The organism is Morganella sp. BCCO 40_0007, from assembly GCF_032989665.1.
Lineage (GTDB): Bacteria > Pseudomonadota > Gammaproteobacteria > Enterobacterales > Enterobacteriaceae > Morganella > Morganella sibonii.
Genome location: NZ_JAVBIN010000010.1, coordinates 57,672 through 173,014, shown reverse-complemented (window position 1 = coordinate 173,014; position 115,343 = coordinate 57,672). Strand labels below are relative to the sequence as shown.

Here is a 115,343-nt window from a genome sequence, read left to right as displayed (position 1 = left end):
TGGCCCGGTGAGTGGAATCTATTATGAAAAATAATCAGATATTACTGCATGATGTAGGCGCACTGATCCGAAAGTTACGTAAAGAAAAAAGAATGAGCGGCGTTGATCTCGGCGCGGAACTGGGAATCAGCCAGCAACAGATCTCCCGCTATGAAAATGCCACGAGTGAAATATCGGTATCAACACTCATTAATATACTTGCTGTATTTAATATAACACCCGCTGAATTTTTTACCCGTATATCTGATACGGAACATGATTTTTTCAGCAAATACACCACCGGGGACTGGTAAATACCAGCCAATTAGTCCGTTAATTATTGTTGTGATGCATCAGGAAGATACATCCTGCTTCCTGCCTCACATCAATAATAATGATAATAAAAATATCTTATTTACATAATTTTTATGTGCTTTTGGAAAATAAAAATTATGAAAAGGAATGTTATGAATATTAATCTGTTTATCAGGGGATATCAGCGATCCCCTCACTCCGGATATACCGCACTCTCACTGCGGGGCTGGTTAGCCGCCGCCGGGCTTCTCAGCCTGAGTACGGCGGTCTGTTTACAGACAGCGCAGGCTGCGGATATCGGCAGTCAGAGCGGCACCAATATTACGGTTAACGATGGTGACCGGATCACCGGTGATACCGGGGATGCATCCGGAAATCCCTACGGTGTCCTGAACTCCTATAACAATGCATCGGGAACCATCAATCTCGGCAATAACGTGACTGTGGATGTGACAGATACGGACAAATACGCCAAAGGCGTGGTTATTCAGGGAAACAGCAGCGTATTAAATGCCAATGGCTTATCCGTGAATGTAACCGGTAAAAGTGCTATCGGTGTTGATCTGTCCGGTAAAAAAGCAGAGGCCAATCTGGGAACCGGCAGCAGCGTAAAAGTAGAAGGAACAGGTAATGGTATGGCAAGCGGCGTGGTTGTCAGTAATGCCTCTGTTCTGACTGCCGATCGCCTCTCTATTGAAACCAAAGGTAACAGCGGCACAGGCCTGTCCATCGCAGACTACGGCAGTAAAGTTAATCTGGGCAGCGGCAGTACGATTAAAACCAACGGCAGCGGAAGCTATGGTATCCGTATCGACGGCCTGAACGGCACAGCATCCAATGGCCCCGCCTATTTTACTGCCACCAACCTGACTATCGATGCACAGGGTTCAAGTGCATACGGCATGAATATCCAGAGAAACTCGATTGTTGAACTGGGTACTGACAGCAAAATTATGACCAACGGCGATAACGCCCACGGTATCTGGAGCTTTGGTGACATCAAAGCAGATGCCCTGACAATTATCGCCCGCGGAAGTAATGCCAACGCACTGGAAGTTCGCGGCGGAACCGCCAATATCGGTGCCGGCAGCCATATGTATTCTGAACTGGGCGGTGGTCTGGTCACCAACGGCTCAGGTACGACCATCAACTTTACCGGTACGGCGGATAACCGTAATACCATTTTCTCCGGAGGCTCTTACGGTGCATCAGCACAGTTTTCCGGTGCTAAAATCAACCTGAAAAACACCGATATTACCGTTGATCGTAACGGAAGCCTGGCGCTGGGATTATGGGCACTGGGCGGTGGCGTCATGACCGGTGAAAACATCACGGTAACAGGTGCCGCCGGAACGCGTGGTGTCTATGCCATGACCAACAGTCAGATTGATCTGACCGGCGACCTGACGGTCAATATGGCAACTGCCGATCAGATAGCCATTGCCACCCAGCACAATGACGGCTATGCCGCCAGCCGGATTAATGCAACGGGCAAAATGCTGATCAACGGCGGTATTCAGTCCCGGGGCGGACTGATCAATATGGATATGGCCTCCGGCTCACAGTGGACCGGGAGTGCCTACAGCGATAACGTCAACGGCGGACTGCTGAATGTCACTATGGACAACAGCCGCTGGAATGTCACGGATGATTCCAACCTTGATAATCTGATACTGAATAATACCGCTGTCGACTTATCACACAGATTGTCCGATACCGGTTACTCAACACTGAGTATCGCCAATCTCAGCGGCAACGGCGCATTCACACTGCGTACCGATATTGTCGGTGACGGTGATGGTGTCAACAACGCCGGTGACAAACTGGTGGTAACCGGCACCAGTGCCGGTGATTATTCATTAACAGTGTTAAACCGCGGCAGCCTGGCAACAACCGGTAATGAGATTCTGACCGTTGTGGAAACCGCAGACGGCGCAGCGAATTTTACGTCAACGTCTGAAGTCGAGTTAGGCGGTTATCTGTATGACGTGCGCAAGAACGGTAATAACTGGGAACTGTACTCATCAGGTGCTTATGTCCCGCCACCGGTAGTCCCGGACCCCGATCCTGAACCAGAGCCGGAACCGGAAAAACCAAAACCACCTATCACCACCACAGCGGATGCAGGCGGTAATTTCCTGAACGTGGGCTATCTGATTAACTACGCAGAGACCCAGACACTGATGCAGCGTATGGGCGACCTGCGTCAGAACGGCGGAGAACATAATGCATGGCTGAGAGGCTTCGGCGGTAAATTCAATTCCTTTGCCGGCGGTAAAATGAGCGGATTTGACATGACTTACGGCGGTACACAACTGGGCTTTGATAAACGTATCTCTCCGGACACACCGCTGTATATCGGTACCTTTGCGGGTTTAACGCAGGGCTCACCGGATTACAGCGGCGGGGACGGTACTGTCCGCTCATACCATCTGGGGCTTTACACCACTTATATGGCGGATAACGGTTTCTATGTTGATGGTATTGCCAAGGTTTCCCGGCTGAAAAATAAATTCAGCGTATCGGACAGCCAGAACAATAATGTCAGCGGCGACGGCAGCTCAACGGGGGTCAGTGTGTCGGCGGAAGCAGGCCGGAAATTCAGCCTGAGCCAAACCGGTAATGGTTTCTATATCGAACCACAGGCACAGCTGACTTACAGCCATCAGGGTTCAGCAGGCATTCACGCCAGCAACGGCCTGAAAATCGACCTAGGCAGCTATGATTCCACCATCGGACGCGCCGGTACACTGATTGGGTATGAAACCACTACCGGTGACAGCCAGATCAACGTTTACCTGAAAACCGGTTTTGTCAGAGAGTTTCAGGGCAACACGGACTATAAACTGAACGGCTCCCGCGAAGCACACAGCTTCAAAGGAAACTGGTGGAACAACGGACTGGGCATCAGCGCCAATATCAGCAAAAAACATACCCTGTATGCAGAGGCTGACAGCGCAACCGGCAACCGGTTTGATCAGTACCAGATTAACGGCGGATACCGTTTCAGTTTTTAATCTGTGAGGTGCTGTAAGTAAAAAGACGAAGAGAGATCTTCGTCTTTTTTGTTTTCAGAGGAAGTCTGGTTTACAGCAGATATCAATGTGGTAAATATAATCAATATTCTATTGAAATTAGTATAATTTTCGCAACAGTAAACTCGCTGAATATATTGAAAAATTTCAATTTTTGAGTATGTTAAGGATGATAACGGGATAATAATCATCAGGGAGAAACTCTATTGGTCGATGCTATTTTTTCTGTATACAAACACATTGATATCACAGTGATTTTTATCGCCGCCCTGTTCATCCTCTGGCTTTCATCCATCTCATCTGACCGGCTTTTACGTATTATATTGTTTCTGTTATCACTCCTGTTAATCACACCCTATATTTTTATGGCTGCTTACATATCGCTTATAATGTCGGTGAGTTTGATGTTTGTGCATGTGTAACCAGACAAAAACATCAGTCTTTTCCTCTTATTAACGTGACACCCTCCATTGAAATTCACCGGTTTTACGAGCATGATCGCAGTTATATAAATTAGTTACCCGGTTCATTCCCTTATGATATCTCTTGAAACGTTGCAATCCGCCATCGCCAACGTGTCGGTATGGCGCCAGGGTGACGTATGCGCCCCCCATAAACCCTTATTACTGCTGTATGTACTTTCTCAGTATAAGGCGGGCCATCCTCGTTTGTTTAATTATGGCAGAGAAATCCACGAACCACTGACCCGCCTGCTGAGAGAGTTTGGACCCAAGCGACGCACTGATTATCCTAATATGCCCTTCTGGCGGCTCAGGGGAGATGGCTTCTGGGAAATTACTGATGCAGAAGGTTGCAAACCCCGCAGAGGTAACACGCAGCCGACAAAAAAAGAGTTGATCGATAATCACGTATCCGGTGGTTTTGATGAAGCCGCTTACCGGCAATTACGTGAACATCCGGAATTAATTGATAAGCTGGCCCAGCAGATTCTGACAAACCGTTTTCCGGAAAGTGTTCAGAGGATACTTGCCAACCAACTTGGTCTGGATTTTGTTGACCGGACAAAAAACCGCGACCCGCATTTCAGAGACATCATACTGCGGGCTTATCACTCCCGATGCGCTTTCTGCGGTTATGACCTCCGCCTGGATGGTGCGCTGGTGGGTATTGAAGCCGCGCATATTCACTGGAAAGCCTACGGCGGTCCGTGTGTGGTACACAATGGCCTGGCGTTATGCTCTCTTCACCACGATGCGTTTGATATGGGCGCATTCGGATTAGATGAGAATCTGACTATCCGTATCTCCGCCGGTGTCAGCCGCAGCCCTGTCGTCGACAACCTGTTCTGGCAGCGGAACGGACAGTTATTACATCTTCCGCATGATGAATCCTTATGGCCGGCAGAACAATACATCGGCTGGCATCGTAAGCAGGTGTTTAAGGTGTGAAGAAATAATATTACCGCTGCAGTGACTGACACGACTATAGGGGGTACTTACTATTCATTAATCTATTTATTTCATGTATAACATAATTATCTCGTCGATGTTTAAAAAACAAAAACAACTCTATATCTAATCAATTGATTACATTGAAAATATTGGGTTAGAAATAGTCTTTCAGTCATTTTTTCAGATTACCGACGTATTCAGAATTGCATATCAATGAAAACTTTATTACCCTAACCTAAATTAATCTCAGAGGGTGTTGAAATGGGGTACATTTACGAAACGAATGTAATTGATTGGGATAAAGCTAATGCATATATCAATTACAGCCAAATCAAAAGAATACTCGATGAGACAGAAGATGATGATAACGTTGCGGCAGTAATTACTATTGAAGAAGCTGAGTATGTTTTAAAAAATCAAATAACACCAACCCCTTTCACATCTCCTGAAGATACCTTATTTGGTATTGGTGATTTTATTTCAAATTATTCCGGAAACCTGTATGAGGCACACAGGGTTACAAGGATAATAAATGAGTTCAGGAATTTCAATATAACAGCAATTGAGTATACCGGACCGAATGGTAATACTTATATTCGGTTATCAGGACACCCTGGTGTAAGAGCCTATCTGAATGCAACCCGGTATTTGGCTGATAATCCCCGCATTTTATATATGGGCGTAGGCACTCAGGGAATGGGGGCAGTCTCAGCGGGAGCAACCCGGTTTGCGATCGTGTTTTCATTAGCTTACCGCGTGGTTGAATTGATATTCAAAGAAGAATATACCCTGGTTGATTTTTTTGTTAATGTCACAATGGATATGGCAAAATTAGCTGTTGCTACTCAGGTAACCACCTTAGTAACCGGAAGTATTGTAACAGGGGCATTAGCAGCCGGGGTCAGTGTTATCGCTGTCGCGGTTGGCGTATTTGTTGTTGGTGCACTGATTGCCTACGCTCTCTATAAACTCGATGATGAATACGGAATCAGTGAAGCACTCATTAAAGCATTAAAATCTCACAGACCGCCAAAACCTGAAACACCTTACCATCCGGATCAATTTTTTACGTTGTTAGGGAGATATAGTCGTGGTTAAAACAGCTCCTGTTAAATTACTTTTTTCATCTGTATTTTTACTTCTTTTGGCTGGCTATGGCGTATACGTATCAATAACTCATTATCTGGATTATTTTTTGATGAAAGATAAGATAGAGTTCTCATTCCTGACCGGAATGTTTGGCTTTGGTTCTCCCCTGATTATTTACTTCGCATATTTCGGATTTATTTTATCCCGCAATATAAAACCAACAAAAAAAACAATAACTACCGCAAAATACCTGGCGGGAATAGCGATAGCCGGTATGGTTTTTAGTTTATTTTTCTCAGGTTATATAAACGTAAGTTTAACCTCAAAAGGTTATCTTACCTGTGATAAAAAATCTATATTTTCTCCAAATGAATATGTTATCTCAAAAAATATGTGTCGATAAATTATATATTTTACTATTAACTATCTGATGATAATTGCTGTTCTCACCAGATAGTTAATATGTTTCATCAAGTACACTAGCGAAAGATGAACATTGTAAAAACAGGCAGGCGTGTATTTACCTGATCATATCACTGTTAATACTATACCCGGATGTACTACCCTTTAAATGACTCCTCGAGATAGATACAAATTTCATTTGGATACGCTGATATGGCATTGATTCGTTATTATTAATTGAATCCGGATATATTTCAGATACTTCAGTCAGTGACACTTCGGTGAGCTTAATCTCATAATAACTTTCAAGCTGACCATGCTGGCTCGTTCTGTAGAATATAAATTTAGCTTCTAAAATCTCATTAGTATCCAGAGCAGCAGAAAGTAAAGGTGATGATTTATCTATCGGTTTAGTAAATGTAATTGGCTGATAAGAGGCATTTTGTGTACGGAACGAACCATTCGTTAAGCTAAGTACCTGAATTTCGTCCTCATGACCAATTTGGTGACGATTTCCTATAGAATCAACAGATGAACATCCCGCAGAAATCAGCCCCTGATTCTTACCTCTTAAAACCAAATAAACAGGATATGCCATAAAAAAGTCCTTTAATATGAAAATACCACCACGTTATCCAAAATTATTATTACGACTGCATAATAACATCACTTCTTGCTCTGAAAAACAGATCATCTTATCTTCATAAGTTGTTTTGAAATTTTTCATACCTCCCCCTCAAATTTAAATTACCCGATCTACTCCTGAACCGTTTGAAGCCAAAATACAATTACTGATACGAATTGTTAGCAACCTAATTCAAGATATTTTAAGGATGCGTAATTCCGCTGTCAGTGACAGCAGCCAAAGCCAATGTTTCCCGTGACCAGCAAGAAACGCCTTCGGGTGGTCACATGGCAATATCATTGTGGTTTGCAACTGATGCCTCCGGATGACCCACTATGTAGTAAAGCAATACTGTTAAATGTCTGACTGGCGCAATGAGTCTCAGGCGTCACTTTTACACAGCGAAAGTGACGCCGCTGCACAGACAGCCCTCAGCCCTTGTGAGATAGCACTTATCACACCTCTGACACCACCGTCAGCGTCTGATAAATCACCAAAAATGAGACTGGCTCTATACCATTAATACATAACCATCTGATCTGAATATATAAAATTACAGGCCAGCAATATGTAAAGCTATAACCCATAATTTCACTGTCGGAAATTTGAACAATCACGACTAATACGGTAAAACATTGATTGAGAGAGAAACAAAAAGGAAAGGTCAATGAAAAGGAAGCAACAAATCAAGGTCTGCGTACATCTTCTTAAAAAAGATAAGCCTTATTACTTTAGACCAGAACAGCAAAAAACCACTGCTGACTCCTTTTTTCAGCATACGTTGAAACTGGCCCGGGATAATCACAATTACATTGCAACCTGCTGCTGTGACCCGTCCCGGGAACTTAAGCTGTATATAAGAAGCAACAAAGGTTCCGGTCCATTTACTCTCTGTCGTAACCCAAACACCGGCCCCGGGCATAAACCTTTCTGCTCTTACCACTCACATCTGAATACAGATGGTGGTGCAAAATCATATTCCTCATCGGCAGTCAGGGAAGAGGAAGATGGTACTCTGCGTATCGGATTAGATTTTTCGTTACGCGTATCAGCGGCTGATCCTGAACGCTCAGCTCCGGCTGCAATGTATCCTCCAAGGGAAAAAAAACAAGTTAACCGCCTTGGGAAGATGAAAATGCTGGGTCTGCTTCATTTGCTTTGGGAGAACTCGGGATTAAATGAATGGGCTCCATGGTTCGAAGGCAAAAGAAGGCTCATAACAGTCATGAGCCGTTTGCAAAAAGAAGCCAGTAACATTAAACAAGGCCGCACAGTTCTGTCAGATGTTCTATTACTGCAAGGGAATGAGCATGCCAATAAGAAGGCTGTAAGTTACGCCTGCACGAACAGTCGTCGCCTGATTGTCATCTCAGAACTCAATGAATGGTCTCCGGCTATGATTGCCGGTAATAATCTCCCTTTGGCCGGAACCACGAAGAATAGTCCCCCTGCCGGGATGCCATATCTGACCATCGATAACTCCCGCTGGGAAAGATCCTTAGCCAGATTTCCACGTGATGCAGCATGGTGGCAGCATGGCGGTAAAATTATCGCCATTGCTGTTACCGACGTGCCAGAGGAGAGAAAATCTGCGAAGTCAAACCGGGGATATTTTTCCGCATGTGTTCGCCAGGTTGTTTTAATGATGGTGAGTGATCGATGGATCCCTCTCGATTCATCTTACGAAGGGATTATTGAAGAAAAGCTGGCTAAAGAACGACGTCAGTTTACCAAGCCATTGATCTATGATTCAGCCGAAGATCAGTACCATCCTGATTTCATACTCACGGATGTCAATGGTTCAGATTTTGTTCCCCTGGAAGTATGGGGGCGTGATTCTGAGGACTATTTACAGCACCGGGCTGTAAAAGAGGAATGGTATCAGCAGGAGTTGGTGACACTTGGTGGTCATGGGACGCTGTAAGGTATCCGGGAGGCAATGAAATACCGATCTTTCCACCGAGAAAGGAATACTACGAATTCAAATACCCTATTGAGAAAGAGTCTTAGGGATATATTCAAGTCGTTAATGTTAAGTATGTCGAAAGATCTCTAAGTGTGAATGACACGATTATGCGGGGTACTTACAATCAATCATAACTAACGAATTTTAATTATTTATGAGAAAGTAAAATAAAATTCTGTAAAAAATAAACCCCACATAGCAGGGTAAAGTTTAAAATTAAATGATGGGCTCTGGTCATCGCATTAATATTATTATATGATTAATTAATACATAAAAAAATAAACACTAGGTATAAATAATTATTTATCTATTTTTTCAACAAAAAAGCCATCACGCCGAACAAAATCGAGTAATTTATTAATATTCCCTATTCCCCACTGATTAGAGATTGCAACACGTTCACCGGAAGAAAGCTGGATAAGACAATTATCCTGAAAGTGAAAACGATGTTTCCTTTCTTCCGTAATCTTTTCAGCTAATATAATAGTTCTGCTCCTCAAAATAGTACTTAATTTTTCTTTAAGTTCATAAAAATTAGCGGGTTTATGCTTGTTTATCCAATCAGTAAAAAGAACAAGTGCAAGTTTTCGTTTATTGTATATAACCCCACGATACCGATAAACAGAATAATCTCTTTCTAATTGCTGACTACTAATTATCTGCTCTGTACGTTTCTCTCTAAACCTAACTTGATATTCCTCCAGCTCTGGTACAGGTATAATTTGCTCAGCATTGATAAGTATTTCACCATTAAAATTATACGGTGTGAGCCTAATACATTTGATATCAACACCTTTGTCGTTAAGCCATATTGCAGTTGTAGTCAATTCCTTGTCAAAATCAGCGGAAGCTAAAATAATACGGATATCCTTGCCGAAATTAACCAGATCAGTTTCTTCAAGTTCGACAAAGTCAAGAATTTTTTCTTTTGCATCTATATCATTATCTTCTAGATATTTCTCATAATATTCGCATGCTTTACTAAAACTCATCGTTGAAATCATCGCTGCATATCTTAATGCCTGCAATTCCATATGAGCACCGCTTTCATCACGCTTCAATTCAATAACAACAAGGTTTGCCTGCTTATCTATAGCTAACAAATCAATTCTTCGCCGACTATCTTCCCAATCGGAGAACTCCTCAGAAATAACCAGGCAATCTGGAGCAATAATTTCTATATTTTTTTTGATAGCCTCTTGTAAATCATATCGCTCCTGTAATCCCTCCTTAGCATACGTTGTTCTATCTAATGCTGTAAGATTTTTGTCAAAGATACGATAAAGTCCCATTTTTCTCACCTTGTTGTCCAATTACTAACCAATAATATAATTGTGTTATTAAGTTACCTGATGATAGTACTACTTCGACATCCGCATTTCAGACTGAATACTCACCATTTATATAAACATGCTGTGATCAAATACTCCCAGTACAGGATCAAAATGTAAATCGAAGCGAATTGACCACAAAATTGACTTTTTTTGCCCCGGTAGCGCCCGGACGGCGACGAAGTAACAGAAATACGTTACACGAACCGGTAATAAAAAATTAAAATGTTATTTTACAGTAATTTACAAACGAAAAATGCGGAGAAAAACAGCCGAATAATGAATTTCAGGCACAAAAAAAGCCACCTCGCGGTAGCTTGATTTCACTTAAGAATGCCGAAGGCCGGAATCGAACCGGCACGCCCGTGGGCGGTTGATTTTGAATCAACTGCGTCTACCAATTCCGCCACTCCGGCACAGAAGTGTGTTCTGGAAAACGTCGTTATTATACTTGCAGCACTCTGTGGTGCAACAACTATCACAGAGGCGCTTTGCTGAGTGGTTAAAAAGACGGCGTTTCAGCAGGATACGGGATTTGTGCGGTGGCGGGAGAATCCCGCTTTATTTCCGCACTGAATAATAATATTTTTTTATTTGCCGCGATTGTGTCCCCGATGAATAGACATCAATGCAATTGCTTATATAATCCTCTCCGGTTCCCGATAAATGTGAGGTGGGTATGGGCTTTGCCGGCTGGATTGCGACAGGTATTTTTATTGGTATTGTTATTGGTATCCTGTTACGCATCTTCAAAAAATAACTGACTTACAGTGTTGTATCCCTGTGTCTGCATGGAAGGCTGTTGAATTATCATGAGTAAATTACACCGTCATATTGTGCGACTGATGCCGTTATCACTGCTGGCTATCGCACTGTCCGCCTGTTCTTCGCAGCCGGAGAAACAAAATACAGCACCTGCCGAACGCCCGCCGCTTGACTGGTCTATTGTTGAAAATAACCCGGAAGCGCTGAAACTGGCGCCGCAGCTGGTCGATGAAACCGGAGAGAAGATTTTCTCCGAAACCGATGCCCGCGGTATGTTTATGGTGGTGATTGATAATAATGAAGTTTTTCACCGCAGTTACGGGGAGACCCGCCCCGGTAATGGTGTTAAGCCACGGACAGATTCACTGATCCGTATTGCATCGATCAGTAAACTGATGACCAGCGAAGTGATGGTCAAAATGGCGGATGATGGTCTGGTCAATCTTAACGATCCGCTGCAAAAGTACAGTTACAAACAGTCTTCCGTGCCGTCTTATAACGGCAAGCCTATCCGCCTGTTCCACCTGGCGAGTCATACCAGTATTCTGCCGCGTGAGCAGCCCGGCGGAAAGTGGGGACGTCCGGTGTTTACCTGGCCGAGCCGCGATCAGCGCTGGACCTGGCTGAAAACCACCAAACTGACTGCTCAGCCGGGAACCGAAGCCGCGTATTCCAATCTGGCCTATGATTTACTGGCAGATGCCCTGGAAAAAGCCGGAAACCGTCCGTACAGTGAGCTGTTCCGCCACTATGTGACACAACCGGCGGGTATGAAAGATACTACCTATAATCCATCCGCAGCGCAGTGTAAGCGGCTGATGGTCGGATTTAAGCCAAGTGATTGTTACAGCACACTGGCGGCTATCGGCAGCGGTGGCGTGTATTCCACCCCGGCGGATATGCAGAAGTGGATGCAGCGCTTCCTCTCTTCCGGCAATACGCAGCGAAAAGCAACAGCCAGCAAAGAGCAGACTGTCTATTTTAAACGCGATAATCTTAATGTGATCAAAGGGATGGATGTTGCCGGTGAGGCAGACGGCCTCGGTTTAGGCTGGGTGTATCTGGCTCCGGACGGGGAAATACCGGCGATTTATCAGAAAACCGGCGGCGGCGGCGGGTTTAATACCTATATGGCGATGATACCGGAGAAAAATATCGGTGTGTTCGTGGTCATGACCCGCAAAGACGGCAGTAAATTCAGCCCGTTACCGAATGGTGTGAATGACCTGGTACGCGCTCTGGCCGATCTGCATACCCGTAATTATCTGTGATACTTAAGAGCATGCCCGCATCAGGCGCGGGCATGTTCTTTATATGAAGTGTCTGCATATGCAGTGACTGTTTTCATCAGAAATCGATCCAGTAACCGGCTGTCGTGATAATACGGTGCCTCCGGTAACGACCTCTCTGCCTCATTCAGCACATCCTGTATCAGCCGGTCAACCGCCGGACGGCGGGTGCCGTAGTAGCTTTCACCGGACGATTTTTTCAGTATCAGTAATTCCTCAATTTCAGCCAGCACATCCGCATCCGTTATCGTGCCTGCCACCAGCGCATCAAATGCCATCGGCGGCAGACCTTTCCCGGCCGCTATCCAGCGCAGCGCCATCACCGGCCTCAGCACATAAAAGTATTTTTTCAGCCTGACCTGCTCTGCCAGTAAATGCTCCTGCGTGTTGCGTTTTGCCATCGATAAGTAGTGATAGCGTGCCTTGCGGACAGAATAAAACTGCTCTGCAAACGCTTTTATTTCTCCGGTGAATGCGTCATCCTGATAATACACCACCGGCGAACTCAGCCACTCAATCAGCGCCGGGTTGGAGTTTCTCAGCAATCTCAGTGCTTTCGATAACTCCCAGCCCGCCACATCCAGCTCATCGTCAATCGGTTTTTCAATCACATCCCGTTTTCTGTCGAGAGCGAGATACCAATCCGGCTGATGCACATAGATAAAACGCACATCATAATCACTGTCAGGGGAGGAAAAACCCCATCCGCGGCTGCCGGATTCACAGGCATAGAGCACTTTTACGCGGTGTGTTTTTTCGATCTGCGTCAGTGTCTCTTTTATCCGTTCCCGCATGGCAGCGGAGACGGCTCCGTCATATTTCTCTGTCATTTTCTACCCCTTCACACACACCACCTGACGCAGTGTATGCACAATTTCCACCAGTGATGACTGTGCGGTCATCACCGCATCGATATCTTTGTACGCCATCGGAATCTCGTCGATCACATCGCTGTCCTTACGGCATTCCACATGAGCGGTGGCGCGCTGCTGGTCTGCCACCGAGAAGCGTTTTTTCGCCTCGGTACGGCTCATCACACGGCCTGCACCGTGGCTGCATGAGCAGAAGCTTTCTTCGTTTCCGCGTCCGCGCACAATGTAGCTTTTTGCGCCCATAGAGCCGGGGATAATCCCCATCTGCCCTTTTTGTGCCGATACCGCCCCTTTTCGTGTTACCAGCACTTCCTCACCGAAATGCTGTTCTTTCTGCACATAGTTATGGTGGCAGTTTACGGCTTCCTGCTGTGTGGTGAACGGTTTGGTGATCTCACGGGACAGCGCTTCCAGCACGCGGTGCATCATTACCTCGCGGTTATGACGGGCAAAATCCTGCGCCCAGCCGACCGCTTCCATATAGTCATTAAAATGCACACTTCCCTCTTCGAAATACGCCAGGTCGCGATCCGGCAGATTGGCAATGTGGGTCTGCATATCTTTTTGTGCCAGCGAGATAAACAGGTTACCGATGGCGTTACCGACACCACGCGATCCGCTGTGCAGCATCACCCAGACGAAATCCGCTTCATCCAGACACAGTTCGATAAAGTGGTTCCCGGTTCCCAGCGTTCCCAGATGTTTATAGTTGTTGGTGTTACGCAGTTTCGGGTATTTATCGCAGATACGGCGGAACTGCTCATCAAGCTGCATCCAGTGGTTATCAACGATATCCGGGACATTTTTCCAGGTTCCCTTATCCCGTCCGTGGCGTTCGGTGGTGCGTCCGTGCGGCACGGCTGCCTCGATAGCAAAGCGGATATTTTGCAGGCTGTCCGGCAGGTCGGATGCAGTCAGCGAGGTTTTCACCGCGATCATTCCGCAGCCGATATCCACCCCGACGGCGGCCGGGATGATCGCACCTTTGGTCGGAATCACACTGCCGATAGTCGATCCTTTTCCGACATGTACATCCGGCATTACCGCCAGGTGTTTAAAAATAAACGGCATTTTTGCCGTATTCTGCAATTGCAGTACCGCTTTCGGATCGACCGGCACACCGTTTGTCCACAATTTTACCGGCGCACTGTTTTCCTGAATCAGTTCATTGAAATCACGATTTATCATTTTTATATTCCTTTCGTTTGGTACCGGTAGTATTGCGATAAGTGTGCCAGTTTTGTTTCCCCTGAAAAAATTAATATATCCTGTTGATATTAAATTAATAATTATTTTTAATTTTTTTGAGATAACATCCTGACCTGAAATCCCGTATGCTTTATTTATCTTTTAATATCGCCTTTTATCCGGAAAGATAACCCATGTCATCCGCAAAGAAAAACGTTGTGATTGGTGTTCTCGGTACAGTACTCGACCGGCGCGGCAAAAAAGCCAACCGCTGGCAGAAATGGCGGCCGAGTATCGGGCTGTGTCAGCAGCCTGACCTGCATATTGACCGTTTTGAGCTGGTTTATCAGCCGAGTGATATGCAGACCGCAGGCCGGGTAAAAGAGGATATAGAGCAGGCTTCCCCGCAGACTGAAGTGATGCTGCGTGAGGTCGATATTGCTGATCCGTGGGATTTTGAGCAGGTGTATACCGCGTTGCTGGATTTTGCCACACACTACCCGTTTGATACTGAAAATGAAGAGTACCTGGTACATATCACCACCGGCACCCATGTGGTTCAGATTTGCTGGTTCCTGCTGACCGAAGCCAGCTATCTGCCTGCGCGTCTTATCCAGACTGCGCCGCGCCATGATGCGCGGGATAACGACCCCGCCGGTGTTTATACCATTATTGACCTCGATCTCAGCCGCTATACACAGATCACCGGACGTTTTCAGAAAGAACAACAGGCACAGGTCGCGTTTCTGAAATCCGGCATTGCCACACGCAATGCCGCGTTTAATACCATGATCGATAAAATCGAGCGTGTTGCTCTGCGCTCCTCCGCCCCTGTTCTGCTGACCGGACCGACCGGTGCCGGAAAATCATTCCTGGCACAGCGAATCTATGAACTGCGCCGCAGCCGCCATCAGGTAAAGGGCCGCTTTGTGGCGGTGAACTGCGCCACACTGCGTGGTGATAATGCCATGTCCGCCCTGTTCGGCCATGTAAAAGGCGCATTTACCGGCGCGGTTCAGGCACGCGGCGGGCTGCTGAAAGAAGCGGACGGCGGTATTTTATTTCTGGATGAGATTGCCGAACTGGGTGCAGACGAACAGGCGATGCTGCTGAAAGCGATTGAGGAAAAACGCTTTTTTCCTTACGGATCGGATCATGAAACAGAAAGTGATTTTGCGCTGATCGCCGGCACGCACCGCAATCTGGCGCAACGGGTCAGTGAAGGACTGTTCCGTGAGGATTTATACGCCCGCATCAATATGTGGACCTTTACCCTGCCGGGGCTGGCACAACGGCGCGAGGATATTGAGCCGAACGTGGATTATGAGCTGGCAAAATACAGCCGCGATCAACAGACCTGGGTCCGGTTTGATACTGATGCCAGACAGCGCTATCTCGCCTTTGCCTGCTCACCACCGGCCTTATGGCGCGGTAACTTCCGTGAACTGAGTGCCTCAGTCACGCGGATGGCAACATTTGCGGAAAACGGACGGATCACCACCGCACTGGTGCAGGAGGAAACAGAACGGCTGAAGAGTCAGTGGCACGATGCGGAAACAGAGGTCACTTTGCCCGCCGGGGTCGGTGAGATTGATTTATTTGATCGTCAGCAACTGGAAACGGTGATTGCCGTCTGCCGCCGCTCGCAAACGCTTTCTGATGCCGGGCGCACGCTGTTTGCTGTTTCCCGTCAGCAGAAAAAACAACCCAATGATGCCGACCGGCTGCGGAAATATCTGGCGCGCTTTAATCTCAGCTGGGAACAGATTACCGGCCGCTGAAATGACAAAGCCGGTCAGCATTCACTGACCGGCTCTGTATACCGGGATCTGTCTCTGCCGCTTATTTACGTTTAACCAGCATATACACACTGATCGCCAGGAACAGCAGGCTCGGCAGCAGTGCGCCCAGAAACGGCGGGAATTTGTAGGTCAGACTGAGAGAACCGAAAATCTCGTTGGAAACGTAGAACACAAACCCGCAGGCAATCCCCGTCACAACCCGTACGCCCATCGGAACAGAGCGCAACGGCCCGAAGATAAACGACAGCGCCATCAGCATCATGACTGCCACAGAAAGCGGTGCGAATACTTTTTTCCACAGGTTCAGCTGATAACGTCCGGCGTCCTGTCCGCTCTGCTGCAAATAATCCACATACTGATACAGTCCGCTGATCGACAATGCTTCCGGATCAAGCGCTGCCACACTCAGTTTTTCCGGTGTCATCTGTGTCTGCCAGGTCATCGACAGCTTCTGCTCACCGGTTATCACATAGGTATCTTTCAGAACGGATTCCTGCACCTGACTCAGCGTCCAGGTATCAGAATCAGCATTATAATCCGCCGCCGCCGCACTGAGGATCGATTTCAGTTTGTGGTCATCGTTCATCCGGTACAGTGTGATGCCCTTGAGCTGAGTTTCACTGTCAACTCGCTGAATATAGATAAAGTCACTGCCGTCTTTTGCCCACATCCCGCGGTCAGTCGCCAGCAGCGAAGCGCCGCTCGTTTTCTGTGCGCGGTAGTTACGTGCCCACTGCTCACCTGACGGCGCGAGCCATTCACCGACGACCATAGTCAGGATCACCAGCGGGATAGCGGTTTTCATCACCGAACCCGCCACCTGAAGGCGGCTGTAACCGGAAGCCTGCATGACCACCAGTTCACTGCGGGTCGCCAGTGCGCCCAGTCCCATCAGTGCCCCGAGCAGTGCTGCCATCGGGAAGAAAATCTGAATATCCTTGGGGATACTCATGATGGTGTACAGACCGGCGTCCCAGGTGGAGTATTCCCCCTGGCCCACTCTGCGCAGCTGATCGACAAATTTAATAATCCCGGATAATGACACCAGCATAAACAGGGTTATCATGATGGATTGCAGAATCGTCCGCCCGATGTAGCGGTCAAGAACAAGTACTTTAAACATCAGGCAACCCCCTGAACACGGGCAGAGCCAAAGCGCAGACGGCGGACGGCTGTGGTATTCCACAGATTCAGCACCACCGCGAGAGCCAGATAACTGAGATTAACCACCCACGGCCAGAAAGCCGGGTCCAGTTTGCCTTTCTCGCCATTTGAGCGCAGCAAACTTTGTAACAGGAAGAAAATCAGATACAGCAGCATTGCCGGCAGCATACTCAGCACACGCCCCTGACGCGGGTTTACCTCAGAAAGCGGTACCACCATCAGCGCCATCACCACCACGGAGAAGATCAGAGTCAGGCGCCAGTGGAATTCGGCACGGGCAGATGCGTCCGTTTCTTTCCACAGCTCAGACAGTGTCATCTGCTGGTAGTTACTTTCACCGGTTTTCGCGTCACGGTGGTCAACGATAGCCTGATAATCGGTAAAATCCGTGATCCGGAAATCGCGCAGGTATGCGGTTCCTTCATAACGGGTCCCTTTATCCAGCACCACCACCTGATTACCGTTCTCTTTTTCGGTCATATGGCCGCTGTCAGCCACCACAATGGACGGACGCTGTTCGTTTCTCGCCCAGATCTGGGCAATAAAAACATTTTTGAAGCGGTTGCCGTCAACATCCCCGAGATAGAGCACCGTACCGCCGTCATCGGAGACTTTAAACTGCCCGCCGACCATCGCGGTCACGCCCGGGTTGGCTTTCACCTCTTCCAGCACTTTGTCCTGATACTGGGATGACCACGGGATCAGCCAGGCGACATTAACCGCCGCCACCAGCGCGGTGAAGAAAGCCAGGATCATGGCGGATTTCACCAGCACATTATTGCCCAGACCACAGGCATGCATAACGGTGATTTCGCTTTCAGTATACAGTTTGCTGTAGGTCATCAGCAGCCCGAGGAAGAGACTCAGCGGCAGAATGAGCTGCGCCATCTCCGGGATACCCAGTCCGAGCAGCGATACGACGAGTCCGGCCGGGATGCTGCCTTCAACGGCGGCACCCAGGACTTCAACCAGTTTTTGACAAAAGAAGATAAGCAACAGGATAAACAGAATCGCAATCTGTGCTTTTAATGTTTCTCTTACCAGATATCTAATAATGATCACGCTTAATACGCCTGTGAAAACTTGTGTTTTTGCATGAAAATAGCTAACTTCGTTCTGTGTTGACTATTTGTGTGCATTATTTTGCCGGCCTGAGGATGATTCCGGTATCAGACTACGCTTTTTTCCTTCCTTTCCGGAAAGAAACGGAATTTTCGTGATATTCAGGACTCATAAAGTGCGCACACAGCTTATCATAAACTGTTTATAATCGATGGTGCAGATTAGTGCGAACGCTACATTTTAGCGGCAGCAGATGTCTTTGTCTTTAAGATTCAGGAGAGCGCATGGAGTTTAGTGTAAAAAGCGGCAGCCCGGAAAAGCAGCGCAGTGCTTGTATTGTGGTCGGGGTTTTTGAACCGCGTCGTCTGTCTCCGGTGGTGGAGCAGCTCGATAAAATCAGCGACGGCTACATCAGTGCTCTGCTGCGCCGCGGCGAGCTGGAGGGCAAGGTCGGGCAGTCTCTGCTGCTGCACCATGTCCCGAATGTCCTGTCTGAGCGTATCCTGTTAATCGGCTGCGGGAAAGAACGCGAACTGGATGAACGCCAGTACAAACAGATTATCCGGACGACCATCAATACCCTGAATGAAACAGGGTCAATGGAAGCCGTCTGTTTTCTGACCGAGTTACATGTCAAAGGCCGCAACAACTACTGGAAAGTCCGGCAGGCGGTTGAAACAGCCAAAGAGTCCCTCTATGTCTTTGATCAGCTGAAAAGTAACAAAACCGAATTACGCCGTCCGCTGCGCAAACTGGTCTTCAATGTACCGACCCGCCGCGAACTGCCGACCGGTGAGAAAGCGATCAGCCACGGCCTGGCAATTGCCGCCGGTATCAAAGCCGCGAAAGATCTGGCCAATATGCCGCCGAATATCTGTAATGCCGCTTATCTGGCCTCTCAGGCACGTCAGCTGGCAGACAGTAATTCTCCGGTGCTCAGTACCCGTGTTATCGGCGAAGAGCAGATGAAAGAGCTGGGCATGCTGGCCTATCTGGCCGTCGGCCAGGGGTCACGTAATGAATCACTGATGTCGGTGATTGAATATAAAGGTAATCCTGACCCGGAAGCGCGCCCGATCGTGTTAGTCGGCAAAGGCCTGACCTTTGACTCCGGCGGTATTTCCATCAAACCGGCTGACGGCATGGATGAGATGAAATACGACATGTGCGGCGCGGCAACGGTCTACGGTGTGATGCGCGTCGTGGCTGAGCTGGGTCTGCCGCTCAATGTGATTGGTATTCTCGCGGGCTGTGAAAACATGCCGGGCGGCAATGCCTATCGTCCGGGGGATATCCTCACCACCATGTCCGGACAGACGGTCGAAGTGCTCAATACCGATGCGGAAGGCCGCCTGGTGCTGTGTGACACCCTGACCTACGCCGAGCGTTTTGATCCGGAAACGGTCATCGATATCGCCACACTGACCGGCGCCTGCATGGTTGCTCTCGGTAACCACTTCAGCGGCCTGATGGCAAACCATAATCCGCTGGCGCACGAGTTACTGAATGCCTCTGAACAGGCGGGTGACCGCGCATGGCGTCTGCCGCTGGCAGAAGAGTTCTACGAGCAGATTGAGTCCAATTTTGCGGATCTGGCCAATACCGGCGGGCGTCTCGGCGGTGCTATCACCGCAGGCTGCTTCCTGTCCCGTTTTGCCACCCGTTATAACTGGGCACATCTGGATATCGCCGGAACCGCATGGCGCTCCGGAAAAAATAAAGGTGCGACAGGCCGTCCGGTTGCACTGCTGTCACAATTCCTGTTAAATCGTGCGGGTATCAGCACCGACGACTGACCGGAATTGCCGGGCTTTTGCGGCCCGGAAAAAGCATAAAGGTAACGGGGGATTGTGCTATCCTGAGCAATCCCCTTTTCTGCTATCAGAGATATTATGAAAAACGCTACCTTCTATCTGATGGAACAGCCATCCCCTTTTGATGACCTTGAGGCCCATGAGTGGCTGACCTGTCATCTGGCGGGTGAAGCCTGGCGCAGCGGGAAACGGGTGCTTATCGCCTGTGAGTCTCAACAGCAGGCCGAGAAACTGGATGAAGCCCTCTGGGCGCGGGAACCTGATGCGTTTGTTCCGCATAATTTAGCCGGAGAAGGCCCGCGTTACGGCGCACCAGTCGAGCTGTGCTGGCCGCAGAAACGCGGAAATTCCCCGCGTGATTTGCTGATTGCCCTGCTGCCGCAGTTCACAGATTTTGCGACAACCTTCCGTGAAGTGATAGACTTTGTGCCTATCGATGAACACTTAAAACAGTTGGCGCGCGAGCGATATAAAATCTATCGCAGCGTCGGCTTTACGATGACCATGGCCACGCCGCCAGCTTACTGATAAACAAAGATTAAAAATGGAAAAGACAACCGACAACCAACAGGCCTGCGAGCCGTCCCTGGATAAAACCTATAATCCGGCGGAAATCGAAGGTCCTCTTTATACCCACTGGGAAAAAAGCGGCTATTTCAAACCGAACGGTAAAACAGACAAAGAAAGCTTCTGTATCGTGATCCCGCCGCCGAACGTCACCGGTAACCTGCATATGGGCCATGCTTTCCAGCAGACCATTATGGATACCATGATCCGCTACCAGCGCATGCAGGGCAAAAACACCCTGTGGCAGTCAGGCACTGACCACGCCGGTATCGCGACACAGATGGTTGTTGAACGCAAGATCGCCGCAGAAGAAGGCAAAACCCGCCACGATTACGGCCGCGAAGGTTTTATCGATAAAATCTGGGAATGGAAAGCGGAATCCGGCGGTAATATCTCCAATCAGATGCGCCGTCTGGGTAACTCCGTGGACTGGGAGCGCGAGCGCTTCACCATGGACGATGGCCTGTCAGCTGCCGTCAAAGAGGCGTTTGTCCGCCTGTATAAAGATAACCTGATTTACCGTGGTAAACGTCTGGTGAACTGGGACCCGAAACTGCACACTGCAATTTCTGACCTGGAAGTGGAAAACCGTGATGTCAAAGGCTTCATGTGGCATATCCGTTATCCGCTGGCGGACGGCGCAAAAACCGCTGAGGGCAAAGATTACCTGGTTGTCGCCACCACGCGTCCGGAAACCATGCTCGGTGATACCGGCGTGGCCGTTAACCCGGAAGATCCGCGTTACAAAGATCTGATCGGTAAAGAAATCATTCTGCCGATCGTCAACCGCCGCATTCCGATCCTCGGTGATGAACACGCGGATATGGAAAAAGGCACCGGTTGTGTGAAAATCACCCCGGCACATGATTTCAACGACTATGAAGTCGGTAAACGCCACCAGCTGACCATGATTAACATCATGGACTTCGACGGCAACATCCGCACTGAAGCTGAAGTATTCGATACCAACGGCGAAGTGACTGACGCCTGCAGCAGTGAAATCCCGGCCGCTTACCGTGGCATGGAGCGTTTCGCCGCCCGTAAAGCGATCGTTAAAGAGTTCGAAGAACTCGGCCTGCTGGAAGAGATCAAACCGCACGACCTGACCGTTCCTTACGGCGATCGCGGCGGCGTGGTTATCGAACCGATGCTGACCGACCAGTGGTATGTCCGCACGGCACCGCTGGCAAAAGAAGCCATCAAAGCCGTGGAAGACGGCGACATCCAGTTCGTACCGAAGCAGTACGAAAACATGTACTTCTCCTGGATGCGTGATATTCAGGACTGGTGTATCTCCCGTCAGCTGTGGTGGGGTCACCGTATCCCGGCCTGGTATGACAATCAGGGTAATGTGTATGTCGGCCGCGACGAAGACGAAGTCCGCCGTGAGAACAATATCCCGGCGATGGTTGAACTGCGCCAGGACGAAGACGTGCTGGATACCTGGTTCTCCTCCGGTCTGTGGACGTTCTCCACTCTGGGCTGGCCGGAAAATACCCCGGAACTGAAAGCATTCCACCCGACCAGCGTACTGGTCAGCGGCTTCGACATCATTTTCTTCTGGATCGCCCGCATGATCATGATGACCATGCACTTCATCAAAGATGAAAACGGCAAATCGCAGATCCCGTTCAAAACCATCTACATGACGGGTCTGATCCGTGATGAGGAAGGTCAGAAGATGTCGAAATCCAAAGGGAACGTTATTGACCCGCTGGATATGATCGACGGTATTTCTCTGCCGGCACTGCTGGAAAAACGCACCGGTAACATGATGCAGCCGCAGATGGCGGAAAAAATCGCCAAACGGACTGAAAAACAGTTCCCGGAAGGGATCGAAGCACACGGTACAGATGCCCTGCGCTTTACCCTGGCGGCGCTGGCCTCTACCGGCCGCGATATCAACTGGGATATGAAACGTCTTTCCGGTTACCGTAACTTCTGTAACAAGCTGTGGAACGCCAGCCGTTTCGTGCTGATGAATACCGAAGAGAAAGACTGCGGTCTGAACGGCGGTGAGATGGAATTCTCCCTGGCCGACCGCTGGATTCTGGCGGAATACAACAATACTGTGAAAGCATACCGCGAAGCGCTGGATACCTACCGCTTTGATATTGCATCCAATATTCTGTATGAATTCACCTGGAACCAGTTCTGTGACTGGTATCTTGAGCTGTCCAAACCGGCGGTTCATAAAGGTACCGATGCACAGAAACGTGCAGCGCGTCATACCCTGATCACCGTTCTGGAATCCCTGCTGCGTCTCGCACACCCGATTATTCCGTTTATCACGGAAACCATCTGGCAGCGCGTGAAAGTGGTTACCGGTGCGGAAGGCGATACCATCATGCTGCAACCGTTCCCGGAATATGATGCTTCTCTGAACGATGAGCAGGCACTGCGTGACCTGGAGTGGATCAAAGAGACAATCGTTGCGGTACGTAATATCCGTGCTGAAATGAATATCGCACCAAGCAAGCCGCTGGAAGTGATGCTGCGCGGGGCAAGTGCTGATGCACAGCGCCGTGTTGCGGAAAACAGCAACTTCCTGAAAGCGATGGCGCGTCTGGAATCCGTCCGTGTGATGGCCGAAGGCGAAACGGCACCGGTGTGTGTCACCAAGCTGGTGGAAGGTGCGGAAATCCTGATCCCGATGGCTGATCTTATCAATAAAGACGACGAACTGGCGCGTCTGGATAAAGAGCTGGAAAAAACGGAGAAAGAGATCGCGGCTATCGAAGGTAAACTGGCAAACGACGGCTTTGTCAGCCGTGCGCCGGAAGCCGTGGTGGCCAAAGAGCGCGAGCGCCTCACCGCCAACCGTGAAGCAAAAGAAAAACTGATCGCTCAGAAAGCCACGATCGCAGCTCTGTGATCCTGACGGAATGAGTAGCAAAACCAGCCTCCGGGCTGGTTTTTTTATCCCTTATTTCGCCTGTTTACTTTGCGTGATAATTATTTATTATCATATTTATCGTTTCATACGATATCCACAGTAATCGCCCCTCAGGTTTATTCCCCCGGCTTTACTTTTCACAATAAAAATAATGAGATAATGATATCCATGACAAGCAGCACAACAGAAAACTACACCCTCCGCCTGATCCGCCCGGAAGATAACCCCGGCATCGCACAGGTTATTCGTGAGGTCTCTGCCGAACACGGTCTGACCGCAGACAAAGGCTTTGCGGTTGCAGACCCGATTCTGGACTCGTTATATGAGGTTTACAGCCAGCCACGTGCCGCCTACTGGGTTATTGAAATGGATGGAGAGATCCTCGGCGGCGGCGGTGTTTCGGGCCTTGCCGGTGGTGACGGGAAAACCGCAGAATTACAGAAAATGTACATCTCTTCCCGCCTGCGCGGCAAAGGGCTGGCGAAAAAAATCGCACTTCAGGCGCTCGCATTTGCCGAAGCGGAAGGCTACAGCCAGTGTTATCTGGAAACCACCGCCGATCTTCAGGCTGCGATTAAGCTGTATGAAAAACTCGGGTTTATCTTCCTTGATGCCCCGCTGGGCGACACCGGCCACAGCGACTGTGAAGTCCGGATGCTGAAAGTTTTCGCTGCCTGATCCCCCGGCCGGTATCCGCTTTTCCGGTAAAAACATCCGGTGCTTTTCTGATAGTTTCTCTCCGCTGTTTCTCTTACAGTCATTACACGTGTGACGGATATCACATTTTGTAACTGACAAACAGGAGATCAGGATGATCAGCACTATTCACGGAATGAATGACCTGTTGTATACCACTGAACCGCGGAAAGTACCGGCCAAAGCGCCGTTCTGCCGCGATGAGCAAACTGAAATACAACAGGAAGGATGGCAGGGAGAGAGCAGGAGCCCGCAGGTAAGAATACAGAAAGGCCCGGCACTCTATCAGACCATTGAGGCGATGAAAGATGCCGAAGATGATATCAATATTCAGGATATTAAATTTCTGAGCTGCACGCCGCTGCGCCCGATGGTACGCGACAGCCAGAACGATTCCCGGCGTGAGCGCACTGCCCCGCTGAAGTCTGTCTTTTCAGTGTCCGCCTGAACGGCGGACACAAAAAAACCTGCCGCGGCAGGTTTTTCAGTCATGGCAGAGAATCAGTGTAACGGTGCCTCTTCAGCATCGTCGTCTTCATCTTCGGCATCAGGGTCTTCAAAATAGGTTCCCCAGCCGTCGTAATCCACATCCATTTTTTCTGCCAGACGCGCCAGCTGCTCTACCTGAGCATCAATATGTTCCGCTGTCAGGCCGCATTCGCTGATGATATCGCAACATAACACCACCTGGCCGCCTTCCACTTCCAGCTCCTCGGCATCCGTCACTTCATAACCCAGTTTGAACGCTTCAACTGCTGCTTTTTCCAGCTTGTCGTAGTTCTCACTCGAAAAATGGTGCTCAATGGTGTACTGCGCATCAGGATCGCTGCCGTCTTCCAGCAGTTCTGCAATAATCGCACGGGTTTCTTCGCGCTGTTCTTCTAAAAACGCATCTAATTCTGACATGGCCATGTCCTCTGATAAGTGATACCCGCGCATTCTCCCACAGCCGCACCAATTGAGCCACCCATAATAAAAAAGAATTTACCTTCGGTGTTGCAATTGAATTTTTATTGATTTATGTTGAATATAAATTCATCGGAGACACGGATATGAACCCATTTTATCAACAGTCATTTTTACGGTTGCTTGACTATAAACCCGCCGATATCGAAAAACTGCTCAATCTTTCTGCTTATCTGAAACATGCCAAAAAAACCGGCTCTGAACAGCCGCTGATGAAAGGCAAAAATATTGCGCTGATTTTTGAAAAGGATTCCACCCGTACCCGCTGTGCCTTTGAAGTGGGTGCTTACGATCAGGGCGCGCAGGTAACATACCTGGGTTCGTCAGGCAGTCAGATAGGCCATAAAGAATCGATCAAAGATACCGCCAGAGTACTGGGCCGGATGTATGACGGTATTCAGTTTCGCGGTTATTCCCAGAAATCCGCCGAAGCACTGGCGTACTATTCCGGTGTTTCGGTCTGGAACGGGCTGACCGACGAGTTTCATCCGACACAGCTGATTGCGGATTTACTGACCATTCAGGAGCATGTGAAAAAGCCGCTGTCTGAAATTAAATTTGCATATTTAGGCGATGCCCGTAATAACATGGGAAATACCATCGCTGAAATGGCTGCGGTGACCGGTATGGATGTCCGGCTGGTGGCGCCGGCCGGGTGTCAGCCGTCAGACGACCTTATCGCACAGTGCCGTGAAGCGGCTGAACTCACCGGCGGTAAAATTACCCTGACCGCAGATGTGGCAGAGGGTGTGAAAGGCGCTGATGTGCTGTACACCGATGTGTGGGTTTCCATGGGAGAAGCGAAAGAGGTCTGGGCAGAGCGGATTAAACTGCTGACGCCGTATCAGGTCAATCAGGATGTGGTGGATAAAACGGGCAATCCGGATGTTATTTTTATGCATTGCCTGCCGGCGTTCCACGATACGGAAACCACCATGGGGCAATCCCTCGCGAAAGAGTACGGGTTTACCAATGGTATTGAAGTCACCAATGATGTGTTTGAATCAAAACACAGTGTGGTGTTCGACCAGGCAGAAAACCGGCTGCATTCCATTAAAGCGGTGATGGTTGCATCTCTTTCAAAAAACGTACAATTTTAAATTTACCGGCAGCGTTGCATAAATTTCATACAAAAAAGTGATATCAAACGCTTGCGCAGGGTTGCCGATTGCGTATAATGCCCCGCAATTTTGTCGGGAGGAAACAATGGTCATTGTGATTATCAGCACTGTAAAACCGGTGCCGGACAATGTGACATACCACGGACAGCCGCAGCGCGGCAATGTCTGCCATTCCCCCGTATTTATTTCAGAACCCCTCAATTGAGGGGTTTTTTTTTGCCTGGCCGAAACATGAGGAGACCCCAATGGCAAATCCGTTATACCTGCGCGATATCATCTCGATTAACGATCTCAGTCGTGATGAACTGGAACTGGTATTAAACACTGCCGCGGCGCTGAAACAACGCCCTCAGCCTGAATTACTGAAGCACAAAGTGATCGCCAGCTGCTTCTTCGAGGCCTCAACCCGCACGCGGCTCTCTTTTGAAACCGCTATTCAGCGCCTGGGCGCGTCTGTCGTCGGCTTTTCAGACAGCAGCAACACCTCGCTGGGCAAAAAAGGCGAAACGCTGGCAGATACCATGAGTGTCATCAGTCAGTATGCCGATGCCATCGTGATGCGCCACCCGCAGGAAGGCGCGGCACGGCTGGTATCTGAATTCTCCGGTAAGGTGCCTGTCATCAACGCCGGTGACGGCGCGAACCAGCACCCGACACAAACCCTGCTCGACCTGTTTACCATTCAGGAAACCCAGGGCCGCCTTGAGAATCTGCATATCGCCATGGTCGGTGATCTGAAGTACGGACGCACGGTGCATTCTCTGTCACAGGCGCTGTCAAAATTCCGCGGCAACCACCTGCATTTTATTGCCCCGCAGGCACTGGCAATGCCGAATCACATCCTGCATATGCTGGATGAAAACGGCGTGGCATACAGCGAACATCATTCTATTGATGAGGTACTTCCGCAGCTGGATGTGCTGTATATGACCCGCGTGCAGAAAGAGCGCCTTGACCCGTCCGAATACGCTAACGTCAAAGCCCAGTTTGTGCTGCGTGCGGCCGATCTGGTCAATGTGAAACCGAACCTGAAAGTGCTGCACCCGCTGCCGCGCATCGATGAGATAACCCCGGATGTGGATAAAACGCCTTACGCGTACTATTTCCAGCAGGCCGGTAACGGGATCTTTGCCCGTCAGGCGCTGTTATCTCTGGTGTTAAACGAAACCTTCCCGGCCTAAGGAGCACATCATGACTCAGGATCATAAATTACTGGTTGAAGCCATCAAATGCGGTACTGTTATCGACCATATCCCTGCCAATGTGGGGTTTAAGCTGCTCTCCTTTTTCCGTCTGACGGAGACGGACAGCCGCATCACTATCGGTCTGAACCTGCCGTCCAACAATATGGGCCGCAAGGATTTGATTAAACTGGAAGATACTTTCCTGACGCCGGAGCAGGCCAACCAGCTCGGTTTTTATGCCCCGAAAGCCACAATTAATATTATCGAAGATTATCAGGTGGTTAAAAAACTGCCGATTAACCTGCCGGAACGTATTGAAGGCGTGATTGTCTGCCCGAACAGCAACTGCATCAGTCACAATGAGCCGGTGGAAAGCAGCTTTACTGTTAAGTCCATTGCACAGGAAATTGTGTTAATCTGTAAGTATTGTGAGAAAGAATTTGATCACCACGCAATCATTAATAACCAATAAGATAGATCCAGGTCAGTTGCCCGGTAAAATCAGACGATTATAATGATGGCGTTTTTAAAAAGCTTAACAGCAATAATCATCCTACAGGAGTCCGTAATGACTAAAGTAATCGCAACAGAAAACGCACCAGCAGCAATCGGCCCGTATGTACAGGCAGTAGACCTGGGTAACATGGTTATGACTTCAGGTCAGATCCCTGTTGATCCGAAAACCGGTGCAGTTGCCGACGATGTTAAAGCTCAGGCGCGTCAGTCACTGAACAACATCAAAGCTATCATCGAACAGGCTGGTCTGAAAGTTACGGATATCGTGAAAACAACTGTTTTCGTTAAAGATCTGAACGACTTTGCTACTGTAAACGCAGAATACGCTGCTTTCTTTGATGAGCACAAAGCAGTATACCCTGCACGTTCTTGTGTTGAAGTTGCGCGTCTGCCAAAAGACGTTAAATTAGAAATCGAAGCAATCGCAGTCCGTAAATAATTACTGCGCTTTCTGAGAAGAGCATCTCTCAAAGAGATGACGTTGATTGAGCCCCCCTTCAGGGGGGCTCTGTTCATTATTAACCCGATAGTTAACCCGATAGCGAATCTGTCCTGTTCACTGCCTGCAATACACTCTACGGGGCACGGCAACCCAAAGCGATAACCCGGCCCGGCAATCCTGTTTTTTATGTTAACGATACATAAAACCACCGGCAGAATTGTTTATTCCGAAACCTGAATGTAAATACTATTTTTACAGGGATGCCTTCAGACAAAACCAGCCAATTATAGTCTCTTATTTACAAATAAACCACCGGCTGATTATTTAAGCACCCTGATGAAATTTGCCATACTAATATGGTTTTTGTAATTAAAAATATTAATTATAGGTGGCAATATGTTAGAAAAAGTAAAAATATCGACGGGAGTGCCCCTCATCTTAATCGCATTTCTTTTGATACAGATTATATCATCATTTTATTTTCTCAGGTTTATAAACTCACAAAATGAAATAAATAATACGATGACGATACAGTCAGAAAAAACTCATGTACTCGACCGTGTCTGGATTGGATTTTTAGAGAACCGATCATTACTTAACATCATATCAAAAGGTGTAATGAAAGGTATTTATGAAAATGACACACAGAAAAAAAAACGAATTGACTATGCTGAAGAACAGGTAAAAAAAACGAAATCGGATTGGTTAAAATTTAAATCAATGCCAACAAGATTCGGAGAAGAACTTGAACACCATATGGATTCTTCTTTTAATGAATATTATAACGCTCAGCTTGAGTTAGTTTATTTTTTGCGGAAAAACAGGTTAGATGATTTTGATAACCAACCTACCAGTAATTATCAAAATGCATTCGGGAAATTATATGAAAATTATTATTCCGCAGATACTGATTATTATGACAAACTTATTCAAAATAGTAAAAATAATGAAACATTGACAATATGGATAGCAATATTACTACTTATCAGTATTTGTATCACCATCATTTTAGTCTGGGTCGGTATTCGTCGTTTACTCATCTTACCTATGAATCATTTCCAGGAAAGCATTCAGAATATTGCAAAAGGTAATCTGATAAGACCGATTAACGTGACAGGCAGTTATGAAATCAAAAAACTATCTGAAACATTACGTTATATGCAAAGCGAGCTTTCCGGAACTGTCGGGGATGTCCGTGATGGTGCCAATGCTATTTACAGAGGCGCCGGGGAGATCTCTGCCGGTAATAACGACCTGTCTTCGCGGACAGAACAACAGGCAGCGTCTCTTGAAGAAACCGCAGCCAGCATGGAAGAACTGACAGCCACCGTGCGTCAGAATGCCGATAATGCCCGTCAGGCAAGTCATCTGGCGTTAACCGCCTCCGAAACCGCAGAGCGTGGCGGGAAAGTCGTGGATGATGTCGTGAATACCATGCGCGGTATCGGCAACAGCTCTGAGAAAATTGCCGATATCATCAGTGTGATTGACAGTATTGCTTTCCAGACCAACATTCTGGCGCTGAATGCCGCAGTGGAAGCGGCACGCGCGGGTGAGCAGGGCCGCGGATTTGCCGTTGTGGCCGGTGAGGTCCGAAGCCTTGCCCAGCGCAGTGCACAGGCAGCCCGGGAAATCAAAACCCTGATCGGGGATTCGGCCGGCAGAGTTGAGGCCGGTACAGTTCTGGTTGAGCGCGCCGGTGAAACAATGGATGAAATTGTCAGCGCCGTCACCCGGGTCACCGATATTATGAGTGAGATAGCCTCTGCATCAGATGAACAAAGCCGCGGAATTGACCAGATTGGCATGGCAGTGACGGAAATGGACAGAGTAACCCAGCAGAATGCAGCGTTAGTAGAGCAATCAGCAGCAGCGGCTGCATCACTTGAAGTGCAGGCAGGAAGACTGACTCAGGCCGTATCTGTATTTCAGATACAGACCGGAGAACTGAAGACCGGTACGGTAGTGCCGTTACGGCACCCTGTTCCTGAAAAACCGGTAAATACACATAATGACTGGGAAGCGTTTTAATATAGACATGCTGAAACAGACAATGGCGCTGACGATTCAATAACCGCCGTTTTATGGGTGATAAATTTTAATAGTAAAATTTATCACCTCATCCTATACCCGCAGATTTTCCAGCAGCTGATCAAACGACACCCTGACTTTGTCATACGTCGACTGCGGATTTTCACTGTGCACAATCCACATGGCGCATTCGTACAGCCCGCCATTAATAAACAGTGCCAGCACATCGGGTGCCACCTGTTTTATCCGCCCCGCTTCCATCAGATGTGTCAGACGCCGGGTGATCCCCTGCACACAGGCCAGTTCATGGGATTTAACAATGGAGAAATCCAGTACCGAAGCCGCATCACGGAACATAATCCGCTGTACTTCCGGCTCCAGACTCATCGCCAGATAGCCCTGACAGCGTGATTTAAACGCTGTCCACGCATCTGCTTCATTTTTTTCTGCCGCATCCAGACGCGCATCGAGTTCGCGATCCAGATCCTGCAATACCGCCAGAAATAATCCTTTTTTGTCACCAAAGTGATGATACAGCGCCCCCCGGGTCAGACCGGCCTGCGCCGTCAGGTCATCCATTACGGTGGCGGCGTACCCTGCCTCACCAAACTGCTGGCGTGCAGCACGGATAAGCTTTGTCCGCGTTTCTTCTATCATCTCTGCACGTGGCTTATGACCCATTTTCTCACTCCTGCGGTTGGCTCTCTTCAGCCGTGCGATTATAACACTTTTTTATTGACATACATCGCGTATGTCAATAGATTCACATACGCAATGTATGTTAATTGCATTACAGCCGGCTATTTCCGGCAGTTAAAATCATACCCGTCCGGCATACAACGGGTATCTGTGAGGTTGTTATGTTCAGCTCTTATCGTGTCATCTTTCAGCATCCCGGCACCAAAGCTTTTTCCGGTGCGGGATTTATCGCGCGGATGACCGTCTCCATGATGGGGATTGGGATCATTACCATGATTGCCCAATTGCGTGATTCTTTCTTTATGGCCGGCGTAACCGCGGCTGTATATACCTTTTCGGCGGCATTCTGCGCCCCGCTGATCGCCCGGCTGGTGGATCGCTACGGGCAGAGCCGTATACTGCCGAAAACGCTGGTGATCAGTGTGCCAGCGACTGCCGTTCTGCTGTTATGCACGGTGTATGATGCCCCTGACTGGGCAATCTGGCTGTCCGCTGTTTTTGTCGGGGCGATCCCGAGTATGCCCGCGATGATCCGCTCCCGCTGGACACATATCTATAAGGGCGATCCGCGTTTGCAGACGGCTTACTCTTTTGAGTCCGTACTGGATGAGATCAGCTTTATTATCGGGCCGCCGCTGTCGGTCACACTCTGTATCGCGCTGTTCCCGCAGGCCGGTCCGCTGGCGGCGATTATTTTTCTGATCATCGGTACGATGCTGGTGGTTTGTCAGAAACGGACTGAACCGCCGGTACACAAACGTGACGGGCTGGCGAAAGGCACCGTATTGCGCCTGCCCGCTATTCAGTTGCTGATGGTGGTTCTGCTTGCACTCGGGGTGATTGTCGGGACAGTAGATGTACTGGCTGTTGCTTTCGCTAATGCGCAGGGCTATCCGGAAGGGGCGAGCTATGTTCTGTCGGTGTATGCCGCCGGTTCCTGTATCGCCGGGTTTATCTTCGGTGCGGTACGTCTGCCGTTCAGCTACACAAAGCAGTTTGTCTTCACCGCCGCTGCCACACTGCTGACCACCCTGCCGCTGCTGCTGGTCACCAATCTGACCGGGCTGGGGCTGACCATGTTTGTCGCCGGTTTCTTCTTCTCGCCGACCATGATCCTCGCTATCGGCTTTGTGGAACGTGAAGCGCCGGCCAATATGCTGACAGAAGGCTTCACCTGGCTTATTACCGGCCTGGCGGTCGGTGTGGCGCTCGGCTCTGCCGGTGTCGGTATGATCATTGATACTTACGGCATTGATGCCGGGTTCCTGCTGGCTATCGCTGCGGGGGTCTGCGTACTGCTCACCGCCTGCATCGGTTATGTTTTCGTCTTCAGAGACGACAAAAACAGCACCCATAAGTGACAGAAATAACTTTTACTATAATTTCAGCAATCAAACCGCACATTTTTACACTTAACCGGAGTGTGCGGTTTGCCTGATGTCGCCAAAATTCTTTGACTTAAATCAATTTCAATCGCCTTATTCCGGAGGAAATCTATATCTAGTGCTATATAATACAAAGCACACAAGATATAGTATTTATTCACAGTGTTATCCACAATGCCATGAAGCCGCATTATGACAGGTTTTACCCTGTGGATAACCAAACTGCCGGAGAGAAGCAAAGTGCACACTATCGTGATTAAGCGTGATGGATGTCAGGTAAATTTTGATGAATCACGCATCCGGGATGCCATTAAAAGAGCCGCTAAAGCCGCACGTGTTAATGATGATGACTATTGCTCTCAGGTTGCCGCCCGGGTAGCCTCCCTGCTGGGTGACCGGAAAAAAGTGGATATCGGTGAGATCCAGGACGCCGTTGAAAATCAGTTAATGTCCGGTGATTACAAAGAGTTAGCAAGAACTTACATCGAATACCGTCATGACCGCGACGTGGCACGTGAACTGCGCGGCCGCCTCAATAATGAGATCCGCGGGCTGGTTGAACAGAGTGATATGTCCATTCTCAACGAGAATGCCAATAAAGACAGCAAGGTGATCCCGACACAGCGTGACCTGCTGGCGGGTATCGTTGCCAAGCACTACGCAAAACAGCACATTTTACCGCGTGATGTTGTAATTTCACACGAACGTGGTGAAATTCACTATCACGATCTGGACTACGCGCCGTTCTTCCCGATGTTTAACTGCATGCTGATCGATCTGAAAGGCATGCTGACTCATGGCTTTAAAATGGGTAATGCCGAGATAGAACAGCCTAAGTCCATCTCTACCGCGACTGCGGTAACAGCACAAATTATTGCCCAGGTGGCCAGCCATATTTACGGCGGTACCACGATTAACCGTATCGACGAAATTCTCGCGCCATTTGTCACTGCCAGCTATAACAAACATCTGAAAACGGCAAACGAGTGGCAGATCCCGGATGCGGAAGGCTACGCCAATGCCCGCACAGAAAAAGAGTGTTATGACGCTTTCCAGTCACTGGAATATGAAGTCAACACACTGCACACCGCCAACGGACAGACTCCGTTTGTCACTTTCGGCTTCGGGCTGGGCACATCCAGAGAATCCCGCATGATCCAGCAGGCGATTTTACGTAACCGTATCGCCGGTCTCGGAAAAAATCACAAAACCGCGGTATTCCCGAAACTGGTCTTCGCGATTAAAAAAGGCCTCAACCACCAGTACGGCGATCCGAACTATGACATCAAACAGCTCGCGTTAGAGTGCGCCAGCAAACGGATGTATCCGGATATCCTGAACTATGACCAGGTGGTAAAAGTTACCGGTTCCTTTAAAACTCCGATGGGCTGCCGCAGTTTCCTCGGTGTGTATGAAGAGAACGGTGAAATGATCCACGACGGGCGTAACAACCTCGGCGTTATCAGCCTGAACCTGCCGCGTATTGCCATTGAATCACAAGGCAGTGAAGCGGACTTCTGGTCACTGCTGGATGAACGTCTGGTGCTCGCCAAAAAAGCGCTGATGACCCGTATCGCACGGCTGGAAAATGTCAAAGCCCGCGTCGCGCCGATTCTGTATATGGAAGGTGCCTGCGGTGTGCGGCTGAAAGCGGATGACTCCGTTACTGAAATCTTTAAAAACGGCCGTGCCTCAATTTCGCTGGGTTACATCGGTATCCATGAAACTATCAATGCTCTGACCGGCACTGAAACACATATGTATGACGATGAACAGCGCCGCGCCCTGGGTGTTGCCATCGTGGAACGCCTGCGCCGTGCAACCGATGAGTGGAAAACAGAAACCGGCTACGGTTTCAGCCTCTACAGCACGCCGAGTGAAAACCTGTGCGACCGCTTCTGCCGTCTGGATACTGCTGAGTTCGGTCTCATTCCGGGTGTGACAGACAAAGGGTATTACACCAACAGCTTCCACCTCGATGTGGAGAAAAAGGTCAATCCGTACGACAAACTGGATTTTGAAGCACCGTACCCGCCACTGGCGAACGGCGGTTTCATCTGTTACGGCGAATACCCGAATCTTCAGCACAACCTGAAAGCGCTGGAAGATGTCTGGGATTACAGCTATGACCGCGTTCCGTACTACGGTACCAACACGCCGATTGATGAGTGTTATGAATGCGGATTTGCCGGTGAGTTTAACTGCACCAGCAAAGGCTTTGTCTGCCCGAAATGCGGTAATCATGACGCTTCCCGCGTCTCTGTTATCCGCCGCGTATGCGGTTATCTCGGCAGCCCGGATGCCCGTCCGTTTAACGCCGGGAAGCAGGAAGAGGTGAAGCGTCGCGTTAAACACCTGAATAACGGACAATTAGGCTGAGTTGTGAATTATCATCAGTATTACCCCGTTGACGTCGTCAACGGGCCGGGTACACGCTGCACGCTGTTTGTTTCAGGCTGTGTGCATCAGTGCCGCGGCTGTTATAACCAGAGTACATGGCGCACGGATTCCGGTGTGCCGTATACCCGGGAGCTGGAAGATAAAATTATCGCCGACCTCTGTGATACCCGTGTAAAACGTCAGGGAATTACACTGTCCGGCGGTGACCCCCTGCATCCGCACAATGTGCCGGTGATCCTGGCACTGGTGCAGCGTATCCGCCGCGAGTGCCCGCCGGAGAAAGATATCTGGATGTGGACAGGCTATAAACTGGATGAGCTGAATGATGCCCAGCAGGAAGTCATTGAGCATATCAATGTATTAGTTGACGGGAAATTTGTGCAGGATCTGCATGACCCGATGCTGATCTGGCGCGGCAGCAGCAACCAGGTTATTCACTATTTGCGCTGAAACCAACGCTGAAACGCGACCAGTGCAGTTTCTTCCCGAACCCCAGCGTATTATTCACCATCTTAACCTCATCCAGCCGCAGCCCCCGCAACGGGGTTTTTGCGGTGACGGCCACCGGAAAACGGCGGCAGTAACGTGCCCGGGCCTGTTTTTCCTCTTCCTCTGACAGGGTAATAATCTCCCCCCGGAACTGTATCCCGCGGATTTTTGCCACCGTGACCGTCTGTGCGGAAATCGTTCCCGCCACCCGCGGGTTCTGCTGCATCAGGGTGCCGTGCCGGGTATGCGGTTCAGTCAGGAAATAAAGCCTCATCGCTTCCGGATCTGCAATATAAAAGCAGGAGGCGCACCACAGGTCATCACCGGCAGTGGCACACAGCGTAAAGACATGATTTTTCTTCAGATAAGACAGGATTGAATCGTGCGGTAATTCCATACAGTACCCCCAATAAAACCACACCGGCTGATAGAGTATATCATCCGGTGCTGGTTCAGACAGTCCCGTCAGACGGGCTGTATTGTATGGCAAATCTCAGGAATTATTTATAGAGTTCCGCAGTACCACTCATCAGGTTTTCACCGCCTGCAGAGATGATGCGGAAAGAAGTTGCACCAGCTTCATCAGCTTTTTTGGATAAGGCGGCAGTCACATCAGCCAGGGTATCAATATCGCTGACAGAAACAACACCGACAGGTGCTTGTGTGCTATGTTGTACTTCGGTAGCAGCCATTGAACCAAATGAAACGGCACTTAAAGCTAAAACTGCAGGGATTACTGTTGAGATTTTCATAATATGATTCCTTAGAATAAATGTAATATCATGAGACGTTTTTGTCTCTCTCTGTGATGTGAGTCATATTATGCTCCTCCGTCGAAAAAGAAAATTAGCTATTTCTGCTGTAGTTATTCAATAAAATTGATGATTGGGGTTTTAATTAATCTGCGAAAAGAATTACCATGGTGAATACCACTGATTAATTAATTACTTGCGTGACTATCCCGCGACGTAAATCAGCAAAATATTCGACTTTCATATAAACACAAAAGCGCACGATTAAACAAAAATGAATAATAATGCAGAGATAAACACGTGGTTTCTTTACATAATCAGGACAGAATCCGGATATCTTTACACAGGGATCACCCGTGATGTCGCACAACGTGTTGCAACACATCAGTCCGGAAAAGGGGCAAAATACCTGCGGGGGAAAACCGGGTTAAGCGTGGTGTATCAGGCTGCACTTGCGGATCGCTCAGTAGCGTCAAAAGAAGAATACCGGGTCAAGCAGCTGACAAAGAAGAAAAAAGAAAAGCTGGTCAGTGACCAGCCCTCCGATTTGACGACATACCTTAACGGCAGTGATTATTCACAGCTGTCAAAGTGATGTGAGAAATTAACCAGCCCGTGATAACGGTCTGCGGCATCGTTTTCCAGCGGATAGATCAGGAAATACGGTGCGGTATCCGGCCATTTGCAGTGTAAATCAAATTCGGCTGCCGGTTTAAAGCCCCATTTTCCGTAGATTTCAGGGTCGCCCAGCACCACAACCGCGCCGTAACCGAATTCATTGAGGCTGTCCAGCCCCTCATAAACCATCTGCTTCGCAATCCCCTGACCACGGTAAGCCTCTGCCACCGCAAGCGGCGCCAGTCCGACCCACTGACAATCTTCGCCTTCCACGTCCACCGGTGTAAAACCGGCATAACCGACCACCAGCCCCTCATCATCAGTGGCAACCACACCTAAGGTCAGCAGCCCGTCTTCCCGCAGTGAATGCAGGAGGTCAGCTTCATTATCACGCCCGAATGCGCTGCGCAGCAGTGCATCGATACCGGCGGCATCAACCGGAATTTCTGTGCGGATCAGCATGAGGTCACCACTGCGTGTGATTTGTCTTCATCCTCCGCCAGCCCGGCCTGAATAAAGTCAGCCAGTTGCATTAATGCCGTGCGCAGCAGCGGCGGCATACCGTCAAGATCAATCGAGTCCATCAGGTTTTTGACATACAGACCCAGTTCAGTATCCCCCTCGATGCGCAGACGGCGCTGGAAGAATAAGGTATCAGGGTCCTCTTTGCGGGCGGCGATCAGCACCAGATCATTAGCATTACCGCTGAAACTGACATCTTCCTGTTCATCCGCACTGACCACCAGACGGCCGTCACGGTTACTGATATACCAGTGAAGCGCCAGGTCGCGGACTTCCACTTTCAGCCATTTATTTTCCAGAAAATCGAGATCACCTTCTGTCAGCGCCTCTTCAAACTGACGCGCCAGAACCTGCTGGAGAACCTGTTTTTGCAGGGTAAACGGCGTTAATTTCAGCGGAAACCGCAATAACGCCGGCCCGTTGTGTACGAGCGAGGAACGAATTTTGGCAAACACCGTACTGACTCCTTAATCTGAATTACTGCGTCATTGTGCCAGAATCTGCGGAAATAACTCAGGATTCCGGTCAATTTTTCGTGTCATTATTTCTATTATATACCCGATTTTCCCCCTGCCGCAGAGAACATCCCGCTTTTATATCCGCAAACCGGGTGATTTTTTGCGGCAAATGTTCACTAACCTGCCTCAGGTCAATACCTTTTTTAGCCTGCCATTTACAATTTCCGATCATTTTTATTATTCAGTCTGAGAGTCTCACCATGGAACTATTGTGTCCTGCCGGTAATTTACCCGCACTGAAAGCCGCCATTGATAACGGTGCGGATGCGGTTTATATCGGCCTGAAAGATGATACTAATGCCCGTCACTTCGCCGGTCTGAATTTTACTGAAAAGAAACTTACCGAGGCGGTGGATTATGTTCACCGCCACCGGCGTCACCTGCATATCGCGATTAACACCTTTGCCCATCCGGACGGTTTCAGCCGCTGGCAGCGGGCGGTGGATATGGCCGCACAACTGGGGGCGGATGCCCTGATCCTCGCGGATATCGCCATGCTGGAATATGCTGCGGAACGTTATCCGCATATTGAGCGGCATGTCTCTGTGCAGGCGTCGGCCACCAATACCGAAGCTATCCGTTTCTATCAGCGCAATTTTGATGTGCACCGTATTGTGCTGCCGCGTGTGCTCTCTATTCATCAGGTAAAACAGCTGGCACGCACCAGCCCGGTGCCGCTGGAAGTCTTTGCATTCGGCAGTCTGTGTATTATGGCGGAAGGCCGCTGCTACCTCTCCTCCTATCTGACCGGGGAATCCCCGAATACCGTCGGTGCCTGCTCACCGGCACGGTTTGTCCGCTGGCAGGAAACCCCGCAGGGACTCGAATCCCGCCTGAATGACGTGCTGATTGATCGCTACGGTGCGGATGAAAATGCCGGTTACCCGACACTCTGCAAAGGCCGCTACTGCGTGGACAGCAAGCCTTACCACGCTCTGGAAGAGCCGACCAGCCTCAACACACTGGAGCTGCTGCCGGAACTGATGGCGGCCAATATCGCGTCAGTGAAAATTGAAGGCCGCCAGCGCAGCCCGGCCTATGTGACGGATGTGGCCAAAGTGTGGCGTCAGGCGATTGACCGCTGTAAGGCCGATCCGGACAACTATGCGCCGGATGCCGCGTGGATGCAGACCCTCGGCGGCATGTCAGAAGGACGGCAGACTACCCTCGGTGCTTACCACCGCAAATGGCAGTAACGGAGAGAAAAACGATGCAATTTTCATTAGGTTCAGTCCTCTATTACTGGCCGAAAGCAACACTGGAACAGTTTTATCAGCAGGCAGTACAAAGCAGTGCGGATATTATCTATCTCGGTGAAACCGTGTGCAGCAAGCGCCGGGAAATGAAACCGGACGACTGGATAAATCTCGCCAAAACCGTTGCTGAAAGCGGCAAACAGGTGGTGATTTCCACGCTGGCGCTGTTACAGGCGCCGTCTGAGCTGAAAGAGATCGCCAAACTGGTCGATAACGGCGAATTTATGATCGAAGCGCATGATTTTGGTGTGATTAACATGCTGCATGAGCGCGGGCTGCCGTTCGTCGCCGGACACGGTCTGAACTGTTATAACGCCCCGGCGCTGAAAATCCTGCAAAAACAGGGCATGACGCGCTGGTGTATGCCGGTGGAACTCTCCCGTGACTGGCTGGTTAACCTTCTGAAACAGTGTGAAGAGCTGGAGATCCGTGACAAATTTGAAGTGGAAGTAATGAGCTACGGCCACCTGCCGCTGGCCTACTCCGCCCGCTGCTTCACCGCCCGTTCGGAAAACCGCGCCAAAGATGACTGCGAAACCTGCTGTATCAGTTATCCGCAGGGGCGCAAAGTGCTCTCACAGGAAAATCAGCAGGTCTTCGTCCTTAACGGGATTCAGACTCAGAGTGGTTACTGCTATAACCTCGGCAATGATCTGCGCTCCATGCAGGGACTGGTGGATATTGTGCGGATCTCCCCGGAAGCGCCGGACGATCTGGCCGTCATTGACCATTTCCGTCAGAATGAAACCGGCGCACAACCGCTGGATTTAGCACAGGCACAAAACTGCAACGGTTACTGGCGTAATATTGCAGGTCTTGAATTGGTGGAGTGATATAGCATTCATCCCGTAATGACAGTGAAGAACACATTATTCACTGTCATTTTCATTTCCCGAACCGGTCGTTAAACCGCTTATAACTGACCCTTCTTGTCATCCTTGAATTACAATGGGGACAAAGATGTTCTTTTTTACCCTCTATCGTCCATGTATGGTATTTCTTTTTAAAACCTTGTCCACATACACCGCAGCGCCTTGGTTGAAAAATCGTATTAATAACAGCAAGAAAGATAATAATACCAATCACCCATTCCATAAATATTCCCCTGAAATACCTGAAACTGAAAATTTAACTTTAATAAAAAAAATAATGTATTAAAGTGTTCTGCGTACCACTAACACTTAAATTATATTTAAGATATCGATGTTGTGATTAATTTATCAGTAAACACAGGAGCTATAATGGAAATCAAACCAGGACCAAAACCTGTTACAGACACAACAGGAAAAGAAGACAGAAGACAGCGTGTTACCCCTGAAAATAAGGGAAAACACCCGGATCTTAAACCACATAAACATAAGAAAGGTGATTAATATCTGCCTGTCATTGATTAAACCATCAATGGATAATGTTTATTATTATAAATAAATCATAACGTCAACATTTATTTATAAAAAAGGGCGAACTCTTATCGTTTCGCCCATTTTTTTATTATTTTTACCTGCTTTGTATCATACTGATTTCTGACGCTTTCGCCGGAATGCCCGCCGCAAGACCTGAGTTATACGCCGCAATTCCCCGTCACGTAACATACCGATAAAGACACCGAGCAGTGTATAAATAATCCCGAGCACCAGCATCATAATAATATCGTTTTGTACGCCGCTGAACGGCAAATCCATCTGGTTGATACCGGCAATCGCTTTGGTCGCCCAGGTGGACGGCAGCGCGGAAGCAATAAACCGCACCCAGTCCGGCATCGCCTGTAACGGCCAGATAGTACCGGACATATAAAAGACCGGTGTGGTGACAAAGGCCAGCGTCAGGTAAATCATCTCCACACTGCGCAGACATTCGGTAACCAGTTTTCCCAGCCCCAGAACCCCCAGCAGGAACGGGAACGTCAGCAGCCATAATTCATACATCGGCGCTTCCTGACGATATCCCAGTATCCACGGCCACAACGCAAAAAAGACGGTCGATAGAAACAGCCAGATCGGCAGCAGCGCACTCAGTGCTCCCAGATAGACCGCCAGAGGCGGTTTACCTTTCGGTGTGCTGCGCACGGCAATACTGACACGGACACAGGCGATCAGCAGTGTGTGCTGCAACAGCATCACCAGCAGCCCCGGCAGCGCAATGGCGGCGAAACTGACGCCCGGGTTATACATCCCGACCGTTTCAGACTGAATCGGCGCGATGAGTATTGATGCCTGCTCCGGTGTATAACCGTTTGCTGTCAGGATTTTGGTATTGTAATCCGCCAGGATCTGCTGATATGCCTTGCTCAGTTCCTGCTGAATCTGCCCGCTGGCGATACGGTTGGTACCATCACCAAATACCGGTACCGTGATATTTTTGCCCTGTAAGAGATTGCGTTCAAAATCCTGCGGAATAATGATGATCGCAAACAGATCACGCATGATCATATCCTGCCGGGCTGCAGCCAGGTTGTCATAACTGTGCAGTTCCACTTTTGCGGTGGCGTCCAGCTCCCGCACCAGTGAACGGCTGGCCACCGTGTTATCCTGATCCACCACCGCGACCGGTAAGTCCCACAGTACCGGATGCACATAGACCAGGCTCATGACACACAGCGAGATAATCAGCAGCATCCACATCGGTTTTTCAAGCATACCGAGCAGTACTTTCAGGAACGTCTGGAAATACAGTTTCATACCGCGCGTCCTCCCTGTAATGCCAGTCGTGCCGGCAGGCGGTTACGGATCAGAAAAGTCGCACCCACCGGATAGAGCAGCAATAACGCACAGACATACAGGATATGCTGTACCGAGACTTCCCGCAGGAAGATATCAAACATAGCGTTCAGCGCATGTGTCAGCGGCTCAATATTCGCGATAATCCGTGCGGGGAGAATCATCGACAGCTCCGGCACGGTCATCCCGGAAAAGGCCATTGCCATACTAACCAGCATCCCGATCATACTGTAAGCCATCATCGGATCACGGGTGAATGTATAGAGGAGCAGGCCGATGCTCTGGGCGGCCATCACATAAAAGAAACCGATCATCAGCATATAAACCGGATTCCCGGTGACTTTAGCCTCAAAAACGGTGACCAGGACAGCGAGTTCGATCATCAGCAGTGCCGTGAAAAACAAGGTATACGGCGCCAGCTTGCCGAGCACACCGCTGAACAGCGGTTTAATGGATTGCAGCATGGTGCTGCGTGACATGGTGTAAATCGTACAGGTCACCACAAACAGCTGAAGCATATGGATCGTGGCAGCAAACTGCTGATAATAAATATAGCTGCCGCTGGCGTTAAACAGGGTGTCATAGGACATCGTCACCTGTGCCAGTTTCGGGACATTTTTCCCCATTTCAGAAGCGAGGACAGAGCGGTACTGACCGTTCAGTTCGGCAATCAGCCCGCTGAAGTCCTGGGTGGCATAACTGCCGGAAGCATAAAACAGTGCATTAAAAAACATCCGGGTTGTCGGCTGCTTGCCGGACAACACATCGCTTTCAAAGCGCGGCGGGATCACCAGGATGGCATAATCTTCCGCACTCCCCATACGCTCAAGTGCAACCTCTTTATCATCCTGCGGTGTGATGCTGGCGTGTGAGGCCGCATTCAGGTTACGCACCAGCGTGCGGGAGAGCGGGCTGTGGTCATAATCGATGGCGGAAACCGGTAAATCCAGTAATGTACCTTCAGAGAAGTTGGCACTGACCAGTGCGAATAACATCAGCGGAAACAGCCAGCTCAGCCAGTGGAACACCGGACTGCGCACCGCCATCCGGGTTTCCTGTGAGAATGCGTTACGGAAACCGCGCCATATTGCCGGGAGCCTCATTACTTATCCCGGCGCCATAATGCACTCATACCGGGTCTTAATCCGTCCACCGGCTGCGCCGGATAGAGGCGAACCTCAAAGGTTTTCAGATCAAAATCCCCGGTGGCGCGGGTGGCGCGTTTGGTGGCGTAATCCCCCATAGGTGCGATATAGCGGACTTCAGCCTCAATTTCCTGATTTTTCAGCGCCGGAACGGTCAGCGTGATTTTGTCGCCCTTTTTCACATCCGCGAGAATATCTTCACGCAGGTTATAGACAAAATACGCTTCCGGCAGACGGATAATCGTCACCAGCGGACTACCGGCATTAAACAGCTCACCGATTTCAGCCGGAATCGGCCCGATTTCACCGGTCACCGGTGCGGTAACCGTCAGTTCATCCTGCTGGACTTTTAACTCAGCCAGTTTCTGTTCCGCCTGGCGCAGTGCCGCTTCATAACGCTGACGCTGTTCAGTGCGGTCACCGTTTTTCGCCTGGTCGAGCTGTGCTTTGGCGGCCAGTACGCGCTGTTGTGCCACATCACGGGCACGGCGGGACTGATCAAGTTCGGTTTTAGATACATAGCCCTTTCCGGACATACTGCTCATCCGCTGAAAATCACGCTGTGCATTTGCCAGTTCAGCCTGAGACTGCGCCAGTTGTGCGGCATAATTACGTACGCTCTCTTCACGCGTACCGTTCAGCGATTCGGTTAACTGAGCCTGAGCCTGGTCGCGGGCAGCCACCAGTGAGGCAACCTGTGCCTCCAGCTCCGGACTGGTCAGGCGGATCAGTGCCTGGCCCTGTTTGACGTCGTCACCGCGCTCAATCAGACGCTCAACAACACGCCCTTTGGCTTTAGAGGAAACAATAACCTCCGGTGCATCGACTTCGCCCTGCAATAAAAGATACTGGTTGTGGGCACGAAAAAGTGCAGCCATCGCAATTAAGACCAGCATCAGCAGGATCAGATAGATTGTTCTTTTTTTCATTATTGATTTCGGCCTTAACTATCATTTGTGAAACTATTCAGGGTGTAATTATCCCGAATAAAATTGTTCTGGAAAAAACGATGAAGAAGGGGAAGCTGTCAGTATTACTGATTTCAGCAAAAACCGTTAAGATATTTGTGCGCCAGATCACAGCATAATACCTTCAACCCCGGCCTTATACACCTGCTGAAAAACTATTTTTAATATAAAATCTCAGATAGTTACAAATAATCTTCCCCCGGCAAGTGATCCGACAGAAAAATGTATGACTACAATCTGATTTTCCTGCTGCTTCAGCAGATGTGTGTGTATCTGGTTATCGCCTGGGTACTCAGCAAGACGCCGCTGGTGCTGCCGGTCTTACAGGTGACTGTCCGCTTACCGCACAAGCTGATGTGCTACCTGATTTTCTCCGTTTTCTGTGTCATGGGCACCTATTTCGGTCTGAATATCAATGATTCTATCGCCAATACACGGGCTATCGGCTCGGTACTCGGCGGTCTGCTCGGCGGTCCGTCCGTCGGGCTGCTGGTCGGCTTTACCGGCGGACTGCACCGCTATTCTCTCGGCGGTATGACAGCATTCAGCTGTATGGTATCCACCATTGCAGAGGGGCTGATCGGCGGTATGGTGCACCGGTACTATATGAAACGCGGGCAGATCAACAAACTGTTCAACCCCTGGACCGCGGCCGGTGTGACCTTTGTTGCCGAACTGGCACAGATGGCGATTATCCTGTTACTGGCACGGCCGTTTAATGAAGCACTGAATCTGGTGAAAGATATTGCCGCACCGATGATTATTGCCAATACCATCGGCGCCGCTATGTTTATCCGCATCCTGCTGGACAGACGCGCCATCTTTGAAAAATACACCAGTGCGTTTTCCGCCCAGGCGCTGAAACTGGCGATCAGCACAGATGGTGTGCTGCGCCAGGGATTTAACGAGACCAACAGCCGTCAGGTGGCGCAGGTGCTGTATGACGAACTGAATGTGGCAGCGGTTGCTATCACGGATACGGAAAAACTGCTGGCCTTTATCGGCGTGGGGGCGGATCACCATCTGCCGGGCACACCGATTGCCTCACGCTATTCCCGGCAGGCCATTGCCCATAATGAGGTTGTCTATGCCGACGGCAACGAAACGCCGTACTGCTGCTCAATCAATCCACACTGTAAGCTCGGCTCCACGCTGGTGATCCCGCTGACCGGGGAAAATAAACAGGTGGTCGGTACGATTAAGCTGTATGAAGTGAAGAGCCGCCTGTTCAGCTCGATTAACCGCACATTGGGAGAGGGTATTGCCAGTCTGTTGTCAGCACAAATACTGGCCGGACAGTTTGAACGAAGTAAGCAGTCACTACTGGAAACAGAGGTGAAATTACTGCATGCCCAGGTCAATCCGCATTTCCTGTTTAATGCGCTCAATACCTTACAGGCGGTGATCCGCCGTGATGCGGAACAGGCACGGCATCTGGTACAGAATCTCTCCACCTTTTTCCGCAAAAACTTAAAACGTCCCGGTGAGATTGCCACTCTCGCGGCGGAAATTGAGCATGTGAATGCTTACTTACAGATTGAAAAAGCCCGCTTCCGTGAGCAGTTATGTGTGGATATCGCCATTCCGGATGAACTGAAACAGGCCACTTTGCCGGTCTTTTCGTTACAGCCGGTGGTGGAAAATGCGATAAAACACGGCACATCACAGATATTTGAGCAGGGAAAAATTACCATAACCGCACGGGCGGAGGGCAATGCCCTTGTCATACTGATCACCGATAATGCCGGGCTGTATCAGCCAACCGGAATGAGTGACGGGCTGGGCATGGGGCTGGTCGATAAACGCATCAAAGTCCGTTATGGTAACCAATATGGCCTCAGTGTTCACTGTGAGCCGGAAGTCAAAACAACCATTATTCTGACCTTACCCTTCGATTCATCGGCAGGTGCGGCAGCACCGCCAGATAACTAAAAAAATGATAATGACACTATGAATGTTTTAATAGTTGATGATGAACCACTGGCCCGGGAAAACCTGCGATTACTGCTCGATGCGTATCCTGACATTCATATCCTGGGTGAATGTACCAACGCCATTGATGCCATCGGTAAAATCCATCGTCTGAAGCCGGATGTGGTGTTTCTGGATATCCAGATGCCCCGTGTCACCGGACTGGAAATGGTCGGTATGCTCGATCCCGGCCACCGGCCTGCGATTGTCTTTCTCACCGCCTTTGAAGAGTACGCATTACAGGCTTTTGAGGAAGATGCGTTTGATTATCTGCTCAAACCGGTAGAGAAAGATCGTCTGGACAAAACCCTGAACCGTCTGCGCCAGGGACAGATCCGGCCGGCAGAGACCCCGGAACAGACAGAACAGCTGCGCTATATCCCGTGCAGCGGCCATAACCGTATCTGGCTGATGCCGGTTGAGGATGTGGTGTATGTTAATTCCCGCATCAGCGGTGTGTTTGTGATGAGCGCACACGGCCAGGAAGGGTTTACCGAGCTGACACTGCGTACCCTGGAAACGCGCACCCCGCTGCTGCGCTGCCACCGGCAGTATCTGGTCAATCTGACCCGCCTGCGGGAAATTCTGCTGGGCGATAACGGTCAGGCGGAGCTGATACTGAGTAACGATGAAACCATCCCGGTCAGCCGCCGCTACCTCAAACCGCTGAAAGAGGCTCTGGGGCTGATTTAATACCTGTTTTCAGGCCTCAGGCGTATAAAAAAAGCCCGGCAGGGATATCCCCGGCCGGGCTTTTTATGATTCAGAGAATCAATTATGCGTCATTATTGGTACGACGGCGCGGGGCGGAGTTTCCGTCTTCACGGCGGAAGTTGCGGCGCTCGCCCTGCGGACGGCGATCGCTGTTACCACGCTCAGAACGCTCGCCGTCACGGCGGTTACCACCACCGAAACTGCGGCCGCCGTTACCACCACGGTCATTACCACGATCATTACCGCCGCTGCGGCGTTCACGGTTAAACGGCTTCGCATCACCGACTAATGTCATGTTCATTGGTTTGTTCATAACACGGGTACGGGTGAAATGCTGCAGCAGATCAGTCGGCATACCTTTCGGTAATTCGATAGTTGAGTGAGTATCAAACAGTTTGATGTTACCGATGTAACGGCTGTTGATATCCCCTTCGTTAGCAATCGCGCCCACAATGTGACGGACTTCAACACCATCGGTACGGCCCACTTCAATGCGGTACAGTTCCATATCACCCACGTCACGGCGTTCACGGCGCGGTTCTGAACCACGTTCCGGACGATCACCGAAACGACTGTTACGATCATTGCGGTCATTGCGGTCATTACGGCGGCGATCATCACGATCGTTAAACTCACGGCGCGGACGACGTGGTGCATCCGGCGGCAGGATCAGTTTGCGCTCACCTTCTGCCATTTTCAGCAGAACCGCAGCCAGGGTTTCCATATCGATATCGGCTTCAGACTCATCGCTGTCTGCCGGAACCAGTTTTTTCAGCAGTGCACGATACTGATCCAGGTTGCTGCTTTCCATTTCTGCATGGATAGTGGCAGCGAATTTTTCCTGGCGGCGCTGGCTGATCATCTCTGCATCCGGTAATTCTACCTCAGGGATGGTCAGTTTCATGGTGCGTTCAATGTTACGCAGCAGGCGGCGTTCACGGTTTTCCACGAACAGCAGTGCGCGACCCGCACGACCTGCACGACCGGTACGGCCGATACGGTGAACGTAAGATTCCGCATCCATCGGGATATCGTAGTTAACAACCAGGCTGATACGCTCAACGTCCAGACCACGGGCAGCAACGTCTGTTGCAATCAGGATATCCAGGCGGCCGTCTTTCAGGCGCTCCAGTGTCTGCTCACGCAGTGCCTGGTTCATGTCACCGTTCAGTGCTGCGCTGTTGTAGCCGTTACGCTCCAGCGTTTCTGCCACTTCCAGGGTCGCATTTTTGGTACGGACGAAGATAATCGCCGCATCAAAATCTTCCGCTTCCAGGAAGCGAACCAGTGCTTCGCTCTTACGTGCACCGTAAGCAGTCCAGTAGCTCTGGCTGATGTCCGGACGGGTAGTCACGCTGCTCTGAATGCGCACTTCCTGCGGATCTTTCATGAAACGGCGGGTAATGCGGCGGATAGCTTCCGGCATGGTTGCAGAGAACAGCGCGGTCTGGTGATTTGCCGGGATCTGACTCATGATGGTTTCAACGTCTTCGATGAAGCCCATGCGCAGCATTTCATCTGCTTCGTCCAGAACCAGACCTTTCAGGTTGGATAAATCCAGGGTGCCGCGTTTTAAGTGATCCAGCAGACGGCCCGGAGTCCCGACAACCACCTGTGGTCCCTGACGCAGAGCACGTAACTGGACGTCATAACGCTGACCGCCGTACAGGGCGACCACATTCACGTTACGCATATGTTTGGAGAAATCAGTACAGGCTTCCGCAACCTGAACCGCTAATTCACGAGTCGGTGCCAGCACCAGAATCTGTGGTGCTCTCAGGTTCGGATCAATATTGTTCAGTAACGGCAGGCCGAATGCCGCCGTTTTGCCGCTGCCCGTCTGTGCCATACCGAGAACGTCACGGCCGGCAAGCAGGTGCGGAATACATTGTTGTTGGATCGGGGACGGCTTTTCGTAGCCCAGGTCGTCCAGTGCAGTCAAAATATCAGCTGATAAACCAATGTCAGCAAAAGAGATTTCAGTCTCAGTGGTCATGTAAAGGTGCCTCATACAAAATGGCGGCCAGTCTACACAACCCATCGGAAAGCATGTCGGTTGTTTTCATTTAAAAGTGTGAACTGGCTCAAATAAAATTATAAAACGAACAAAAATCCCCCCATCACTTCCGCGATGGTGAAAAATTAACGGGTTGAAGTGTGTTCGTCAGCTATTGTGGATCTGAATCCGTCAGGTCCTGTTCTTCATCACCTAACAGAGCTAATTCCAACAATGCGTAGCGGTGCTCAACGAAATTGTGTGCGTTGTTGGCAACCGTCAGCTTGAACAGCGTTTCAGCGCTGTCCGTATCCCCCAGACTCAGGTAGTATTTACCTAAATAGAAGTAGGTTTCACTGAGATGTTCAGCGAGCGAAGTGTTATCCGTTGAGAATTCCTTCAGCCGATCAAGCAGTGTCTTTTCACTGATGTCACCGAGATAGAATTCAGCAATATTCCAGCCCCATTGTCCGCCTTTCGCCTGCTGATAGCGCTGACGTAAATCGGTCAGTGCTTTCTTCGGATCTATCTCTTTATCGGTGAGATAGAGCCACAGCGAGCGGAACGGATCGTTTGGATCATCCTGATAAAACGCCAGCAAATCATCCCGCGCTACCGGATACCTGCCCCCGTAATACAGGGCAATACCGCGGTTCATACGCGCGTAGTTATAAGTTGGATCAAGCTCTAATACAGAATCATACGCTTCATAGGCAGCATCAAAGTTGCCTGCCTGCGTAAAATAAATGCCCAGGTAATTAAATATCTCCGGAATATCCGGACGCATTGATAACGCAACGGTAAAATCGTTACGCGCCAATGCACGCAATCCGAGGCTGTCGTACAACACACCACGCTGATAAAGCAGCTGGGCGTACTCATCCTCAGTTAATGACCGGCTTGCCAGTATTTGTTCCATTCGGGCGAGGATCACTTCCTGCTGTAATGATGGCTGCAGGGGTACTGCAAGTAAATCCCCGGAGTGCCATTTTTTACCGCTGCTGCATCCTGCGATAAAAATTATAGCTGCAATGCTCCACCAACGCAGAAAAAAATTCATTTCCTACTCCCGAAGTCAGATCCCTGAAAGGATAATCCTCTGACTGACAATAACCGAGTGCATTTTTGCTTTTTTTGCCGAATGGCGCCCTTTTTACAGGACGCCATGCCTTACGTCAAATTTTATTCAGCGTTATTTGCATCAGAGGTTGCATCTGAAGCCGGAGCAGCATCCTGACTGACCGCTTCTTTCATGCTCAGACGGATACGACCCTGACGGTCGATTTCCAGTACCTTAACCGGTACTTCCTGACCCATTTCCAGATAATCTGATACTTTTTCAACGCGTTTGTCAGCGATCTGAGAAATATGCACCAGACCTTCTTTACCGCCGCCGATAGCCACGAAAGCACCGAAATCAACGATACGGACAACTTTACCGTTATAGATACGGCCGACTTCCACTTCTGCGGTAATTTCTTCGATACGGCGGATAGCCATTTTCGCTTTATCACCGTCAGTCGCAGCAATCTTCACAGTACCGTCATCTTCGATTTCGATAGTGGTGCCGGTTTCTTCGGTCAGGGCACGGATCACAGAACCGCCTTTACCGATAACGTCTTTGATCTTGTCCGGATTGATGCGGATAGTGTGGATGCGCGGTGCAAACTCAGAGATATCAGCACGTGGTGAGTTGATAGCCTGTTCCATCACGCCCAGGATGTGCAGACGCGCACCTTTGGCCTGATTCAGAGCCACCTGCATGATTTCGCTGGTGATACCTTCGATTTTGATATCCATCTGCAGGGCGCTGATACCGTCACGGCTGCCCGCCACTTTAAAGTCCATATCGCCGAGGTGATCTTCATCACCGAGGATATCAGACAGAACCACGTATTTGTCGCCTTCTTTCACCAGACCCATCGCGATACCGGCAACCGCTGATTTCACAGGAACACCTGCATCCATCAGTGCCAGAGATGCACCACAGACTGACGCCATAGAAGAAGAACCGTTGGATTCAGTAATTTCTGACACCACACGTACGGTGTACGGGAATTCTTCCTGAGACGGCATCACTGCCAGCACACCACGTTTCGCCAGACGGCCGTGGCCGATTTCGCGGCGTTTCGGTGAACCGACCATACCGGTTTCACCCACGCAGTACGGAGGGAAGTTGTAGTGGAACAGGAAGGTATCAGTGATTTCACCCATCACCTGATCCAGGGTCTGTGCATCACGGGCAGTACCCAGAGTTGCTGTTACCAGCGCCTGAGTTTCACCACGGGTAAACAGAGAAGAACCGTGGGTACGCGGCAGAACACCGGTGCGGACATCCAGTGCACGGACCATGTCTTTTTCACGGCCGTCGATACGCGGCTCACCGTCCAGTACACGGGTACGGACAACAGATTTTTCAACCGCAGACAGGATGTCGCTGATTTCATGTTTCAGTTCGCTGGTCAGCTCTTCACCGCGTGCGGCAAATTCAGCTTCCAGTGCGCTGATGGTTGCATCTTTAATGATATCAACCTGCGCATAACGATCCTGTTTCTCAGTGATACGGTAAGCATCACCCAGAGCTTTTTCAGCCAGTTCAGCAACGCGGTCATGCAGAGTCTGATTAACAGGCTCAGGCTGCCAGTCCCATTTAGGTTTACCGGCTTCAGCTGCCAGTGCGTTGATATTTTCGATAACAATCTGCTGCTGCTCGTGACCGAACACGACCGCACCCAGCATTTGTTCTTCGGTCAGCAGCTGTGCTTCTGATTCAACCATCAGAACCGCACCTTTGGTACCGGCAACAACCAGATCCAGTTTGCTTACCGCTAATTCATCAGTGGTCGGGTTCAGAACATACTGGTCATTGATGAAACCAACACGTGCCGCACCAATCGGGCCGTTGAACGGAATACCGGACAGTGCCAGCGCTGCAGAAGCACCGATCATTGCCACGATATCTGGGTTAATCTGCGGGTTCACAGAAACCACGGTTGCGATGATCTGAACTTCGTTCAGGAAACCTTCCGGGAACAGAGGACGTAACGGACGGTCAATCAGACGTGCGATCAGGGTTTCGCCTTCGCCCGGACGGCCTTCACGACGGAAGAAACTTCCCGGAATACGGCCGGCAGCGTAAGTACGCTCCTGATAGTTTACGGTCAGCGGGAAGAAGTCCTGGCCCGGTTTCATTTTTTTCTGGCCGACAACGGTAACGAATACCGCGGTGTCGTCCATGTTAACCATTACAGCTGCTGTCGCCTGACGGGCCATCATGCCGGTTTCAATAGTGACAGTGTGCTGACCATACTGGAATTTACGGATTGTCGGATTTAACAAAATAATATCCTTCTGGGTCTCTCACCCCGGCAGGGGTAAGTAGTGAAATGGTTCCTTCAGATACATCCTCGCGACTAATGACAACCTTTTCCTTCTGCCGGAAAGTGCTCTCATTAGCCGCGCGAATAGCTGTACCGAAGAATCGTTATTATTGCGGCAACAGCTCAACAGCCGCATTCAGAAGAAAAGGGGCCGTCGGCCCCTTTCCACTGAAACTTGTCTGAATTAGCGACGCAGGCCCAGACGCTCAAGAATTGAGGTGTAGCTTGCTAAATCTTTGCCTTTCAGATAGTTCAGGAGCTTACGACGCTGAGCTACCATGCGCAGCAGACCACGACGGCTGTGGTGATCTTTTTTGTGCTCAGAAAAGTGACCTTGCAGGTGATTGATCTGTGCAGTCAGCAGCGCGATCTGAACTTCGCTTGAACCGGTGTCGTTTTCGCCACGACCGAAATCAGCGACAATTTTCGCTTTAGCTTCAGTGCTTAGAGACATAATAGAACTCCAAATATACTTTGATTAATAAAATTGAGTGCCGATCTCTAATTCAGCATCTCAGGGAAATTGCCGCGTTATTCTACGCCGCCTGCGCCCTGAACGCAAGATGCGGCGATGCTTATTCGGTGTATTCCACAACAAGGCGGCGTGGTGCCACCAGCCCGTCATCACTGATCACCGCAAGACCGATAAAACGGTCTTCGTCACCCTGTGTCACGCGGGTTAATGTCTGCGGTGCCAGTTCGTGCGGCGCCCGTACCGGCTGCCCCAGTTTAAAATACCCGGCGGTCACATCCGTCAGGTTCACCTGCGGGAAATGTGACACCGCGGTATCCATCGGCAGTAACAGCGGGTCCAGCGCGGTTTCCAGCGGTGTTTCTGATTCATCCGCGACCCGGCGCATTTCCTGAAGCTGCTCCAGCGTCACCATCCGTTCTGACGGATACGTGGCCACCTGCAACCGGCGCAACATGATCACATGCGCCCCGCAGCCGAGTTTTTCACCGAGATCATCAATGATGGTACGGATATAAGTGCCTTTCGAACAGTGAATTTCCAGCTCCAGCTCATCCCCTTCATGGCGGATAAACAGCAGTTCATACACCGTAATCGGACGGGCTTCCCGCTCTATGGTGATCCCTTTGCGGGCATATTCATACAGCGGACGTCCCTGATGCTTGAGAGCAGAATACATGGACGGCACCTGCATGGTATCGCCCCTGAATGACTCCAGGGCGGCCGCAAGCTGTTCCGCAGTGAATGTCAGCGGGCGCTCACTGATCACCTCACCATGCGAGTCTGAGGTATCTGTACGCTGTCCCAGACGGGCAATCACACGGTAACGTTTGTCGGAATCCAGCAGAAACTGCGAAAATTTGGTCGCTTCACCGAGGCAGACCGGCAGCATACCGGTCGCCAGCGGATCGAGCGCGCCGGTGTGACCGGCTTTACTGGCATTAAACAGACGGCGGACCTTCTGTAATGCATCATTGGATGAAATGTCCTGCGGTTTGTCCAGCAGCACAATGCCGTTGATTTCACGGCCACGACGACGGCGTGCCATCAATTACCCTCTTTGTCGTCCGCAGATTTACGCATATCCTGGTCATGTTTGATCACATCAGACACCAGATTGGACATACGCATCCCTTCGACCAGAGAACTGTCATATTCAAATTTCAGTTCCGGGATAATGCGCAGACGCATCTCTTTCCCTAACAGGGAACGGATGTAGCCGGAAATATCATTTAATACTTTAATGCCGGTTTTCACCTGTTCAGAATTATGGTCTTCATCCATAAAGTTCAGAAAGGTGACAAATACTGTGGCATAGGCCATATCGCGGGATAAATCCACACCCGATACGGTTACCATACCCACACGGGGATCTTTAATTTCACGCTGCAGGATAATCGCAATTTCTTTCTGAATTTCCTGTGAAACGCGCTGAGTACGGCTGAATTCTCGTGCCATAGTTTCTCTCCTGAAAATTCGGGGGGCCATAAGCCCCCCAATTATATCATGTTATGTCATACCGTCAGGTGATCAGATAGTACGTTTAACTTCAATCACCTGGAAGACTTCAATCATGTCGCCCGGGCGGACATCATTGTAGTTCTTGACACCGATACCACATTCCATCCCGTTACGGACTTCAGCGACGTCATCTTTGAAGCGGCGCAGAGATTCCAGCTCGCCTTCATAGATAACCACGTTGTCACGCAGAACGCGGATTGGGTTGTTACGTTTGATAGTCCCTTCAGTCACCATACAACCGGCGATTGCACCGAACTTCGGTGAACGGAACACATCACGGACTTCTGCCAGACCCATGATTTCCTGTTTGAATTCCGGCGCCAGCATCCCGCTCATTGCCTGTTTGATTTCATCAATCAGGCTGTAGATAACGGAATAGTAACGCAGGTCAACGCTTTCGCTTTCAATCAGGCGGCGTGCTGATGCATCAGCACGGACGTTAAAGCCAAGGATAATCGCGTTGGATGCCGCAGCCAGTGTCGCATCGGTTTCGGTAATACCACCGACACCGGAACCGATGATTTTCACTTTGACTTCGTCAGTCGACAGTTTCATCAGTGAATCGGTGATCGCTTCACAGGTACCCTGAACATCGGTTTTCAGAACGATGTTCAGTTCAGAAACCTTACCGCTTTCCATGTTGGCGAACATGTTTTCCAGTTTGGCTTTCTGCTGGCGTGCCAGTTTAACATCACGGAATTTACCCTGACGATAGAGTGCCACTTCACGGGCTTTCTTCTCGTCACGGACAACGGTGGCTTCATCACCGGCAGACGGTACGTTGGACAGACCCAGGATTTCCACCGGAATGGACGGACCCGCTTCGGTGATATCCTGACCCAGTTCGTTACGCATCGCACGGATACGGCCGTATTCAAAGCCGCACAGGACGATATCGCCTTTGTTCAGTGTACCGCTCTGTACCAGGATAGTCGCGACCGGACCACGGCCTTTATCGAGGTAAGATTCGATAACCACACCGCTTGCCATACCGGCACGTACTGCTTTCAGTTCGAGAACTTCAGCCTGGAGCAGGATAGCGTCGAGCAGATCGTCGATACCGATACCTTTCTTCGCGGAAACGCTGATGAACTGAGTCTCACCGCCCCACTCTTCAGAGAGGATGCCGTACTGAGACAGTTCATTACGTACGCGATCCGGATCGGCTTCCGGTTTATCAATTTTGTTTACCGCAACCACAACCGGCACACCGGCTGCTTTCGCATGCTGGATAGCTTCGATAGTCTGCGGCATCACGCCATCGTCCGCTGCAACTACCAGAACAACGATATCCGTTGCCTGCGCACCACGGGCACGCATGGAGGTAAACGCGGCGTGTCCCGGAGTATCCAGGAACGTGATAGCGCCTTTATCGGTAGTCACATGATATGCACCGATATGCTGGGTAATACCGCCCGCTTCGCCGGAGGCGACTTTGGTGGAACGGATATAGTCCAGTAATGAGGTTTTACCGTGGTCAACGTGACCCATGATGGTAACAACCGGTGCACGCGGCTCAGCCTGAGTTTCGCCCATATCACGGTCATTCAGGATCGCTTCTTCCAGCTCGTTCTCACGGCGCAGGATAACTTTGTGACCCATTTCCTCGGCAACCAGCTGTGCAGTTTCCTGGTCAATCACCTGATTGATAGTCGCCATCGCGCCCATCTTCATCATGGTTTTAATGACCTGAGAACCTTTCACTGCCATCTTGTTAGCTAATTCACCAACAGTGATGGTTTCACCGATAACCACATCACGGGTAACCGCTGCAACCGGCTTGTTAAAGCTCTGCTGCAGTGAGCTGCCTTTACGCTGTTTCTTACCGCGCGGCAGTTGCGCACGGGCTTCTTCGCGATCGGCTTTCTCAGAGTGACGGTTGTTTTTCTTCTGGCGGACGTTTTTCGCGCCACGGCCGCGGCCGCGGTTATCGCCTTCAACTTTCGCATCACTTTCATCTTCCGCTTCACGGGCGTGAGCAGAGGTGGTGGTGTGATAGTCCGCGCTTTCAGTTTCTTCGCTGACAGGAGCAGACCATTTCTCGCCGTTTTCTTCGGCCAGACGGCGTGCTTCTTCTGCTGCACGTTTTACTTCAGCTTCGAGTTTGCGCTGCTGTTCTTCTTCAGCTTTGCGTTTGATTTCAGCGGCTTCGGCTTCGCGGCGCACTTTTTCGCTGTTTTCCCGGGTATCAGCCGGGGCTGATTTCGCTTTATTTTCTTTCACGTTATTCTTTTCCGCTGCTTCACGCTTAGCCGGTTCTGCCGCTTGTTCAGTTACTTTCGCTGCTGCCGCTTCGCGTTTTGCCTTTTCTTCAGCCTCACGTTTGGCTTGCGCCTCTTGTCTGGCTTTTTCTTCGGCTTCACGACGGGCCTGCTCTTCAGCTTCGCGTCTTGCCTGCTCTTCCGCTTCACGCTGTGCCTGCTCTTCCGCGGCTTTTGCCTGTTCAGCGGCATCGCGGTTTACATATGTGCGTTTTTTGCGGACTTCAATATTAACCGATTTGCTCTTGCCACCGGTTACCGGAACACTCAGCGTACTGCGAGTTTTGCGCTGAAGTGTTAATTTACCCGGCTGACTTGCCCCGCCTTGCTCGCGGTTCAGATGGGCCAGCAGGGCCTCTTTCTCTTGCTGGGAAACGTTATCAGACGCCGTCTTGTTGATGCCGGCATCAGCAAACTGCTGTACCAGGCGCTCTACGGATGTCTGAATTTCGTCTGCCAGTGATTTTACCGATTCTGTCATGCTGCTCCTTCCCGCTACAAATTAAGATGCATCGTCGCCAAACCAACAGATATTACGCGCTGCCATGATGAGCTCACCTGCTTTCTCATCAGTCAGACCTTCGATATCTGTGAGGTCATCGATACCCTGCTCTGCGAGATCTTCAAGGGTACAAATACCACGGGAAGCCAGGGTGAATGCCAGTGTGCGATCCATGCCTTCAAGGTTTAACAAGTCATCCGCCGGTGTGGTACCTGACTGGCTCTCTTTCTGTGCCAGTTCGAGCGTTGTTAAAGCGGCTTTTGCACGTTCGCGCAGAACTTCAACGGTTTCCTCTTCGAGGCCGTCGATTTCCAGAAGTTCGCTGACCGGCACATAGGCCAGTTCTTCCAGTGTGGAGAAACCTTCTTCCACTAATAAGGTTGCGAAATCTTCATCGATGTCGAGATGCTTAACAAAAGTTTCAATGGAAGCGTGTGCTTCCGCCTGGTGTTTCGCGTTAAGTTCCTCCGCAGTCATGACGTTCAGTTCCCATTTGTCATCACCACGATGTTTTTTCAGCAGTTGTGCAGCGAGACGCACATTCTGGCCGTTACGGCCAATGGCCTGTGCAAGGTTGCTGCTTTCCACAGCAACGTCCATTGTGCATTTGTCTTCATCGACAACAATGGATGCAACATCTGCCGGAGCCATTGCATTAATCACGAATTGCGCCGGGTTGTCATCCCACAACACGATATCAATCCGCTCGCCGCCCAGCTCACCGGAAACGGCCTGAACGCGGGCGCCGCGCATTCCCACACATGCCCCGACAGGGTCGATGCGTTTGTCATTGGTTTTCACCGCGATTTTCGCACGGGAACCGGGATCACGGGCAGCCGCTTTAATTTCAATAATCTCTTCGCCGATTTCCGGCACTTCGATTTTAAATAATTCGACCAGCATTTCCGGACGGGAACGGGTCACAAATAATTGCGCACCACGGGCTTCCGGACGGACATCATACAGAACACCGCGGATACGGTCACCCGGACGGAAGTTCTCACGCGGCAGCATATCTTCGCGCATAATGACCGCTTCCGCATTATTCCCCAGATCCAGGGTAATGTTTTCGCGGTTCACTTTTTTCACCACACCGGTGATGATTTCGCCCTGCTGCTCGCGGAACTGATCAACCACCATCGCACGTTCGGCTTCACGCACTTTCTGTACGATAACCTGTTTGGCGGTCTGAGTGGTGATACGGTCGAAGGTGACAGATTCAATCTGATCTTCGATATATTCGCCTAACTGAATGCCGGGTGTTTCATAATCAGCCGCTTCCAGTGTGATTTCACGGGTCGGCTGAGTCACTTCTTCTACCACCACCCAGCGGCGGAAGGTATCAAAATCACCGGATTTACGATCAATTTCAACACGAACATCAATTTCCTGTTCGTATTTTTTCTTGGTGGCGGTTGCCAGCGCAGTTTCAAGTGCCTCAAAAATTTTCTCACGAGGAAGCGATTTTTCGTTAGAAACTGCCTCAACAACAGCCAGAATTTCTTTATTCATCCTAGTTGCCTCTTTTGAACTTTATATTAAAAGTGGGGTACCAGGTTAGCTTTCTGGATGTTGCCAAGTGCGAACACTTCGTCTTTGCCATCCACTGTAACCGTGATCATTTCACCGTCAACGGCTTTGATAATACCCTGCCATCTGCGACGGTTCTGCATTGCGATTCGTAAAGTCAGTGAGACTTCCTCACCGGTAAACCGCTGATAATGTTCTGCCGTAAATAACGGTCGCTCCATACCCGGAGATGAAACCTCAAGGTTATAAACGGTCGTAATAGGATCTTCAACATCAAGAACGGCACTGACCTGGTGGCTCACGTCCGCGCAATCATCAACAGTGATACCCTCTTCACTATCAATAAAAATACGCAGTGTTGACACGCGGCCGCGGATAAACTCCACGCCGACAAGCTCAAAACCGAGTGCTTCGACAGGTGCAGTGACCATCTCTGTTAATTTCTGCTCTAATGTGGACAAGACCACCCCCGGGACATAAAAAAAGGGCATAACGCCCAGTATCTCTGTTGACTGATAACAAAAAACCCCGAAATTTCGGGGCTTTATGCAACTGGACCCTGTGTACATCACACTTCTTAATCTTTTTTCCAAATCAGGGATAACGTAAGAGTTGTTGATACAATCAACATTGGAAAAAACGATTTGTTATAAGAAGTGGTTGCGGGAGCCGGATTTGAACCGACGACCTTCGGGTTATGAGCCCGACGAGCTACCATGCTGCTCCATCCCGCGTTCGAAACGTGAAAAATTCTACGCTGATCACCTGCAAAACGCAAGTGTGAAACTAAATGGTGCCGAGGACGGGACTTGAACCCGTACGCCCGTTTTGTAGGCACTACCACCTCAAGGTAGCGTGTATACCAATTTCACCACCTCGGCACTGAACTGCTCTTTTTTACGGGACTGACTGATGGTGTGTATCAATCCCGTTTAAAACTTTTACTTCAGACTTGCAACAATCAGCGCGGAATATCGCTGTTAGGAGCTGCTGGTGCTGCGGGAACATCTGTTTTCTGTTCTGTCTGCACCGGCTGAGCGAGATTATCAAACTTGCTGCCTGTACCGGTTTTATTGCTGGTCATGTTGCCCAGGACTAAACTCAGTACAAAAAACAGTGTTGCTAAAATGCCTGTGGTACGGGTCATAAAGTTACCTGAACCCGAAGAACCAAACAGTGTTGCAGACGCGCCTGCACCGAACGAAGCACCCATGTCCGCACCTTTCCCCTGCTGCATTAAGATCATACCCACCAGGGCGATCGCAACAAGTAAGAAAACGACTAAGAGAGCTGTATACATAAACGTGTACCTATTCCTCGTACGGTATACCGACTGATTCGGTATCAATCTGCACACTCACCGGTAAAATAAATTACCTTGCTGAGCGGGTCAGAATACTAACCAAACAAACGCGGACACGCAAGTCTATTTTAAGCCCGGCGCATCGGTTGCGGAAAAAAACAACAATAAGGGGCGGATTCTGACAGAGCCGGGGGAAAACCGCAATAATTTTTTCCGGCTCTGTCATTCACATCATAAATAATTATACGCGTTTCACCGCGTCTGCAATGCGGTTTGCCATTGCAGTGACCTGCGCTTCATCTTCCCCTTCCACCATCACACGGATCAGCGGTTCAGTACCGGATTTACGCAGCAGCACACGGCCTTTGCCGTTCAGTTCTTTTTCCACTTCCTGTGCCACACGGGTGACTTCCTCACTCGCCAGCGGGTCGTGCTGACCGGCAAAGCGGACGTTCACCAGTACCTGCGGCAGCAGCTTCATACCGCTGCACAGGTCGTGCAGGCTCATGTTGTTGCGTACCATGGCACTCAGTACCTGAAGACCGGCCACAATACCGTCACCGGTGGTGGTTTTGTCCAGCAGGATGATATGACCGGAGTTTTCCGCACCCAGACGCCAGCCTTTTTCCTGGAGTTTTTCGAGCACATAGCGGTCGCCGACTTTCGCGCGCTCAAACGGAATACCCAGCTGTTTCAGTGCCAGTTCCAGTCCCATGTTACTCATCAGTGTACCGACAGCACCACCGCGCAGTTGTCCCTGACGCAGCGCTTCACGGGCAATGATAAACAGGATCTGGTCACCGTCCACCTTCTCACCCAGGTGATCCACCATGATCAGGCGGTCGCCGTCACCATCAAACGCCAGGCCGACATGCGCACCTTCAGCCAGAACACGTTCCTGTAACTGACGGACATCTGTCGCACCACATTTTTCATTAATGTTGATACCGTTCGGATCACAGCCGATAGCAATGACTTCCGCACCCAGTTCGCTTAATACGTTCGGTGCGATGTGATAGGTTGCGCCGTGCGCGCAGTCAATCACCATTTTGAGTCCGTTCAGGCTCTGTTCATTCGGGAATGTGCCTTTACAGAATTCAATATAACGACCGGCGGCATCCACAATGCGGTTGGCACGGCCCAGTTCGGCAGATTCCACGCAGGTCAGCGGTTTTTCCATTTCAGCTTCAATGGCTTCTTCCACGTGATCCGGCAGTTTGGTGCCGTCGATAGAGAAGAATTTAATACCGTTATCATAATACGGGTTATGAGAAGCAGAGATCACGATACCCGCCTCAGCACGGAAAGTACGGGTCAGATAAGCGACCGCCGGGGTCGGCATCGGGCCGGTAAATGACGCTGATAATCCTGCGGCGGCAAGCCCGGCTTCCAGTGCAGACTCCAGCATATAGCCCGAAATACGGGTATCTTTTCCGATAATAATTTTACGTGAGCCGTGACGTGCCAGCACTTTCCCGGCCGCCCAGCCCAGTTTGAGCACAAAATCAGGGGTAATCGGGCTGTCACCCACTTTTCCGCGGATGCCATCAGTACCAAAGTATTTGCGATCACTCATTGTCGTTTGTTTCCTTCGCTAAACGGGTTGCTTCCACCACTTTCATGGCCTGGACAGTTTCTTTCACATCATGAACACGGATAATCTGCGCACCTTTCATCGCGGCGATCACCGCACAGGCCACGCTGCCGGCAACCCGTTCATCCGGGGGAATATCCATCAGCTGGCCAATCATAGATTTTCGTGACATTCCGGCAAGAACCGGTAATCCCAGATTATGAAATACGTCTAATTTATCTAATAACTGGTAATTATGCGCCAGTGTTTTCCCGAAACCGAAACCCGGATCGAGAATTATATGATTTTTTTCAATACCGGCGGCCGTGCAACGCGCCACCTGCTCTTCAAGATACGCATAAACCTCACGCACCACATTCTGATAGTGCGGTGCCTGCTGCATGGTACGCGGTTCCCCCTGCATATGCATCACGCAGACCGGCAGACCGCTCTGTGCAGCCGCCTGTAATGCGCCGGGTTCGCTGAATGAACGGATATCATTGAGAATATGAGCACCGGCATTTGCGGCTTCGCGGATCACCAGAGCTTTTGAGGTATCCACCGAAATCCAGACATCCGACTCACGGGCAATCGCCGCCACAACCGGGACAACCCGCTCCGCTTCCTGTTCCGGACTCACTTCGGCAGCTCCGGGACGGGTGGATTCGCCGCCGATATCAATAATCGTCGCGCCTTCGGCAATCATTTTCCGGGCATGTTCCAGTGCTTTGGCGGGGGTGTTGTGTGTACCGCCGTCTGAGAATGAATCCGGGGTCACATTGAGGATCCCCATCACCTGCGGCGTTGCCAGTGAGAGCGTCTGACCGCGTGCGGTAAGTTTCATAATCCGGCCTTCTTACTGTTTATTATTCAAATCGTGATGTGATTGTAATGCCTGACTCCGGCGGGATAAAGATATAAAAAAACCCGGCAGAATTTCCGCCGGGTTTTTCATATTACTGCTTCATACAACTGAATGATGAATTATGACTGCTTGTTGTCGTCTTCAGACGGCGCAGCATTGTTGTCATCTGATGATTCAGGTGCTTCCTGAACCGGAACCTGGTTACTGCTTTCCGGCGGACGGGTATCCGCTTTCGGCTTGTCACCTTCCCAGCCCGCAGGTTCGCGGACCGGCACACGGTTCATCAGATCATCAATCTGTGGTGCATCAATGGTTTCATATTTCATTAATGCATCTTTCATGGTGTGCAGGATATCCAGGTTATCCATCAGGATCTGACGCGCACGTTTGTAGTTGCGCTCAATGAGCCCGCGGATTTCCTCATCGATAGTCCGGGCAGTTTCATCAGACATGTGCTGTGCTTTTGACACAGAACGGCCTAAGAATACTTCACCGTCTTCATCCGCATACAGTAATGGCCCCAGTTTTTCAGAGAAGCCCCACTGCGTCACCATGTTACGGGCAATGTTCGTTGCCACTTTGATGTCGTTGGATGCGCCTGTGGACACATTTTCCGGCCCGTAGATAATCTCTTCCGCCAGACGACCGCCGTACAGGGTGGAGATCTGACTTTCGAGTTTCTGACGGCTGGCACTGATCTGATCCCCTTCCGGTAAGAAGAAGGTCACACCCAGCGCACGTCCGCGCGGAATAATGGTCACTTTGTGTACCGGGTCATGCTCCGGCACCAGACGACCGATGATCGCGTGACCGGCTTCATGGTAGGCAGTCGAGGCTTTCTGCTCTTCTGTCATCACCATAGAGCGGCGCTCCGCACCCATCATGATTTTATCTTTTGCTTTTTCGAACTCGACCATGGTTACAACGCGTTTGTTACCGCGTGCCGCAAACAGCGCAGCTTCGTTCACCAGGTTAGCGAGATCCGCACCGGAGAAACCCGGTGTACCACGTGCCAGCACAGACGGTTCAACGTCCGGTGATAACGGCACACGGCGCATATGCACTTTCAGGATTTGCTCACGGCCGCGCACATCCGGCAGACCGACCACGACCTGACGGTCGAAACGGCCCGGACGCAGTAACGCAGGGTCAAGCACATCCGGACGGTTGGTTGCCGCGATAACGATAATACCTTCGTTACCTTCGAAACCATCCATCTCAACCAGCATCTGGTTCAGCGTCTGCTCACGTTCATCATGACCACCGCCCAGACCCGCACCACGCTGACGGCCGACGGCGTCGATTTCATCGATAAAGATGATACATGGTGCTGCTTTCTTCGCCTGTTCGAACATATCACGGACACGGGACGCACCCACACCCACGAACATTTCGACGAAGTCAGAACCGGAAATGGTGAAGAACGGTACTTTTGCCTCACCGGCAATCGCTTTTGCCAGCAGGGTTTTACCGGTGCCCGGAGGCCCCACCATCAGAATACCTTTCGGAATTTTACCGCCGAGTTTCTGGAAGCGGCTCGGCTCACGCAGATACTCCACCAGCTCGCCGACTTCTTCTTTGGCCTCATCACAACCGGCCACATCCGCAAAGGTGGTTTTGATCTGATCTTCGGTCAGCATACGAGCCTTACTTTTACCGAAGGACATCGCACCTTTACCGCCGCCGCCCTGCATCTGGCGCATAAAGAAGATCCAGACGCCGATCAACAGCAGCATCGGGAACCAGGAAATGAAGATGGTTGTCAGGATACCCGGCTCTTCCGGTGGTTCACCGACCACAGCAACGTTTTTGTTCAGCATGGTGTTAAGCAGCTGATTGTCCTGCATCGGCAGGTACGTCGTGTATTTGGAGCCGTCTTTTTTACTGACGTTAAGATCACGATTGGAAATACGGACTTCGCGCACCTGATCCTGTGCTAACTCAGTGATGAAGGTAGAGTAGTCCACCTTACGACTGTTTGAATCGCCTGGGCCAAAACTCTGGAACAACGACATCAGCACTACTGCGATGACCAGCCAGAGAATTAGGTTTTTCGCCATGTCACTCAAGGGATTAACCTCTTATTACATCTGTGTTAACAAATAACGCACAGGGTACTACACTTTCCACCCTGTCGCTACAATGTATACTTCACGCGATCGGGCCCGCGAAGCATCGGGTTTACGGATTTTCACTTTCGTGAACAGGGAGCGAACCTCCCGGAGGTACTCGTCAAAGCCATCTCCCTGAAAGACTTTAACAATAAAACTGCCCCCCGGTGCCAGAACAGAACGGCACATATCAAGTGCCAGCTCAACCAGATACATCGCGCGCGGAATATCAACAGCCGGTGTTCCGCTCATATTTGGTGCCATGTCTGACATAACAACCTGGACTTTTTTATCTCCCACGCGCCCCAGCAAAGCTTTAAGCACGTTTTCGTCACGGAAATCGCCCTGAAGGAAATCCACGCCGACGATAGGGTCCATCGGTAACAGGTCACAGGCAATAACACGCCCGGACTGCCCGATATGATTAACAGCATATTGCGACCAGCCGCCGGGTGCGGCACCCAGATCCACAATAGTCATACCCGGTCTGAAAATATTATCGCCCTGCTGAATTTCTTCGAGCTTAAACCAGGCACGAGAGCGAAGCCCCTTTTTCTGCGCCATCTGAACATATTTATCACTAAAATGTTCCTGTAACCAGCGCCCGGAGCTTGCTGAACGTTTTTTATTGGCCATTGTGTTTTCCGACTAACCTGTTATTTCTGACTCAGTTTTTTCGCATAACCGGACAAAAGTCCCGTTACCGCAGACAGTACTCCTCACCTAATGATGGTGATAAGCATGATATGGCGGTAGAATACACCGTTTTCAATAGTTATTAAGCAAAAAAAACGATGAACCTCACTAAAAAACAAGTCCAGCACCTGAAAGCGCTCGCTCATCATCTGAACCCGGTTGTCATGATTGGCAACAACGGGCTGACTGAAGGCGTACTCGCAGAAACTGAAGTGGCTCTTACACATCATGAGCTTATCAAAGTTAAAATCGCGGGCGAAGACCGTGAAATGAAAACCTTGATCGCTGATGCGATTGTGCGTGAAACCCGTGCTTACAATGTGCAGATTATCGGTAAAATTCTGGTGCTCTACCGTCCGTCGGAAGCCCGGAAGATCATTTTACCTAAATGATAATTGCATATTTATAAAAAAATGCCACCGGCAGATGATTTCTGATGATATCGTCCGGCCGGTGGCATTCCTTTCAGATTTTCTTCATATCCCGGCAGCCTCTGTGCTCAGCCACCTGAATGTAAAGTTCAGTAAAAATGCCTTTCACTGCATTTTTCTGATGAAATATCCGTATTGTGCTGTTTTTTTACGGCACTGCTTACAGGTATTCCACATTTACCACTTCGTACTCAACTTCGCCGCCCGGTGTCTGGATGACAACCACGTCGTCAACCTCTTTGCCGATAAGGCCGCGGGCAATCGGGGAGTTTACTGACAGCAGATTTGATTTGATATCAGCCTCATCATCACCCACGATACGGTAAGTCTGTTCTTCATCCGTTGCGACGTTAAAAACCGTGACCGTCGCACCGAAAATAATCCGGCCGTTGTTGGTCATTTTGGTGACATCAATCACCTGCGCATTAGAGAGCTTGGCTTCGATCTCCTGAATGCGGCCTTCACAGAAACCCTGCTGCTCACGGGCTGCGTGGTATTCTGCGTTTTCTTTCAGATCGCCGTGCTCGCGGGCATCCGCGATATCAGCGATAATTTTCGGACGGCGCTCATTTTTGAGAAATTCTAATTCTTCACGCAGTTGGTCTGCGCCGCGTACCGTCATAGGGATTTGTTTCATTCTCTACCTCTGAATCATTCCTAAGTAATAGTCATATCATCCTGATTAAACGATAACAGTACCTTATGCACCATATGTGGCACACTACTATTAAGTAAAACCGTGTAAATTTGCGCTGATACGGCCATCGCACTACGGATGCTGTCAGCGCGGTTGACGCGTTATCCGCGCGGGCTGAACTGAGATCCTGTTCCGGTATTCTATCCCGGAGCGCAATGCGGGTCATCGTTTACTTTTACCGGCCCGTGGCTTTAGTATAACGGGCTCTCACCCCGGATTGTGATGGATAGGTCGCTCAATGAATGTTTTTACCCGGCTCTCGTATGCAACGGGATTATCAGTATTACTGGCTGCTGGTGCAGCAGCTACTCCGGTTGAGGAATATACCCAATATCTGCCCGCCGGCACAAACCTGGCGATGATTGCACAGCGGGTAGGCGATGCTCAGCCAATCGTGGAATACCAGGGACAACAAATGGCCCTGCCCGCCAGTACCCAGAAGGTGGTGACGGCGCTGGCCGCTCTGTTACAGCTGGGACCGGATTTCCGCTTTACCACCAGTCTGGAAACCAAAGGGCATCTTGATGGTACCACCCTGAAAGGGGATTTAATCACCCGTTTTACCGGTGATCCGACCCTTACCCGTCAGCAGATCCGCAATATGGTCAATGAACTGCGCAAAGCCGGGGTACAGGCTATTGATGGTGATCTGGTGATCGACATCTCTGCATTTGCCAGTCATGACAAAGCACCGGGCTGGGTGTGGAATGATTTAACCCAGTGCTTCAGCGCCCCGCCGGGAGCTGCCATTATTGACCGTAACTGCTTTTCGGTAACGCTGCACCCCGGTGATAAGCCCGGAGATACTGCGTATATCCGCACGGCGGATTACTACCCGGTCAATATGTTCAGTGAAGTCAAAACGCTGGAGCGCGGCTCTGCCGAAGGGCGTTTCTGCGAACTGGATGTGGTGCCCGGTGAACTGAACCGCTATACCATCACCGGCTGTATGAATCAGCGCAGCGAGCCGCTGCCGCTGGCATTCGGGGTACAGAACGGTGCAAGCTACGCCGGGGCTATCGTCAAAAATGAACTGATTCACGCCGGGATTGCCCTGAACGGTAATGTCCGCCGTCAGACTCATCCGGAACAACCCGGCACCGTGCTGATACAGACACAATCCGCCCCGCTGCACGCGTTGCTGACCAAAATGCTGAAAAAATCCGACAATATGATTGCCGATGAAGTTTTCCGCACTATCGGCCGCAGCTATTACGGCGTGCCCGGCACCTGGCGTTCCGGCCAGCAGGCTGTCCGTCAGGTTCTGAAAGAGAAAGCCGGCATTGATATGGGCAATACCGTGATGGTGGATGGTTCCGGATTATCACGCCATAATCTGATCACCCCGGCGACCATGATGGAAGTGCTGCAATTTATAGCCAAACATGATGATCAGCTGCAATTCATTAAAATGCTGCCGCTCTCCGGCCATGACGGCACACTGCAATACCGCGGCGGCCTGACAGAAGCAGGCGTTAACGGCAAACTTTCAGCCAAAACCGGTTCATTACAGGGTGTGTATAACCTGGCCGGCTTCCTCACCACCGCCAGCGGACAACGCATTGCGTTCGTGCAGTTTATTTCCGCTTATGCCGTCCCGCCAGCCCAGCAGCGCAGCCGCCGTGTGCCGCTGGTCCGCTTTGAGGGACACTTGTATAAAGATTTATACCGTAATTACTGACCTGACAGCAAAGCCCGGCGTTATTGCCGGGCTTTGCACTGATAAGACCGGAACAAAGAACAGACTGATTATCACCATCCATCATTCCACTCAGGAAAAGCCATCTCCCCGGGACAGACACAATTACGTACCCCATGTTTTTATTGCCTTACACTGAAAAAAATGGCTTACTCATTAAATTAAATAAACATAAGGACATGAGATGAAATGCCAATCAGAAAAGGAATGCCCTGAGAAGTCAGGCGGTATGATTATGATAAGTAAAAAAGATAAAAAAAGATTAAAGAGAGCCAGGGGTCATATATATTTCGTCAGTATAAAATCAAGCGTGTTGTCAACCATACATACGAGTACTGTTACGTTTTTCATCGTATTACTATTTCAAATCACAAGCCCAGATCCTTTTTTTATTGACATGATAGTATCACTATCAATTTCATTTATGGTTTATTTAATTATGTCTGCGCATCTGTTTGGAAGTGTTATTTTATGCATAAAATTATCAGTGTCTTACTTTCTTATCTTGAAAAGAAAATATCTAAATTAATCATCAAGTAATTCAGGTATGATTAGTTTTAATTTATATGTGGCCATGCCAGATTGATACAAAAATACCGGTTTATACATTTGCTTAAATTTGAATGTGAAATCAGAACGCAACGCATGAAATAGATAGTAACCACCTTTGTCACCAAACCAACGCTCAATTATTGTTGGATAAACAATACCGTTTCGAGTATAAACAGGAAGGTGCAATAATTTATTTGGATTTTTTAATTTAACCAAAGCTCCAAATGAAAGAAAGAGGCTGACACTAAAATCCATGAGCTTATAGGTCACCTCGCCATTATGCCGACTATAACCTGCATATTCAGCAATTTCAGCCATCGAATTTTCAAAATAATTACGATCATTACCGCCATGTTTCCCTCTTGTAAAATTATATATTATTTCATTCACATGCTCTGTTACATTGCTAGCTCCGGTCAGCATTGCTAATGCTCCAATTCCTTTTAATGTATTTGATTTAATAAGTTGTCCTGTTTTAAAAGTCAAAGAACCACCAGCAATCTGAATTACCCCTCCAACAACCTCACCTGTTTTTTTTGCATAAAAAACCCAACCCTGCTCTTCAAACTGTTTTGTGCTTTCATAAACAGACCAGTCATTCCGTCTTCCGCGTTGGTAATCAGCCTCTTCACTCTGGTATAAATAAATAAGACCATTAAACGCATTATCCCGGCCTTGCCTGTAAGCATAATGATCCTCCGCTGAACTCCGCTTGCGGTAAAATTCTTCCCGCAAATACGCTATCGCCTTGCGGATATTTTCCCGGTAAATTATTTTTACTTCCGGGTCATATAAAAGATAGGATGCCGCGCGTTCAGAAAGCGTTTTCAGCTTATTGCAATAATCATCGAATTCACGGTTGTAAGCGGGTTGCGTCGATAATACACGGGCTGTTGGCATCAGAAACTCCTGTCATCCCAGATACTGTAAGAACTGGTTCCGGCCATAACGTGCTCCCATGTTATGGACTTAAAGCGGATTGAAAGACTTTCTTCCGGTTGTGAATCGTTATGCGTGACAGAGTTCGGATAGAAACAGTTAAGACTGACAATCGCAGCCCCGGTCAGTTTTATTTTATAATATAACTCTATACTGCCGTTCATACCTGTCCGGTAAAATGAAAAATCACACGTCAATATTTCATTATTTGTCAGCGCCTGGGCAAGAAGCGGGGATGACTTATCAATTGGTTTACGGATATCCAGCGGTTGAAAATTGACATTCTGTCCCATCGACATACCAGAGGAAACTTCAAACACCAGTATTTCATCTTCATGCCCCGCCTGATATTTATTCCCGATCGAATCAATAGTTGAAGCGCCGCGGGAAATCAATCCTTGTTTATTACCGGTTACTGACAGATAGATGATGTTGGCCACTTGTCGCCCTTAATGATAAAAGAAAATTTACCTTAAGTTCACCATCTTATTTATGCGGGTGCAATAAAAATACCGTGATTAACATAAGCAAAATTTATTTTTTCGGTGAGAATCGCAATACAGCCCTCATTCCCCCATTCATAAAAAACCCGATAGTCGGGTAACCAACTATCGGGTTTTTATTCAGAACTCTGACGATTATTTCTTCCAGATGAATTCGACACCTTCTTCGTCGTCTTCATCCCAGTCGTCGTCCCAGTCATCATCGTCTTCCGTCTGCTCAAGCTGCTCTTTGTGGTAATCGTCCCACATAAAGTCCACTTTCGCATCGGCGGCCGGTACTTCAGCAACCGCTTCACGGGCATGGGTGTTGAGGAATTCCATCAGATCCCAGCACAGTGCTTTCACGCCTTCGTGATTGACTGCGGAGATCATATAGAATTTTTCATCCCAGCCGAGCGCATCCGCGATCGCCTGAGAACGAGCTTTCGCTTCTTCCGGATCAATCAGATCGACCTTGTTGAAGACCAGCCAGCGCGGCTTCTCTGCCAGCTTTTCACTGTATTTCTCCAGTTCGCCGACAATGATCTTCGCGTTTTCCACCGGATCACTTTCATCCACAGGGCAGATATCGATCAGGTGCAGCAGCACGCGGCAGCGCTCCAGATGTTTCAGGAAACGAATACCCAGGCCGGCACCATCAGATGCACCTTCGATCAGCCCCGGGATATCCGCGACCACGAAGCTCTGTGAGTTATCCATCCGCACCACACCCAGGCTCGGTACCAGCGTGGTGAACGGATAATCCGCCACTTTTGGTTTTGCCGCAGAGACAGAACGGATAAAGGTGGATTTACCGGCATTCGGCATCCCCAGCATCCCGACGTCAGCCAGCAGCATCAGTTCCATCATGAGTTCACGGGTTTCGCCCGGGGTACCCATGGTGCGCTGACGCGGTGCACGGTTAACTGAAGATTTAAAGCGTGCGTTACCCAGGCCGTGAAATCCACCCTTGGCAACCATGTGGCGCTGTCCGTGCTGCAACATGTCCGCCAGTATCTCGTTGGTGGTCATATCACGCACACGGGTGCCTACAGGCACGTTAATCGTGATATCGTTGCCCCGTTTACCGGTACAGTCACGACTCTGGCCGTTTTGACCCCGCTCAGCACGGAAGGATTTTTCAAAACGGTAATCAATCAGGGTATTGAGGTTTTCATCGGCCTGGAGGTATACATCACCGCCATCGCCGCCGTCTCCGCCGTCTGGTCCGCCTTTCGGAATATATTTTTCGCGACGGAAGCTCACGCATCCGTTGCCGCCATCTCCTGCCACAACCAGGATTTTAGCTTCATCTACAAATTTCATTACTTTTCTCCGTAACGTTGCCGTGTCCGGACTACCGGTTCAGTATGACCCGGGATGACGTTTTACGCATATAAAAAGCCCTGCAAAAGGTTTGCAGGGCTTTCGGACTCGGTTAAGACGTGAAAAACTTATTCAGCTTCGATGCTGATGAATTTACGGTTTTTCGGGCCTTTAACTTCGAATTTTACTTTTCCGTCAGCTAACGCGAACAGAGTGTGGTCGCGACCGCAACCTACGTTGTTGCCTGCGTGGAATTTAGTACCACGCTGACGAACGATGATGCTGCCTGCTAATACAGCTTCACCACCGAAACGTTTTACACCCAGACGTTTTGCTTCAGAATCGCGACCGTTTCGAGTCGAGCCGCCAGCCTTTTTGTGTGCCATTGATCTGCTCTCCTATTAACTTAAGCGATACCGGTGATTTTAACATCAGTGAACCACTGACGGTGGCCCTGCTGTTTCCGGCTGTGTTTACGACGACGGAACTTAACGATTTTAATTTTATCGCCGCGACCGTGTGTAACCACTTCAGCTTTAATTTTAACACCTTCAACGACTGGAGCGCCGATCTTGATGTCTTCACCATTTGCAACCATCAGAACCTGGTCAAACTCAACAGTTTCACCTGTTGCGATGTCCAGCTTTTCCAAGCGAACGATTTGACCTTCGCTGACCCGGTGTTGTTTACCACCACTTTGGAAAACCGCGTACATATTAACTCCGCTTTCCGCACACCCCATAAAATTTGATTCTCAGAGTGCACTATAAAATTATTCACAATAGGGCGCGGATTTTACGCAAAAATGCCGCAAATGACAAGTGCTGAAAACGATCTAATGATAAAAAAACGCCACTTTACAGATAGCCGTTTATTTGCGGCTTTTTTACAGTACAATCACAAAATATAAAAAAACGCTGCTATCATAAACCATTACCTTTGATCGGGATGTCAAAAACAAGGTTAAAGCAAGTCATATGAACTCAGAACAAATAATCGCGCTGACGGCGGATGATATGGCCGCAGTCAATCAAAAGATTCAAAAACAGCTGACCTCAGACGTATCGCTCATCAACCAGCTGGGTTATTACATTATCAGCGGCGGCGGGAAACGGATCCGCCCGATGATCGCCGTACTGACCGGCCGGGCTCTGGGCTATGACGGCGACAAACATATTCAGGTGGCGGCACTGATCGAATTTATCCATACCGCCACCCTGCTGCACGATGATGTGGTGGATGAATCCGACATGCGCCGCGGCAAACAGACGGCTAACGAAGTATTCGGTAATGCCGCCAGCGTGCTGGTCGGGGATTTTATCTACACACGATCTTTTCAGATGATGACGGATCTGGATTCCATGCGTGTGCTGAAACTGATGTCAGAAGCGACGAACGTGATCGCGGAAGGTGAAGTACTGCAACTGATGAACTGCAACGATCCGGATATCAGCGAAGCGGATTACATGCAGGTTATCTACAGCAAAACCGCCCGTCTGTTTGAAGCCGCCTCGCAGTCCGCCGCGATTCTGGCCGGTGCCACCGCGGAGCAGGAGAAAGCGTTGCAGGATTATGGCCGGTATCTCGGCACGGCTTTCCAGCTGATCGATGATGTTCTGGACTATGATGCGGATAATACGACACTCGGTAAAAATACCGGGGATGACCTCGATGAAGGCAAGCCGACACTCCCGCTGCTTCATGCCATGCACAACGGCAATGCGGAAGAATCCGCGCTGATCCGTCAGGCGATTGAACAGGGTAACGGGCGTCATCTGCTGGAGCAGGTGCTTACCGTGATGAAGCGCTGCGGCTCTCTGGCATACACCTATGCCCGCGCCGAAGAAGAAGCAGACAAAGCGATCGCATCGCTCTCTGCACTGCCGGACTCTCAGTACAAAGATGCCCTCGCAGGTCTGGCACATATCGCGGTCCGCCGCTCTGCCTGATCACAGAGAAAAAACGGGATCTGTAAAGATCCCGTTTTTTTATTCCGGTTTTTCGTTCTGCTCCCGGCTGCCCGGAAGCTCCTGTGCATCGAGATGCTGGATCAGTTTGGCTAAACCTTCCCGCAGAATGAACGTGACAATTTTTTCGCGCTCCTCTCTGGTGAGCTGATAATAAGCTTCCACCCAAATCAGAAACGCATCCTGCCGCTTTGCCTGATAGCTCGCGCTGTTGTCACACGCATGCAGGATTGCCTGAACTTCATCCGGCAGACTATCGATACTGTACTCGACTGCTTTTCCCTGCACGCCGCGCTTGCGCCGCTGATGCCAGCCTTCCCGTCTCGCCATCAGGTTGACACCTTGAGGAGATGATGGCAAGCCCGCCAAACCAACCAATTCCTTCGCGGAATACCATTCTTTTTTCATCTTTTCTCCTGCAACCCATTTTCAGCAAAAAATCGGCAATTTCTGTGTTTAAACTGCGTGAATCTGCCGGGCACTTTCCTAAAAATGACAAATGCTTTATCTGCACTGAATTTTTTAACTGATTCCGGATCTACACCGATTTTTACGGGATTATTTTACAAACACAAGGATAAAACATTATTTATTTGTGAATAATCGGCATATTTTGTTACAACAACGGTAAGCACTTAATACAATGATCGTCGGGCAGAAAATGAGATCCGGCTCAGTGCTGCTGACGTATCACGCCTGGTAACAGATAAAAATCGCTTTTGTTTCATCAACAAACTCCTTATGTTAAGTAAGCAAATATGCTTACCTCATTCAGTCCTTTGCGTTACCTGCACATTTTCATTCTGTTTCTTAATTCTGTAACAGAGTTCAAAAAAGATATTTTTAAGAAAAAATTTAAGAAAATATTTAGAAAAATAATGGTATTTTATTTTCTTAATAACGAATTGAATTCATCTTTAATGTGATGGCAACCCGTTATTTATACCACTAACACGGCATTAATCTAAAATAAAAAGGACTCAATATATGGATTCCGGTAAATCTGACTGGCACCCTGCTGATATTATTGCTTCGCTGAAGAAACGGGGGACAACCCTTGCCGCCCTGTCACGTAACGCAGGGCTCAGCTCCTCAACGCTCGCCAATGCGCTCTCCCGCCCGTGGCCGAAAGGTGAATGGCTCATCGCAGACTTTCTCGCCGTCCATCCGTCGGAGATTTGGCCCAGCCGTTATTTTAATTCTATCACAGGTGAATTATTAGATAGGAAAATAAGAGTGAAGGTAACTAATTAATTTCAATATATAGTTATAAAAACAATAAAACCGCTAATCATAATTAGCGGTTTTATTTACGGCTCAAAAAAATAAATACAACTATTTAATAACTCAGCTGTTAATAAATTTCTCACCAAGTGCAATATCGGCTTTCAGCACATCCAGCATGCCGTTAAGCGCTTTCTCTTCATAGGCGCTGAGTGACCCGATATCCAGACGCTTTTCAACACCGTTTTTGCCTAATACGACCGGCTGGGCAAAGAAACGGGCATATTTGCCGTCGCCTTCGGTGTAGGTGCATTCCACCACATTGCTTTCACCCTGCATGGCGCGAACCAGTGACAGACCGAAACGTGCGGCAGCCTGGCCCATGGACAGTGTTGCAGACCCGCCGCCTGCTTTGGCTTCCACAACTTCTGTACCCGCGTTCTGAATACGCTTGGTCAGACTGTCAATTTCCGCATCACTGAAGCTGACGCCCGGGATCTGAGACAGCAGCGGCAGAATAGTCACACCGGAGTGTCCGCCGATAACCGGCACTTCCAGCTCCTGTGGTTTTTTCCCTTTCAGTTCCGCCACAAAGGTGTTGGAGCGGATAATATCCAGCGTGGTAACGCCGAACAGACGATTTTTGTCATACACACCGGCTTTTTTCAGCACTTCTGCCGCAATAGCTACCGTGGTGTTTACCGGGTTGGTGATGATACCGATTAACGCTTTCGGGCAGGTTTTGGCAATTTTTTCCACCAGATTACGCACGATCCCGGCGTTCACATTAAACAGATCAGAACGATCCATGCCGGGTTTACGGGCCACACCGGCAGAAATCAGGACAATATCCGCACCTTCTAATGCAGGGGTAGGATCTTCCCCGGCAAATCCGGTGATCCGGACGTCTGTCGGAATATGGCTGAGATCTTTTGCCACACCCGGAGTGACCGGTGCGATATCATATAAAGTAAGATCTGAACCGGAAGGAAGCTGGGTTTTAAGAAGAAGGGCGAGAGCCTGACCAATACCACCTGCTGCTCCGAGAACTGCAACTTTCATCCTGAGACTCCTTAACTTGGGACGGTTAGCACGATTGCGCATCAGGCGCGAATCCGTGCATGAGGGCTGTGAATACAATATTTTAACAGACTGATTGCATATTCACGCATTTGAATCTGTTTGTCTATTGTTATCCATTCTAAACAAATCGCTTATCTGTTAATGAGATAAGGAACACTATTTTGACAATTATTTTACTTTAAGAGCACTTATAGTCATGTGCGTTAATATAACAATGCGTAACTGCTAACAACATCATTTAATTAACAATATATTTACCTATGGTGATAACCTGGTCAGAACCATAAGCAATGTCAATTACGTGAACTGATCACCAGTTTTGACCATTAATGCGGTTTACCCGGGTCAGGCCACAGGGTTTAATTTGCATAAAAATGCATTTTTCCGCATAATAATAAAGTCCGTATCCAAATTTTCAGGAAAGACTATGCGTGCACCTTCTAAACAGGAAGATCTGATCAAGGCGTTTAAAGCGCTGTTGAAAGAAGAAAAATTCAGCTCTCAGGGGGAGATTGTCACCGCCCTGCAGGAAGAGGGCTTTGAGAATATTAATCAGTCCAAGATTTCCAGGATGCTGACCAAGTTCGGTGCTGTCCGCACCCGTAACGCAAAAATGGAAATGGTTTACTGTCTGCCTGCGGAACTGGGTGTTCCGACAGCCACCAGCCCGTTAAAAAACCTGGTGCTGGATATTGATTACAATGACTCGGTGGTGGTTATCCGTACCAGTCCGGGTGCAGCGCAGCTGATTGCCCGTCTGCTGGATTCCATCGGCAAATCCGAGGGTATTCTCGGCAGTATCGCCGGGGATGACACCATTTTCTCGACACCGGCCAAAGATTTCACCACAGAACAGCTTTACGAAGCGATTCTTGCCCTGTTCGAACAGGAACTGTAATCCGCCGTTAATCATACAAAAACCGCGCGGTACTGATGTCCCGCGCGGTTTTTTTTCTTAGTTTTTAAATTCTCAGTTTTTACATTCTCAGCTTTCAAATTCTCAGCTGTCAGATTACTTCAGCTTTTCCAGCAGTTTATCGTGGATACCGCCAAAGCTGCCGTTGCTCATCACCAGGATATGATCGCCCGGCTGAGCATGTCCGGCCACCATATTGACCAGTGCGTCCGGGTCTCCGGTCCAGTAAGCCGGCTGCACACAACGCTCGGTAATTTCACTGACCAGCCACGGAATATCTGCCGGCTGGAAGATAAACACTTCATCCGCACGACCCAGCGCAGGTGCGATATCGTCTTTGCTGATCCCCATCTTCATGGTGTTTGAGCGCGGTTCCAGTACCACGAGAATACGGGCTGTACCCCCGACCTTACTGCGCAGTGCCTGTAATGTGGCCAGAATCGCTGTCGGGTGATGCGCAAAGTCATCGTAGATACTGATACCGTTTACCTGACCGCGCAGCTCGAGACGGCGGCGGGCGTTGATAAATTGACCCAGAGCACGGCAGGCTTCCGCCACCGGCACACCGACGTGATGTGCGGCAGCAACCGCCATCAGGGCGTTCTGCATATTATGCTCGCCCACCAGTCCCCAGGTCACACGGCCGCTGATTTCGCCGTCATAACGCACATCGAACTCACCACAGTCATTAGTGATTTTCTCTGCCTGCCAGCGGGCATTATCGCCGGTATACTCTTCTTCACTCCAGCAGCCCATACTGAGTACCTGTTTCAGATTGGCATCCTGAGCCGGGGCAATAATTTTGCCGTCACCCGGCACCACACGCACCAGATGATGGAACTGTTTTTCAATCGCCGCGAGGTTTTCAAAGATATCCGCGTGATCAAATTCGAGGTTATTGAGCAGCAGTGTACGCGGGCTGTAATGCACAAATTTCGAGCGTTTATCAAAGAATGCACAGTCATATTCATCGGCTTCGATAACAAAGAACGGACTGTTACCCAGTGTGGCAGAAACATCAAAGTTCCCCGGAACACCACCGATCAGGAAGCCCGGCTGATAACCGCAGTCTTCCAGAATCCAGGCCAGCATACCGGCAGTGGTGGTTTTCCCGTGAGTCCCGGCAACCGCCAGCACCCAGCGCTCCGGTAAGACATGGTCATGCAGCCACTGCGGGCCGGAGGTGTAAGGAATTCCCTGGTTCAGCACCGCTTCAACACACGGATTTCCGCGCTTCATGGCATTGCCGATCACCACCATATCCGGACGCGGCGTCAGTTGTGCCGGGTCGTAACCGGTGATCAGTTCGATCCCCTGTTCTGTCAGTAAATCACTCATCGGCGGGTAGACATTCTGATCCGAGCCGGTCACTTTGTGCCCCTGTGCGCGGGCCAGGATAGCCAGGCTGCCCATGAAGGTGCCGCAGATACCGAGAATATGAATATGCATTATTTTTTATCCAATAGCATGACGTTGGTCACTATTCTAACCATCTCTCAAAAGAACTGAAACGGATTAGCCTATCAATTATGATTTTCTTTGGCTAAACTTGCACCCGCGTTTACGGGCAACCGCTTTCGTAATACTTTTATTTCACCCACTTCAGGACGTACGTCATGAAAACATTAGGCGAATTTATCGTCGAAAAACAGCAGGACTTTTCTCACGCCACCGGAGAACTGACTGCACTCCTCTCCGCGATTAAGTTAGGCGCTAAGATTATTCACCGTGATATCAACAAAGCCGGGCTGGTTGATATCCTTGGTACTAATGGTATCTCAAACGTGCAGGGCGAAGTCCAGATGAAACTGGATCTTTACGCCAACGAGAAACTGAAAGCCGCGCTGAAAGCCCGTGGTGAAGTTGCCGGTATTGCCTCTGAAGAAGAAGACGACATTGTTGTTTTTGAAGGCGGCCGTGCGGAAAACGCCAAATATGTGGTTCTGATGGACCCGCTCGACGGCTCATCCAACATTGATGTGAATGTGTCAGTCGGTACTATTTTCTCTATTTATCACCGTATCACCCCGCTGGGCCAGCCGGTCACCGAAGCTGACTTCCTCCAGCCGGGCAACCGCCAGGTCGCTGCCGGTTACGTGGTTTACGGCTCCTCCACCATGCTGGTTTACACAACCGGTAACGGTGTGCACGCCTTCACCTATGATCCGTCCCTGGGTGTGTTCTGCCTGTGTCAGGCTGATATGAAATTCCCGGAGAACGGCAAAATGTATTCCATCAACGAAGGGAACTACATCCGTTTCCCTGTCGGCGTGAAAAAATACATCAAATACTGCCAGGAAGAAGATCCTGCAACAGATCGCCCGTACACCACCCGTTATATCGGCTCGCTGGTAGCGGATTTCCACCGCAACCTGCTCAAGGGCGGGATCTACATCTATCCGAGCACCGCAAGCCATCCGAGCGGCAAACTGCGCCTGCTGTACGAGTGCAACCCGATGTCATTCCTCGCGGAACAGGCAGGCGGTAAAGCGAGTGACGGTAAGAACCGCATCCTCGATATCATTCCGGAAAAACTCCACCAGCGTTCACCGTACTTTGTCGGTACCCGCTCAATGGTAGAGAAAGCAGAAAGCTTTATGGCGGAATTCCCGGACGAAAACGGGAAGTAAGCAAGAGTAAGAGAAGGAAAAGGCGGTATACCACCGCCTTTTTTTCGTTATAATATCCGCCACGCTATTTGTTCTGAAGATTAAGGAATCCGTTCATGAGCCTGAATAATGTTCCTGCAGGTAAAGATCTGCCGGAAGATATCTATGTTGTTATCGAAATCCCTGCCAACGCAGATCCGATTAAATATGAAGTTGATAAAGAATCCGGCGCACTGTTTGTTGACCGTTTCATGTCAACCGCCATGTTCTACCCGTGCAACTACGGTTACATCAACCACACCTTATCTCTGGATGGTGACCCGGTAGACGTGCTGGTACCGACTCCGTATCCGTTACAGCCGGGTTCAGTGATCCGCTGCCGTCCTGTCGGCGTGCTGAAAATGACTGACGAATCAGGTGAAGATGCCAAACTGGTTGCGGTTCCGCACACCAAACTGAGCAAAGAATACGATCACATCAATGATGTGAACGATCTGCCTGAACTGCTGAAAGCTCAGATCACGCACTTCTTCGAGCACTACAAAGATCTCGAAAAAGGCAAATGGGTGAAAGTTGACGGCTGGGAAGATGCCGCAGCAGCAAAAGCTGAAATCATCGCTTCTTTCGAACGCGCTGCTAAAAAATAATCCGCAGTCCGTTTCAGAGACAAAAAAAACCGCTGTTTTCACAGCGGTTTTTTTATTCACAGGGAAATCATTCGCTTTCCGGGTCTGCTTCCTCGTGCCGTTTCAGCCAGTCCCCGCAATTTATCTTCACCAGTCCGTCCACCGGACGCTGATATAAGTAAATCCAGGCACTGCCGTACGGCGTTGAAACCAGTTCACGCCGGTAATCCTGACCATCTTTTTTTAATTCATCCAGCTCAGTCAGGATCGACGAGGAGATCCGGTACACTTCACATTCGATCGAACCGGTTCCCGGCACCACCGCAGGATAGTGTCCCAAATCATACAGGTCATAGCCTTCAAGCGTATATTCTCCCAGCAGGGCGGCATAGGTCATCCAATGATGGTTGCCCTGTTTCTGCCGCAAACTGCCATAAACGATCACTCGCATATATTAAAACTCAAACTGATAAAGCAGATCGATCGCCTGGTTAACACCAGACACCGCTTCCAGATATAACCTGGGCATTAACCTATAGCGTAACGTTAAGGTCGCTAAGGAGTCAAATATACCGACACCATATTTTACCTGCAGATCATTGGTTATCTTACCGCTGACCACAACCTGCGACTTATCGCCCACACCCTGGGTATCCAGCGCCAGATCCGAAATACCGAATGTCTCACCGATTTTTCCGACTAACTGCCCGCTTTGTGCCACACCGAGGCTGATCAGCATGGAGGTCATCTGCGAGCTGTCCGCATCCCCGGTATCCAGCCCCTCACCACGCAGCAGGTAAGAGAGCGCATTTTCCTGGGACATCGCCGGATCAGAGAATATTTCCACTTTCGGTCTGTCAGCAAGCCCGGTCACCCGGACACCCGCAATCACGCCGTCGGCGGTGTTATCCGGGTTACGGATCGCTTCCAGATTGAGGAACGGCTGGTCAGCAGGACCGGAGAACAGGATCTGACCTTTGCGCACCAGCAGATCCTGCCCGTAAGCATGGAAGCGTCCGCGCGGAATATCCACCTGGCCGTTCAGTCCCAGCCCCTGCTTGTCCTGAGCGACTTTCAGATCCCCGGTCAGTTTTGCTTTCAGACCAAAAGCATCCAGCAGCACATCATCACCGATATGGATACGCAGATTACTCAGGATCGGAATACTGGTCGGTTTCTCACGGATTGGCTGTAAGTTGTCATCCAGCATCACTTCATCGGATGTGGCGCTGACAGCGGAATCCGGGACTTCATGCACCGTGATCCGTGCCCACGGAATATTGACCGTACCATCCAGTTTCAGCATTGACGGCGTGGCCTCAAAGACCAGATCCGGGCTGACATCAATCCGCACCATCGGCGGCAAGGAAACACGCAGTTTGTCACCCTGTGCAAAAATCTTCGCACTCCAGGCATCCATTCTGCGCCAGTCCGCATTACCGCTGAGGTTGAGATACCCTTCCGGTGTTTTGATGTTTCCGCTGAGATCAGAGCGGGCGCCGTCGAAATTCACATTCAGTCCGCCGGTCGTGATATCGAACGGCAGCAGACGGCCGCTGACCGCGAGGTCAGATAATCCCAGCTGACCAAACAGCAGCGGCGATGCCGCGTTACCGCCCAGACGCAGCGCGGCATTCAGCCGCCCGGTGGCTTTATCGCCTTTGCCGAGCAGCGGTTTCAGCAGATCCAGCGAGATATTATCGATACCGACATTGCCGCTCAGCTGACGGCGTTTTTCCAGATCAGTAATCTGGACATTACCGTTAATCTTCCCGTTACCGGCAATGGCAATCAGCCACTGAAGATTCAGTTTGCCGTTTTTCATGGCGGCGGTCAGTGTCAGGGTATCAAACGCGACCGGCAGATTCGTGCCGTCGAGGTTCTGCACCACCTTCACACCGTTACCTTTCAGGGATGCATCAATCACCGGCTGTGAACCGTCCGCAAACCAGCGGACATTGGCATTACCGCTGAATACGCCGTCCAGCCGGGTATCCTGGCCGAGGAACGGTTTAATCATCGCCAGGTCAAAACGTTCAAGGGCAACAGACGCATTACCGGAAGCCCCGGCAGTGATCGGTTTCGGCACACAGATACGGGCATCCGGATTCACCCAGCAATGGGTGCCGATGGTCACTTCCTGTTTTTCATTCAGGTAGGTCAGTGCCATCGCCTTACTGAGTGACCACTCACCCACCGGTGTGTCAAAGCGGGTATTATTCAGCGTGCCTTTCCAGGTTTCGGTTTTACGATCAAATCCGCCGTTCAGCATCAGCTGTGCCGAGACCGGTTCGCCTTTCATGGTCAGTTTCAGCTGATGCTGCGCTTCTGTGCCTTTGGCATTCAGGGTCAGATTGCTGATCACCAGATCCGCCTGTTTCAGCTGATTCACAGTGACATCCAACTGACCTTTGATCTGTTCCGCAGAAGTGATATCCCCTTTGATTTTGGCATCCGCCACGGACAGATCGTTCTGCCATTTCAGGCTGTTAACCGTCAGATCGGCAAGGATCTGCGGTTTTTCCATATTACCGCGGACATTAAGCTTCCCTTTGATGGTTCCCGCCAGGCCCGGAACCAGCCCGCCGAGCGCCGGAGCATTGATATCGGCATCCAGCTTCCAGTTATCCGCCAGCTGTCCGCGGACATCCAGTTTATTGTTACCCAGCGCCAGTTTCAGATCAGGGATCGTCCACTGACCGCCCGCGTTACCTTTCACATTACCGCGCGCTTTCAGCGGATAGGTTTTCACTTTGCCGTCAAGGGTGATATCCGGGATTTCAAGCTCCCAGTTACCGCCGTACAGGCTGCCCCGGGTACTGATTTTACCGTCCACTTTGGCCGGCCACTCCGGATAAGCTTTTGCGGTATTCAGGCCGGAAAGCGTCAGCACCGCCTGCCAGCTGATAGCTTTCTGCCAGTCCGCCACCCCGGTCACTTCCGCAAAGCCCTGTAACGCATTCAGACGCAGGCGGGTAAGATTAAGCTGCTCTGTATTCCCTTTGGCATCCAGGGTCAGCAGAGCGGGCGGGATGTCCTTACCTTTGATATCTGAACGCAGGGAGAGATCGTAACCGCTTACTTTTCCGTTAAGACGCAGTTTCACACCATCAAGCTGATAGTCCGCCTCTCCGGTCAGCGGCCAGCTGACTTTCTGACTTTCCAGCGTCAGCAGCAGCGGCAGATCGGCCTGTGTCAGATTGGTTTGTGCATCCAGCGTGGCATTAACCGGCCCTTTCAGCGCCAGCGCCAGTTTCAGTTCATCCAGCAGTCCGCCGTTCAGGCTGAGATCAAGATCCTGCCCGCTGAACTCATCAAAATCACGGACATGGCCTTTGACAGACAGCGCCACCGGCCATTTTTCGCTGAGTGCCACTTCCCCGCTGATCGCGATATTACCCTGTGGCGCATCCGCAGACAGATCACTGAGGGTCAGCACCTGACCTTTGTTAAACAGCGCCAGATGCAGGGAATTGAGCGTTACCGGTGCATCACCGCTCACCTGCCAGTTCTCACCGGAAATACCTTCCACTGAGATATTCAGCGGAAGAATAACCTCCGGCAGTTCTGCCAGCATCGGCTGAGCAAAAATCTCACTGATGGTTTCACCTAACGGCTTCTCCGGTGCATCCGTTGCCGGTGCCGGCTCTTCTGCCGCAGCCGGGTCACTTTTCGGCAGCACAACAGAAAGGGCATTAATCACCGTTGGTTTCAGCGTCAGCTGATCGCCCTGCCAGGTCATGGCGGTACGGAAAGTATCCAGATTCACCGCCATATCATCCACGGTAACCTGTGTGTCAGTCACGGAAAGCGAATCAAGGAAAATGGTCAGCGGTGCATTCAGCTCTGTCAGCGGCTCTGACGGCGGGGTTTCTTCTGACGGCGGCAGTTTTGCCGTATCGACAGCAACCCGCGTGCCGTCCGTGCTGAGGTTTTCAACACAGAGTGTCATGTCTTTCAGGCAGCTCAGGCGCAACGCCAGATCAACCTTATCCACACTGACATCAATACCGGGCATGGTGTACTTCACCTGTTTCAGGGTCAGATTACGCAGATCGCCCTCAACCTGGCCGATAGTCAGGCCGGATACCATACGCGGCGCGAGATTCAGGGCAAAGTGCAGCCCGGATTGTGTACCCAGTACCCAGCCGAGTGTACCGCCAATCATCAGGATAAGTACCAGCAGAATGATTGCCGGCCACTTCAGATACTTCAGCCATTTCATCAGAGTTCTGCCCCCAAGCCGATATAAAACTGGATATTTTTCGTCTGGTCATCCCCTACCGGCGCGGCAAGGTCAAACTTGATTGGCCCGACCGGCGATGCCCAGCGCACCCCGACACCGGCACCGGTTTTGAAATTACTTCGTTTGATATCATTCACCACTTCACCGCTGTCAACAAACACCGCACCCCACCAGTCACCGGTCACGTTGTACTGATATTCCAGCGAACCGACGACCATCCGCGAACCGCCGGTCAGTTTGCCGTCAGCATCTTCCGGTGAGATTTTGTTGTAACGATAACCACGAATGCTGCCATCACCACCGGCGAAGAAACGCAGATCCGGCGGGACTTTGTCGAAATTATTGGTTTCAATCCAGCCGAGATTGCCGCGCATCACAAAGCGGTGGCCATCCCACGGTGTCCGTATCCAGACGTTACGGGCGCGGAAAATGGAAAAATCCACATCCGAACCCCACATTTCATTGGAAACATCCACCGAGTAACGCTGACTGTCCCCCCAGGACGGCATCATCCCGCCCCGCGAACGGACGCGGCTGACATTCACGCCCGGATAGAGCAGCATAGTGGTGTTCGTGATATCCGCCTGGGTAAAGTGGCTGAGACTCCAGCGCATATTGATGCCGTACTGCCAGCCGGTGGATAAATCCCAGTTACGGGAAACACTGACGGTGGCGGTATCGGCTTTGGTATCATTCAGATCGGTCCGTTTATACCCGCCGGAGACAGCATAATACTGCTCGATCGGATTAACCCTGAGCGGGATACGGTAAGAGGTATCAATAATCTGTTCCGGTGCGGACAGACTGATACTGGAGGTCAGGCTGTGGCCTCTTGAATTCACCCACGGCTTATTCCATTTCGCCTGAACACGCGGCCCCACATCGGTGGCAAAACCACCACCCAGCTCAACGAAGTTCTGCGCGCGCGGCGTAAACGAGGCGTCCATAGTCAGATAATCGCTGTTATCCTCCCGCGCTTTTGCAATGTCCGGGGTCACAATCGCTGACTGGAACCAGCCGGTTTCCGCCAGCAGACGGTTAAATTCCGCCAGCTGTTCCGAGGTGTAGTAATCGCCCTCTTTAAAGGGTACCAGACCTTCCAGATAGTCATCTCTGATTTGCGATCCCTGGTAATTTACCTTACCGAAACGGTATCGTTTGCCACTGTTAAACACAAAGTCCCAGTAGGCCGCGTGACGGGAAAGGGCAATGCCGAGCTGGCTTTTTTCCATCTCCGCATCAAAATAGCCGCGTTTTAAGGCCAGCCCGGATAATCCGCTTTTAAAACTTTCGTACTCGCCGTGATTGACGACAGTCCCGGTTTCCGGTGTATTTTTAGTAATAAATTTTTTGAACGCCGGATCAGTTTTTGCCGCACCTTCGATATCCACGGTAACTCCGGCAATTTTAACCGGTTCCCCCGGAACCACCCGGGCATACAATACCGGACGTGCAGGTGGTGTATTATCCTGATAATCAAACGTGATTACCGGCTCATAATACCCCAGCGGACGAAGCCCTTCTTTGATGGCTTTTTCCACCCTGGCACGAAAACGGCCGTCAGCCACGACTTCATCGGTCGTGATGGTGGAAAGCTGGACTCTTGCATTTTTTTCAAGTTGCCCGTCGAGCCCTTCCACTTTTAAGCGAAGATTTGCACTATATGCCAGAGGGGATGTGAGAGACACAGCGACAACACAAACAAGAGGGTATCGGATCACATCAACTCCTGAATTTCTGAAATTTGACTGAGATATACCCTTATTCATTCAGGATACAGCCAGCGAACCTGCAATGTGAATGAATAAGGGTATAAATGAAAATTATTTGAAGTTTACTATAGATACATAAGATAAATAACCTGAAATCTGCTGATAATGCACCGATTATTCTTAAAACAGGAGCCACCGCAAATGACACAAAACACCACTCAATACCCGCAGGATACCATTGTATCTCCTGTTTCCGCCGCCGATGCACTGCCTGACAGCGCCGTGGCGCTGACTATCAGCCCGCGCCATACCGTGACCGGCCATGATGTGAACCATGTGCCTGACGGCTTTGATACCGCGTATTTCGCCATGGGCTGTTTCTGGGGCGTGGAGCGTCTGTTCTGGCAACAGCCGGGTGTGTACAGCACGACTGCCGGGTATACCGGCGGTACAACAAAGAACCCGACCTACGACGATGTCTGCACCGGCAGAACCGGACATGCCGAAGCAGTCCGGGTGGTCTATGACCCGTCCGTCATCAGCTATGCCGATCTGCTGCGCCTGTTCTGGGAAAACCACGACCCGGCACAGGGCATGAAACAGGGCGGCGATATCGGATCACAATACCGTTCTGCGATTTATACCCAGTCTGACAGCCAGCGCGTGCAGGCCCTTGCTTCGCGTGAGCAATATCAGCAGGCGATGAATGAAAGTCAGGACAGCCGCAGTATCACCACGGCCATCCGCCCTCTCGGCCCGTTTTATGTGGCTGAGGATTACCACCAGCAATATCTGGATAAGAACCCGGAAGGCTATTGCGGGCTCGGCGGGATCGGTGTTTGTCTGCCGCCTTCGCTGAGAAACTAGTCGTTTTTCCCGTTCCGGTGCTATACTGCACATCCGCGCACAGACAAATTGGATGCTCTGTGCGCCTTTCTTTTTTTATATCCGATACTTATGCTCTATATATCTAAAATAACCGGTCGCCACGCATAATCAAGAACAGCGTGCCAAGAGGCAATCGTGCCGGCCATTCGGAACTTATATGTTAAATAGTTTATTAATCGTCCTGTTACTGTGCGCGATCAGCGCATTCTTTTCGTTATCTGAAATATCGCTTGCCGCCTCACGGCGTATCAAACTCAAAGTCATGATTGACGAAGGCAATACCAATGCCGCCCACGTGCTCCGTTTACAGGAAGCACCGGGAATGTTCTTCACCGTCGTGCAAATCGGCCTGAACGCCGTGGCTATCCTCGCCGGTATTGTCGGCGAATCTGCCTTTTCACCGGCACTCCGCACCCTGTTCGGCAATTTTATGGCCGATGCCGCAGCACAACAGCTCGGCTCAATACTGTCATTTATTATCGTGACCTCCATGTTTATCCTGCTGGCAGATCTGACTCCGAAACGTCTCGGCATGATCAAACCGGAAGCGGTCGCCATCCGGATTGTCCAGCCGATGCGTTTTTGCCTGACAGTCCTGCGTCCGCTGGCCTGGCTGTTTAACGGGTTATCTAACCTGTTCTTTAAATTATTCAAAATTCCGCTGGCCCGTAATGAAGATATCACTTCTGATGATATTTACGCGGTGGTGGAAGCGGGTGCCGTGGCCGGTGTGCTGCGCAAGCAGGAACACGAACTGATCGAAAACGTGTTTGAGCTGGAATCCCGGACTGTACCGTCAGCCATGACTTCCCGCGAGAGCGTGGTCTATTTCGACAAACAGGAAAACGAAGAGAGCATCAAAGAGAAGATCTCCACGCAGCCGCATTCGAAATTCCTGGTGTGTGACGGCGGTCTGGATCATGTGCTCGGCTATGTCGATTCCAAAGATCTGCTGAACCGCGTACTGAACGGTCAGAGCCTGAACCTGCGCGAAGGCGTGCAGATCCGCCCGGCACTGATGATACCGGATACGCTGAGCCTATCAGACACCCTGGAAGGCTTTAAAAATGCCGGGGAAGACTTCGCTATCATTCTGAATGAATACGCCATGGTGATGGGTGTCATCACTATCAATGATGTGATGATTACGCTGATGGGGGATTTGGTCGGTCAGGGGCAGGAAGAACAGATTGTTGCCCGTGATGAAAATTCCTGGCTGATTGAGGGCGGCACCCCCATTGAGGATGTACAGCGGGTGCTGGATATCGATGAGTTCCCGGATGACAGCAATTATGAAACCATCGCCGGGTTCCTGATGTACAAACTGCGTCGCATCCCGAAACGGACAGATTACGTGAAATTCTCAGGCTACAAATTTGAAGTGGTGGATATCGATAACTACAAGATTGACCAGCTGCTGGTCACACGTATTGCGGATACACCGGTAATGCCGCGTCCGTCAGCGGCGGAAAGCAGTAAAGAGGGTCAGTCTGACGTGGCACACGGCGAACAGCACCAAAAACCGTAAAACTAACCCTTCTTCAATCAGTCAGGTATTGTGATTTATGCCAGCTGCGCCTGCAGCAACGATACCTGCTGATTAATTTCACTCATTGCACTCAGATGGCGTTTGTCTCTGATTTTCGGCGGTAAAATCTTGCCGTAGTCAAATTCAAACGCGCCCATTCCCTGTATATACAGGCGGCCGCGGAATAATGTCTTCACGTAGCGGGCGATCTGAGCCGGGTTGTAACGGGCGAAAATTTTCATCGTACTTATGTCCTCCCCTTTACCTTTTCTTTCATGCCTAAGGTATGACCTGATTCTATCACCCGGGTTCATTAATCAAATGATTTAATCACTATTTTTACATAAAATGACACTTCACTACGACTTACTTCACAAATCATCACGAAAAACGATCCCCGTCACACTATAAAAGTGAAATAATAACCTCATAATTACTATAAGTTTTATAAATAATTTCAGGGTGAAATACAGGAAATGACATTATCAGGCAGGAGATTTTCCGGGTGGAGAAAAGCCAGTGTAATTTGCATAACCATGCAAATTACACTGTTATTCAGGAATAAAATGGCAATCAGAAACTGCTGACACGGAATCCCGGGTTTATCAGTGATTCACGCGGTGTATAGTCGAGCGTTTTACCACTCCAGTCAGTGATATGCGCTCCCGCCGCGAGTGCGACGGCATGTCCTGCTGCTGTATCCCAGATATGGGTCGGATTAAAGCGCGGATAGAGCTGGGCTTTGCCTTCTGCCACCAGACAGAACTTAAGGGATGAGCCGATAGCCCGGGTTTCGTGCGGCCCCAGCTGTTCCAGATAATCCGCCAGTTCCGCATCCTGATGTGAGCGGCTGATCACCACCATCGGCAGATCCGTATTAACCACTTTGATCGCCATCCGCTGCCCGCCCCGCTCGCGCCAGGCGTGTTTACCTTCCGCCAGATAGAGAATATCCGGTACCGGCGCATACACCACACCCAGCACGGGCACGCCGCCGGAAATCAGGGCAATATTGACCGTAAATTCACCGTTGCGGCTGATAAACTCTTTGGTGCCGTCAAGCGGGTCCACCAGCCAGTATTGAGTCCAGTGCTGCCGCTCAGACCACGGCTGCGGATCTTCCTCTGAAAGCACCGGGATATCCGGTGTCAGGGCGTTCAGTTCCTGCACGATGATGTGGTGCGCGGCTAAATCCGCGGCGGTTAAAGGGGAGTTATCCGCTTTGGCGGAGATGGTCAGTGTGTCGGGATGATGATAGATATCCATGATTGCGTCGCCCGCCCGCCGGGCCAGCAGACAAATTTGATTGAGCATCCTTCACCTCTTTCACAGAACGGTTAGTGAGTCGCGTCGTAATCCTGTTCACGTCTCCGGAGACCTGAGTATAGAAATAAAAATGGCCGGTGAAAACCGGCCATTTCGCATATTCTGTTTTTGTCTGCAAAGAGAGTATTACAGGATCTCCAGCAGCTCCACTTCGAATACCAGTGTGCTGTACGGCGGAATTGCTGCACCGGCACCACGCTCACCGTACGCCAGGTTGCTCGGGATATACAGTTCCCACTTGGAGCCGACCGGCATCAGGGTCAGTGCTTCAATCCAGCCAGCGATCACGCCGTTTACCGGGAATTCAGCAGGCTGGCCGCGCTGTACAGAGCTGTCAAACACAGTACCGTCGATCAGACGACCGGTGTAGTGAACACGGACACGGTCAGTACGCGCCGGGATCGCACCGTCGCCCTGATTGATGACAGAGAACTGCAGGCCGCTTTCAGTAGTGGAAACGCCCTCTTTCTTCGCATTCTCTTCCAGGAAACGCATTCCGTCTTTGACCAGTTCAGCCTGTTTTTCATTGCGGACAGCATCAGCACGCTCATGCATTTCACGCAAGGCACGATGCAGAACATCCACCGCCACAGCAGGCTGATTATTTTCCAGTGCATCAGTGATACCGGCCAGAATGGCTTCCGGTACTAATCCGCTCAGTCCTGATTCCTGTAATTGCTGGCCGATTTGTAAGCCGATTCCGTAGCTTGCCTGTGCTTCCATCGTGTCAAAAGTCGGTTGTGTCATGAGAGATACCTGATTAATAAATAAGACGGATAAGCATAACAGCAGGATGTACCCCGGTAAACCCGATAATCAGTGAAAGCTGATGCAACCCTGCGATTACCGGAAAGCAGCACAATCAATTTATAAGACAAGACTAATCAATTTATAAAACAAGACTAATTCCGAATAATTTCAGTACGTCTGCTGCTACACTGGAACAATACCGGAGGATAATTATTCATGCTGAACAGCGGGAGATTCTGATGAGACTACTGCCAAAGCGCCATCTTTACGCCATCACCGCTATTGCGCTGATTGTCATGCTTGTCCTGATATTCTGGCCTGCCGCACAGAAGCCCCCGGTGATCGTGCCTTCGCAGAATATCACGCTGACGCCACCGGCTGATCCGCTCGGTGACCTGATAGCAGAGCAGACCGGTACACCACCGGATACCGCAGCTGATACTCCGGATTTACCGTTGCCGGATAATCTCCCGCCGGGCGCACTGAACACCGGACCGGCTCCCCAGCCCGTTATCGCAGAACCTCCGGCCAGCGCAGAACAGGTTCCCGCACCTGTACAGGACAGTACACTGCGTTTCACCCTCAAAAAAGGTCAGACATTAGCTCAGGTATTTCGCAGCAACGGATTGCCGGTCGATGACTTATTCCGCATGACGGCGGTTGAAGGGCCGCAGAAACCGCTGAATCAGGTGGAATCCGGGGATAAAATCAGCGTGACCAAAGGAAAGGGAAACACGGTATCAGTGCTGAGAATTGATAAGGCCAACGGGCAGTCCGTCACCTTTAAACGACAGAAAGACGGCAGTTACCGTCGCTCTTAAGGGGTTGTTTTATCGCATAAAAAAACGCTGGCCTGAGCCAGCGTCTTTCAAAGATATTTACCGTGTAATCAGAGATTACTCAGCAACAATCTTCACATTCAGTTCTGCAAACACGTCGCTGTGAACCTGGAAGTGAACTTCGTGATCACCCAGAGTACGCAGAACGCCGTTTGGCAGACGAACTTCGCTTTTCGCCACTTCAACGCCGGCTGCAGTTACAGCATCAGCGATGTCACGGGTACCGACAGAACCGAACAGTTTACCTTCGTCACCCGCTTTGGAAGACAGAGTCACAACGCCCAGGGCATTGATTTTCTCTGCGCGAGCGTGTGCTGCTGCCAGAACGTCAGCTAATTTAGCTTCCAGTTCTGCGCGGCGCGCTTCGAAGAATTCGATGTTTTTCTTGGTTGCAGGAACTGCTTTACCTTGCGGTACTAAGAAGTTACGTGCATAACCAGATTTAACATTTACCTGGTCGCCCAGGCTGCCCAGGTTTGCTACTTTATCAAGCAGAATAACTTGCATTACCTTATCCTCTTAAAGTCATTAATGGACTGTGCCGATTACTGATGACGATCAGTGTAAGGCAGTAAAGACAGGTAGCGTGCACGCTTGATAGCACGAGCGAGCTGACGCTGATATTTCGCACTGGTACCGGTGATACGGCTTGGTACGATTTTACCACTTTCAGTGATATAGTTTTTCAGCGTAGCGATGTCTTTATAATCAATCTCTTGAACGCCTTCTGCGGTGAAACGGCAGAATTTACGACGACGGAAATAACGTGCCATATGGCTAGTCTCCAGAATCTATCAATTCAATATGTTCGGCATGAAGAACCAGTTTCGATAATCCATTTCGCCCCTGATGGGTACTGATGAATCCGTGAACGGTTATCTGACTGCCGACCGTTATACTGCGAGTAATGGTTTGGATCGTCTGTCCGCTGGCAACCACGGGCATTCTGCACCATGCCTGCCTGGTAAGTCCGGCTTCCTGCTGTTGTGAGCGGTGCTCAAGCACAAACTGACAATGCGGAATTCCGGCCGGGCTGACTTTCCGGGTGGGTTCCCTGCACACTGTGCCGGATAACACCAGACGGTTAGCGGACACCGTTATTACTCTTCAGTTTCCTCAGCTTCATCATTTTCTTCAACGTCGTCAGACATGTCGCGCGGGCGACGTTCGTCTTTCGCTTTAACCATTGGAGAAGGTTCAGTCACCGCGTGCTTAACGCGCATAACCATGCTGCGGATAACGGCATCATTGAAGCGGAAAATAGTTTCCAGCTCGTCAATCACTTCCTGCGGAGCTTCAACGTTCAGCAGAACGTAGTGTGCTTTGTGCAGTTTGTTGATTGGGTAAGCCAGTTGGCGACGACCCCAGTCTTCGAGACGGTGGATCTGACCTTCTGCGTTAGTAATAGCAGTTTTATAACGCTCGATCATTGCCGGTACTTGTTCGCTCTGGTCCGGATGAACCATGAAGACGATTTCGTAATGACGCATTAGTAGTGCTCCTTACGGATTATTAGCCTCCTGTCCGGGCAACCGCAACCCTGAGAGGCAAGGAACTTGTTTAAGTGCGGCTGAAAAATTTGACGCATAACTATACTCATACCCGCCTCAAAAGACAAGGTAATAAGTGTGTGATGCGGGATTATTTTCCGCGCTGGCGCACGGCCTCAAACAGGCAGACGCCTGTTGCCACCGAGACATTCAGGGAGGATACCGCCCCGGCCATCGGAATGCTGATCAGTTCATCGCACAGGTCGCGGGTCAGGCGGCGCATGCCTTCTCCTTCCGCACCCATCACCAGCGCCACCGGGCCGGTCATTTTGCTCTGATACAGATCATGAGTCGCTTCACCGGCCGTGCCGACAACCCAGATATTTTCGTCTTTCAGCTGACGCAGTGTGCGGGCCAGGTTAGTGACACGGATAAGCGGTACGCTTTCCGCCGCGCCGCACGCGACTTTTTTCGCTGTCGCATTCAGCTGCGCGGAACGGTCTTTCGGAATGATCACCGCATGCACACCGGCGGCATCTGCGGTACGCAGACAGGCACCGAGGTTGTGCGGATCAGTCACGCCGTCGAGCACCAGCAGAAACGGTGTTTCATGCTCTGCCAGCAGATCAGGCAGATCCTGCTCCTGATACTGACGGCCGCCTTTGACTTTGGCGATAATACCCTGATGAACAGCCCCTTCGGTCTGGCCGTCCATCCACTGACGGCTGGCCACCTGGACGCGGACACCCGCGGCTTCCAGAGCATGCACAACCGGAGTCAGACGGCGGTCTTCACGTCCTTTTAAAACAAAAACTTCAAGAAAACGGCTGGGATCACGCGCCAGCAGAGCATCCACGGCGTGGATACCATAAATAATTTCACTCATAACGTTCCGTTTGTTGCGGGACAATAAGCGTAATGAGGCGTTACCGCCTCATTACGGGAAGATATAAACCAAAAGCAGTTACTTCGCAGCTTTTTTCTTCGCGCGTTTCGCCTTTATATTGGCCTCTATTTTTTTGGTCCGTGCTGACTTCTTACTTTTCGGTGCTTTCGGGCCGTCCTCTTTTTTCTTCTTGCGGAACGTGCTGTCCGGTTCGAAGTTTTTGTCACGGCGCGGATCAGCTTTCTTACCGTCCCGGCGCTTGTCCCCTCTGTCACCGGCTTTCGCCCGGGTTCTCGCGGTTTTGCCTTCATTACGGGCACGGCGGGTGGTCGAAATCAGCGCGAAATCAATGGTGCGCTCATCCATATGCACGGCTTCCACCCGGATTTCAACTTCATCACCCAGGCGGTACACATTTGAGGACGATTCACCAATCAGACGCTGGCCGACATTATCGTAGCGGTAGTAATCGTTATCAAGTGTTGATACGTGTACCAGACCATCGATAAACAGATCATTGAGGCGGACAAAGAAGCCGAAACCGGTCACGCTGGTGATAAGCCCGGTAAAGACATTCCCCACCTGATCCTGCATAAAGTCACACTTCAGCCAGTCCGCCACATCGCGGGTGGCTTCATCGGCACGGCGCTCCGTCATGGAGGTGTGCTCACCCAGCTGAAGCATACTCTGCATATCATAATGCCATGCACCGGTCTGCGATTTTGCCTCGCCGCGCTCTTTTGCCAGCAGGTACTTAATCGCACGGTGCAGGCTCAGATCCGGATAGCGGCGGATCGGTGAGGTAAAGTGGGCATACGCCGGTAACGCCAGGCCGAAGTGGCCGCGGTTATCCGGATCATAAATCGCCTGTTTCATCGAGCGCAGCAGCATGGTCTGTAACAGCTCGTGGTCCGGACGTTCCGCCACTTCCAGCATGACACGGGCGTAATCTTTCGGCTCCGGCGTCAGGCCGCCCGGCAGAGTCAGACCCAGCTCATTAAAGACGGTGCGCAGGTTGGTAACGCTGTCCTCTTTCGGACGATCATGCACACGGTACAGCGCCGGTTCATTGTTTTTCTCAACGAAACGGGCTGCGGCAACGTTCGCCATGATCATACATTCTTCGATCAGTTTATGCGCATCATTGCGCAGTACCGGCTCGATACGTTCAATGCGTTTTTCCGCATTGAAAATAAATTTCGCTTCTTCGGATTCAAAGGCAATCGCACCGCGCTCATCACGGGCTTCCGCCAGTGCTTTATAGAGTTTATGCAGCTCTTCCAGATGTTTGACCAGCGGCGCATAGTGTTCACGCAGCTCTTCATCACCTTCGAGGATTTTCCACACTTTGGTGTAGGTCAGACGGGCGTGTGAACTCATTACCGCTTCATAGAAACGGTAACCGGAGAGTTTACCTTTCGCCGAAATGGTCATTTCACACACCATACACAGACGGTCAACCTGCGGGTTCAGTGAGCAGACACCGTTCGACAGTACTTCCGGCAGCATCGGTACAACCTGTGACGGGAAGTAAACTGAGGTTCCCCGGCTGCGGGCTTCATCATCCAGCGCCGTCTGCGGACGCACATAATAACTGACGTCAGCAATCGCCACCCACAGACGCCAGCCGCCGCCGCGTTTGGCTTCGCAGTGTACCGCGTCATCAAAGTCACGGGCATCTTCGCCGTCGATAGTCACCAGCGGCAGGTCGCGTAAATCAACACGGCCTTTTTTGGCGGATTCCGGCACTTCCTCGCGGATATCCGCGACCTGGCGTTCCACCTGTTCAGGCCAGGTGAACGGAATTTCATGTTTGCGCAGGGCAATATCCACAGCAATGCTGGTGCCCATTTTTTCGCCCAGCACTTCAGTGATAACACCGAGCGCCTGCACCCGTTTGCCCGGACGGCGGGTCAGTTCCGCTACCACGATATTCCCCATCCGTGCGCCGTTAATCGACTCTTTCGGGATCAGAATATCAAAGCACAGGCGGCTGTCATCCGGCACGACAAATCCCATGCCTTCTTCGGTAAAGTAACGGCCGACAATCTGGCCGGTTTTCGGCTCAACGACACGCACAACGCGCGCTTCGCGGCGGCCTTTGCGATCGGCCCCCATCACCTGCACCAGGATCACATCCCCGTGGATGCATAATTTCATCTGATCCTGCGGGATGTAGAGATCGTCTTTTTGTCCTTCGACACGCAGGAAACCGAAACCATCACGATGGCCGATCACGGTGCCTTTAATTAAATCGAGGCGCTCCGGTAAGGCGTAGCACTGGCGGCGGGTAAAGACCAGCTGCCCGTCACGCTCCATGGCGCGCAGACGACGGCGCAGGGCTTCCTGAGCCTCTTCACCGCTGATCCCCAGTTCCTGTGCGATATCGTCGCGGCTCACCGGTTTGGTGTGACGGCGGACAGTTTCAAGAATAAATTCACGGCTCGCGATCGGAGATTCGTATTTTTCCGCTTCGCGCTCACGGTAAGGGTCGTTTGATTGTTTTTCCACTGACATTATATCCTCCGTGGTTTCTGACGAGCGTTATTCGTCCGTCAGTAACAATTTATAAAGATGCTGATTGTCCTGCACCATATCAGCGAGCGTGTGTTTATCCAGTTCCTGCAGAAACTCCCGTATGGCTTTGTTTAGTACCGATTTCAGCCGGCAAGCCGGGGTAATGTGACAGAATTCACCGCTGCAGTTCACCAGTGTTAACGGCTCGAGCGCGCGGACAACCTCACCGATACCTATAGTATTAGCAGGTTTTCCCAGGCGGATCCCGCCATTTTTGCCGCGAATCGCCTCGACATAACCCAAATGGCTCAATTGGTTAATTATCTTGACCATATGGTTACGGGATACACCGTAGACATTCGTCACTTCCGTAATACTGGTCATTTTACCATCAGGAAGTGACGCCATATAAATCAGCGCCCGCAAGCCATAATCTGTAAAACTGGTTAACTGCACATTTTACCCCGGAAATTCTGTTATCCCGCGCGGGGATCACATGATAAGTAATGGATAATCATTATGTGTGTCTTTTGCTTATTAAGCAAAATTTGTCGTTAAAAACGCCGGATTTCCTGCGCTCACGCAGTCAGAAATTCCGGCGTCAGAAAACAAAAAGCCGGACAAACATGCCCGGCCCTGACTGGTATCAACTGAACGATCTTATGCGTCGAACGGGTCGCGCAGGATCATCGTTTCAGAACGATCCGGACCGGTTGAAATAATATCAACAGGAACGCCTGTCAGTTCTTCAATGCGGCGGATGTAATCCAGTGCTGCCTGAGGCAGTGCTTCGCGGCTCTTCGCCCCGAAGGTGGTTTCAGTCCAGCCCGGCATCACTTCATAGATAGGCTCGATGCCTTCCCAGTTATCCGCAGCCAGTGGTGTGGTTTCAATGATTTCACCGTTCGGTAAACGGTAACCGACACACACTTTCACTTCTTTCAGACCATCCAGCACATCCAGCTTGGTCATGCAGAACCCTGACAAGGAGTTAATCTGCACAGCACGGCGGATAGCAATGATGTCCAGCCAGCCGCAACGACGGCTGCGTCCGGTGGTTGCACCGAACTCCTGGCCTTTGGTACGCAGGTATTCACCGGTTTCATCAAACAGTTCGGTCGGGAACGGACCGGCACCCACACGGGTGGAGTAAGCTTTGATGATACCCAGAACATAATCCACATAACGCGGACCTAAACCGGAACCGGTGGCAACACCGCCGGCAGTGGTGTTTGAAGAGGTCACATACGGATAGGTACCGTGGTCGATATCCAGCAGTGTACCCTGTGCACCTTCAAACATAACCAGCTCACCGTTAACGGTGGCTTTGTACAGCAGATCAGACACATCCACAACCATACCGGTCAGGATATCCGCAACTGCCATGATTTCGTCCAGGGTTTTCTGATAGTCAACCGCAGGCTCTTTGTAGTAGTTCACTAACTGGAAGTTGTGATACTCAAGGATTTCTTTCAGTTTCTGAGCGAAGGTTTCTTTATCAAAGAGGTCACCCACACGCAGGCCGCGACGGGCAACTTTATCTTCGTATGCAGGTCCGATACCGCGCCCGGTTGTGCCGATAGCTTTCGCGCCGCGTGCTTTCTCACGGGCATTATCCAGCGCAACATGATAAGGCAGGATCAGCGGACATGCTTCAGAAATCAGCAGACGTTCGCGCACCGGAATACCACGCTCTTCCAGTGCAGTCATTTCTTTCAGCAGTGCATCGGGTGCGAGTACAACACCGTTAGCAATGATGCTGACGACGTTTTCGCGGAGAATACCTGACGGAATTAAATGCAGGACGGTTTTCTCACCGTTGATAACCAGAGTGTGACCCGCGTTGTGGCCACCTTGATAACGAACAACATACTTAGCCCGTTCAGTCAGCAAGTCGACGATTTTGCCCTTGCCCTCGTCACCCCATTGGGTGCCCAATACGACAACGTTCTTACCCATTTCGTTTTTACCTGGTTGCTTAAAAAAGGATTCTAGCATCTCATGACCGCCCTTTCAGCACTTTTTATCCACTTTATGAAAGTCACCTGATCTATGTCCATAATAAAGCCCGCCTAAGCGGGCTCTATTCATCAGAGTGCGACCATCAGCATGCTGACGATTTGTCAGTACCGGTTATGCGGTTACCGGACTTACTGGCCTGAAGCCGGACGCAATGATGTCGGTGCCTTCATGTAACGGAAGAAATCCGTATCCGGGCTTAACACCATAATGTCGTTGCCATCGGGTTTGAAGCTTTGCTCATAAGCACGCAGGCTTCGGATAAACGCATAGAAATCCGGGTCCTGACTGAATGCATCCGCAAACAGTTTAGCGGCTTCCGCATCACCCGCACCACGCAGGGAGAGTGACTGGCGCTCCGCTTCGGCCAGGATTTCAGTACGGGTTTTATCTGCCACCGCACGAATCTTCATGGCTTCTTCCAGACCCTGTGAGCGGTGACGACGTGCCACAGCTTCACGTTCTGCACGCATACGCTGGAAGATAGCTTCGGAGACTTCCGCCGGCAGGTTGATCTGCTTGATACGGACGTCCACCACTTCGATACCTAACGCTGCCATACTGTTCGGATTCACCTGAGGCTGTGCGCCTTTGGTTTCTTCCTGAACACGCGCTGCCGCATCGGCAATAGCGTTATCAGCATCAGTTGCCTGCGGATCGTTACCGGAGCTCCCTTCGTTCAGTGCATTTTTGACTTCCGTCGTTAATGTACCGCGGGAATCCGTCACAATCTCTTTCACGCTCAGACGACCGAACTCAGAACGCAGACGGTCACTGAATTTACGTTTCAGCAGGTTTTCAGCCTGATTAATATTACCGCTGTTTGTTGCGAGATAATACAGGCTGAAATCACTAATCCGCCATTTCAGGTAAGAATCGACGATCAGGTCTTTGTTTTCGTTTGTCAGGAAACGGTCAGCCTGGATATCCAGAGTCTGGATACGGGCAGGCAGCATTTTAACGGTTTCAATAAACGGCACTTTCAGATGCAGGCCCGGTTCATAGACAATCGGTTTGTTCTCCGCATCACGCAGAACTTTACCAAAGCGCAGCACAATACCGCGCTCGGTCTGCTGAACGGTAAAGACAGACGCATACAGAACGCCTAAAACCAGAATAACAATAACGGCTAAATACTTACGCATGATTATTGTCTCCCTGTGCGTTCAGTGTTACCACGGATACCCGAACTGCTGAGATCATACGTGTTGTTGTATTCAGCGGGTACATTCGGATTCCGGGTGCTGTTTTGTGCCTGACGGCCTGACGGTGCCTGTGTTGCCGGCGCAGATGATGACGAGGCAGCGGATTTCGCCGGTGCAGTCTGAGAGGCTGCTCTCTGCTCGCGCATAATCTGATCCAGCGGCAGCACCATCATGCTGTTGCTTTTATCATTGGCAATCACTTTACGGGTATTGCTCAGCACACGTTCCATTGTCTCAATGTACAGACGTTCACGGGTGATATCCGGTGCCGCACGGTATTCCGGCAGCATTTTCGAGAAGCTTGCCACTTCACCGCGTGCTTTCAGCACGATACTGGCTTTATAGGCCTGCGCGCTTTCGATCATGCTTTGCGCGTTACCTTTTGCCAGCGGCAGAACTTCGTTTGAGTAAGCTTCCGCTTCACGGATGGATTGCTGTTCGTTTTCACGCGCGGCAATCACGTCATCGAATGAGGCCTGAACTTCAGCAGGCGGACGGGCTTCCTGGAAGTTGACGTCGACAATCGCGATCCCCATTTTATAAGGTCTGATTGTCTCTTCGAGAACTTTCTGGGTTTCGTTACGGACCACGGTACGGTTCGCCGTCAGGATTTTCTCCATGGTGAACTTACCGATAACCCCGCGCACCGCACTGTCCATCGCCTGACGCAGACTGTTGCCCGGATTGGTGACGCTGAAGAGATACTCTTCCGGGTTCACAACCTGGAACTGGACGTTCATATTGACGCGGACGACGTTTTCGTCAGCCGTTAACATCATCCCGTTGGTCGCCAGATCCTGGACAGTCGCCACATCAACCGCGGTGACGCGATCAATAAATGTCGGTTTCCAGTTCAGACCCGGCTGCACCACATGACTGAATTTACCGAAACGGGTAACCACACCACGTTCCGTTTCTTTAATCGTATAGAAGCCGGTTGCGGCCCAGACAACAACAACGGCGGCAATAGCGAGACTGATAATACGTCCGCCGGCGAACTGTACCGGAGGACGATTGTTCCCGCCGGACTGTCCGTTATTATTTCCGCCTTTACCGCCACCCAGACCACCGAGTTTTCTGCTCATTTTCCGGAACAGATCGTCGAGATCAGATGCCCCACGGTTCCGGCCGCCTTTGTTACCGTCGGAGTTGCCGCCTTTATTGCTGCTCCCCCACGGGTCGCGGTCCTGTCCGTTATTACCGGGCTGATTCCACGCCATGCCTTCGCTCCACTCTTTTATGATCGGTTTTTCAGGGCTAAGAGCACAAAAACGCGCTCTCAATCAATATATTACGCCGCTGATAATCAGATAACGTAATCGGCTAACTGTTGTTCCTGCTTGCAGAGACGGCGCCAGTCAACAACCGGCAGCCTGATTTCAAGGCAAATCCGGCCATCGTCATCAAGCCACTCGCGTTCAATCGCCTGAAGCTGATAAAAACGGCTGCGCAGACGACCGTCTGACGGAGGCAGACACAATTCCAGGTGTGCGATCTCACCGGAAAGGCGTTCTGTCAGTGCCCGGAACAACAACGGGACTCCTGCTCCGGTCTGTGCTGAAAGCCAGACCCTGACCGGCAGGTTATCCTCATTTCTGTCGATACGCGGTTCAAAATCGTCCAGCATATCGATTTTATTCATTACTATCAGAACCGGAATTTCATGTGCATCAATCTCTTCCAGAACTGTATTAACCGCATGAATATTTTCATCAATACGGTTATCCGCCGCGTCCACTACATGAAGCAGCAGTGTCGCTTCACGGGTTTCCTGCAACGTGGCTTTAAATGCCGCCACCAGGTCGTGCGGCAGATGGCGGATAAACCCGACCGTATCTGCCAGTACCACAGTACCGACATCATCAACATCAATCCGCCGCAGGGTCGGATCGAGTGTCGCAAATAACTGATCCGCCGCATAGACTTTCGCATCAGTTATGTGATTAAACAGACTGGATTTCCCGGCGTTGGTGTAACCGACCAGAGACACCGTCGGAATATCCGCTTTACTGCGCGCCTGACGACCTTGTCCGCGCTGGCGTTCCACTTTTTCCAGACGCCCTGAAATCTGTTTGATTTTATCCCGCAGCATCCGGCGGTCGGACTCAAGCTGAGTCTCACCCGGCCCCCGCAGACCAATCCCGCCTTTCTGGCGTTCAAGGTGCGTCCAGCCGCGGACCAGACGCGTGGAAAGATGGCGTAACTGCGCCAGTTCCACCTGTAATTTACCTTCATGTGTCCGTGCCCGCTGGGCGAAGATATCGAGGATAACCCCGGTTCTGTCAACCACCCTGCACTGGCACAAACGCTCGAGGTTGCGTTCCTGCGCCGGACTTAAGGCATGGTTAAAGAGCACCACATCGGCGCCACTTTCCATCACAGCGTCAGCAATCTCTTCAGCTTTCCCTTCACCCGCAAAATACTTCGGATGGGGAGCGCTGCGGCTGCCGGTCACTATCTGGACAGGTGTCACACCCGCGGATGTCACAAGGGATTCAAACTCACTGAGATCATCAGTGTTTTTATCCTGTGAGAAAAACAGATGGACCAGTACGGCCCGTTCACCGCCTTCATACCTGTCAAACAACAGCAGAACCTCTCAGGCTGAGTGAAAAACACGCAGGAAAAAACACAGGTAAAGTCTCCCTACCTATGTTTTTCCGCGATTGATAACTGCACACTGACTTATTCAGCGCCATCAGTATCCTGTTGCGCACCACCATTACCGGCTGACTGGTGGTAATTGCTGCTGCCGGTTCCCGGGTTTGCGCCACCGCTGTGGTGAGAAACCGGACGGGAAGGTACGACGGTAGAGATCGCGTGTTTATAAACCATTTGGCTGACCGTGTTTTTCAGCAGAATAACAAACTGGTCGAATGATTCGATCTGACCCTGCAATTTAATACCGTTGACCAGATAAATAGAAACCGGAACCCTTTCGCGACGTAATGCGTTCAGGAACGGATCTTGCAAAGATTGCCCCTTAGCCATTCTGTATTTTCCTTATTTTGTTGTTTTTTAAATGAAACCCAAACTGGGTTCGAAAAATAACTACTCAAAACTTTCGTAACCCGTTAATTGTACACAATCAACGGCGCTATGCACTAAGAACATGCATAACGGCTTTAAGAGATTGCTCAGGCTGTTCACTGTCAAGCCAGTGAACACCTTCCCAACCCCGCAACCACGTCAGCTGCCGCTTGGCAAGCTGGCGGGTGGCGCAAATGCCCCGATACACCATGTCGTCATAACTGATTTCACCGGCCAGATAAGACCACATCTGGCGGTAGCCGACACAACGGATCGACGGCAAATCCGGATGAAGGTCCCCGCGCTGATACAGCGCACGGACTTCGTCCTCAAAACCGGCGTTCAGCATCATCTGAAAACGCATTTCAATTCGCTGATGCAATATTTTACGATCTGCCGGTGCAATGGCAAACTGATAAGCATTAAAGGGCAAATTCTCCCCTGCAGTTTCCGTCAGTTCTGTCATCGTTTTCCCGGAGATATAGTATACCTCCAGCGCCCGGCTGAGCCGCTGCGGATCATTCGGATGGATTCGTGCCCCGGCGACGGGGTCAATCCGGCTCAGTTCGTCATGAAGAACCTGCCAGCCATCCTGCGCTGCCCGCGCCTCAATCTGCGCCCGGATTTCCGGGTCAGCGGACGGCAGCGGCGATAATCCTTCCAGTAATGCCTTGAAATACATCATGGTTCCGCCGACCAGCAGCGGAATTTTTCCCTGCGCGGTGATATCTGTCATCGCCGCCAGTGCATCACGGCGGAAATCGGCAGCAGAATAGGCCACTGACGGATCGAGAATATCAATCAGCCGGTGCGGGGCGAGCGCCAGTTCGGCGGCATCGGGCTTTGCGGTCCCGATATCCATCCCCCTGTAAATCAGTGCGGAGTCCACACTGATGATTTCCACCGGCAGCCGCTGACACAGTTCAATCGCCAGCGCGGTTTTTCCTGAAGCCGTCGGCCCCATCAGAAACAGGGCTGCGGGTTTATGATGATTCTGTTCACTCATGACGTAATGCTGCAACGACCTCAGTTAAATCAATTAATTGTACTAAATCTTCCGGCGGCCTGCGCACCAGTTCCGGGCACAGCCGCTCCACATCTGCCAGCAGTTGCACCGCCTGCGCTTTGCTCTGAACCGGCGATTCACCGGTCAGCATACCAGCCAGACGCGCCGCAACAGCGTGTTCACCCGCATCCGGGTTATCAGCCAGAAAGTTCAGTAATTCAGGGATAAGGTGCGGTAAATTTTGCTGACGAAGCGGTAACGATACCGTACGAATCGTCGCTTTTCCACGGGAAACTGAACCTTCTATGCCGAAAGTACGCAATACCCCGGCAAACCGCGTAAATGTCTCACATTCCTGTGCGCTTAATGCCATCTGAAGCGGGATCATCAGCGGCTGGGATTTCAGTCCCTGCTCTCCCGGAATCAGTTGCTGACACCGCAGATAATGTGACGCTTTGCTGAGGGAAAACAGCGCAATACCTGCATCTGTCTCAATTAACGCATAACACGGCGGATAAAGCGTAAGGATTTTACCAAAACTTACACGCTCACTTTTTTCCGTCACCGCCCCGCCTGCGGCACTGATCCGGTTTTCTGACAGAAAAGTACTTTTTTCCGGAAACAGCTGCGGCCGGTTTTCCGCCGGAGTCTGCATCAGTGACTGATATATTCCGGCTTCTTTCGGGCTGTATACGGGTTTTTCCGCAGAATATGCCGGTTTCCCGCTGTTACAGCCGCTGTAAGATGCGGGACCTGCCGCCGTTTCCCAGTGCGGGGAAGGAGTACGTACTTCCTCCCGTTCAAAAATATTTTTACCGGCCGCCGCGCGGTTTTCGGGCACATGCTGTGTCTGCGGTACTGACGGCGCCGGCTCAAACAGAGAAACCGGCTGCTCATGCTGTTTCAGCACACTGAGCACTGCCTGATAAATAAAGTCATGCACCAGCCGCGCCTGATGAAAACGAACTTCATGTTTGGCCGGATGCACATTGACATCCACCTGGCGCGGGTCAATGGTCAGGTAAAGAACATAGGCAGGCTGCTGATCGCCGTTCAGCCGATCTTCATACGCCTGACGGATGGCGTGGTTGATCAGGCGGTCACGCATCATCCGCCCGTTCACATAACAATACTGTAAATCAGCCGGGCCGCTGTAATCCGCCGGTGAAGCCACCCAGCCGCGGATCGCCAGTTCCTCATGAGACCAGGTCACTGCCAGCGCCTGCTGCATAAAAGCCGTACCGCAGATAGCCCCCAGACGGCGCTCCTGCTGATCGTCCGCTTTGACCGGGCGGTACTGGCGCATCAGTTTACCGTTGTGGGTAAGATTAATGGCCACATCAAAACGGGACAGCGCGATGCGCCGGACCACTTCATCAATATGGCCGAACTCGGTTTTTTCGGTACGCAGGAATTTCCGGCGGGCCGGGGTATTGAAAAAAAGATCCAGTACTTCCACGGTACTGCCCGCCGGATGTGCCGCCGGTTTCAGCGTCACGTCCATTTCCCGCCCTTCGGCATACGCCTGCCAGGCTTCGCTCTGTTCGCGGGTGCGGGAAGTAAAGGTCAGGCGGGATACCGAACTGATACTCGCGAGTGCCTCGCCGCGGAATCCCATGCTCATGATAGCTTCAAGGTCATCCAGCGTGGCGATTTTACTGGTGGCGTGACGTGCCAGCGCCAGTGCCAGCTCGTCTTTGGCAATACCGCAGCCGTTATCACGGATACGGATCAGCTTTTCACCGCCGCGCTCAATATCAATATCGATACGGGTGGCTCCGGCGTCCAGGCTGTTTTCCACCAGTTCTTTCACCACCGATGCCGGGCGCTCAACCACTTCGCCTGCGGCTATCTGGTTTGCCAGCTGCGGCGGTAAAATCCGGATCGCCATAATTGCCCCCGTTCTCCTGTTATTTGGACGGTGCCGCCTGTAACGGATTCGCGGTAAAATATTCGCGTAACCCGCCGTGAATCGCGGCAGCCACCTGTTCCTGATAAGTATCGGACCCTAACAGCTGTTCTTCAGTGCTGTTACTGATAAAACCGGTTTCCACCAGAATGGACGGAATATCCGGCGAGCGCAGTACACCCAGGCTCGCGTGTTCCGGTGTGCCTTTGTGAACTTTACCTATCTTGCGCAACTGGCGGATCACATCCTGCGCCACGGCATAACCGACACGCTGGGAGTTACCGAACTGGAGATCCAGCACGGCCTGGCTGAGATACGGGTCCGCACCGTTTGCCAGCGCATCACCGGCACCGCCGAGCAGTTCCGATTGCTTCTCGCTCTGTTCCAGCCAGTTACCTAATTCGTTGTTTGCCCGCCGGTTGGAGAGCACCCAGACCGATGAGCCGGTCGCAGTGCGGTTTGGCGCGGAATCCGCATGGATAGACACCAGCATATTGGCACCGAATTTGCGCGCCACTTCTGAGCGTCCGGCAACGGAGATAAAATAATCGCCGTCACGGGTCAGAACCGGTTTGAACATCGGGTCATTTTTCAGACGCTTTTCCAGCTTACGGGCGATACTGATAGTGACGTTTTTCTCTCTCAGACCATTCTGCCCGATAGCACCCGGATCTTTCCCGCCGTGTCCGGCATCAATCGCCACCACCACCTGACGGCTGTTTTTCGGCAGTTTACCTGTCGGTACAACCGGGATTTTTGCCTGTGCCGGCACCGCGGCCGGGGCAGCTGCAACCGGTGCTGACTGTGTGCTGCCGTTCATACGCAGTGGTTTGCCGGTTGTGGTCGTTACCGGTTGTGCGGCAGCCACCGGGGCTGCGGTATAACTGTTTTTGCCGGTCAGGGTGATAGTCAGCCCGCCGTTATCCGCTGAATCACGGAAAGTGCTCTTTTCCGCCAGTTCCAGCACAATACGCTGATGCTGAGCATCCGGGGCGCGGCTCTCTCTGACGACGTTAATCAGCCCGTTATCAAGGTTGATCGGCAGGCCGGTAATTTTCTGCGGCTGACGGATGTCGATGACCAGACGCTCCGGGTCGTGCAGCGGAAACAGTTTGTACTGTGGTTTACCGTCAAAACTGAGCTGTAATGTTCCCTGAGAGCCATTATTACTTACATTGATTCCCGTCAGGGATGCGGCGTGCCCGGCTGTGCTGAACAGCAGGCCCATGCAGAAAAGCAGCGCCGTCAGCCACGATACGGCGGCCACATCAGATTTCCGTGTCAGATATGCATTCATTCTCGGTAATTCCTCACATCTCCGCTAACTTATCCAGGAGTTCTTCACCATAAGGCGAACGGGCGGTAAAACGCGCTTCCCGTCCTTCCCCATCATACCGTAAGTGCAATTCCAAATCTGCATCCGACAGAAAACCGGCGCCTTTTTGCGGCCATTCGACCAGGCTCACGGTGTTTTCCCCGAAATAATCGCGGATACCCATAAATTCCAGTTCTTCCGGATCGGCCAGACGATACAGGTCAAAATGATAGACCGGGCGCGGTGAGAGCTCGTACGGTTCCACCAGGGTGTAAGTCGGGCTTTTCACATGCCCCTGATGGCCCAGTGCCTGAAGGAAACCGCGGCTGAAGGTGGTTTTTCCGGCACCCAGATCGCCGAAAAGATGCAGGACAAATCCGCGCTGACTCTGCTGTGCCAGTGCACGGCCGAGCGCGACGGTGGCAGCTTCATCTGCCAGCGTAAACAGACGTTCTTTCATTCTCGTTGTCGTCACAGGTTATTTTATTGAAATAATTGAGCGTGTAATCCGTTAAACATACCACATTCCGGTGATATACCTGCATAACGGCGTGCGAAAAAACGACAATAATGCGCAGTTTTTGTGCCGGACACTCTGTGATAAACTCCGCACCATTCTCCATCACCCCTGCAATGTAAGTAAACACTCACTCATGAGCACTGACTCCGTATTACATCAGCTTGCCGCCCGGATAAAACAATGGGGGCACGAACTCGGCTTTCAGCAGGTCGGTATCTGCGATACGGATCTCAGCGCGGAAGAGCCGAAGTTACAGGCATGGCTGGATGCAGGCTATCAGGGTGAGATGGACTGGATGGCGCGTCACGGCATGATGCGCGCACGCCCTCATGAATTGCTGCCGGGCACACTGCGGGTGATCAGCGTGCGGATGAACTATCTTCCGGCCAAAGCGGCCTTTGCTGCTGTACTGCAAAACCCGGAACAGGGTTATATCAGCCGTTATGCGCTGGGACGGGATTATCACAAGCTTCTGCGCCAGCGTCTGAAACAACTGGGAGAGCGGATTCAGGCTGAGTGTGATGTGCTCGCTCTGGGAAATACCCTCAGTTACCGTCCGTTTGTCGACTCTGCCCCGGTACTGGAACGCCCGCTGGCAGCCAAAGCCGGTCTTGGCTGGGTTGGTAAGCACTCACTTATATTAAATCGTGAGGCCGGTTCCTGGTTTTTCCTCGGCGAACTGCTGATTAACCTGCCGCTGCCGGTTGATACCCCTGTTGAGGAGCAGTGCGGCCGCTGTGTTGCCTGTATGACCACCTGCCCGACTCAGGCGATTGTCGCACCTTATACTGTCGATGCACGCCGCTGTATCTCCTACCTCACCATTGAGCTGGAGGGCGCGATCCCCGAAGAATTCCGCCCGCTGATGGGAAACCGCATTTACGGCTGTGATGACTGCCAGCTGATCTGTCCGTGGAACCGCTTCTCACAACTGACTGACGAGGACGATTTCTCACCGCGTAAGCGTCTGCACACGCCTGAGCTGCTGGATTTATTTGCCTGGGATGAAGCGACTTTCCTGCGGGTGACGGAGGGTTCGGCTATCCGGCGCATCGGATATCTGCGCTGGCTGAGAAATATCAGTGTCGCGCTCGGCAACGCCCCGTATGAAGATAAGATTATTATCGCACTGACAGAAAAAACCGGACTGGCTGACTGGCTTGATGAACATATCCGCTGGGCAGTTGCCCGTCAGTATGCCAAAAGAGATGAATCAGGTATCGAAATACAGACTTCACAACAAAAACGTCTGATCCGCGCCATTTCCAAAGGTTTACCCCGCGACGCCTGATCCCGCCTGATTATCCCGTTAAGTTATCCACAATGTTCAGTGTTGTGAATAATATAAAAAGACCTTGCCTATCAATGTGAAGAAAAAATACAAGAGAGCTGTCACACAATTCACATAAATTAAATTAACATATAAATATCAATATATTAAACAGGTATTATTCCGGTATTCAGCGTAATTCTGTGATTCAGCCGACAAAACAAGCCTGTGGATAACTCTGTGCAGAAAAGTGTGTCAGAACACCCGGGATGTGAATAACATGCCCCGCAGCGCTGTGGATAAAAAATGACATCAGGACAAAAAAATGCCCCCGGTTTGACTTAATCACCCTGTGAAAGGTGATGAAAAGCAGAAACTGATATAAAGATAGTCCGGAAAGTACCGGTGATAATCTTTCACTGTCTGAATAATCACCGCTGGTGATCGTTCATCTGCCCCTTCGGCGGAGAGGGCGCAAATTCTATTTCACCCCGCCGGGATTAGCAAGTTTTTTCCCTGTATTTACGAAAAAAACCATCTAACCGATTAAATTATCAGCAAAAATCCGGTCTGATCCGTTTTGTGCTGCCGATGACTGTGACTGATGCTTATTTGCACTGCACAACAATTTTCCCGGTGCAACCGGTAACAGAAAACAGCAAAGGTAAACTTCAGGATAATGATACTTCAGGGGGAGATAATAAAAGAGAAGAAAAAATTGGAGCGGGAAACGAGATTCGAACTCGCGACCCCGACCTTGGCAAGGTCGTGCTCTACCAACTGAGCTATTCCCGCGTCGCAACCGGTATATACCTGACAATCTGAAAATTGGAGCGGGAAACGAGACTCGAACTCGCGACCCCGACCTTGGCAAGGTCGTGCTCTACCAACTGAGCTATTCCCGCATCACAACCGGTATATTACCTGACAAACTGAAAATTGGAGCGGGAAACGAGGCTCGAACTCGCGACCCCGACCTTGGCAAGGTCGTGCTCTACCAACTGAGCTATTCCCGCATATTTTGCAATTTGCCCGCACCGCTTTCGATTGAAAATCTATCTCGGTACGGGGAGCGCATTATACGAAAAATTCATTTTCTGGCAAGCCCTCCGGTACGAAAAAATGAATTTTTTTGTTCAGATGCCGATAAAACCGGCAATTCTGCTATAAAATACGCAACCTGCGTTAATATTAACCTGTCTGCGGCTGAAAATCATGTGCCCCGTTTTATCACAGACGGATAAAGGTTTCACGGTAGTATGCCAGTTCAGCAATCGACTCGCGGATATCATCCAGCGCCTGATGGGTATTTTTCTTGGTAAAGCCATCCAGCACTTCCGGTTTCCAGCGGCGGGCCAGCTCTTTCAGCGTGCTGACATCCAGATAGCGATAGTGGAAATACTGTTCCAGGGCAGGCATATAGCGGAACAGAAAACGGCGATCCTGGCCGACACTGTTACCGCAGATAGGTGATACCCCCTGCGGCACCCACTGTTCCAGGAACGCGATAGTGGCCTGCTCCGCCTGTGCATCGGAGTATGTACTGGCACGGACGCGCTCAGTTAACCCGCTGGCACCGTGTGTGCGGACATTCCAGTCATCCATCAGACCTAATTGTTCATCTGACTGATGTACCGCCAGAACCGGGCCTTCCGCCAGAATGTTCAGGTTTGCATCCGTCACAATGGTGGCGATTTCGATAATCCGGTCACGTTCCGGGTCAAGTCCGGTCATTTCCAGATCAATCCAGATAAGGTTCTGTTCACTTTTAGCCATGTTGTATCCTATAGTTACCTGAGCATCCGCCTGTTTTTTATTCATACGGATTGAATGATGACGGGTAAAATGAATGGTGTATCATAGCGCGTAATCAGCCCTGCTGCGAGTCACCCCGGCGGGCACTTTCTTCTTTACGTGGTGTCAAAACAGACGAGGTTTCGTTGGCTAAACAAAAACTTTCCAAAGGTCAGGTACGGCGTGTTCAGGCAAACCAGCAGCGCAAACTGCGCAGAGAGAACCGGCCGGAGCCTGAAGACAGCCTGTTCGGTGAGGCTCAGGAAGGACAGGTAATCAGCCGCTTCGGGCAGCATGCGGATATTGAGGCGGCAGACGGCTCTGTACAGCGCTGTAACCTGCGCCGCACTATCAAATCACTGGTCACCGGTGATCGCGTGGTCTGGCGTGCGGCATTGCAGAATAACGAGGAAGGCCGCGTTAACGGGATTGTCGAGGCGGTACATGAGCGAGAATCCGTACTGACCCGCCCTGATTTTTATGACGGTTTAAAACCGATCGCTGCCAATATCAACCAGATCGTAATTGTTTCCGCAATTTTACCGGAGTTATCGCTCAATATTATTGATCGCTACCTGGTCGCCTGCGAAACACTGGGTGTGGAGCCGCTGATTGTCCTCAACAAAATTGACCTGCTGAATGATGAAAGCCGCGCCCTGGTCAATGATTTAATGAATATCTATCGTAATATCGGATACCGTGTGCTGGAAGTGTCCGGCCACACCGGCGAGGGGATTGATGCGCTGACTGCGGCACTGGCCGGGCGTATTTCCATCTTCGCCGGACAATCCGGTGTCGGAAAATCAAGCCTGCTCAATACATTGCTGCCGGAAACCGCAGATATCCTGGTCAATAATGTTTCTGATGTTTCCGGACTGGGTCAGCACACCACCACCGCCTCGCGGCTGTATCATTTCCCGCACGGCGGCGATGTGATCGACTCACCGGGGGTGCGTGAATTCGGTTTGTGGCACCTGACACCGGAGCAGGTTACTCAGGGATTTACGGAGTTCCGCGATTATCTCGGCGGCTGTAAATTCCGCGACTGCAAACACGGGGACGATCCGGGCTGTGCACTGCGCGACGCTGTGGAAAACGGCAAAATAAGCGCGGAACGCTTTGAAAATTATCACCGCATTCTGGAAAGTATGGCGCAAGTCAAACCACGCCGTAATTTTACGGCCGGTGAAGACTGACAAGCGCAATAAGCACAGGTACAATAGCCCCCTTTTGTTCAGAATTCGCCGGAAAAACCGGCAGATAACAAACAATACCAGAGGTCGATGTGCTGGATACTCTTAAAATAAAATTACAATATTTGCTGCCTAAACAGTGTCTTACTCAGCTGGCGGGCCGCTTTGCCAACAAAAAACTTGGCTGGCTGACACAGCTGGCGATCAAAGCATTCGCCAAAGCCTATAAAGTGGATATGCAGGAAGCGAAAGAAAGCGAATTTATCGCTTACAGTACCTTCAATGAATTCTTTATCCGCGCGCTGAAAGAGGAAGTCCGTCCGATCGTACAGGGCAGTGAAACTCTGGCGCTGCCGGCTGACGGTACTATCAGTCAGCTGGGGCTTATCCGTGACGATCAGATTTTACAGGCCAAAGGGCATAACTACACCCTGGAAGCCCTCCTCGCCGGAAACTGGCAACTGGCGGATCAGTTCCGCAACGGGCAGTTTGTAACCACTTACTTATCTCCGCGTGATTACCACCGTGTGCATATGCCGTGTGACGGCCATCTGCGCGAAATGATCTATGTTCCGGGCGATCTGTTCTCCGTCAATCCGCTGACTGCTGCCAATGTACCGAACCTGTTTGCCCGTAACGAGCGCCTGATCTGTGTGTTTGATACCGCTTTCGGCCCGATGGTGCAGATTCTGGTGGGTGCCACTATTGTCGGCAGTATGGAGACCGTCTGGTGCGGTATGGTCACGCCGCCGCGTGAGGGCATTGTCCGTCGCTGGACTTACCCGGCACATGACAGTGTCTGTGCGGTAAACCTGAAGAAAGGCGAAGAGATGGGCCGCTTTAAACTCGGTTCCACCGTTATCAACCTGTTCCCGGCGGATACTGTTGCACTGAACAGTGCACTGGCAAACGGTGTTTCCACCCGCATGGGGGAACTGCTGGCCACCTGTATCACAACGGATGATGATGCTCACGCAGAAGACAGCCCTGACTGCCCGCCGCAACCTGACGCCGCTGCCACTAACTGAGGACTCTTCCCTGTGCGCCTGATTATCTCATTTTTACTGGCGGTTTTTCTTTTCTCCCCGCTGACAGCGGTATATGCGGCATCGGATATAAACGAGCCGCAGATCCGCCAGGAACTCAAGCGGATTGAGAGCAGCAAAGATCCGAAAGATATTGAGATGGCTCAGGCGTTACAGGCGACCCTGAACTGGCTTGCAGACAGCAAAGCCGCGGATGAGCGGGCACAGAGCTATCAGGACACCATTGATAACTTCCCGAAGCTGGTCAGGGAACTGCGCCAGCAACTGCTGGAAGAGAGTGATTCTCCGGCCAAAATTCTGACCACCCGCCCTATCAGCGACCTCGAGCAGCAGACTATCCAGCTCAGCGGGCAGTTACTGGAGCAGGGACGGCAGTTACAGCAGGAACAGGATAAAAACCGGGAAATCAGCGATTCACTGACGCTTCTGCCTCAGCAGCAGTCCGAAGCCCGTCGTCTGCTCAATGAAGCCACATCCCGCCAGCAGGGACTGACAACCCCGCTGACACCGCTTGCCGAGGCCCAGTCCACACTGGCCGCAGCAGAAGTACAGGCACGCAAAGCGACAGTCAATGAGCTGGAGCTGGCACAGCTTTCTGCCAACAACCGCCAGGAACTGACCCGCATCCGCCTAGAACTGCTGCGTAAACGCTATCAGCGGCTGGATCTCGAGCTTCAGCAACTGCGCAGTGTACTGAACGGTAAACGCCAGCAGAAAGCCGAGCTGGCTCTGGAACGTACCGAACTGCTGGCTGAACAGGCCGGTGATTTACCGCCGTTCCTGAAAGAACAAGTTGATATCAACCGCGAGTTGTCACAGGTACTGAATGATCAGGCCGTGCACATGAGTGATATCGGGGAAATGCAGCGCCAGGCGGCAACCGATATCCAGAAAGCACGCCAGGTTCTCGGTACCATTCAGGAACAGGCGCAGTGGCTGAACGGCTCAACGGCGCTGGGGGAAGCCCTGCGGGCGCAGCTCAGCCGTCTGCCGGATATGCCGAAGCCCCAGCAGCTGGATAAAGAAATCACCGACCTGCGCGTAGAGCGTCTGAAATATGAAAATATGCTTGATGCCCTGTCCGGTGATAATAATGAACCGGATACCTCGCAGACAACCTCGCTCCCCGCTGATCAGGCCTTGCTGTATCAGCAGCTGGTTGACAACCGCAAAGAACTGCTCGGCTCCCTGCTCTCCGGTTACGACACCGAAATTCTGGAGCTGACCAAGCTCAAAGTAACCACCAGTCAGCTCAGTGATGTGCTGGCTGAAGTCCGCGATGATACACACCGTTATCTGTTCTGGGTGGCGGATGCCACCCCGGTTTCCCTCAATTACCCGATTGAAGTACTGACCAGCCTGACCAAACTGCTGTCTCTGGATACCCTGGCGCAGCTCGGCGGTGCGTTCAAAACGATGTTCTCATGGCAGAACAAAGAGATTTCGCTCTATATTATCGGTACCCTGCTGCTGGCCATTTTCGGCCTGAACTACCGCCGCCATTATCAGGCATTTCTGGACAGAACCAGCCAGCGTATCGGTAAAGTGACGCTGGATCGCTTCTCCATCACGCTGCGTACCCTGTTCTGGTCTGTGCTTGTCTCTCTGCCGCTGCCGGTGCTGTGGTCGGCTATCGGCTACGGATTACAGAATGCCTGGCAGTATCCGATGGCAAAAGCAATCGGCGACGGCGTCAGCGCCACCACGCCGGTTCTGTGGCTGTTTATGTTCTGTGCAACCTTTGCCCGTCCGAACGGCCTGTTTACCGCACAGTTACGCTGGCCGGAAGCCCGGGTCAAACGGGCGATGCGCTTCTATCAGCTTTCTATTTTTGTCATTGTGCCGCTGATGATGGCAATGACCACCTTCGAATACTTCAATGACCGGGAATTCGCCCCGACACTCGGCCGCCTCTGCTTCCTGCTGCTGTGTGCCGCACTATTTATTATTACCAGCAGCCTGCGCCGCGCGGGGGTTCCGCTCTATCTTGACCGTCACGGCAGCGGTGACAATGCGGTCAGCAAAGGTATGTGGTGGCTGCTTCTGCTGGCACCGGTTGTGGCGGCCATTTCAGCTCTGCTCGGCTATCTGGCGACCTCACAGGCGCTGCTGGGCCGTCTGGAAACGTCGGTCGCCATCTGGTTTATGCTGCTGGTGGTCTATAACATCATCACCCGCTGGATGCTGATCCAGCGCCGCCGGATTGCCTTTGAACGCGCCAAACAGCGCCGTGCTGAAATCCTGGCGCAGCGGGCAAAAAGTGATGACGACAGCAGTGTGAACAGCAATGCCAACAGTGCTGAAGGCGTGATTGATATTGAAGAGCAGGTCATTGACCTCGACACTATCAGTGCGCAGTCTGTCGGGCTGGTCCGCTCCATCCTGACGATGATTGCCTTGGTGTCCTGTATTCTGCTCTGGTCAGAACTGCATACCGCGTTCTCCTTCCTGGAAAATATCCGGCTGTGGGATGTCAGCAGCAGTATTAACGGCGTGGATACCCTCCAGCCCATCACACTCGGCTCTGTCTTTGTCGCCATTCTGGTGATTATCATCACCACGCAACTGGTACGAAACCTCCCTGCATTGCTGGAACTGGCGCTGTTACAGCACCTGGATCTGACACCGGGTACCGGTTACGCCATCACCACCCTGACCAAGTACGCGATAACGCTGGTCGGGGGGATTGTCGGGTTCTCGCTGATCGGTATTGAATGGTCGAAAATGCAGTGGTTTGTAACAGCGATGGGTGTCGGGCTGGGCTTTGGTTTGCAGGAAATTTTTGCCAACATCGTTTCCGGTCTGATGATCCTGTTCGAAAAACCAATCCGTATCGGCGATACCGTGACTATCCGTGACCTGACCGGCAGTATCACACGTATTAACACCCGTGCCACCACGCTGACAGACTGGGACCGCAAAGAGATTATCGTCCCGAACAAAGCCTTTATTACCGAACAGTTTATTAACTGGTCGCTCTCGGATACCGTCACCCGTATCGTCCTGACGATCCCGGTACCGGCGGAAGCCAATCCGGAACAGGTCACTATTCTGCTGCTGATGGCGGCACAGGATTCGGCAATGATTTTGGATACGCCAAATCCGGAAGCCTACCTGGTTGATTTACAACAGGGTATTCAAATCTTCGAACTGCGTGCTTATGCAGCTGAAATGGGACACCGCCTGCCGGCGCGTCATGAAATTCATCAGAATATCCTGCGCAGCTTCGCGGAAAACAACATCATCCTGCCGTTCCCGCCGTTTGAGGCGCGGGTGGATATGGTGGGTAACATCCTGCGCAGCGGCACCAAAAACCTGTCGGGCCGTAACCCGATGCGGAAATCAGGCGGGTTGTGATAACCGGTAAAGCCAGATAATAAAAATTAAGATATACTGCTGACAGTGATTCT

Annotated in this window: 102 protein-coding genes, 6 tRNA genes and 2 pseudogenes; 42 read left to right on the top strand and 68 right to left on the bottom strand. The window is 50.7% G+C overall.

Features of this window, described 5'->3' with window-relative positions; genetic code table 11:
• Positions 1-23: 23 nt before the first annotated feature.
• The 5 genes from R5268_RS13630 (at position 24) to R5268_RS13610 (ending at position 6,233) form a co-directional block, all read left to right on the top strand.
• On the top strand, positions 24-293 hold the full coding sequence (locus R5268_RS13630; RefSeq protein WP_182105988.1) for a helix-turn-helix domain-containing protein: 270 nt from the start codon (positions 24-26) through the stop codon (positions 291-293).
• A 153-nt stretch (positions 294-446) separates the two neighbouring features.
• Positions 447-3,311: an autotransporter outer membrane beta-barrel domain-containing protein gene (locus tag R5268_RS13625; protein WP_317419489.1), complete on the top strand. Its 2,865-nt coding sequence runs from the start codon at positions 447-449 to the stop codon at positions 3,309-3,311.
• A gap of 554 nt (positions 3,312-3,865) precedes the next feature.
• Entirely contained in the window at positions 3,866-4,738 is an 873-nt protein-coding gene (locus R5268_RS13620) for a phosphorothioated DNA-binding restriction endonuclease (protein ID WP_317419490.1), read from the top strand.
• A gap of 264 nt (positions 4,739-5,002) precedes the next feature.
• Entirely contained in the window at positions 5,003-5,839 is an 837-nt protein-coding gene (locus R5268_RS13615; protein WP_314045897.1) for a hypothetical protein, read from the top strand.
• Positions 5,832-6,233 carry a DUF1240 domain-containing protein gene (locus R5268_RS13610; RefSeq protein ID WP_317419492.1) on the top strand — a complete coding sequence of 134 codons (402 nt, stop codon included), beginning with the start codon at positions 5,832-5,834 and terminating at the stop codon, positions 6,231-6,233. Before R5268_RS13615 ends, R5268_RS13610 begins: the two co-directional genes overlap by 8 nt.
• A gap of 117 nt (positions 6,234-6,350) precedes the next feature.
• Here the strand turns inward: R5268_RS13610 and R5268_RS13605 are convergent, their stop codons facing one another.
• Positions 6,351-6,830 carry an Hcp family type VI secretion system effector gene (locus R5268_RS13605; RefSeq protein ID WP_273746349.1) on the bottom strand — a complete coding sequence of 160 codons (480 nt, stop codon included), beginning with the start codon at positions 6,828-6,830 and terminating at the stop codon, positions 6,351-6,353.
• A 694-nt stretch (positions 6,831-7,524) separates the two neighbouring features.
• Between R5268_RS13605 and R5268_RS13600 the strand changes: the two genes are divergently transcribed.
• A complete protein-coding gene (locus R5268_RS13600; RefSeq protein WP_317419495.1) occupies positions 7,525-8,781 on the top strand; it encodes a DUF1173 family protein in 1,257 nt (418 codons plus the stop codon).
• Between the two features lie 341 nt (positions 8,782-9,122).
• Here R5268_RS13600 and R5268_RS13595 read toward each other — a convergent pair whose 3' ends face one another.
• Together R5268_RS13595 and R5268_RS13590 are read right to left on the bottom strand one after the other, a co-directional pair.
• The gene (locus R5268_RS13595; protein ID WP_317419497.1) at positions 9,123-10,115 is read right to left on the bottom strand and encodes a hypothetical protein; all 993 of its coding nucleotides are present in this window, start codon (positions 10,113-10,115) and stop codon (positions 9,123-9,125) included.
• A gap of 373 nt (positions 10,116-10,488) precedes the next feature.
• Positions 10,489-10,570 (bottom strand) — tRNA-Leu (locus R5268_RS13590).
• 396 nt (positions 10,571-10,966) lie between these two features.
• Between R5268_RS13590 and ampH the strand changes: the two genes are divergently transcribed.
• On the top strand, positions 10,967-12,190 hold the full coding sequence (gene ampH, locus R5268_RS13585) for a D-alanyl-D-alanine-carboxypeptidase/endopeptidase AmpH (protein WP_317419498.1): 1,224 nt from the start codon (positions 10,967-10,969) through the stop codon (positions 12,188-12,190).
• A gap of 20 nt (positions 12,191-12,210) precedes the next feature.
• Here the strand turns inward: ampH and R5268_RS13580 are convergent, their stop codons facing one another.
• Positions 12,211-13,038 (bottom strand): nucleotidyltransferase domain-containing protein, encoded by an 828-nt coding sequence (locus tag R5268_RS13580; RefSeq protein ID WP_317419499.1) that lies wholly within the window; start codon positions 13,036-13,038, stop codon positions 12,211-12,213.
• A 3-nt stretch (positions 13,039-13,041) separates the two neighbouring features.
• Complete coding sequence (locus R5268_RS13575) at positions 13,042-14,268, bottom strand: RtcB family protein (RefSeq protein ID WP_032098181.1); 1,227 nt, start codon at positions 14,266-14,268, stop codon at positions 13,042-13,044.
• 194 nt (positions 14,269-14,462) lie between these two features.
• Between R5268_RS13575 and rtcR the strand changes: the two genes are divergently transcribed.
• Complete coding sequence (rtcR, locus tag R5268_RS13570; protein WP_317419500.1) at positions 14,463-16,049, top strand: RNA repair transcriptional activator RtcR; 1,587 nt, start codon at positions 14,463-14,465, stop codon at positions 16,047-16,049.
• A 61-nt stretch (positions 16,050-16,110) separates the two neighbouring features.
• On the opposite strand, the gene lptG is transcribed toward rtcR, so the two are convergent.
• Positions 16,111-17,193 (bottom strand): LPS export ABC transporter permease LptG, encoded by a 1,083-nt coding sequence (gene lptG, locus R5268_RS13565; RefSeq protein WP_317419502.1) that lies wholly within the window; start codon positions 17,191-17,193, stop codon positions 16,111-16,113.
• Positions 17,193-18,296 carry an LPS export ABC transporter permease LptF gene (gene lptF, locus R5268_RS13560; RefSeq protein WP_218454716.1) on the bottom strand — a complete coding sequence of 368 codons (1,104 nt, stop codon included), beginning with the start codon at positions 18,294-18,296 and terminating at the stop codon, positions 17,193-17,195. The genes lptG and lptF overlap by 1 nt, the downstream gene beginning before the upstream one ends.
• Positions 18,297-18,580: 284 nt before the next feature.
• Here lptF and pepA point away from each other — a divergent pair, with 284 nt between their 5' ends.
• The 5 genes from pepA (at position 18,581) to R5268_RS13535 (ending at position 24,717) form a co-directional block, all read left to right on the top strand.
• Positions 18,581-20,092, top strand: coding sequence for a leucyl aminopeptidase (pepA, locus tag R5268_RS13555; protein ID WP_046894303.1), 1,512 nt, complete (start codon positions 18,581-18,583; stop codon positions 20,090-20,092).
• 96 nt (positions 20,093-20,188) lie between these two features.
• Positions 20,189-20,638: a DNA polymerase III subunit chi gene (locus tag R5268_RS13550; protein ID WP_004234612.1), complete on the top strand. Its 450-nt coding sequence runs from the start codon at positions 20,189-20,191 to the stop codon at positions 20,636-20,638.
• Positions 20,639-20,696: 58 nt separating this feature from the next.
• Positions 20,697-23,552: a valine--tRNA ligase gene (locus R5268_RS13545; RefSeq protein ID WP_166709041.1), complete on the top strand. Its 2,856-nt coding sequence runs from the start codon at positions 20,697-20,699 to the stop codon at positions 23,550-23,552.
• A 189-nt stretch (positions 23,553-23,741) separates the two neighbouring features.
• Complete coding sequence (locus tag R5268_RS13540) at positions 23,742-24,251, top strand: GNAT family N-acetyltransferase (protein ID WP_317419509.1); 510 nt, start codon at positions 23,742-23,744, stop codon at positions 24,249-24,251.
• A gap of 133 nt (positions 24,252-24,384) precedes the next feature.
• A complete protein-coding gene (locus tag R5268_RS13535; RefSeq protein WP_317419511.1) occupies positions 24,385-24,717 on the top strand; it encodes a hypothetical protein in 333 nt (110 codons plus the stop codon).
• Between the two features lie 53 nt (positions 24,718-24,770).
• On the opposite strand, the gene rraB is transcribed toward R5268_RS13535, so the two are convergent.
• Entirely contained in the window at positions 24,771-25,181 is a 411-nt protein-coding gene (rraB, locus tag R5268_RS13530; protein WP_182106182.1) for a ribonuclease E inhibitor RraB, read from the bottom strand.
• Between the two features lie 140 nt (positions 25,182-25,321).
• Between rraB and argF the strand changes: the two genes are divergently transcribed.
• The 6 genes and pseudogenes from argF to R5268_RS19470 all read left to right on the top strand — a co-directional run.
• Complete coding sequence (gene argF / locus R5268_RS13525) at positions 25,322-26,335, top strand: ornithine carbamoyltransferase (protein ID WP_317419513.1); 1,014 nt, start codon at positions 25,322-25,324, stop codon at positions 26,333-26,335.
• A 266-nt stretch (positions 26,336-26,601) separates the two neighbouring features.
• Positions 26,602-27,537, top strand: coding sequence for an aspartate carbamoyltransferase (gene pyrB, locus R5268_RS13520; protein ID WP_046894357.1), 936 nt, complete (start codon positions 26,602-26,604; stop codon positions 27,535-27,537).
• Between the two features lie 10 nt (positions 27,538-27,547).
• The gene (gene pyrI, locus R5268_RS13515) at positions 27,548-28,012 is read left to right on the top strand and encodes an aspartate carbamoyltransferase regulatory subunit (RefSeq protein ID WP_025152396.1); all 465 of its coding nucleotides are present in this window, start codon (positions 27,548-27,550) and stop codon (positions 28,010-28,012) included.
• A 96-nt stretch (positions 28,013-28,108) separates the two neighbouring features.
• The gene (gene ridA, locus R5268_RS13510) at positions 28,109-28,495 is read left to right on the top strand and encodes a 2-iminobutanoate/2-iminopropanoate deaminase (RefSeq protein WP_004234600.1); all 387 of its coding nucleotides are present in this window, start codon (positions 28,109-28,111) and stop codon (positions 28,493-28,495) included.
• Positions 28,496-28,894: 399 nt separating this feature from the next.
• Positions 28,895-29,383, top strand: a pseudogene (locus R5268_RS19475) (Tar ligand binding domain-containing protein); the annotation flags it as partial.
• A 117-nt stretch (positions 29,384-29,500) separates the two neighbouring features.
• A pseudogene (locus R5268_RS19470) lies at positions 29,501-30,529 on the top strand (methyl-accepting chemotaxis protein); the annotation flags it as partial.
• A gap of 93 nt (positions 30,530-30,622) precedes the next feature.
• Here R5268_RS19470 and R5268_RS13500 read toward each other — a convergent pair.
• Positions 30,623-31,210 (bottom strand): TetR/AcrR family transcriptional regulator, encoded by a 588-nt coding sequence (locus R5268_RS13500; RefSeq protein ID WP_317419521.1) that lies wholly within the window; start codon positions 31,208-31,210, stop codon positions 30,623-30,625.
• A 179-nt stretch (positions 31,211-31,389) separates the two neighbouring features.
• On the opposite strand from R5268_RS13500, the gene R5268_RS13495 reads away from it, so the two are divergent.
• From R5268_RS13495 to nrdG, 3 genes are all read left to right on the top strand, one after another.
• The gene (locus tag R5268_RS13495) at positions 31,390-32,589 is read left to right on the top strand and encodes an MFS transporter (protein WP_317419523.1); all 1,200 of its coding nucleotides are present in this window, start codon (positions 31,390-31,392) and stop codon (positions 32,587-32,589) included.
• A 216-nt stretch (positions 32,590-32,805) separates the two neighbouring features.
• Positions 32,806-34,992 (top strand): anaerobic ribonucleoside-triphosphate reductase, encoded by a 2,187-nt coding sequence (gene nrdD / locus R5268_RS13490; RefSeq protein ID WP_370528741.1) that lies wholly within the window; start codon positions 32,806-32,808, stop codon positions 34,990-34,992.
• Positions 34,993-34,995: 3 nt separating this feature from the next.
• On the top strand, positions 34,996-35,463 hold the full coding sequence (gene nrdG / locus R5268_RS13485; RefSeq protein WP_107680059.1) for an anaerobic ribonucleoside-triphosphate reductase-activating protein: 468 nt from the start codon (positions 34,996-34,998) through the stop codon (positions 35,461-35,463).
• On the opposite strand, the gene R5268_RS13480 is transcribed toward nrdG, so the two are convergent.
• Together R5268_RS13480 and R5268_RS13475 are read right to left on the bottom strand one after the other, a co-directional pair.
• Positions 35,444-35,899, bottom strand: coding sequence for a YhbP family protein (locus tag R5268_RS13480; RefSeq protein ID WP_317419526.1), 456 nt, complete (start codon positions 35,897-35,899; stop codon positions 35,444-35,446). The two genes, nrdG and R5268_RS13480, sit on opposite strands and share 20 nt — an antisense overlap.
• 103 nt (positions 35,900-36,002) lie before the next feature.
• A complete protein-coding gene (locus R5268_RS13475) occupies positions 36,003-36,254 on the bottom strand; it encodes a YdgH/BhsA/McbA-like domain containing protein (RefSeq protein ID WP_317419528.1) in 252 nt (83 codons plus the stop codon).
• A gap of 274 nt (positions 36,255-36,528) precedes the next feature.
• On the opposite strand from R5268_RS13475, the gene R5268_RS13470 reads away from it, so the two are divergent.
• On the top strand, positions 36,529-36,849 hold the full coding sequence (locus R5268_RS13470; protein WP_317419530.1) for a GIY-YIG nuclease family protein: 321 nt from the start codon (positions 36,529-36,531) through the stop codon (positions 36,847-36,849).
• Here the strand turns inward: R5268_RS13470 and R5268_RS13465 are convergent.
• Together R5268_RS13465 and R5268_RS13460 are read right to left on the bottom strand one after the other, a co-directional pair.
• Complete coding sequence (locus tag R5268_RS13465) at positions 36,828-37,334, bottom strand: GNAT family N-acetyltransferase (RefSeq protein WP_107680061.1); 507 nt, start codon at positions 37,332-37,334, stop codon at positions 36,828-36,830. The genes R5268_RS13470 and R5268_RS13465 overlap by 22 nt on opposite strands.
• Entirely contained in the window at positions 37,328-37,849 is a 522-nt protein-coding gene (locus R5268_RS13460; RefSeq protein ID WP_046894292.1) for an SCP2 domain-containing protein, read from the bottom strand. Before R5268_RS13460 ends, R5268_RS13465 begins: the two co-directional genes overlap by 7 nt.
• A 263-nt stretch (positions 37,850-38,112) precedes the next feature.
• Between R5268_RS13460 and R5268_RS13455 the strand changes: the two genes are divergently transcribed.
• From R5268_RS13455 to R5268_RS13445, 3 genes are all read left to right on the top strand, one after another.
• A complete protein-coding gene (locus tag R5268_RS13455; RefSeq protein ID WP_054423962.1) occupies positions 38,113-39,108 on the top strand; it encodes a peptidase U32 family protein in 996 nt (331 codons plus the stop codon).
• 14 nt (positions 39,109-39,122) lie between these two features.
• Positions 39,123-40,001: a U32 family peptidase gene (locus R5268_RS13450; protein WP_317419533.1), complete on the top strand. Its 879-nt coding sequence runs from the start codon at positions 39,123-39,125 to the stop codon at positions 39,999-40,001.
• 408 nt (positions 40,002-40,409) lie between these two features.
• The gene (locus R5268_RS13445; RefSeq protein WP_260242126.1) at positions 40,410-40,541 is read left to right on the top strand and encodes a hypothetical protein; all 132 of its coding nucleotides are present in this window, start codon (positions 40,410-40,412) and stop codon (positions 40,539-40,541) included.
• Positions 40,542-40,679: 138 nt separating this feature from the next.
• Here the strand turns inward: R5268_RS13445 and R5268_RS13440 are convergent, their stop codons facing one another.
• The 3 genes from R5268_RS13440 to R5268_RS13430 are packed head-to-tail and all read right to left on the bottom strand — an operon-like array spanning position 40,680 to position 43,959.
• Positions 40,680-41,846, bottom strand: a complete 1,167-nt coding sequence (locus tag R5268_RS13440) for an ABC transporter permease (protein WP_317419537.1) — start codon at positions 41,844-41,846, stop codon at positions 40,680-40,682.
• On the bottom strand, positions 41,843-42,988 hold the full coding sequence (locus R5268_RS13435; protein ID WP_317419539.1) for an ABC transporter permease: 1,146 nt from the start codon (positions 42,986-42,988) through the stop codon (positions 41,843-41,845). Before R5268_RS13435 ends, R5268_RS13440 begins: the two co-directional genes overlap by 4 nt.
• Positions 42,988-43,959, bottom strand: coding sequence for an HlyD family secretion protein (locus tag R5268_RS13430; protein ID WP_046894286.1), 972 nt, complete (start codon positions 43,957-43,959; stop codon positions 42,988-42,990). Before R5268_RS13430 ends, R5268_RS13435 begins: the two co-directional genes overlap by 1 nt.
• A 261-nt stretch (positions 43,960-44,220) precedes the next feature.
• Between R5268_RS13430 and R5268_RS13425 the strand changes: the two genes are divergently transcribed.
• Together R5268_RS13425 and btsR are read left to right on the top strand one after the other, a co-directional pair.
• Positions 44,221-45,930 carry a sensor histidine kinase gene (locus tag R5268_RS13425; RefSeq protein ID WP_317419541.1) on the top strand — a complete coding sequence of 570 codons (1,710 nt, stop codon included), beginning with the start codon at positions 44,221-44,223 and terminating at the stop codon, positions 45,928-45,930.
• An 18-nt stretch (positions 45,931-45,948) separates the two neighbouring features.
• Positions 45,949-46,662, top strand: a complete 714-nt coding sequence (gene btsR / locus R5268_RS13420) for a two-component system response regulator BtsR (RefSeq protein WP_317419543.1) — start codon at positions 45,949-45,951, stop codon at positions 46,660-46,662.
• An 82-nt stretch (positions 46,663-46,744) separates the two neighbouring features.
• On the opposite strand, the gene R5268_RS13415 is transcribed toward btsR, so the two are convergent.
• The 17 genes from R5268_RS13415 to rlmE all read right to left on the bottom strand — a co-directional run bounded on the left by R5268_RS13415 (position 46,745) and on the right by rlmE (position 64,833).
• The gene (locus R5268_RS13415; protein ID WP_317419544.1) at positions 46,745-48,679 is read right to left on the bottom strand and encodes a DEAD/DEAH family ATP-dependent RNA helicase; all 1,935 of its coding nucleotides are present in this window, start codon (positions 48,677-48,679) and stop codon (positions 46,745-46,747) included.
• The gene (locus R5268_RS19465; RefSeq protein WP_225875391.1) at positions 48,669-48,734 is read right to left on the bottom strand and encodes a hypothetical protein; all 66 of its coding nucleotides are present in this window, start codon (positions 48,732-48,734) and stop codon (positions 48,669-48,671) included. Before R5268_RS19465 ends, R5268_RS13415 begins: the two co-directional genes overlap by 11 nt.
• A gap of 117 nt (positions 48,735-48,851) precedes the next feature.
• Positions 48,852-49,739, bottom strand: a complete 888-nt coding sequence (nlpI, locus tag R5268_RS13410) for a lipoprotein NlpI (protein WP_046894283.1) — start codon at positions 49,737-49,739, stop codon at positions 48,852-48,854.
• A 122-nt stretch (positions 49,740-49,861) separates the two neighbouring features.
• On the bottom strand, positions 49,862-52,018 hold the full coding sequence (gene pnp / locus R5268_RS13405; RefSeq protein WP_107680074.1) for a polyribonucleotide nucleotidyltransferase: 2,157 nt from the start codon (positions 52,016-52,018) through the stop codon (positions 49,862-49,864).
• A gap of 225 nt (positions 52,019-52,243) precedes the next feature.
• Positions 52,244-52,513: a 30S ribosomal protein S15 gene (gene rpsO / locus R5268_RS13400; protein ID WP_025152377.1), complete on the bottom strand. Its 270-nt coding sequence runs from the start codon at positions 52,511-52,513 to the stop codon at positions 52,244-52,246.
• Positions 52,514-52,634: 121 nt separating this feature from the next.
• Entirely contained in the window at positions 52,635-53,579 is a 945-nt protein-coding gene (gene truB / locus R5268_RS13395; protein ID WP_214095912.1) for a tRNA pseudouridine(55) synthase TruB, read from the bottom strand.
• Positions 53,579-53,989 carry a 30S ribosome-binding factor RbfA gene (gene rbfA, locus R5268_RS13390; RefSeq protein WP_046894280.1) on the bottom strand — a complete coding sequence of 137 codons (411 nt, stop codon included), beginning with the start codon at positions 53,987-53,989 and terminating at the stop codon, positions 53,579-53,581. Before rbfA ends, truB begins: the two co-directional genes overlap by 1 nt.
• Before the next feature lie 72 nt (positions 53,990-54,061).
• Positions 54,062-56,794, bottom strand: a complete 2,733-nt coding sequence (infB, locus tag R5268_RS13385; RefSeq protein ID WP_166708776.1) for a translation initiation factor IF-2 — start codon at positions 56,792-56,794, stop codon at positions 54,062-54,064.
• Positions 56,795-56,815: 21 nt separating this feature from the next.
• Complete coding sequence (gene nusA, locus R5268_RS13380; protein ID WP_046894278.1) at positions 56,816-58,327, bottom strand: transcription termination factor NusA; 1,512 nt, start codon at positions 58,325-58,327, stop codon at positions 56,816-56,818.
• Between the two features lie 26 nt (positions 58,328-58,353).
• Complete coding sequence (gene rimP, locus R5268_RS13375) at positions 58,354-58,806, bottom strand: ribosome maturation factor RimP (RefSeq protein WP_004241392.1); 453 nt, start codon at positions 58,804-58,806, stop codon at positions 58,354-58,356.
• A 196-nt stretch (positions 58,807-59,002) separates the two neighbouring features.
• Positions 59,003-59,079: transfer RNA gene (locus R5268_RS13370), tRNA-Met, on the bottom strand.
• A gap of 57 nt (positions 59,080-59,136) precedes the next feature.
• Positions 59,137-59,226: transfer RNA gene (locus tag R5268_RS13365), tRNA-Leu, on the bottom strand.
• A gap of 80 nt (positions 59,227-59,306) precedes the next feature.
• The gene (gene secG, locus R5268_RS13360) at positions 59,307-59,645 is read right to left on the bottom strand and encodes a preprotein translocase subunit SecG (protein WP_015422312.1); all 339 of its coding nucleotides are present in this window, start codon (positions 59,643-59,645) and stop codon (positions 59,307-59,309) included.
• A gap of 244 nt (positions 59,646-59,889) precedes the next feature.
• Complete coding sequence (glmM, locus tag R5268_RS13355; protein WP_004241391.1) at positions 59,890-61,224, bottom strand: phosphoglucosamine mutase; 1,335 nt, start codon at positions 61,222-61,224, stop codon at positions 59,890-59,892.
• On the bottom strand, positions 61,217-62,065 hold the full coding sequence (gene folP / locus R5268_RS13350) for a dihydropteroate synthase (protein WP_107680077.1): 849 nt from the start codon (positions 62,063-62,065) through the stop codon (positions 61,217-61,219). Before folP ends, glmM begins: the two co-directional genes overlap by 8 nt.
• Positions 62,066-62,205: 140 nt before the next feature.
• Positions 62,206-64,155: an ATP-dependent zinc metalloprotease FtsH gene (ftsH, locus tag R5268_RS13345; protein ID WP_054425231.1), complete on the bottom strand. Its 1,950-nt coding sequence runs from the start codon at positions 64,153-64,155 to the stop codon at positions 62,206-62,208.
• A 48-nt stretch (positions 64,156-64,203) separates the two neighbouring features.
• Positions 64,204-64,833 carry a 23S rRNA (uridine(2552)-2'-O)-methyltransferase RlmE gene (rlmE, locus tag R5268_RS13340; RefSeq protein ID WP_004234546.1) on the bottom strand — a complete coding sequence of 210 codons (630 nt, stop codon included), beginning with the start codon at positions 64,831-64,833 and terminating at the stop codon, positions 64,204-64,206.
• 158 nt (positions 64,834-64,991) lie between these two features.
• Here rlmE and yhbY point away from each other — a divergent pair, with 158 nt between their 5' ends.
• On the top strand, positions 64,992-65,285 hold the full coding sequence (yhbY, locus tag R5268_RS13335; protein ID WP_046894275.1) for a ribosome assembly RNA-binding protein YhbY: 294 nt from the start codon (positions 64,992-64,994) through the stop codon (positions 65,283-65,285).
• A gap of 199 nt (positions 65,286-65,484) precedes the next feature.
• Here the strand turns inward: yhbY and greA are convergent, their stop codons facing one another.
• Complete coding sequence (gene greA, locus R5268_RS13330) at positions 65,485-65,961, bottom strand: transcription elongation factor GreA (RefSeq protein WP_107680078.1); 477 nt, start codon at positions 65,959-65,961, stop codon at positions 65,485-65,487.
• Between the two features lie 298 nt (positions 65,962-66,259).
• Here greA and dacB point away from each other — a divergent pair, with 298 nt between their 5' ends.
• A complete protein-coding gene (gene dacB, locus R5268_RS13325; RefSeq protein WP_107680079.1) occupies positions 66,260-67,702 on the top strand; it encodes a serine-type D-Ala-D-Ala carboxypeptidase in 1,443 nt (480 codons plus the stop codon).
• Between the two features lie 543 nt (positions 67,703-68,245).
• Here dacB and R5268_RS13320 read toward each other — a convergent pair.
• The 5 genes from R5268_RS13320 to rplU all read right to left on the bottom strand — a co-directional run bounded on the left by R5268_RS13320 (position 68,246) and on the right by rplU (position 71,734).
• A complete protein-coding gene (locus R5268_RS13320) occupies positions 68,246-69,172 on the bottom strand; it encodes a DUF4225 domain-containing protein (RefSeq protein WP_317419549.1) in 927 nt (308 codons plus the stop codon).
• Positions 69,172-69,651 carry an Hcp family type VI secretion system effector gene (locus R5268_RS13315; protein ID WP_317419550.1) on the bottom strand — a complete coding sequence of 160 codons (480 nt, stop codon included), beginning with the start codon at positions 69,649-69,651 and terminating at the stop codon, positions 69,172-69,174. The genes R5268_RS13320 and R5268_RS13315 overlap by 1 nt, the downstream gene beginning before the upstream one ends.
• A 198-nt stretch (positions 69,652-69,849) precedes the next feature.
• Positions 69,850-71,019, bottom strand: a complete 1,170-nt coding sequence (gene cgtA / locus R5268_RS13310; RefSeq protein ID WP_107680082.1) for an Obg family GTPase CgtA — start codon at positions 71,017-71,019, stop codon at positions 69,850-69,852.
• Between the two features lie 128 nt (positions 71,020-71,147).
• Positions 71,148-71,405, bottom strand: coding sequence for a 50S ribosomal protein L27 (rpmA, locus tag R5268_RS13305; protein ID WP_046894268.1), 258 nt, complete (start codon positions 71,403-71,405; stop codon positions 71,148-71,150).
• 20 nt (positions 71,406-71,425) lie between these two features.
• Positions 71,426-71,734, bottom strand: a complete 309-nt coding sequence (rplU, locus tag R5268_RS13300; protein WP_004241383.1) for a 50S ribosomal protein L21 — start codon at positions 71,732-71,734, stop codon at positions 71,426-71,428.
• A 262-nt stretch (positions 71,735-71,996) separates the two neighbouring features.
• Between rplU and ispB the strand changes: the two genes are divergently transcribed.
• Positions 71,997-72,968 (top strand): octaprenyl diphosphate synthase, encoded by a 972-nt coding sequence (gene ispB / locus R5268_RS13295; protein ID WP_052926776.1) that lies wholly within the window; start codon positions 71,997-71,999, stop codon positions 72,966-72,968.
• 39 nt (positions 72,969-73,007) lie between these two features.
• On the opposite strand, the gene R5268_RS13290 is transcribed toward ispB, so the two are convergent.
• Entirely contained in the window at positions 73,008-73,394 is a 387-nt protein-coding gene (locus R5268_RS13290) for a DNA-binding protein (protein WP_317419551.1), read from the bottom strand.
• A 579-nt stretch (positions 73,395-73,973) separates the two neighbouring features.
• On the opposite strand from R5268_RS13290, the gene R5268_RS13285 reads away from it, so the two are divergent.
• Entirely contained in the window at positions 73,974-74,240 is a 267-nt protein-coding gene (locus R5268_RS13285; RefSeq protein WP_107680083.1) for a helix-turn-helix domain-containing protein, read from the top strand.
• A 93-nt stretch (positions 74,241-74,333) separates the two neighbouring features.
• On the opposite strand, the gene mdh is transcribed toward R5268_RS13285, so the two are convergent.
• Positions 74,334-75,272, bottom strand: coding sequence for a malate dehydrogenase (gene mdh, locus R5268_RS13280; RefSeq protein ID WP_024474260.1), 939 nt, complete (start codon positions 75,270-75,272; stop codon positions 74,334-74,336).
• A gap of 448 nt (positions 75,273-75,720) precedes the next feature.
• On the opposite strand from mdh, the gene argR reads away from it, so the two are divergent.
• Positions 75,721-76,191 (top strand): transcriptional regulator ArgR, encoded by a 471-nt coding sequence (argR, locus tag R5268_RS13275; RefSeq protein WP_004234524.1) that lies wholly within the window; start codon positions 75,721-75,723, stop codon positions 76,189-76,191.
• Between the two features lie 114 nt (positions 76,192-76,305).
• Here argR and mpl read toward each other — a convergent pair whose 3' ends face one another.
• The gene (gene mpl / locus R5268_RS13270; RefSeq protein WP_317419555.1) at positions 76,306-77,658 is read right to left on the bottom strand and encodes a UDP-N-acetylmuramate:L-alanyl-gamma-D-glutamyl-meso-diaminopimelate ligase; all 1,353 of its coding nucleotides are present in this window, start codon (positions 77,656-77,658) and stop codon (positions 76,306-76,308) included.
• A 167-nt stretch (positions 77,659-77,825) separates the two neighbouring features.
• On the opposite strand from mpl, the gene fbp reads away from it, so the two are divergent.
• Both fbp and ppa read left to right on the top strand, forming a co-directional pair.
• The gene (gene fbp / locus R5268_RS13265) at positions 77,826-78,839 is read left to right on the top strand and encodes a class 1 fructose-bisphosphatase (RefSeq protein ID WP_046894263.1); all 1,014 of its coding nucleotides are present in this window, start codon (positions 77,826-77,828) and stop codon (positions 78,837-78,839) included.
• A gap of 95 nt (positions 78,840-78,934) precedes the next feature.
• Positions 78,935-79,465, top strand: a complete 531-nt coding sequence (gene ppa / locus R5268_RS13260; protein WP_046894262.1) for an inorganic diphosphatase — start codon at positions 78,935-78,937, stop codon at positions 79,463-79,465.
• Between the two features lie 67 nt (positions 79,466-79,532).
• On the opposite strand, the gene R5268_RS13255 is transcribed toward ppa, so the two are convergent.
• The 3 genes from R5268_RS13255 to R5268_RS13245 are packed head-to-tail and all read right to left on the bottom strand — an operon-like array spanning position 79,533 to position 85,411.
• Complete coding sequence (locus tag R5268_RS13255) at positions 79,533-79,895, bottom strand: gamma-glutamylcyclotransferase (RefSeq protein ID WP_046894261.1); 363 nt, start codon at positions 79,893-79,895, stop codon at positions 79,533-79,535.
• 3 nt (positions 79,896-79,898) lie between these two features.
• The gene (locus R5268_RS13250) at positions 79,899-83,669 is read right to left on the bottom strand and encodes a translocation/assembly module TamB domain-containing protein (protein ID WP_317419557.1); all 3,771 of its coding nucleotides are present in this window, start codon (positions 83,667-83,669) and stop codon (positions 79,899-79,901) included.
• Positions 83,669-85,411 carry an autotransporter assembly complex family protein gene (locus tag R5268_RS13245; protein WP_317419559.1) on the bottom strand — a complete coding sequence of 581 codons (1,743 nt, stop codon included), beginning with the start codon at positions 85,409-85,411 and terminating at the stop codon, positions 83,669-83,671. The genes R5268_RS13250 and R5268_RS13245 overlap by 1 nt, the downstream gene beginning before the upstream one ends.
• Before the next feature lie 192 nt (positions 85,412-85,603).
• On the opposite strand from R5268_RS13245, the gene msrA reads away from it, so the two are divergent.
• Positions 85,604-86,269: a peptide-methionine (S)-S-oxide reductase MsrA gene (gene msrA / locus R5268_RS13240; protein ID WP_046894258.1), complete on the top strand. Its 666-nt coding sequence runs from the start codon at positions 85,604-85,606 to the stop codon at positions 86,267-86,269.
• A gap of 178 nt (positions 86,270-86,447) precedes the next feature.
• Positions 86,448-87,818: a hemolysin family protein gene (locus tag R5268_RS13235; protein WP_317419561.1), complete on the top strand. Its 1,371-nt coding sequence runs from the start codon at positions 86,448-86,450 to the stop codon at positions 87,816-87,818.
• A gap of 35 nt (positions 87,819-87,853) precedes the next feature.
• Here the strand turns inward: R5268_RS13235 and R5268_RS13230 are convergent, their stop codons facing one another.
• From R5268_RS13230 to fklB, 3 genes are all read right to left on the bottom strand, one after another.
• Complete coding sequence (locus R5268_RS13230) at positions 87,854-88,060, bottom strand: DUF1107 domain-containing protein (RefSeq protein ID WP_004234508.1); 207 nt, start codon at positions 88,058-88,060, stop codon at positions 87,854-87,856.
• Positions 88,061-88,391: 331 nt separating this feature from the next.
• Entirely contained in the window at positions 88,392-89,132 is a 741-nt protein-coding gene (cysQ, locus tag R5268_RS13225; protein ID WP_046894256.1) for a 3'(2'),5'-bisphosphate nucleotidase CysQ, read from the bottom strand.
• Between the two features lie 138 nt (positions 89,133-89,270).
• Positions 89,271-89,891 (bottom strand): FKBP-type peptidyl-prolyl cis-trans isomerase, encoded by a 621-nt coding sequence (fklB, locus tag R5268_RS13220; protein WP_004241369.1) that lies wholly within the window; start codon positions 89,889-89,891, stop codon positions 89,271-89,273.
• 242 nt (positions 89,892-90,133) lie between these two features.
• Between fklB and R5268_RS13215 the strand changes: the two genes are divergently transcribed.
• Positions 90,134-90,715, top strand: coding sequence for a LysM-like peptidoglycan-binding domain-containing protein (locus R5268_RS13215; protein WP_317419563.1), 582 nt, complete (start codon positions 90,134-90,136; stop codon positions 90,713-90,715).
• A gap of 75 nt (positions 90,716-90,790) precedes the next feature.
• Here the strand turns inward: R5268_RS13215 and rplI are convergent, their stop codons facing one another.
• The 16 genes from rplI to tsaE all read right to left on the bottom strand — a co-directional run bounded on the left by rplI (position 90,791) and on the right by tsaE (position 106,570).
• Positions 90,791-91,240: a 50S ribosomal protein L9 gene (rplI, locus tag R5268_RS13210; protein ID WP_025154545.1), complete on the bottom strand. Its 450-nt coding sequence runs from the start codon at positions 91,238-91,240 to the stop codon at positions 90,791-90,793.
• 38 nt (positions 91,241-91,278) lie between these two features.
• Positions 91,279-91,506 (bottom strand): 30S ribosomal protein S18, encoded by a 228-nt coding sequence (gene rpsR, locus R5268_RS13205; RefSeq protein WP_004234502.1) that lies wholly within the window; start codon positions 91,504-91,506, stop codon positions 91,279-91,281.
• Between the two features lie 4 nt (positions 91,507-91,510).
• The gene (priB, locus tag R5268_RS13200; RefSeq protein WP_072056886.1) at positions 91,511-91,828 is read right to left on the bottom strand and encodes a primosomal replication protein N; all 318 of its coding nucleotides are present in this window, start codon (positions 91,826-91,828) and stop codon (positions 91,511-91,513) included.
• A gap of 5 nt (positions 91,829-91,833) precedes the next feature.
• Complete coding sequence (gene rpsF, locus R5268_RS13195; RefSeq protein WP_046894253.1) at positions 91,834-92,223, bottom strand: 30S ribosomal protein S6; 390 nt, start codon at positions 92,221-92,223, stop codon at positions 91,834-91,836.
• A gap of 151 nt (positions 92,224-92,374) precedes the next feature.
• On the bottom strand, positions 92,375-93,109 hold the full coding sequence (rlmB, locus tag R5268_RS13190) for a 23S rRNA (guanosine(2251)-2'-O)-methyltransferase RlmB (protein WP_052926772.1): 735 nt from the start codon (positions 93,107-93,109) through the stop codon (positions 92,375-92,377).
• Positions 93,110-93,187: 78 nt separating this feature from the next.
• Positions 93,188-95,626, bottom strand: a complete 2,439-nt coding sequence (gene rnr, locus R5268_RS13185) for a ribonuclease R (protein ID WP_182106118.1) — start codon at positions 95,624-95,626, stop codon at positions 93,188-93,190.
• Between the two features lie 27 nt (positions 95,627-95,653).
• On the bottom strand, positions 95,654-96,082 hold the full coding sequence (gene nsrR, locus R5268_RS13180) for a nitric oxide-sensing transcriptional repressor NsrR (protein ID WP_046894250.1): 429 nt from the start codon (positions 96,080-96,082) through the stop codon (positions 95,654-95,656).
• Between the two features lie 204 nt (positions 96,083-96,286).
• Entirely contained in the window at positions 96,287-97,585 is a 1,299-nt protein-coding gene (locus tag R5268_RS13175; protein WP_127378461.1) for an adenylosuccinate synthase, read from the bottom strand.
• Between the two features lie 191 nt (positions 97,586-97,776).
• On the bottom strand, positions 97,777-98,790 hold the full coding sequence (hflC, locus tag R5268_RS13170; RefSeq protein WP_046894248.1) for a protease modulator HflC: 1,014 nt from the start codon (positions 98,788-98,790) through the stop codon (positions 97,777-97,779).
• 2 nt (positions 98,791-98,792) lie between these two features.
• On the bottom strand, positions 98,793-100,070 hold the full coding sequence (gene hflK, locus R5268_RS13165; RefSeq protein ID WP_054425248.1) for an FtsH protease activity modulator HflK: 1,278 nt from the start codon (positions 100,068-100,070) through the stop codon (positions 98,793-98,795).
• An 86-nt stretch (positions 100,071-100,156) separates the two neighbouring features.
• Entirely contained in the window at positions 100,157-101,437 is a 1,281-nt protein-coding gene (gene hflX / locus R5268_RS13160; protein WP_317419573.1) for a ribosome rescue GTPase HflX, read from the bottom strand.
• Between the two features lie 98 nt (positions 101,438-101,535).
• The gene (hfq, locus tag R5268_RS13155; protein ID WP_046894245.1) at positions 101,536-101,841 is read right to left on the bottom strand and encodes an RNA chaperone Hfq; all 306 of its coding nucleotides are present in this window, start codon (positions 101,839-101,841) and stop codon (positions 101,536-101,538) included.
• 106 nt (positions 101,842-101,947) lie between these two features.
• Entirely contained in the window at positions 101,948-102,886 is a 939-nt protein-coding gene (gene miaA, locus R5268_RS13150) for a tRNA (adenosine(37)-N6)-dimethylallyltransferase MiaA (protein ID WP_107680093.1), read from the bottom strand.
• Complete coding sequence (gene mutL, locus R5268_RS13145; RefSeq protein ID WP_317419576.1) at positions 102,879-104,777, bottom strand: DNA mismatch repair endonuclease MutL; 1,899 nt, start codon at positions 104,775-104,777, stop codon at positions 102,879-102,881. Before mutL ends, miaA begins: the two co-directional genes overlap by 8 nt.
• 19 nt (positions 104,778-104,796) lie before the next feature.
• Positions 104,797-106,092, bottom strand: a complete 1,296-nt coding sequence (locus tag R5268_RS13140) for an N-acetylmuramoyl-L-alanine amidase (protein WP_218426950.1) — start codon at positions 106,090-106,092, stop codon at positions 104,797-104,799.
• A gap of 13 nt (positions 106,093-106,105) precedes the next feature.
• Positions 106,106-106,570 carry a tRNA (adenosine(37)-N6)-threonylcarbamoyltransferase complex ATPase subunit type 1 TsaE gene (tsaE, locus tag R5268_RS13135; protein WP_218454744.1) on the bottom strand — a complete coding sequence of 155 codons (465 nt, stop codon included), beginning with the start codon at positions 106,568-106,570 and terminating at the stop codon, positions 106,106-106,108.
• 193 nt (positions 106,571-106,763) lie between these two features.
• Here tsaE and queG point away from each other — a divergent pair, with 193 nt between their 5' ends.
• Entirely contained in the window at positions 106,764-107,921 is a 1,158-nt protein-coding gene (gene queG / locus R5268_RS13130) for a tRNA epoxyqueuosine(34) reductase QueG (protein ID WP_218454745.1), read from the top strand.
• A gap of 698 nt (positions 107,922-108,619) precedes the next feature.
• On the opposite strand, the gene R5268_RS13125 is transcribed toward queG, so the two are convergent.
• From R5268_RS13125 to orn, 4 genes are all read right to left on the bottom strand, one after another.
• Positions 108,620-108,695, bottom strand: a tRNA-Gly gene (locus tag R5268_RS13125).
• A 34-nt stretch (positions 108,696-108,729) separates the two neighbouring features.
• A tRNA-Gly gene (locus R5268_RS13120) sits at positions 108,730-108,805 on the bottom strand.
• Between the two features lie 35 nt (positions 108,806-108,840).
• Positions 108,841-108,916: transfer RNA gene (locus R5268_RS13115), tRNA-Gly, on the bottom strand.
• A gap of 214 nt (positions 108,917-109,130) precedes the next feature.
• Positions 109,131-109,676, bottom strand: coding sequence for an oligoribonuclease (gene orn / locus R5268_RS13110; protein WP_025154642.1), 546 nt, complete (start codon positions 109,674-109,676; stop codon positions 109,131-109,133).
• A 164-nt stretch (positions 109,677-109,840) separates the two neighbouring features.
• Here orn and rsgA point away from each other — a divergent pair, with 164 nt between their 5' ends.
• The 3 genes from rsgA (at position 109,841) to mscM (ending at position 115,290) form a co-directional block, all read left to right on the top strand.
• Positions 109,841-110,890 carry a small ribosomal subunit biogenesis GTPase RsgA gene (gene rsgA / locus R5268_RS13105; protein WP_046894238.1) on the top strand — a complete coding sequence of 350 codons (1,050 nt, stop codon included), beginning with the start codon at positions 109,841-109,843 and terminating at the stop codon, positions 110,888-110,890.
• A gap of 89 nt (positions 110,891-110,979) precedes the next feature.
• Positions 110,980-111,915 (top strand): archaetidylserine decarboxylase, encoded by a 936-nt coding sequence (gene asd, locus R5268_RS13100; RefSeq protein ID WP_171819775.1) that lies wholly within the window; start codon positions 110,980-110,982, stop codon positions 111,913-111,915.
• Positions 111,916-111,927: 12 nt separating this feature from the next.
• Positions 111,928-115,290: a miniconductance mechanosensitive channel MscM gene (gene mscM, locus R5268_RS13095; protein ID WP_317419584.1), complete on the top strand. Its 3,363-nt coding sequence runs from the start codon at positions 111,928-111,930 to the stop codon at positions 115,288-115,290.
• The last annotated feature ends 53 nt before the right edge of the window (positions 115,291-115,343 follow it).

What these genes read in the sequence shown, in the direction of transcription:
- R5268_RS13630 (WP_182105988.1), top strand. Translation starts at nt 24, where the DNA reads ATGAAAAATAATCAGATATTACTGCATGATGTAGGCGCACTGATCCGA.
- R5268_RS13625 (WP_317419489.1), top strand. Translation starts at nt 447, where the DNA reads ATGAATATTAATCTGTTTATCAGGGGATATCAGCGATCCCCTCACTCC.
- R5268_RS13620 (WP_317419490.1), top strand. Translation starts at nt 3,866, where the DNA reads ATGATATCTCTTGAAACGTTGCAATCCGCCATCGCCAACGTGTCGGTA.
- R5268_RS13615 (WP_314045897.1), top strand. Translation starts at nt 5,003, where the DNA reads ATGGGGTACATTTACGAAACGAATGTAATTGATTGGGATAAAGCTAAT.
- R5268_RS13605 (WP_273746349.1), bottom strand. Translation starts at nt 6,830, where the DNA reads ATGGCATATCCTGTTTATTTGGTTTTAAGAGGTAAGAATCAGGGGCTG.
- R5268_RS13600 (WP_317419495.1), top strand. Translation starts at nt 7,525, where the DNA reads ATGAAAAGGAAGCAACAAATCAAGGTCTGCGTACATCTTCTTAAAAAA.
- R5268_RS13595 (WP_317419497.1), bottom strand. Translation starts at nt 10,115, where the DNA reads ATGGGACTTTATCGTATCTTTGACAAAAATCTTACAGCATTAGATAGA.
- ampH (WP_317419498.1), top strand. Translation starts at nt 10,967, where the DNA reads ATGAGTAAATTACACCGTCATATTGTGCGACTGATGCCGTTATCACTG.
- R5268_RS13580 (WP_317419499.1), bottom strand. Translation starts at nt 13,038, where the DNA reads ATGACAGAGAAATATGACGGAGCCGTCTCCGCTGCCATGCGGGAACGG.
- R5268_RS13575 (WP_032098181.1), bottom strand. Translation starts at nt 14,268, where the DNA reads ATGATAAATCGTGATTTCAATGAACTGATTCAGGAAAACAGTGCGCCG.
- rtcR (WP_317419500.1), top strand. Translation starts at nt 14,463, where the DNA reads ATGTCATCCGCAAAGAAAAACGTTGTGATTGGTGTTCTCGGTACAGTA.
- lptG (WP_317419502.1), bottom strand. Translation starts at nt 17,193, where the DNA reads ATGTTTAAAGTACTTGTTCTTGACCGCTACATCGGGCGGACGATTCTG.
- pepA (WP_046894303.1), top strand. Translation starts at nt 18,581, where the DNA reads ATGGAGTTTAGTGTAAAAAGCGGCAGCCCGGAAAAGCAGCGCAGTGCT.
- R5268_RS13550 (WP_004234612.1), top strand. Translation starts at nt 20,189, where the DNA reads ATGAAAAACGCTACCTTCTATCTGATGGAACAGCCATCCCCTTTTGAT.
- R5268_RS13540 (WP_317419509.1), top strand. Translation starts at nt 23,742, where the DNA reads ATGACAAGCAGCACAACAGAAAACTACACCCTCCGCCTGATCCGCCCG.
- R5268_RS13535 (WP_317419511.1), top strand. Translation starts at nt 24,385, where the DNA reads ATGATCAGCACTATTCACGGAATGAATGACCTGTTGTATACCACTGAA.
- rraB (WP_182106182.1), bottom strand. Translation starts at nt 25,181, where the DNA reads ATGGCCATGTCAGAATTAGATGCGTTTTTAGAAGAACAGCGCGAAGAA.
- argF (WP_317419513.1), top strand. Translation starts at nt 25,322, where the DNA reads ATGAACCCATTTTATCAACAGTCATTTTTACGGTTGCTTGACTATAAA.
- pyrB (WP_046894357.1), top strand. Translation starts at nt 26,602, where the DNA reads ATGGCAAATCCGTTATACCTGCGCGATATCATCTCGATTAACGATCTC.
- pyrI (WP_025152396.1), top strand. Translation starts at nt 27,548, where the DNA reads ATGACTCAGGATCATAAATTACTGGTTGAAGCCATCAAATGCGGTACT.
- ridA (WP_004234600.1), top strand. Translation starts at nt 28,109, where the DNA reads ATGACTAAAGTAATCGCAACAGAAAACGCACCAGCAGCAATCGGCCCG.
- R5268_RS13500 (WP_317419521.1), bottom strand. Translation starts at nt 31,210, where the DNA reads ATGGGTCATAAGCCACGTGCAGAGATGATAGAAGAAACGCGGACAAAG.
- R5268_RS13495 (WP_317419523.1), top strand. Translation starts at nt 31,390, where the DNA reads ATGTTCAGCTCTTATCGTGTCATCTTTCAGCATCCCGGCACCAAAGCT.
- nrdD (WP_370528741.1), top strand. Translation starts at nt 32,806, where the DNA reads ATGACAGGTTTTACCCTGTGGATAACCAAACTGCCGGAGAGAAGCAAA.
- R5268_RS13480 (WP_317419526.1), bottom strand. Translation starts at nt 35,899, where the DNA reads ATGGAATTACCGCACGATTCAATCCTGTCTTATCTGAAGAAAAATCAT.
- R5268_RS13475 (WP_317419528.1), bottom strand. Translation starts at nt 36,254, where the DNA reads ATGAAAATCTCAACAGTAATCCCTGCAGTTTTAGCTTTAAGTGCCGTT.
- R5268_RS13470 (WP_317419530.1), top strand. Translation starts at nt 36,529, where the DNA reads ATGAATAATAATGCAGAGATAAACACGTGGTTTCTTTACATAATCAGG.
- R5268_RS13465 (WP_107680061.1), bottom strand. Translation starts at nt 37,334, where the DNA reads ATGCTGATCCGCACAGAAATTCCGGTTGATGCCGCCGGTATCGATGCA.
- R5268_RS13455 (WP_054423962.1), top strand. Translation starts at nt 38,113, where the DNA reads ATGGAACTATTGTGTCCTGCCGGTAATTTACCCGCACTGAAAGCCGCC.
- R5268_RS13450 (WP_317419533.1), top strand. Translation starts at nt 39,123, where the DNA reads ATGCAATTTTCATTAGGTTCAGTCCTCTATTACTGGCCGAAAGCAACA.
- R5268_RS13445 (WP_260242126.1), top strand. Translation starts at nt 40,410, where the DNA reads ATGGAAATCAAACCAGGACCAAAACCTGTTACAGACACAACAGGAAAA.
- R5268_RS13440 (WP_317419537.1), bottom strand. Translation starts at nt 41,846, where the DNA reads ATGAAACTGTATTTCCAGACGTTCCTGAAAGTACTGCTCGGTATGCTT.
- R5268_RS13435 (WP_317419539.1), bottom strand. Translation starts at nt 42,988, where the DNA reads ATGAGGCTCCCGGCAATATGGCGCGGTTTCCGTAACGCATTCTCACAG.
- R5268_RS13430 (WP_046894286.1), bottom strand. Translation starts at nt 43,959, where the DNA reads ATGAAAAAAAGAACAATCTATCTGATCCTGCTGATGCTGGTCTTAATT.
- R5268_RS13425 (WP_317419541.1), top strand. Translation starts at nt 44,221, where the DNA reads ATGTATGACTACAATCTGATTTTCCTGCTGCTTCAGCAGATGTGTGTG.
- btsR (WP_317419543.1), top strand. Translation starts at nt 45,949, where the DNA reads ATGAATGTTTTAATAGTTGATGATGAACCACTGGCCCGGGAAAACCTG.
- R5268_RS13415 (WP_317419544.1), bottom strand. Translation starts at nt 48,679, where the DNA reads ATGACCACTGAGACTGAAATCTCTTTTGCTGACATTGGTTTATCAGCT.
- nlpI (WP_046894283.1), bottom strand. Translation starts at nt 49,739, where the DNA reads ATGAATTTTTTTCTGCGTTGGTGGAGCATTGCAGCTATAATTTTTATC.
- rpsO (WP_025152377.1), bottom strand. Translation starts at nt 52,513, where the DNA reads ATGTCTCTAAGCACTGAAGCTAAAGCGAAAATTGTCGCTGATTTCGGT.
- truB (WP_214095912.1), bottom strand. Translation starts at nt 53,579, where the DNA reads ATGGCACGCCGTCGTCGTGGCCGTGAAATCAACGGCATTGTGCTGCTG.
- rbfA (WP_046894280.1), bottom strand. Translation starts at nt 53,989, where the DNA reads ATGGCACGAGAATTCAGCCGTACTCAGCGCGTTTCACAGGAAATTCAG.
- infB (WP_166708776.1), bottom strand. Translation starts at nt 56,794, where the DNA reads ATGACAGAATCGGTAAAATCACTGGCAGACGAAATTCAGACATCCGTA.
- nusA (WP_046894278.1), bottom strand. Translation starts at nt 58,327, where the DNA reads ATGAATAAAGAAATTCTGGCTGTTGTTGAGGCAGTTTCTAACGAAAAA.
- secG (WP_015422312.1), bottom strand. Translation starts at nt 59,645, where the DNA reads ATGTATACAGCTCTCTTAGTCGTTTTCTTACTTGTTGCGATCGCCCTG.
- glmM (WP_004241391.1), bottom strand. Translation starts at nt 61,224, where the DNA reads ATGAGTGATCGCAAATACTTTGGTACTGATGGCATCCGCGGAAAAGTG.
- folP (WP_107680077.1), bottom strand. Translation starts at nt 62,065, where the DNA reads ATGAAACTTACCGCACGCGGTCAGACGCTCTCACTGGCAACGCCGCAG.
- rlmE (WP_004234546.1), bottom strand. Translation starts at nt 64,833, where the DNA reads ATGGCCAATAAAAAACGTTCAGCAAGCTCCGGGCGCTGGTTACAGGAA.
- yhbY (WP_046894275.1), top strand. Translation starts at nt 64,992, where the DNA reads ATGAACCTCACTAAAAAACAAGTCCAGCACCTGAAAGCGCTCGCTCAT.
- greA (WP_107680078.1), bottom strand. Translation starts at nt 65,961, where the DNA reads ATGAAACAAATCCCTATGACGGTACGCGGCGCAGACCAACTGCGTGAA.
- dacB (WP_107680079.1), top strand. Translation starts at nt 66,260, where the DNA reads ATGAATGTTTTTACCCGGCTCTCGTATGCAACGGGATTATCAGTATTA.
- R5268_RS13320 (WP_317419549.1), bottom strand. Translation starts at nt 69,172, where the DNA reads ATGCCAACAGCCCGTGTATTATCGACGCAACCCGCTTACAACCGTGAA.
- cgtA (WP_107680082.1), bottom strand. Translation starts at nt 71,019, where the DNA reads ATGAAATTTGTAGATGAAGCTAAAATCCTGGTTGTGGCAGGAGATGGC.
- rpmA (WP_046894268.1), bottom strand. Translation starts at nt 71,405, where the DNA reads ATGGCACACAAAAAGGCTGGCGGCTCGACTCGAAACGGTCGCGATTCT.
- rplU (WP_004241383.1), bottom strand. Translation starts at nt 71,734, where the DNA reads ATGTACGCGGTTTTCCAAAGTGGTGGTAAACAACACCGGGTCAGCGAA.
- ispB (WP_052926776.1), top strand. Translation starts at nt 71,997, where the DNA reads ATGAACTCAGAACAAATAATCGCGCTGACGGCGGATGATATGGCCGCA.
- R5268_RS13290 (WP_317419551.1), bottom strand. Translation starts at nt 73,394, where the DNA reads ATGAAAAAAGAATGGTATTCCGCGAAGGAATTGGTTGGTTTGGCGGGC.
- R5268_RS13285 (WP_107680083.1), top strand. Translation starts at nt 73,974, where the DNA reads ATGGATTCCGGTAAATCTGACTGGCACCCTGCTGATATTATTGCTTCG.
- mdh (WP_024474260.1), bottom strand. Translation starts at nt 75,272, where the DNA reads ATGAAAGTTGCAGTTCTCGGAGCAGCAGGTGGTATTGGTCAGGCTCTC.
- argR (WP_004234524.1), top strand. Translation starts at nt 75,721, where the DNA reads ATGCGTGCACCTTCTAAACAGGAAGATCTGATCAAGGCGTTTAAAGCG.
- mpl (WP_317419555.1), bottom strand. Translation starts at nt 77,658, where the DNA reads ATGCATATTCATATTCTCGGTATCTGCGGCACCTTCATGGGCAGCCTG.
- fbp (WP_046894263.1), top strand. Translation starts at nt 77,826, where the DNA reads ATGAAAACATTAGGCGAATTTATCGTCGAAAAACAGCAGGACTTTTCT.
- ppa (WP_046894262.1), top strand. Translation starts at nt 78,935, where the DNA reads ATGAGCCTGAATAATGTTCCTGCAGGTAAAGATCTGCCGGAAGATATC.
- R5268_RS13255 (WP_046894261.1), bottom strand. Translation starts at nt 79,895, where the DNA reads ATGCGAGTGATCGTTTATGGCAGTTTGCGGCAGAAACAGGGCAACCAT.
- R5268_RS13250 (WP_317419557.1), bottom strand. Translation starts at nt 83,669, where the DNA reads ATGAAATGGCTGAAGTATCTGAAGTGGCCGGCAATCATTCTGCTGGTA.
- msrA (WP_046894258.1), top strand. Translation starts at nt 85,604, where the DNA reads ATGACACAAAACACCACTCAATACCCGCAGGATACCATTGTATCTCCT.
- R5268_RS13235 (WP_317419561.1), top strand. Translation starts at nt 86,448, where the DNA reads ATGTTAAATAGTTTATTAATCGTCCTGTTACTGTGCGCGATCAGCGCA.
- R5268_RS13230 (WP_004234508.1), bottom strand. Translation starts at nt 88,060, where the DNA reads ATGAAAATTTTCGCCCGTTACAACCCGGCTCAGATCGCCCGCTACGTG.
- cysQ (WP_046894256.1), bottom strand. Translation starts at nt 89,132, where the DNA reads ATGCTCAATCAAATTTGTCTGCTGGCCCGGCGGGCGGGCGACGCAATC.
- fklB (WP_004241369.1), bottom strand. Translation starts at nt 89,891, where the DNA reads ATGACACAACCGACTTTTGACACGATGGAAGCACAGGCAAGCTACGGA.
- R5268_RS13215 (WP_317419563.1), top strand. Translation starts at nt 90,134, where the DNA reads ATGAGACTACTGCCAAAGCGCCATCTTTACGCCATCACCGCTATTGCG.
- rplI (WP_025154545.1), bottom strand. Translation starts at nt 91,240, where the DNA reads ATGCAAGTTATTCTGCTTGATAAAGTAGCAAACCTGGGCAGCCTGGGC.
- rpsR (WP_004234502.1), bottom strand. Translation starts at nt 91,506, where the DNA reads ATGGCACGTTATTTCCGTCGTCGTAAATTCTGCCGTTTCACCGCAGAA.
- rpsF (WP_046894253.1), bottom strand. Translation starts at nt 92,223, where the DNA reads ATGCGTCATTACGAAATCGTCTTCATGGTTCATCCGGACCAGAGCGAA.
- rlmB (WP_052926772.1), bottom strand. Translation starts at nt 93,109, where the DNA reads ATGAGTGAAATTATTTATGGTATCCACGCCGTGGATGCTCTGCTGGCG.
- rnr (WP_182106118.1), bottom strand. Translation starts at nt 95,626, where the DNA reads ATGTCAGTGGAAAAACAATCAAACGACCCTTACCGTGAGCGCGAAGCG.
- R5268_RS13175 (WP_127378461.1), bottom strand. Translation starts at nt 97,585, where the DNA reads ATGGGTAAGAACGTTGTCGTATTGGGCACCCAATGGGGTGACGAGGGC.
- hflC (WP_046894248.1), bottom strand. Translation starts at nt 98,790, where the DNA reads ATGCGTAAGTATTTAGCCGTTATTGTTATTCTGGTTTTAGGCGTTCTG.
- hflK (WP_054425248.1), bottom strand. Translation starts at nt 100,070, where the DNA reads ATGGCGTGGAATCAGCCCGGTAATAACGGACAGGACCGCGACCCGTGG.
- hfq (WP_046894245.1), bottom strand. Translation starts at nt 101,841, where the DNA reads ATGGCTAAGGGGCAATCTTTGCAAGATCCGTTCCTGAACGCATTACGT.
- miaA (WP_107680093.1), bottom strand. Translation starts at nt 102,886, where the DNA reads ATGAGTGAACAGAATCATCATAAACCCGCAGCCCTGTTTCTGATGGGG.
- mutL (WP_317419576.1), bottom strand. Translation starts at nt 104,777, where the DNA reads ATGGCGATCCGGATTTTACCGCCGCAGCTGGCAAACCAGATAGCCGCA.
- R5268_RS13140 (WP_218426950.1), bottom strand. Translation starts at nt 106,092, where the DNA reads ATGAATGCATATCTGACACGGAAATCTGATGTGGCCGCCGTATCGTGG.
- tsaE (WP_218454744.1), bottom strand. Translation starts at nt 106,570, where the DNA reads ATGAAAGAACGTCTGTTTACGCTGGCAGATGAAGCTGCCACCGTCGCG.
- queG (WP_218454745.1), top strand. Translation starts at nt 106,764, where the DNA reads ATGAGCACTGACTCCGTATTACATCAGCTTGCCGCCCGGATAAAACAA.
- orn (WP_025154642.1), bottom strand. Translation starts at nt 109,676, where the DNA reads ATGGCTAAAAGTGAACAGAACCTTATCTGGATTGATCTGGAAATGACC.